A 115,343-nucleotide genomic window follows, 5' to 3' on the forward strand; every position below is an offset into this window, starting at 1 on the left:
TGGTACTGCCGTAAAAGGTGGGAGAGTAGGTCGGTGCCGAATCCTATACAGGCCCCTGCAGTCATAACTGCAGGGGCTTTTTTGTTTTGTTATCACTCCTCATAGAACTCTATAAGGGATGCCATGTAGGTATCGTTCCAACCTTCTACAATATCATCAAAAGCTTCATCTGGAATATTGGTATGTTGTACTTCGAAAGAAGTACCTCTTTTATCTTCGTGTAGTTTAATGGTGACAATAGAAGCTTCCTCTTGCTCCCCGAAATACCATTGTTGTACAATTTTTTTATAAGGATCGAGTTGTATAAATCTTCCTGTAATAGTTCCATCCCACATGGAGAACTCTCCTCCTTCCTGTAAATCTATCTGTACCCCGTCTCCTGTCCAAAGCCGAATGGTGATTTCTGTTGTCAAGGCCTTATAAATATCCTCCGGCGGAGCAGGTACGATATAATATTTTTTAAAATTCTTCATGCTGTTTAATTTACTTATTCTATTTCTATCTATTTTGTGATTCCCTGCTTATTATGGTAAATTTACAGAGAATTAAACGATAAATCGATGAGTAATTTTCTACCGAATGAACTTGTTAAACGATTAAACGAGCAAGAGGGATTTGACTCCGCAGCTTTCAACAAAGTACATGAACAAGGGGATAAGATTACCTCTATTCGCTTGAATTCACTAAAACAAGATAGTGCTCCATTTGAAAACGTGAACCTTGTGCAATGGTGTGACAAGGGATATTATCTCGCCGAACGTCCCATTTTTACATTAGATCCTTTATATCATGCAGGATGTTATTATGTACAGGAAGCCTCTTCGATGTTTATAGCACACATTTTAAAGGAAATTGGCCTTGAAAATAGTGTTACAAGAGCTTTAGATCTATGTGCTGCACCCGGGGGTAAATCTACCTTATTGACGAGTTATTTAGGAAACGAAAGTTTAGTAGTATCCAATGAGGTAATTAAATCGCGGGCTAATATTTTGGCGGATAATATGGTTCGTTGGGGTACGGCAAATGTCGTCGTAACAAACAATGATCCTTCTGCATTTAATCGCTTACCTGGGTACTTCGATCTATTATTGATTGATGCACCATGCTCGGGTTCCGGAATGTTTCGTAAAGATCATGAAACAATAGATGAATGGTCTTTAGCTAATGTTAAGTTATGTAGCGACCGGCAAAAGAGGATTCTTGCAGAATCTTTGAATTCGCTGATTACGGATGGATATTTAATATATTCTACATGTTCCTATTCTAAAGAAGAAAATGAAGATATATTGGATTGGATTTTGAATGAATATGCATTTGAGTCTATTCCAATTGCCCTCGATTCCGATTGGGGTATTGAAGAGACGCAATCGACAAAACATCAAGCCTCCGGGTATCGTTTTTATCCCCATAAAGTAAAGGGAGAAGGTTTTTTTGTTGCTGTATTGCAGAAAAAAGAGAACCAATCTTCGTTTAGCCGAAAGAAAATAAAATTTGAAAAAAACGTCGTGCCATCGAAAATAGTTTCAGATTGGGTAGAAGAGCGCCAAGATTATACACAATTTATGCACGGAGATTATATCCATATTTTTCCGAAAAACTACGAAGAAGATCTAAGATGGTTTCAACAAGTACTGTATATTAAGCAAGCTGGAACAAACATCGGAAAATGGACTGGTCGAGAGTTGTTGCCATCGCATGATCTGGCGTGTAGTATACATATAAGAACAGATTTGCCTGCGAAAGATGTAACGCTAGATGTAGCACTTCAATTTTTGCGAAAAGACAGTTTGGAAATAGTAGATTTTACAGCAGTAAAATTGGGTTGGTGTTTGATACAATATAAAGGAACAAATCTAGGATGGATTAAGATATTGTCTAATAGAATCAACAATTATTACCCCAAAGAAGTTCGAATTATGAATTTATAGCGGCTTGATGAGCGGCAATAAGAGTTACGATATCGTTGGCTACCTCTTTTTTACTTTTTAGTTCGAACTGTTGCATCCCCCCCTTGTTATCGATAACTGTAACTTTGTTAGTGTCTCCGGCAAAACCCGCTCCTTTGTCCTGCATAGAATTTAATACGATATAATCCAGATTCTTACGTTTTAGCTTGTCCTTTGCATTTTGAAGTTCGTTGTCTGTTTCCAGCGCAAATCCTACTAAGGTTTGTTTGGCTGTTTTCTTCTCTCCCAACGTCGCTAGAATATCTGTTGTTTTTTTCAGTGCTATTTCGAGATTTACGTCCTTTTTTTTGATTTTTTGTGATGCTACTTCAATCGGAGTATAATCTGCCACAGCGGCACTCATAACGATAATGTCTGAGGCTTCAAAATAAGTGGAGCAAGCCACCAGCATTTCTTGTGCTGACGTGACATCGTGTCGATTAACTTTGGGGGGGGTAGGAAGTTGGGTTGGACCGCTAATCAATGTTACCGTCGCGCCGAGCGATTGCAAAGCAGAAGCAATGGCGTATCCCATTTTTCCACTCGAATGATTTCCTATAAAACGAACGGGATCAATAGCCTCCTGAGTTGGACCAGCGGATACAAGTGCTTTCTTGCCTTTCAAGGGTAACGGACTATTAAAGAAATGTTGAATCTGTCGTAGCATTTCTTCCGGTTCGGCGAGCCGTCCTTCACCTATTAAGCCACTTGCAAGTTCTCCATTTCCGGGCGCAATCAACATGTTTCCGAATCGTAGAAGACGTTGGATATTTTCCTGCGTACTCGGGTGTAACCACATATCCAAATCCATTGCAGGAGCAAACATAACAGGACATTTGGCAGAGAGATAAGTTGCTAATAACAGATTGTCGCATCCTCCATAAGCCATTTTACTTAACGTATTGGCAGTAGCGGGAGCGATAAGCAGTAAATCCGCGTTAAGACCTAACGCTACGTGATTATTCCAAGTTTCTGTATGCCGATCAACGTAATTAGAAAGAACAGGGCGCTTCGATAGGGTAGCCAAGGTGAGTGGTGTGATGAACTCCTTGGCATCGGGTGTCATTAAAACCTGTACATTGGCATTTTCTTTGACTAAAAGACGTACAAGATATGCAATTTTGTATGCGGCGATACCACCGCATACACCAATTACTATATTTTTGTCCTTTAACGACATGCCGGAACAGACTATTCTTGCTCTTTGGCAGGGTTTCTAAAGTAGACTTTGTCGTTTAAAAACTCATCTATTGCTACAAGAGAGGGCTTAGGCATACGTTCGTAGTGCTTAGATATCTCTATCTGTTCACGGTTTTCAAAGACTTCCTCTAGATTATCATTGGTAGTTGCAAATTCCGCCAATTTACCATTCAATTCTTCTTTCACATCCACCGAAATTTGGTTGGCACGTTTGGCAACAACGACAATTGATTCATAAATGTTATTGGTGCCTTTGTCCAATTGTCTCAAATCACGTGTTACTGTTGATGAAGGAATAGAAGTATTTTTATGTTGACTCATCGTTAAAATGTATTATAAATTTCAAATTTAATTATTGTATTGCTGAAGTACTTTCTTGTACGGCCGCTTCTTCTTTAGTGATACCTAACTCTCGCTCGTGTTCTTCGCGCATTTTGTTTATTTCGTCCATGCGTCTCACCACATAAGCAATTTGTTTTTCGGCGCTGGAGCGTAAATCATCAGCTTCCTTTTTGTATTTACTCTGCGGATAGCTTTCCACAAATGATTGGTAATAATCAATTGCTTCATTAAATCGTGTCTCTTGTCTATAAGGCATACTGTTTTGTGCAAACAGATATTGTGATTTTAAAATCAAGAATTCAATTTCTTCTGCATATCGCGTATCCGGATATTGTCTAAGCATACTTTCGAAGGCGATTACAGCAGCTCGGTAATCATCTGGCTGGCCCATATCATAATACAATTTTGCATTTGCAAAAGCTTTTTGCTCCAGCTTATCGCGTAAATTTTGTATCAACTGTCCAGCTTCCTCTGCCCGTTCTCCATCCGGATAGAGATTTATAAACAGTTGAAGCTCGTCTATAGCTTTCCGGGTATTCTCTTGGTCAAGGGAAGGACGGGGGGAATCTACATAAAAGCAATATGCTGCCATAAAACGACACTCCTCCGCTCGAGGGCTGTTCGGATAAGTGGTAGCAAAACTTCTGAAGTGGTATCGTGCTGAAGTATAGTCCTTTAAACGATAGGCTGTGTAGGCTGTATAATAATAAAGATCTTCCGCTTCCGCTTGTCCCCGATATTTGGTTTGCAGATCTTCGAAAAGAATAATAGCTTTACTGTACTTTTTCTTTTCATACAGCTTGACCGCTTCTTGGTATTTCATTGCAATATTGTTGCTTGCGCGAAGCTTTTCAAACTTGCTCTTACAACCGCTTACCAAAACAATTAGCAGCAACCCTACCCATAATGCAACACTACGTCTATTTAAAAACATTTTACAAAGATACGTCAAATTCAAATAAGATTCAATTAAATTTTAGTAGCGCAATATAGCCGAATTTTACATGGAACCCTACTTAAACAAAGGAGTTTAACATTCTTTAACCGCGTTTTCTTTCTCTGTCAATGAAATGTTGAATTCCCGCCTATTATTACACTATAACAACGATAATTTTAATAAATTGCCTATATTTACAACATAAACAAAAGGGTTTAAAACAGAAATGACATTACAAGAGCGCGTAGAGCAGGCATTGGATACCATCCGTCCTTATTTGGAAACTGATGGGGGAAACGTCGTTGTAGAAGAAATCACTCCAGACAATGTCGTTAAATTGAAGCTGTTGGGAACCTGTGCAAACTGTTCCATGAGCATTATGACTTTTAAAGCAGGATTGGAGCAAGCGATAAAGAAAGCAGTTCCCGAAATCACCAGCGTAGAAGCCATCAATTTGACGGATATGAATGATCCGAATGCCATTAGTCCCATGTAAAAGGGACTTAACAAAAATTAACAGCCTTCTTGAAGGAAGATTGTATAAATTTGAAACATGGCGGGAAGATTTTATTATATATTCATCTTGATTTTTCTTCTCTCGTGGGTAACTTTATCAGCTCAAGAAAGGAAAATCGTGCAATTCAGCGGATTGATAAGTTCGGTGGGAGGCGAACTTCCTGTGCCTTTTGTTACGGTCACGAACATCAGTTATAACAGCCAAGTACATGCTGCCAATAACGAAGGTTTTTTCTCTTTTGTAGCTCATGTTGGTGACACAATCAGATTTACGTCCGTTGGTTTTGAGCCTGCGGAATTTGTTATTCCTGAAACGGCTTTAGATAAATTTACAGCCAAGATAAACATGAAAAGCCTGGTCATTGAGTTACCGGCGGTTATGCCTTTCCCTTGGGCTAGTATAGAGGAATTCAATATGGCATTTATGGCGTTGGATGTCAGTGATGATAACATATCCCGTATTCGGAACAGCCTTTCGCCCGAAGCTCTGGCGGCGCTATCGCAGGTGGTGCCAAGAAGTGCAGAAGAGATCCAGACATTTAACTCTATGCAGCGCCATATTAACATGTCCAATAAAACTATTAATCAGCGTTTTGCCAACCCGTTATTTAGTCCGTTTGCGTGGGGCTCTTTCATCAACTCAATCGTTAAGGGTGATTATAGTAGAAAGCGTCTCGAGTATTAATTAAGTTAGTCTACCGAGCGCATACTTGTATCTCTTTCTAATTCACGTACGCTGAGTAACGAAGAAATGTAAGAGACAAGAAGAGCAGCTAACATCACGGTAACAAACACCAGAACAAAATCCAGAGCACGTATATCAACAGGATAAATGTCCATAATGGGATTGACGTCTTCACCTGTACGAATAATGCCAAATCTTTTCTGCAATAAACAGAAGATAAATCCTACCCCGATACCTATGAGCCCACCGATGAATGCAATCATTACCCCCTCTAGAAAAAATATCCGTTGAATAAGTGTTTTGTCTGCACCGAGACTTGCCAATATCGTCATATCTTGTTTCTTATCGATGACCAACATCGTCAATGATCCAATAATATTAAATATAGCGATGATGCCAATCACGGTCAGGATAAAAAAGACAATCCATTTTTCCGAACGTACCGTTTTATATAATAAAGGGTTCTGCTGTTCTCTATTTTTTACGATAAAATCGTCGCCAAGATTTCGTTGTATCTCTTTTTGAAGGCTCGTTACGCGGCTAGAATCTTTCGTATAGATCTCTATAGCTGAAACATATTCATGCTCGTTGAGCAGTTCCTTTGCAAATGCAATAGGCGTAATAATAAGATCGTTGAATCCCGGTTCATAATGGAGAACACCGACAGGAGAAAGCTGACGAATGTTGATGTCATCCATCGGATTGATGCTTGTTCCTGACGCCCCTTTTCGAGGAGAGAAAAGTTGTATGTTGTTTTTAAAGTCGTCGATCGGAACACGTAGATTAGCCTGTATTTGAGCGCCGATTAGTGCTTTGGGAATACTATCTCGGACAATCTCCAGGCTCCCTGCATATAACATGCCTTGATGATCAATGTCTAAGAGGCTTTGCGGCTCCACCCCTTTAATCTGCGCTACAAATTGTTGGTTATCGTACTGAACAAGCACCTTATCTTCTAATATCTCTGAATAACTCTGAATATCGTCGCTTTTGCGCAAGTCTCCAAATACCTGTGGATTAGCGTCGAATACTTTACCCTGTGCTGGTTCGATACGAAGTTCGGGAGCAAACGTACTATATAGAGACAGGATGAGATTCTCCATGCCGTTGTAAAAGGATAAAACAATAACCAATGCAGCGCTGCTCACTAACACACCGATGACACTGATCGCCGATATGATGTTGATTGCGTTTACCGATTTCTTGGAGAATAAGTAGCGTTTTGCAAAAAAGAGAGATAGCTTCATGTTTTTTGTCCCCTGACAAATGGATTGGTTTCTTTCTCAAATCCTATCGTGGTTGAAGGGCCGTGTCCCGGGTAAACTATCGTTTCATCGGGCAACACGTACATTTTTTGTTGGATATTATCGAGCAACTGTTGATGATTGCCACCAGGTAAATCTGTTCGCCCTATACTGTTGCGGAAAAGTACGTCTCCTCCTATCACGAAACCATCTTGAGCAGAATAGAAACAAAGATGTGCTGGCGAATGCCCTGGAACAAATAAGAGACCAAGTGTGTGTTTTCCGATCTCTACTGCTTGACCCTCCTCTAAAAATGTTTCGGGAATGGGTGATGTTTCATATCGAAAGCCATACATAGGCGCCATATTTTGAACGGCTACGAGCACGGGTACTTCTCCTTCATGAAATTGCGGAATCAAGCCGTATTTCTCAAATATGAAATGGTTTCCTAATACATGGTCTATATGGCAATGTGTATTGTACAACGTAATAGGTTTCAAGTTATTTTGCTCGACAAAGGAAACGAAAGCGGCTTCCTCCTCGTAGTTGGACATGCCGGGATCAAAGATGGCACATAAACCGTTCTCATCGTATACAATATAGGTGTTTTCTTGAAAGGTGTTGAATATAAAAGAATGTACATTTAGCATACCATCAAAAATAGAAATTAATTTCTAACCTTCTTGATTCCAGATTTCCCAGTTCTTCTCTGCCTGAAAAATAAGCATTTCATGACCGTTTTTGATTACTGCACCACGCTCTTTTCCCCTCTTCAAGAAAGTAGTTTCTTCTGGGTTATATATTAAATCATATAGAAGGTGCGCAGAATCGATTCCGCCATATGGAATGTTAGGAGCGTCTTCTACATTTGGGAAAGTTCCGACCGGAGAACAGTTGATGAGTAATTTATGTGAAGCGATAATGTCTTCCGTAAGATCGGCGTAGGTAAGGCCTCCGTTATTTCTACTCCGGCTGACGATTTTAAAGGAGATCCCGAGCTCACGTAATACATAAAAAACAGACTGCGCTGCACCTCCATTTCCAAAAATTAGGGCACTTGTATGCTGAGGTTTTAGAAGCGGTAGTAATGATTGTTTAAACCCGAATGCATCCGTATTGAATCCCTTGAGGTAAGGTCTTGCGCCCTGCCAACGTACCTGTATACAATTAACCGCATTGATCTCTGCGGCTTCTGGCGAAAACTCATTCAAAAATCGCATAACGTTACGCTTATGTGGAATCGTGACATTGAAGCCATAGAAACCCGGATCTCGTTCATATAACAGAGGGAAATTTAAAATATCCTCAATAGGATAAAGATCATAGTGAATATCGGTGATATTTTCGCGTTCAAATTTTTCGAGATAATACTTTTTTGAAAAAGAATGCGAAAGGGGATAGCCGATTAGTCCGAGTTTCTTCATGAGTTTTTATACTTGTTGATGATGTCGACGATAATCTTGTTACCCTGTAATTGTGGTAAATAATCGAACAAAATGTGGAATTTATCCGGGTTAGTTGATAACCCCAATTCCAGAAAGTTCAACGCCTCGTTATATTTCCCGTGCGCAAATAGATAAGCAACTAACCTATAATACAGTTCAGATGCCTCCGGATTCTGCTTGATGGCATCTGCTATAACATCGATAGCTTCTGCATATTTCCCCTGTTCAAAATAAATGGAAGAAAAATCTAGCCAAGCCTCCACGTCTGTGGGATTAAGCTGGACCACTTTATTATAAGCAAATTCAGATTCTTCAAATTGTTTTAGTTTATATCGAGCATCAGCGATAGCAAACCAATAATCTGGATTACTATCTTCTAACTCCAATGCTTTTTTATAAAAATGGAGCGACTCAAAATATCGGTCATCAAAATCTAAGGTCACGCCAATTCCAAACCAGGCATCTGCGAGAAGTGGGTCAAGTTTAACTGCTTTTTTATAATTTTCCCGGGCTTCATCCATCTGCTCTAGTTTTTCATAACATTCGCCTATGGCACAATACACATCGGCAGTGGGGCGTTCGTATTCAAAAGTTTGTTTATAAACGTTGACGGCCTCTGTATATTTTTGTAAGTTGACAAGCACATTACCCTTATTAAAGTAAGCTGGAACAAAAGATTCATTGATAAGGATGGCGTAATCATAAGCGTCTATCGCATCCTCAAAGTTGTCCATTCGTTCATATACCAGTCCCAGATTAAACCATGCGGCATAAGCGTACGGGTCAGAATCTATATACGATTTATAGAAGGTTACACTTTCTTCCGGCCTATCTACGATTTCATAGCAAAAAGCCAATGCATGAAGTGCATCATCATTTTCCATATTTGCCTCGAGGGATTTTTTAAGGTATGCTATTGCCTTTTCGTACTCTCCCTTGATTTGATACAGCTCGGCTATCTGGAAATAGGCTTCGGCAGAATCCTCTCCCAATTCAATGGCATAAAGGAAAAGTTGTTCCCCCTCTTCCACATCACCTTGCAATAGTGCAATATTCCCTTTTAAGAGGAACGCTTCTCCGCTATTAGGCTCTAATATAGTAGCCTTATCTAACTCTTCCAAGGCCTTTTCGAATTGACTTGTCCGCAAAAAAAGCTGTGCTTTCTTGAGCAGGAAGGTCGACTCGTAAGGATGTTGGCTTTTAGCATATTCCGCCACTTGGAGAGCCTTGATGGGATCGTCTTTGTCCGTATAGTATTCAATGATACTTTCGAAGGCCTTTGCATCAAAGAAATATTGATCTTGATTACGAAGCATCTCCTCATATCTGTCTACAGACAGTCTTTGTTCTTCAGGTGAGCCAAATTCGAAATCTTCTTCCATATCACTCCTTTCATTTTTCTATAAGTGTTGTCTCTCCTCCACAACTCCTCACCACAGAAGAAATTTATGAAGAAAATGTGAGAACTAATGATTTTGTTTTCCACATTTTCACACGTAGTTCTGCAAAGATAGCGTAAATTATTGATAATAAACAGAAAAGCCGACCCCTTATACAGGGTCGGCTTTTATCATTGATAATTCTTTGTTAAGAAGAATTCCTTATTTTACTTTGATCTCAACACGACGGTTTTGGATACGACCTTCTTCTGTTGCATTAGATGCTACAGGATTGTCTTCACCGTAACCAGTTGCTGTAACGCTTGAAGCAGAAACACCAGCGTTAACTAGGTATTGTTTAACTGCGTTAGCACGGTCATTAGATAAGTTCAAGTTATAAGCTTCAGTACCTTCAGCAGAAGCATAACCATCTAAGTTTGCAGAAGAATTGTTATCGCGCAATTCTTTAGCTAATTTATCTAAAGTTGAGTAAGATTCAGTTTTCAATACAGAGCTATCAAACTCGAATTGAATAGGAGAATAGTAAGCGCCTTGTGTAGCATTATTTTGTACTACTGGCTCTGGGAATTTGATAGGACATCCTGAACCATCAACTGGAGTACCAGCAGGCGTGTTAGGACATTTATCGAATTTGTCAGATACACCATCACCATCAGAGTCTTTGCTCAATTGATCAACAGTTCCTTCTAATGTAGATACACGTTGTTTTAATGCTTCAACTTCGTTACGCAATGAAGGATCTTTCAACTCGTCGTACAATGTAGAAACAGGGTTTGCAAACGTTAAGTTTTCTTTATCACGAGAACCTAAAGTGAACTCTAAACCACCGTAAACATTGGAGAACCGTTGTTTACGATCTCCTTGTCTGCTTGGTCCGTACAACAAAGCCTCGTCGGTGAAGTTCATGGTGTAACCTAAGTTCAAAGCGACAACTTCAGATAATCTGAATTTAACACCAACACCAACTGGCACATACATACCTAGGCGAAAGTCTCTATCTCCTGTAGCGTCACGATCACCGAAGATTTCTGAACCCCAGCTACCTTTGTTATCATAAACTACAGACCCGCCGAATTCGTTGTTTGCGTATTGAACAGGGTTGTAAGCCAAAACACCTAAACCTACTTTAGCATAGAAGTTAACGGCATTTTCTCTTCTCAAGAAATCGATTGTACCCAATTGGAATACACCATTCAAGCTACCAGCCCAGTTAACTTCAGTCTCAGCAGATTGTGCTAAGTTTCCATTGCTACCTGAACCATTTTCGAAAGCAGGGCCAGATACGTTGTGGTTATACGTTTTGATTTTACCACGGTTACCTTCCAACTCTAGACCGAATAAGTGAGAGAATTGTTTACGGATAGTTAAACCGTAGTACTCACCTACTTTGTTTTGGAAATAACCAACTTGTTGACCAAAAGCATTGTTACCACCGATAAGTGCGTTAGGTGTAGTAATACCACCCTGCAGACCGATAGACCAAGTTCTGTATTGTGATCTTCCACCAAATACAGTTGGAGTTTGCGCTTGTGCGTGCTCAGCAAAGCCTAATGCGGCTACTAAAGACGCTGCAACAGCTGTTTTTTTAATTGTAGAATAGTTCATACTCTTGTTTTTAAGGTTATTAAAAAATTTTAAATTGTTTCCCTTTTTCAAATTTAACATAACATTAACAATAACGATGCCAAAAAAAGTGAGCGTGTTAAAATTTTATGTTAAGGCGTAAATTTGTTGTTCCTCAACGAAATTGCCCGCGTAAAAGTATAGATATTATTTAGAATACCCAAATTTTTCAATTTTTTTTATCTGATTATCAATAAAAGCATACAGTTTGTAGTGTATCCTTTACAACTATAGGATAAAATGGATAATCGCAAGGGTTATTCCGCCTAATATTGCGCTCACCGGAATCGTCAATATCCATGCCCATAATAAACTAATGGTAACCCCCCAACGTACCGCCGATACCCGCTTTACTACACCTACACCGATAATCGAACCTGTAATTGTATGGGTGGTAGATACTGGAATTCCAAAGTGTTCAGTTATCCCTAGCGTAGCAGCACCAGCAGTTTCCGCCGCGACACCTTCCAATGGCGTTACTTTCGTAATTTTGGTACCCATGGTTTTTACGATTTTCCATCCCCCACTCATTGTCCCCGCGGCGATTGCGGCGTAACAGGATAGCGGTACCCAAGCCGGCATAGCTTCAAAATTCGGGATTACCTGCTCCGCAATCAAGGCTGTAGCAATGATACCCATTACCTTCTGTGCGTCATTCCCCCCATGGGCAAAGCTTAATCCGGCCGACGATATTAACTGCCCCACCTTAAACCATTTTTCCGCCGTTGCTGGCCGGGCCGTCTTCGCAATATTCATAATAATTAAGGTAATGATGACCGAGATAATCATACCGATCACGGGCGCTAGCACAATAAATGCAGCTATAGTAACGATAGCACTGTGATTTATGGCTGTAATCGGATTAGCGCCCATAAACCAGGCGTAGGCCATTCCAGATCCCGCAAATCCGCCAATAAGGGTGTGTGATGAACTAGAGGGTACGCCGTAGTACCAGGTAAAAAGATTCCAGGAAATAGCAGCTACCAATCCGGCGAATATAACCTCTAGTGTAATATACTCTTCCAGGACGGTTTTGGCAATCGTGTTGGCTACTTTATGGTCTGTAAAATAAAAATAAGCGGCGAAATTCCATATCGCGGCCCACAGTACAGCCATAAAAGGTGTTAATACTTTGGTTGATACAACTGTTGCGATGGAGTTGGCGGCATCATGGAAACCATTGATATAGTCGAATGCGATAGCCAGAATGACAACGACGATCAATAAAGTGGAAATCATCATAATATGTTATGCTTTCTTAATGCTAGAATATTAAGCATTTTTAACTAATATACTTTCTAATACGTTTGCTACGTCTTCACATTTGTCGGTTGCATCTTCCATAGCGGAAAGCACCTCTTTCGTTTTAATCAATGTTATAGCATCTTTTTCGTATTCGAATAGTTCACTAACAGCCTTGTCGAAAATGTAATCAGCCTTGTTTTCTACACTATTGATCCGCACACAAGAATCGGTGATGTTACGAATATTTTTAAGATCTCTTAATTCGTTAAGTGCTTTTGCAACATGTTCAGTTGCTTCCAAAATTAGGTCTGCTATTTCTTTCATCGCTTGGCTTGGCAGTCCCACCTTATATAGCTCCATACGGTTGGACGCGCCTTGTATAAAGTCGGCAACATCGTCCAATGAGCTCGCTAGTGAGTGTATATCTTCACGATCAAAAGGTGTGATGAAATTTTTTCCTAATTCTAGGTGGATTTGATGCGTGATATCGTCCCCCTTGTGCTCAAGGTCTTCGATCTTTTTGTTCAGTTCTGCGCGTCTAGCCAAGTCGGTAATGTAAACAGATTCTTGTAGTGCTTTTGCCATTTCAATAAGGTTTGCGCCTGCTTGTTCAAACAAAGGAAAAAACTTTTTATCCTTTGGAACGAAATACTGAAAGATGCTATTTAAAGACATAGTGTTTGAATTTATGCAAAAATATGAATGAAATGTTAAGTTAATGTTAAGTTTGAAATGTTTATCATATGTTAGCTATGTTTAGGCTGTTCTAATGTAAATCCGAATGTCGTACCGATGCCCTCTGTACTACGTACGTTAACATTCTGTTCATGAGCCTCAATAATATGCTTTACAATAGCTAACCCAAGTCCCGACCCGCCGACTTCACGAGATCGGCTAGCGTCTGTGCGGTAAAAGCGTTCAAATACACGCGAGAGATTTTTTTCATCGATACCTATGCCGTTGTCTGTTACTTCTACCAAAACCTGTTCGAATAAAGGGAAAATCGAGACGCTACTCATTCCATCCTTTTTGCCGTATTTAATGGAATTATCTAACAAATTGATAAGTACTTGCTGGACACGCTTGCGATCCCCTTTAACGATGATGGGGTGATTTAACTTGCCCGTGAATCGAATACGAATGCCATGTTGTTTTGCTTTTCCCTCTAAATCCTCGATACATTCCTTGATAAGTGTCACGATATCGAAATTTTCTATTGTTAAAGAGATAATACCCGTCTCTAATTTGGATATTTCGTCCAGATCCTGTATTAAATAGCTGAGACGGTCAAGATTGCGGGCGGCTTTTTCCAGAAAGTTTTTGGCTATTTCAGGATCATCATCTATTAAACCGTCCTGCATCGTTTCAACATACCCCTGGGTCGCAAACAACGGGGTTTTAAATTCATGAGAAATATTGGAAAGAAATTCTTTACGGAATTTGGCCTGTTCTCTTAGTTTGTCAAGTTCGGATATACGCTGCTTGGCCCAATCTTGTACTTCCCTTTCTGCATCACGGATAGGATCATCCGTTATTTGTTCGCCCAATGCATCCTTAAGACCTTTTCCTAACTTTAGATTACGGATAAGCTTGTACACATTTCGGATCCTTTGGTAGATAAACCGTTCGAATAAGTTGAGTAAGATGATATAACAGAGAAGGGCGACCGTAACAAACATCAACAGTGCTACGGTTGGGCTTCCTCTATGAAAATAATCAATCGCAGCAGCTAGAAGCCCGATACTGCTTGATATGAGAAGAGTAAAGATGCTCAGATTCATGAAACTTCCTATAAAGAGCATCTAAAGTACGAAACCTACAGCAATTTGTATTATATTTTTGCGATTACTGTTTTTCCACCCACGACTTTATCGCCGATATTCACCGTTACTTCCGTATCTAATGGCAAAAATAAATCCACGCGTGAGCCAAATTTGATAAATCCAAACTCCTCTCCTTGTACCACGGTATCGTTTTCTTTCACATACCATACTATGCGCCGCGCCATAGCGCCTGCGATCTGCCGGAATAGCACCTCCACATGAGATTGATTTTTTACGACAACGGTCGTTCTTTCGTTATCGGTGGACGATTTCGGATGCCACGCTACCAAAAATTTCCCTGGGTGGTATTTAAAATAAGAGACTATACCGCTAATAGGATTGCGGTTGACATGAACATTTATAGGAGACATAAAAATAGAAACCTGTATCCTCCGATCATGAAAGTACTCCGTCTCTTCTGTTTCTTCGATAACCACGACTTTCCCATCTGCCGGGCAAAGAACGATTTGTTCGTCCGGTGTAATCCGCTTGATAGGACTTCTGAAAAATTGCAGAATGGCAATAAGCAGAAATGCCGAAAGGGCGTATAAAAACCATTTAAGGTAAACGGACGCATCGTAATAGTCGGCTAGTGCATTAATTACGAAAACAAACAATACAACGATTGCCAAACTGGTGTATCCTTCTTTGTGGAATTTCATCTCGAATGGGTAAACTTTTTTGCAAATATAGGATACTTCGGCGAAATCAGCTAAGGTTGTTTTTCCCTTACAATCCGAAAGCTATGAAAATGAAACTGTCCAGCATCGTTGATACTTAGGTTGCCATAAACCGTCAGGGTATCTGCTATGGCGTTCCCCTCTTGATCGAGGGAAGGAAAATAAAATGGGATTTCGTTAATCACCATCTCCAAGTAACGGTTTAGTTTTTTGGTGGTTAACGAGTCTTTCAATGTAACAAAAGTCGGGGTGCCTTCTTGGTCCAATGATACTTCGTAGCTAAACTTATCTTCTATGTTCGTTAACGTTTGGCTACTTCTCAGCATAGCACTAAACTTCTCTGATAAATAGGTGTTGAATCCACTATGATCATCAAAGGTGCAAGGTTTAGACAATAACCTTTCGGCGGTATAGAAATACGACATCGGAATAAATGCCATTGGCGTCCGGTAGTTTGCATCCAAAAAAAGATTGTAGCCATCCGTCAGTACACCTGAATCGTCGAAAATCTCTTCCGTAAATAATATTTTCTTTTCGTTCTGGTCCACCATCTGGGTGGTCCAATATCCGCGAGGAACCCCATTCCTTATTCTTCCCTTTCGCTCAAAAAAAGGATAGCCATATTCATTATAAAATGCAAAAGGCATCCTAAATTCATAATTACCGTTCCCGTCCTTTATTCGTTGTCGCCCTCTTCTATCCCAAAAAGCCATAATTTTGACCGTCGCGTCATCATAATTAAGGGTTAGCATAGGTTTTCCATCTGGATAATAATATTTCCAATCTCCTATAGGTCTATCCTGCTCAAAGGTTACCTCCCATTTCAACGTGCCATCGGGATGATAGGCCTTAAACAGACCTTCTTTTACGCCTTGGTTATGGTAACCCGTGAGTATCACCGTTCCATTTCGGTCAAAATCCCGAAAGTCCGCATGAAATACATTCTTTTCCACCAGAAATTGCGATACACGTTCAATGGACTTAAACGCACAATCTTTGTCCACCAGGTAGTAATAGTCATCAAAATAAAACCGGACAAGACCCATGGGCGCTTTTTCGAACAGAGTCGTCGTTCCAGTCGTATCCGGCTGTTGCCCCCTAGTAAAGAGAGCAGTAAATAATAAGAGAAGAAATAACCCTGTTCGTTGCATATCTTTAATGTGCTTCCAACCAATTGTTACCAATACCTGCTTCTACTTCAATGGGCACCTGTAGCTCGATGGCATTTTTCATGCGCTCTGTAATGATGGAAGATAATTGTTCCACCTCTTCCTTCGGAACATCAAACACCAATTCATCATGTACCTGCATAATCATTTTGCCGGTTATCCCTTTTTCAACGATGTCCTGCTGAATATTGATCATGGCTATTTTTATCAAATCTGCTGCAGAGCCCTGTATAGGCGCATTGATCGCATTTCGTTCAGCGAAACCTCGAACCGTCATGTTTGCAGAATTGATGTCCCTCAAATAACGTCTACGTTTTAAAATAGTTTCCACATAACCATGTTCTTTGGCAAACTCGATGGCTTTTCGCATATACTCTTGAATCCCGGTATATTGGGAGAAATATTGTTCGATAATGGCGGCGGCATCTTTTCGTGGAATACCAAGGCTTTGTGAAAGACCAAAAGCAGACTGTCCATATATAATCCCGAAGTTGACCGCTTTAGCATTTCGACGCTGATCTGCGGTTACCTCTTCCAATGGTATTCCATAAACACGTGCAGCGGTGGCTCGGTGGATATCATGTCCGGCGGCGAAGGCATCCAGCATATTTTTGTCCTGACTGAGCGATGCCATCAAGCGAAGCTCGATTTGAGAGTAATCGGCAGATAAGAGTACATTCCCCGATTCTCGTGGAATAAACGCCTTCCGAACCTCACGTCCCCTCTCTGTCCGGATGGGAATGTTCTGTAGGTTCGGGTTTGTAGAGCTTAACCTTCCCGTCGCCGCAACGGCTTGGTTATAAGATGTATGTATTAATCCTGTTTCCGGATGGATTAGTCCGGGTAGGGCATCTACGTAGGTCGATCTTAATTTTTGTAGCTGTCGGAAATCAAGTATGTCCTTTACGATATCCGATTTGTGCGCTAATGCCAGCAGCACATCCTCGCCCGTCTTGTATTGGCCTGTTTTGGTTTTCTTGGCCTTAGGGTCGAGGTGCAATTTGTCAAAGAGTACCTCGCCTAGTTGTTTTGGGGACGCGATGTTGAATTGTACGCCCGCTTTTTCGTATATAACTTGTTCCAGTCGCTTAATATCCTCATCGAGCAATAAGGAGAATGTCTTTAACGTATTCACGTCGATTTTTACACCGTTTTTTTCGATTTCAGCAAGGACATAGATCAGTGGAAATTCGACTTCCTCCGCGAGGCGCAAGGTATATGTTTCCGCTAACAAAGGCTTTAATACCTCGTGTAGCTGCCAGGTAATGTCGGCGTCTTCGCCCGCATACTCCACCACTTTTTCTACCGCAACATCCCGCATGTTAGCCTGTTTTTTACCTCTTGGACCGATGAGTTCCGTGATCGAAACCGGCGTGTACCCCAAATAATTCTCCGCCAGAACGTCCATGTTATGGCGTGTATCCGGATCGATGAGATAATGCGCTATCATCGTGTCAAATAGGGGGCCTTGTACACGAACCCCATAGCGAGATAATAAAAGAATATCGTATTTTAGATTCTGTCCTACTTTTTCAATGCGCGGATCTTCAAAGACACCCTTAAAAATATTAACGATAGCCTGAGCGACGGTATGGTCCGTCGGCGTTGGTACGTAATAAGCTTTGCCTTTTTCAAAAGAAAAAGAAAAGCCGACGATATCGGCAGATAACGCGTCGACGGAAGTTGTTTCTGTATCGAAGCAAAATTTCGATAGTGCAGCCAATTGTTTAGCGAGGTTTTGTTGCTTTTCTTCGGTGTCCACCAAAAGGTATTCGTGTGGCGTGTTGTGGATGTTTAAACCCGCCACGACTGGCTCTATAGGTGCCACGGCAGAGGTTACCGCCGGTTCGGGTTGAGCCGTTGCAAATAAATCCATCTGACCGGACGGATTTTTGGCAGCACTTTCCACGATATTGTAGTCATCACCAAATACCCTTTTGCCTAGTGTCCGGAATTCCAGCTCGGCGAAAAGAGGCTCCAATTGTTCTCGATCAGGCTCTTCTATTGCCAATAGCTTCTCCTCCAATTCTACCGGTACATCCAGTAAGATAGTGGCTAGTTTTTTCGATATAAGACCCTGTTCGGCGAAATTCTCTACATTTTCCCGTTGCTTACCTTTCAGTTCATGGCTATTTGCGATAAGGTTTTCTATCGAACCATATTGTTGAACGAGTTTCTTTGCCGTCTTTTCACCTATACCGGGAATCCCTGGGATATTATCTACAGCATCACCCCAGAGCCCGAGAATGTCAATCACTTGTAATACATCCGATATTTCCCATTTTTCCAAAATTTCAGGCACCCCCAAAACTTCTGCCCCGTTGCCCATGCGGGCAGGTTTGTAAATAAATATTTGGTCAGATACCAACTGCCCGAAATCTTTATCAGGTGTCATACAATAGACGGTAAATCCCGCGCTTTCCGCTTTTTTTGCCAACGTTCCAATAATATCATCCGCTTCATAACCATCTCTCGTAATAATGGGAATATTGAATCCCTCGATAAGACGGAAGATATAAGGAATAGATTTCGCCAGATCTTCCGGCATAGCTTCCCGTTGTGCTTTATAGGCCTCGAATTCAAGATGCCGATTCGTAGGCGCCTCTGTGTCGAATACCACTGCAATATGCGTAGGCCTTTGGTTCTTCAAAACTTCCAATAAGGTATTGGTAAAGCCCATAATAGCGCCTGTATTCAGTCCGTAGGAAGTCAAGCGAGGCACTTTGCTCAACGCGAAGTAAGCCCTATATATCAAGGCCATGCCATCTAGCAGAAATAATTTTTTCACCATATAACAAAAGTAGGTTTTCTTTTTTTTCCGCAAAAAGAAAACCTACTTTTGTTATATGATCATATCTAAACATATTTTATAAATATGCGCGGCTTAGTAACGAAATCAACGGGAAGTTGGTACTTGGTGGAGAACGAAGAGGGTAAGCGTATACAATGCCGTATCAAGGGTAAATTCCGTATTAAAGGAATCCAGACCACCAACCCCATTGCTGTAGGCGATTGGGTGGATTATGAATATGAGCCAGATCAAGATAGCGCCGTTATCACAGCCCTCGAACCTCGTAAAAATTATATCATCCGCAGGTCCATAAACCTTTCGAAACAAGCTCAGATTATCGGAGCCAATCTCGACCAAGCCTTGCTCGTTGTTACGTTGGCGTCACCCCCTACTTCCCTTGGCTTCATTGATCGTTTTTTAGTGACCGCGGAAGCCTATGATATCCCGGCCGTTTTAGTTTTCAATAAACTGGACTTGTTTTCCGAAGAAGGATTGGAAATATTGGAAGATTACATGGCCATGTATGCGCATATCGGTTATCCCTGCTATGCCACATCGGCTAGGGAAAAGACAAACATAGCGGAAGTGCGCCTCTTGTTGAAAGATAAGATCACGTTGGTCTCCGGCCATTCCGGTGTTGGAAAATCGACGCTCATCAATGCTATAGAGCCATCTGTTGATTTAAAAACAGGTGAAATATCAGACTGGTCTGATAAAGGAAAACATACCACAACTTTTGCTGAAATGATAGACCTTTCCTTTGGCGGAAAACTGATTGATACGCCCGGTATACGGGAACTTGGTATAGTCGATATTGAAAAAGCGGAATTGGCCCATTTTTTTCCGGAAATGCGTGCCCGTTTAAATAAATGTCGTTTTCATAATTGTCGACATATTAACGAACCTGGGTGTGTTGTTCTTGATGCCGTTGAAAAAGGAGAGATCGAATCCTCCCGGTACGACAGTTATTTAAGTATCTATCATAATCAAGACACTCGGAATTAAAAAAGCAAAAGAAAAGCATAACCAAAACATAAATAGAGACTAAGTTGTTCTTAGAAAGTAATTAGTGAGCATAATTTAAGAATCACATATGAAACCAATCTGGAAATGGGTCATCGGCATTCTGGTATTGATTGTCGTGGCTTTAGCGGGGATATCTTGGTATTTATCCCGTAACTGGAAACCTATAGTTGAAGAGAAATTAAAAGAACTGGTCAAAAATTCGACAGATAGTCTATACAGTTTGACTTATGAAGACCTCAACATGAGCATTGCGTTGGGGAATCTAACCCTTAAAAATGTGATCCTAAAAGCAGATACACAAGTATACGCCCGTATGGAAGATGCCGAACTAGCACCGGATAATCTTTACGGTATCGAGATCAAGGAACTGAAAGTAAAGCGCTTTGGTATTTTGAATGTACTCCGCAATAGAGAGCTGAACATCAAATCCATTGATTTAACCGATCCCCGTATTCATCTGACAAATAAATACCACGCCTATAACGATACCGTCTCGGTTGAGAAACCTAAAAAAAGCTTATACGAAAGTGTAAAAGAAGTCTTTAATTCGGTGAATATCGGGGGCATTGATATGCAGAATGCCGCATTTAAATATTCTAAACTAGTAGATGGCCAATCGACAGACTTTGGCCTAGATAGTGTTCAAATCCGTGTGGAAGATATTTTGATTGATGAAAAAGCGCAGACAGATACCGCTCGTCTTTATTACACGAAACTAATCGAAGCTATTATACCCGGCTTTGAATATAAGTTTTCGAATGGATTTTACATGGCGAAATTTGATATGCTGAAAATCAATACACAGGAACAAACCCTCTTGCTAACCAACGTGGATTACAAGCCGGTGTTGGATAAAACTACTTTTTATAAGAAGCATGGTAAGAATGTAACACGTGCCGATTTGCATTTTGACACGCTCTACATGGAGAAGCTGGATTTTAAGCAATTGATTGAAAAACAGTATACAATAGCGCGTCGAGCACACATAAAAAATGGGTATGCGAAGTTATATGGAGACAAACGATACCCGAAGCAACCCGTTAACCAAATAGGGCAAGCTCCTCACCAAAAATTGATGCGGGTTAAAAAATTGATTCAGGTAGACACTGTCTTTGTGAAAAATGTAGATGTGGTGTATGGCGAAATGAGTGGTAAATACCACCGCGAGGGTGAAATCAGTTTTAATGGAGCAACAGGTACATTGACTAACGTGACGAACGACACATTAATCTTATCGCAAGATAAATATATGCGAGCTGATTTGCGGGCAAAGGTCATGGACCAAGGCAACCTGCATGCCAGGTTCACTTTTGATATGTTGAGTAAAACTGGCGAACATAGTTACCATGGTACACTTGGGCGTATGAATGCGTCAGCATTCAACCGTATCCTAGATCCATTATTGAATGTCGGGATCAGATCGGGCAATATACGTGGCATCCGTTTTGACATCAGCGGAACAGACTACCGTAGCCGCGGCGACTTCCGTTTCGATTACGATAACCTTAAGATCGATTTAAAAGCTGAACCGGGTCAACAAAGAAAGAAAAGCTCACTAAAAATTGCGTCGTTTCTGGTTAATCAGCTCATTATAAACGATAGTAATCCTGATGCAAATGAGAAATACCATATTGGAAAAGTGGATCATCGTCGCGTTCCAGAACATACATTCTTCAAGAATTTGTGGCAGAGTTTGCTGGACGGAATCAAACAAACAGCTGGAATAAGCAAAGAGCGTGAGGAAAAATGGAAAGAGCGGGCGGAAGTGGCAAAAGAAACCGTGGAGCGAACAAAGGAAACATCACAACAAACAAAAGGATTCATTAGAGGTTTATTCAAAAAGAAAGAGAAATAGGACGGAGAGGGGTTAAGAAGGAGAACAACTTTCAAGAATGGATGCAATCATCGGATTTTTAAAATTTTTATTAAAATATAGAAACAAATTAGTGGACCGTACGATGTTCTATCTGAGCATGGTATGTGCCCTAATGACCCTCGCCCATATCGGCTACATCACCGACAAACAACTCGCGGAAACTTCGGAAGACACCGTCATCGGGATGTTCTATTTCCTCTTCGTACTAGGCACGCTTCGGACGGTCGCGTCTATCCTAGCGGAGCGGAAAATCAACGTGTCCCATATTTCCGGTCTGGTGCTGCTGGTTTATTTCTTTATTATTAGTATTTCCCGGCTGGCAGGTGGGGAATACTTTACTAAAATGGAATGGGTATATCTGGGCATTGCATTGGTTTTCCTATCGGAGCTATCCCGTAATAGCCTCTTTTTCGACAACTTCTATTTCAACCCCACGATTCTATTCGTTATCAGCTTTCTCGCGCTGATCCTGCTGGGAACCGTATTATTGATGTTGCCCCGTACCACGCTCGTTGCCCCGTTGAGTTTTGTGGATGCGCTTTTTATGGCCACGAGCGCCGTATGCATCACCGGGCTTACGGTAACCGATATATCCACGAACTTCTCCGTTTTCGGACAGAGCGTCATCATGTTGCTCATTCAGATCGGTGGACTGGGCATCATGACATTCACCGGCTTTTTCGGTTATTTTTTCTCGGGTGGATTTTCCTATAAAAACCAACTGATGTTTGGCGAAATATTAGGAGAGAATAAACTGAATTCTGTCATCTCGACCCTACTTACCATTATCTTTATTACGCTTTTTTTTGAACTGATTGGCGGCGTTTTTATTTTCTTTTCGTTAGACGCAACACAGTTTGGATCTATGGGCGAGCGTATATTTTTCTCCGCTTTCCACGCCATCTCATCGTTCTGTAACGCTGGATTTACTATTTTGCCAGAAGGTATGGGGCAGGATATCTATCGTTTCAATTACGGTTTTCAACTAGCCATCACCTGCTCCTTTATATTGGGCGGATTAGGATTTGGTACCGTGTATAATTTTTACACTTTTTTAAAACAGAAGGCAAAACAGCTGCTGCATAAACTAATTCTGCGCCGGCCATACATCCACAAGCCACGTGCATTTTCGTTCAACACCCGTTTTATCCTGCTGTGTAATGCCATCGTTCTGGTATTGGCTACAATATCATATTATATTCTGGAACAACGGCATACCCTAGCAGACGACCCATCATTTCTTGGAGACTGGGTCACTTCGTTTTTTATGGCGAATTCTTCACGGACGGCCGGGTTTGACAATGTGAATATCGATTTTTTGGCTACCCCCACGTTAATTATGATGGTCACGTTGATGTGGATGGGGGCATCTCCGGGTTCAACGGGGGGCGGTGTAAAGATTACGACAGTAGCCTTAGCCATCATGAATATTATCGCTTTGGCACGTGGCAAGGAATCCATTGAGATTTACAAACGCCGAATAGCGGTAGAGTCCGTCAATAAGGCCTTTGCAATCATCGTGCTTTCTGTACTCACGATTACGCTGAGTTTTGTATTGATGAATTTCACGGATCCCCAACAACAGATGAAAGCGCTTCTTTTTGAAGTTGTGTCAGCCTATTCCACCTGCGGACTGAGCTTGGGCATTACGCCCTCTTTATCGGCAACGGGCAAGATAATTGTGGCAGGAACCATGTTCGTCGGACGGGTCGGCACATTAACTTTATTGGTTGCTTTTATTAAGAACACCAGAAACAAAAGCTATATTTATCCTACAGAAAAGATTTTATTTTAATGAAGTATATTGTTTTAGGTCTCGGGCACTTTGGAAAATCATTGGCAATACACTTAACGGAGTTAGGCCATGAGGTTATTGCAGTCGATAAAAAGCTGACTATTGTAGAACAGCTGAAAGATCGCATCACCCACACGGTATGTATGGATACGACGGATAGAGAAGCCATGACTTCTCTTCCGCTAAAGGATTCCCATGCGGTAATTGTGGCCATAGGAGAAGACGAAGGGGCTTCCTTATTGACAACGGCTTTGTTGAAACAACTGAACGTAAAACGGATCATCGGGCGCGTGGTTTCTGATTTGCAGAAAACCGTGCTCGAGGCAATGCAGATAGAAGATTATATCATGCCGGAAGAAGAAGCTGCAGAACGGTTAGCGCTGCGCCTGGATAATGTGGACATTATTGACTCCTTCAAGATATCAGATCGATACAGTATTGTGGAAACACGTGTTCCTTCCAAATATGTAGGGATGACCTTAAAAGAAGCGGATCTTACCAACCAATATAAAGTTATCGTCTTGACAACTGTAAAATCTTACGAAGAGAAAATAGATGGAAAGACCGTGCTTCGCAACGAAGCTTCCGGCATCGCCAGATCGGAAACGAGATTGGACGAAGGAGACCTGCTTGTGCTATTCGGAGAGCTCTCCAACATTCAACGTCTGATACAAAAAACGGATTAATAGCCTTAGGATTCCAATTATTTATATATTTTTGGCCTTGATGCCATTTGATAGGATCAAAGACTAAGGATTAAAGACATAAGATAACAATACTATATGAAACAGTGGTTTAAGGAGAATTCAACACACCTTATCATCCTGGCGATATTTATCGCCTTGGTGTTTTTTTATTTCTCACCGATTTTTGGAGGTAAAATGTTGGTTCAATCCGATGTAGTTCAGGCCGTAGGCAGTCAAAAAGAGCTTTTTGATTACAAAGCAAAGGACGGGCGTGCTCCCAACTGGACAAACTCGATGTTTGGTGGTATGCCCACCTATCAGATATGGTATGAACATGCCAATAACATAACGTCTTACATTAACAAAGGTATTAATGCCATTTTTCCTGCTCCTACAGACATTGTCCTGTTATATCTTTTGGGCGGTTATTTTCTGTTTTCTGTACTACGCATAAAACCATGGCTGGCGGCCGTTGGAGCCGTTGCATTAGCATTTACATCCTACAATTTTATTTATATCGAAGCAGGCCATCTCAATAAAGCGTATGCTATCGCCTATTTACCTCCGATTATTGGTGCTATATTGTTGTGCTATCGCGGGAGCAGGCTTTGGGGGCCGGTGTTGCTCACGCTCTTTCTTGCGCTGGAGATTAGGTCGAACCACATCCAAATGACCTATTATCTGTTTATCGCGTTATTGGTACTGGTAGGATTCGAGCTTTATTATACTATTCGGAACAAGCAATGGAAACCCTTTTTGCAGGCATCGGCCTTACAGGTGGGAGCGGTGCTGGTCGCAGTATTGGTGAACGCATCGGTCTTGTTTCCTACCTACGAGTATAGCCAGCTAACCATACGAGGCAAGGCCAATATCCAGAAAGTAGATGATAACAGTGGGAAGTCTGCCGGTCTCGACAAACAATATGCTTACGAATGGAGTCAGGGTGTAGGGGAAAACATTACGTTCTTGATTCCGAATGCTTATGGAGGACGTACGGGCGGGGTGCTGGATGGTAAGTCCGAAGTGGTAAAAACCATGACGGGGCTTGGTGTTCCGGAAATGCAGGCAACGCAGTTTGCCAATCAATTACCAACCTATTGGGGAGAGAAGATGTTTACCTCCGGGCCGTGGTATTTTGGAGCCGCCGTCATATTCCTATTTATTCTAGGATTGGTTATTGTCAAAGATAAAATCAAATGGTGGATTCTTACTGCCACGATACTGACCATTCTTTTAGCATTCGGGCGTCACTTCCCGTTGATTTCCGATTTGTTTTTCGACTACTTTCCGATGTATAATAAATTTAGGGCGGTCGAGTCCATTTTGGTTATTCCGGCGATCTTAATCCCCATATTGGCGATTTTAGCGGTAAACGAATTGTTTACGCGTGCCGACCAGATTTCTAATCTGGATAAGAAAGTACTATACACCTTTATTGGGGTGGGTGGGGTCTGTCTTTTGATCGCGTTTATGCCGAGTCTATTTTTGGATTTCAGAAACTCCCAACACCAACAATTGGTTTCCTCTTTGGAACAAGCGTTCGGTGATAAGAATGCCGCTGGACAAGTGGCTGCTGCGTTGGTAAAAGATCGGGCGTCGCTTGCTACAGCAGATGCATATCGTTCATTTTTCATTGTCCTGCTTGCATTTGGATTGGTATGGTTTTATATCAAGAAGAAATTAAGCATGCCTCTTTTTGTGGGTATATTAGGTATTGTTATCCTCGCCGATTTGTGGTCGGTAGATAAACGCTATCTCAACAATGATTCCTTTGTGGATGAGCGCACTTCCAATACCCGAATTCCCGAGCGGGAAGTCGATCAGTTGATTCGGTTAGATAAAGATTTGAGCTACCGGGTGTTAGATTTAACAGCCAATCCGTTTTCCGATGCACGGACATCGTTTTACCACAAGAGTTTGGGCGGATACCACGCCGCTAAACTGATGCGGTTCCAGGAGGTATTGGAGCATCAATTTAACGGTGCCGTTAACGAGGACGTGCTGGATATGTTCAACGTACGTTATTTGATTACCCAAAACCGGGAAAACAATGCGGAGCAGATTAAACGCAGAAGTACTGCGGCCGGCAATGCTTGGTTTGTCGATAGAGTAACGTTCGTAAACAGCAATGCGCAGGAGATGCAGGCGATCAGCAGCTTCGATCCGCAAAAAGAGGCGTTCGTGCATGAAGAATTTAAGAACGTACTGAATACTGCCCGTCTGGGAAAATCAGAAAATGCAGAAATCAAGTTGGTGTCTTATCATCCGGACACACTTAAATACGAGTATACATCACCTACGGATGCTTTTGCCGTCTTTTCTGAGGTATTTTACGATAAGGGCTGGAAAGCCTATATCGATGGAGAAGAAGTGCCTATTGTTCGTGCGGACTATATTCTTCGGGCATTGCAAGTACCGGGCGGAAATCATACCATCGACTTTATTTTTGCTCCCAAAACAATGCAGATCAGCAATGTTGTTTCATTGATAGCATCTATTATTTTGGTCTTGGGCCTTTGCTTGGCCATCTGGCGGGGGAGGCGTAACGCGTAACCCGTAACTTGTTACGCATCACGGGAAATACTAAAACAATTAGTATATTTGCCTTATGGCAACATCGATACCTTTAGCAGAACGGATGCGCCCAAAGGGTCTTGCCGATTATATCGGGCAACACCATATTATAGGCGAAGGCGCTGTACTCCGTAACGCCGTTGAGCAGAAAAATATACCTTCGATGATCTTTTGGGGACCGCCGGGCGTTGGCAAAACAAGTCTGGCGTTGCTTATCGCTCGGGAACTGGGACGTCCATTTTTTTCGTTAAGTGCCATCCAATCGGGTGTCAAGGATATTCGGGAAGTGATTGATAAGGCGGATAAAATCTATCAGTTCAATCAAGAACAACCCATTCTATTTATCGATGAAATTCATCGATTTTCCAAATCCCAACAAGACTCCCTTTTGGGTGCCGTAGAGCGAGGATTGGTGACGCTTATAGGCGCTACAACGGAAAACCCCTCATTTGAGGTGATTTCTGCGTTGCTTTCCCGTTGCCAGGTGTATGTACTTGAACATCTTTCCGAACAGGAATTGACGGCTATTTTAAAACAAGCCATCGAACGAGATAGCTACCTACAGGAGCATCCCGTACAAATAGAAGAATATGAAGCTTTGTTTCGGCTTTCTGGCGGAGACGCCCGCAAGTTGCTCAATGTATTTGAATTGGTGGTTCAGGCAGCGCATGCCCAAAAACAACCCGTTACCAATGCGTTTGTACTTAAGCAAGTTCAACAGAATATGGCGTTGTATGATAAGACGGGGGAACAACATTACGATATTATTTCTGCTTTTATCAAGTCTATCCGGGGGAGCGATCCGAACGCTGCGGTATATTGGCTGGCACGGATGATAGAGGGCGGAGAAGACCCTTCCTTTATTGCCCGGCGGTTACTCATTTTGGCTTCTGAAGATATAGGCAACGCGAATCCTAATGCGTTATTGTTAGCAAACAACTGCTTTCAGGCCGTCAACGTGATCGGTTGGCCGGAATCTCGTATCATCTTGGCTCAGGCAGTTACCTATCTAGCCTCTTCGGCAAAGAGTAACGCGTCCTATGAAGCCATTGGTAAAGCACAGGCACTTGTTAAACAAACTGGTGATCTTCCGGTGCCCTTACACCTTCGGAATGCACCCACGAAGCTCATGAAAGAATTGGATTATGGTACAGCATACAAATACGCGCACGCCTATCCCGGTAATTTTGTAGAGCAAGAGTTCTTCCCCGATAAGCTGAGCGGTACCCTGCTTTACGATCCCGGAAACAACGCTTCCGAAAATAAAATCAGAGAATCCCTTCGCAGCAAATGGCGGGAGCGCTATCGTTACTGATTTTCCTTTTTTGTCCAGAAAAAAAGAAAAAGAGAATGGTTATCTTTGTAGAGTTTTAAAAATAAAGTTAATTTAATATTGAATTAATGACCTTTACGGCAATAGATTTTGAACTCGCTACCGCAGCTTATACCAGTGTGTGTGCTGTCGGTATTGTAAAGGTGGAAAACAATCAGATTGTGGAGCAATTCCATAGTCTGGTACGCCCCCCAAAAAACCAATACATGTGGCAGACGACCCGTGTACACGGTATCAAACCGAAAGATACGTTAACCGCACCAACATTTTTAGAGCTTTTCCCCACGATAGAGCACTATCTCCAGGGCAGTCGAATGGTGGCGCACAATGAGAAGTTTGATAGGGAGGTTCTTATAAAAACGATGGGATTGTACAACCTGGATTATAATACCTTGCAGCTTTCACCAACTTGGGAATGTACGAGTGAAATATACAGATCAAAAGGATTTAAGCGAACAAAACTGAGTATCTGTTGCCGTATCATGGGTATCGAGCTGAACCACCATGACCCGTTATCGGATGCCATGGCGAGTGCTCAGCTTTATCTTAAGCGTGATCAGATTACGAACGCTTTGATAGAAAAACATTTTCAAACGCAAGAGGGAACTGAGATTTAAAGTTATGGGAAAAATAGTAAACGTCATTTTATCTGGTGGAATAGGCTCTAGGCTGTGGCCTTTATCACGCAAGTCGAAACCGAAGCAATATTTGCCTATTTTTAACGAAAAATCCTTATTTAAGCTTACGATTGAGAGAAACCAACCCGTGTGTGGACACGTGGTTTTGGTAGGTTCTGTGCAAAATATCGATTTAGCAAAGGAAGATTTAAAAGCTATTTCACACGATATTATCGTGGAGACAGTTCCACGAAATACCGCTGCGGCCATAGCGTTCGCTGCGCTATCTCGTGATCCTGATGATATCTTGATCGTTACCCCGTCGGATCACCTTATCGAAGGAGAAGAACAGTATATGCAGGCCATCAAGCGCGGTATAGAGTTTGCAAAAGATGATAGCCTTGTCACTTTTGGGATAAACCCTACACGGCCAGAAACGGGCTATGGCTATATTGAATCCGAAGGAAATGAGGTGCTATCCTTTCGGGAGAAACCCAACTACGAAACAGCAAAAGATTTCCTAAAAAGTGGCAACTTCTTGTGGAATTCCGGAATATTCTGTTTTAAGGCATCGACCTATCTGCAGGAGCTAGAACGTTTTGACCCCAAAATATATACTGCCTCAAAGGCTGCTTTTGAGGCAGCAGAACAAGGTGTTTTGGACGAAGAGCTTTCCCTTAAGATACCATCAAAAAGCGTTGACTACGCTATTATGGAGCGTAGCGACAGCATCAAAGTAGTGCCTTCATTCTTCCATTGGTCGGATATGGGCTCTTTTGATTCGCTATACGATTACCTTATTTCTAAAGGGCACCCGAAAGATGAGCAAGGGAATATCGTTATTGGCGAAAACAACAAACATACTGTATTCTTAGGTCTACAAAACTGTGTAGTGGTCAATACAGCAGACGCCGTTTTGGTCATGGACAAAGCTTTTTCACAAGATGTAAAACATGTTTATGAGCTACTGGAAAAAGAAAATTCTCCGTTAATTTAACAATTTTTTAATTAATAGTAGCGTTTTCACGACAATCATCGTTTCCTGTCTACAATATTGGCTGTATTATTGTTACGTAATATGTAGAGGGGGAATAAAAACGGGGAATAGCTAATACAAAATTATTAATGATGTCTTTTTGGAAAAACTTATTTAAACGTAATACAAAGCAAAATGAGGCTATCGGAAAATTAGCATGGATCGGGGTAGACATGCATAACCATGTGTTACCCGGTATTGATGACGGTAGTCCAGACCTAGAACAATCCTTGAAACTCGTTCAAGGATTAAAGGAATTGGGGATTCATAAATGTATATCGACGCCACACATCATGCACGGCGTGCACGACAATACACCGACCACTATTAAGGACGCCCATGCAAAGCTAAAACAAGCGCTTACCGATCAGGGGATTAAGTTCGATCTTCAATATGCTGCTGAATATATGATTGATGATCAGCTGGAAACCTGGATTCAGAGCGAGAACCTCTGCCCCTTACCGAATAGGCATATGCTGATCGAAATGTCTTATCTGGCAGAATCCAAGGCGCTTTTTCAGACGATTAAAGATATTCAGGAAAAAGGTTACCAACCCATCTTGGCACATCCCGAGCGCTATAATTACTATCACCAGAATTTTAAAGTATATAAAGAGATTAAAGATGCAGGTTGCTTATTGCAGCTTAATCTGCTGTCCATTTCCAGATACTATGGGGAGCCCGTTAAATCAATAGCACTTACCCTGGTAAAATCAGGAATGTATGATTTGGTCGGAACAGATATGCATCACGATAAACACCTTCACGCACTTAAAATGGTGGCGGCTAAATATGATACCTTCGATTTGTTAAAAAACAATCCTATAAAAAACGCCACTATATTCGAGGATAGCCAAAAGCTTGCTATTTAGTTGTTCTTTTTCTCCGCGAAAGAGAAAAGAAGTAACTTTGAATCATGAATAAGACAATTTTGATTACAGGCGGAGCCGGTTTTATCGGCTCTCATGTGGTTCGTGAATTTGTTAACAAGTATACCGATTACCAGATTGTCAATATTGATGCGCTGACCTATGCTGGTAATTTGGAAAACTTGAAAGACGTGGAGAGAAAGCCTAATTATACCTTTATCAAACAAGATATCCGCGATGCGGAAGGTATATTGGCATTATTTAAGACCTATCAGCCCGATGGTGTCATCCATTTAGCGGCAGAATCCCATGTGGATCGGTCTATTGTCGCACCTACCGATTTCGTGATGACCAATGTGGTCGGTACCGTGAATCTTTTGAATGCTGCACGTGAAACATGGAAAGACAATACAGAAGGCAAACGTTTCCATCATGTATCAACGGACGAAGTATACGGTACGTTAGGGGAAACAGGACTGTTTACGGAGCACACGCCGTATGATCCACATTCGCCTTACTCAGCATCAAAGGCTTCTTCCGATCATTTTGTACGTGCTTACCATGATACCTACGGATTGCCTATCGTTATTACCAACTGTTCCAATAATTACGGGCCCAATCATTTTCCCGAAAAACTAATCCCCCTTTGTATTCTTAATGTGTTAAATAATAAACCATTACCCATATATGGCAACGGAAAATACACGCGCGATTGGCTGTTCGTGGTGGATCACGCCCGCGCGATAGACTTGGTTTTCCATGAAGGGAATAATGGCGAATCCTACAACATCGGTGGGTTCAACGAATGGAAAAATATCGATCTTGTCCGAGAACTGTGCAGACAGATGGATGAAAAGCTCGGCAGAACCTCAGAAACGTCGGAACAACTGATTACGTATGTAAAAGACCGTCCCGGCCACGATTTGCGTTACGCTATCGATGCTTCCAAAATCAATACGGAATTAGGTTATGCCCCATCGGTTACGTTTGAAGAAGGACTTTCCCTTACTATTGATTGGTTCTTGAGCAACCGGGAATGGTTGCAGAATGTAACCTCCGGAGGTTATCAGAAATATTATGAGGAGCAATATGGTAAACAGGGGTAAAAAATAAATAAATGAAAATAATAGAAACAAAACTCAAAGGATGCTTTATTTTAGAACCCGTAAAGCTTGGCGATAAGAGAGGGTATTTCTTTGAAAGTTTTAATGAAAACACCTTTCAGGAACTGACTGGTGCAGAGACACGTTTTGTACAAGACAACCAGTCTTTTTCGGCAAAGGGCGTGCTCCGCGGTTTACACGCCCAAAGCGGCGAACATGCGCAAGCGAAACTTGTGCGTGTATTGGAGGGGCGTGTCCTCGATGTAATGGTAGATGCACGTCCTGATTCGGTTACTTTAGGACAGTACGAAACCGTCGAACTGTCGGCAGAAAATAATCTACAAGTATTTATTCCGAGGGGCTTTTTACACGGCTTTGTTGTACTTTCCGATACCGCGACGTTTTTTTATAAGTGTGATAATTTCTACCATAAAGATGCAGAATGGGGCGTACGCTATGACGATCCGACATTGGCGATCGATTGGAAACTCCCACAGGATGAATTGATTATATCCGAGAAAGACAAAATATTACCTTTTTGGGAAAAGTGAAGCGAAACGCGTATGTCATTACATCATAATAACGAATCAGGAACAACGAGCTACAAACAGCGAATCCTTGTAACAGGAGCCAATGGACAAGTAGGGTCAGAACTCAAAGAACTGTTGGGAAAAGAAGATTTTGAGGTATTCTTTCTGGACAGAAAACAACTTCCTTTAGAACAAACGTTGATTATCCAAGATATTCTGGGGATGTATGAGCCCGATATCATTATCCACGCTGCCGCATATACAGCTGTCGACAAAGCGGAAAGTGAACCAGAACTCGCAGATGCTGTCAATCATCTGGCAACAGAAGAGATCGCGCAATATTGTCGCTTGCACGGTGCAAAGCTGCTCGCGATTTCCACCGACTACGTTTTTGACGGCCATTCGAGTGAGCCCCTAACGGAGGATTCCGCCACAGCACCATTAAACATATATGGGCTTACGAAGTGGAAAGGCGAACAAGCTATACAAAAATGGGCCCCCGAAAGCGTTATCATACGCACCTCTTGGGTCTACGCTGCTTATGGCAATAACTTTGTTAAAACAATGATCCGCCTGATGCATGAACGGGAGGAGTTGTCCGTAGTTCATGATCAGATAGGTTCACCAACCTACGCCAGGGACATTGCCCAAGCCATCGTGGATATTATAAAAGCAGCTACTTGGCACCCCGGGATATACCACTACTCCAATGAAGGCCAACTATCGTGGTATGATTTTGCTGTGGCTATCCGGGATCTGATTGGCGCAACTTGCCATATATCCCCTATTTCGACATCGCAATACCCCACTCCCGCCAAACGCCCAGCCTATTCTCTATTGGACAAAACAAAAATTAAAGATACATTTGGGGTGAAAGTGCCCTCATGGCAAGAAAGTTTGTCCACATGTATAGATCGTATAAAATGAAAGGTATTATATTGGCCGGAGGTTCCGGTACACGATTACATCCGCTAACACTTGCTGTATCCAAGCAACTTATGCCTGTATACGATAAGCCGATGATCTATTACCCCCTCTCTACCCTTATGTTGGCTGGTATCAGCGAAATCCTCATCATCTCCACGCCACAAGATCTACCAAATTTCCAGAAGCTTTTGGGAGATGGTTCTCAACTTGGCTGTCAGATTTCCTATAAAGAACAACCCCGCCCAGATGGGCTTGCACAAGCATTTCTTTTGGGAGAGGAGTTTATCGGTGAGGATAAGGTGGCACTTATCTTGGGCGACAATATCTTTTATGGGTCGGGAATGTCCAAATTATTGCAAGGATGTTCTGATCCGGATGGAGGTGTTGTATTCGCCTATCCGGTGCAGGATCCGGAAAGGTACGGTGTTGTAGAATTCGATGCGCAAAAAAATGCGATATCCATCGAAGAAAAGCCCGCTATACCCAAATCAAACTATGCCGTTCCAGGAATCTATTTTTATGATAATGAGGTGATCAACATCGCCAAAAACATAAAACCTTCTGCGCGAGGAGAGTTGGAAATTACCGACATTAATAAAGAATATCTCCGCCGGGGCAAGCTTAGCGTAGGGGTGTTCGACCGAGGAACAGCCTGGTTGGATACTGGAACAATAACATCACTGATGCAGGCGGGTCAGTTTATTCAAGTCATCGAAGAGCGGCAAGGGATGAAGATAGGTGCTATCGAAGAGGTTGCCTACCGGATGGGATATATCGATCATGTACAATTGCTGCAGCTTGCAGAGCCTTTGGTAAAATCCGGTTATGGCGAATATCTGAAACGAGTAGCACGGACTTCACCATGATAGCAAAAAAAATGACTTTCCGATATGATATTGCGTTTCTACGTGCCGTGGCTATCGTGTCTGTCGTTTTTTACCACTTAGGCCTACCCTACTTTAAAGACGGGTATATCGGTGTCGATATCTTTTTTGTGTTATCCGGCTACCTTATGACCAAGATCATTCTGGAGCGGATGAACCAAGGAGCATTCCATCTCATCGATTTCTACCGGCGTAGATTGATACGTATCCTGCCGGCCCTGTTGGTGTTGATTATTTTCTTTTTTATTCTGCTATACTTCGTATTGGGCGTAAAACTATACGACTTTAGTCGATTTGCCCTGTCCAGCAGCATCTTCGTTTCCAATATTTATTATTACCTATCATCCGGTTATTTTCAACCCGCTTCTCAACTAAATTTCTTACTCCATACGTGGTCATTATCCATCGAATGGCAATTTTACGTCTTATATCCGCTGTTACTTATTGGGCTGCGGCGGCTAACACGTAATCATGCCCGGTATGATGGCTATTTTCTTTACGGTTTGGGTTTGCTGTCACTATGCTGCCTGTTCTATTATGCACAGCGTAATCAATCGTTCACCTTCTATATGTTCCATACCCGGGCTTGGGAGTTACTTGCCGGAGGGATCGTTTTTTTACATGAAAAATCTTGCGGGCGGCTACTCACCCAGCGTATACGAAACGGTATTGCTGTAATTTGTACCGTGATATTGCTGCTGTCGGTTACCGGTTTGTTTGGGCTGCGGTCATTTGGCTGGCCATCTATATTGACTTTGGTTCCGGTGATAGCAACAGGATTACTCATTTTAGTACAAAGTAACCTCCAATTATTCCGGTTCCCTGTTGTAAAATTTGTTGCAGCTATTTCTTATTCCTGGTATTTGTGGCATTGGCCGCTTATTGTGCTGGGTACCTATTTCTCGCTTTCGCGGCAAGGATCATATCTCCTGTTGGTACTTGTTCTGTCTTTTGTCCTAGGCATATTATCTTATCATTTTGTTGAAAAAAGCAGTTTCCTACGGGCACCTAGATGGTTGTTAATGACAGCTGCACTCGTCATCGTGACGATGTTTATGGGTACGCAATTGCCTCTTCATAAACTCTTTGTGAACACACAAGAGGCGAATCTTGCTGCTTTTCATTATCGTTACCCCCGGGAGGATGCCGCTGCACAGTATGGTTTTGGCGAATCCCACCTGCTATCGCGTGCCAGGTTTGAAGACTTTGATACGACGCGTCTCTTTCAATTTTCGGAGACCCAGCCAAACTATCTTTTGCTAGGCGATTGTCATGCAGGCATGTTTGCACACACGTTACAGAAGCTGGCAAAAGCGAACCACGTTAATCTCTTGCAAGCAACAGGCGATGATGTATTTCCAGCACCTCATGTGAAACCTATTTTTGCCGGACCAACGGCCCTAATGCGTTATATGTACGAACACTATCTTCCCGTGCATCATCATCGGATTGATAAAGTCATCCTGTCTGCCAATTATGCCGGGTATAGAAAAAGTGAAGTGGAAGACTATCTCGATTCGATTGAGGCGTATTTCGAGAAACTGGATATTCCGGTGCTATATATTGGACAAACCGAAAGCTATACGGTGGAATATCCTGTTGTGGAATCATTGCATTTAAAATTCGGGATCGATCCGGAAAACTATCTACAAACCTACCGAACAGACGCAGACAACTATCTGAAGACATCAAAAATTGCCGATAGTTATATTAATGTATATCGTCATCCTTCATTACACAGTACGAATGGAGTAGAAAGCTATATGTATGATGCCGACCATTTTTCCATATATGGCACAGAACAGTACAGGGATATCTTGGAGGAAAAAATATTCTTGAAGTAAAGCGCAACTTTTTAATACGAGGTTTGTTCTTGTATTAAAACAATTATTATGGGAAGGTTTTCACAAATTTCAATATTATCCTTAAGCGCTATGCTGTTAAGCAGCTGTTCTGTTATTGAAGGGATTTTCAAAGCCGGCATGTGGACGGGGTTTTTAATAGTCGGACTGGTCATCGCCGTTATTATCTGGATTTTGGTGAAAGTAATGGGCGGAGGGAAGCGGTAAAGCGTGGGGATGATAGAAAGCTTTAGGGAAGATGTTTTGCATGGACTGAAAGATTACCCTAAGCGGTTACAGTCAAAATATTTCTATGACGAAAACGGCACGGCGCTGTTCCAGCGTATCATGGATATGTCAACTTATTATCTGACCGCTTGTGAGTTGGAGATTTTTCGCGATAAAACAGTGGAGCTGGCGGAAGTATTACGTGTTGAGCAAGAACCGTTCGATTTAATTGAACTCGGAGCTGGGGACGCAATGAAATCCAGTTTTTTATTAAAACATCTTGTCGGGAAAAAGGTAGATTTCAACTATATGCCTATTGACATCTGTGGGCAGGTACTTTCAGCGCTTCGCGATCGTCTTAAACAAGATCTTCCCGGTTTGACGGTTATCCCGCTGTATGGCGAATATCTGGAAATGCTTCGCAAAGCCACCGAACAATCGGATCGGCGTAAGATCGTCTTATTTTTGGGGAGTAATATCGGTAATATGGAACTGGAGGATGCGCATGGCCTCTGCCGATCAGTGAACCGGCAGCTAAAAGTAGGCGATACCATGCTGATCGGCTTTGATTTACAAAAAAATCCGCATACCGTTCTCCAGGCTTACAACGACAAAGAGGGGATTACCGAAGCGTTTAACCTCAATCTACTCGAGCGGATCAATCGCGAATTGGATGCCGACTTCAACATAACCGCTTTCCAACATTATCAAACATACGATCCGATGGACGGTGGTTGTCGTAGCTATTTGGTGAGCCTGATCGATCAAACGATCCGTATCGGAGAAGAGTTTATTTCGTTCAGGGTCAACGAACCCGTTGCGGTAGAAATTTCCCGAAAATATACAGCACTTGAAATTGATAGGATGGCTATCGAAAGTGGCTTCGCGCCAATAACGCAAATCGCCGACAGTAAAAATTGGTTTGTAGATGCTGTCTGGCTGGTCAATTAAAAGAGAGTACACATGGCACAGACTACCATTACATCGACGTCTAAAACTTTATTAGCGGAATATACTACGGTAAGACGTTATACCAAATTCTTATGCGAACCGCTCGAAGTCGAAGATTATGTTGTGCAGCCCGCTGCCCATGTAAGCCCACCCAAATGGCATTTAGGGCATACCACCTGGTTTTTCGAAACATTTATTCTTAAGCCGTATGCACGTGGCTATCAAATCTTTAATGAGCAGTACAATTATGTGTTCAACAGTTATTACGAAACGGTTGGTGCTAGAGTCGTGCGGACGGATAGGGGGAACCTGAGTCGCCCGTCGGTAGCGGATGTCTATCGCTATCGTGCGTATGTAGATGAGCAGATGGAGGCATTTCTGTGTCAGGGAATACTCGCGGAAGACGTTGCAGCGCTCGTGGTACTTGGGTTGCACCATGAACAGCAGCATCAGGAACTTTTGCTTACCGACATTAAATATATTTTAGGACATAATCCTCTTTTTCCAAGGTATGCAGCGGGTGTGGAGCATTGGGAAGCTCCCGCAGAAGAGCACGTTATGCTCCATATACCAGAAGGACAATATGAGATTGGTTTTCAGGGCAGTGGATTTTGTTACGATAACGAACTCGGGCGACATACCACTTACCTCCACGAATTTGCAATCTCCAGCCGGTTGGTCACGAACGGAGAATATCTGGATTTCATTGAAGACGGTGGTTATCGGGATTTTCGATACTGGCATGCCGAAGGTTGGGATTGGGTAACGGCGCAGCAAGCTCAAGCGCCCTTATATTGGCATCTAGTGGATGGTGAGCGTATGTATTATACGCTGCAGGGATTACAGCAAATTAAGCCGGATGCGGCCGTCTGCCATGTAAACTTCTATGAAGCTTCTGCGTATGCTGCCTGGAAAGGGATGCGGCTTCCAACTGAACAGGAATGGGAGGTTGCTTCTAATCAATTTAAATGGGGCGAGCGTTGGGAATGGACAGGTAGTGCCTATCTTCCCTATCCCGGCTTCAAAAAAGCAGCAGGTGCTGTGGGGGAATACAATGGAAAGTTTATGGTGAACCAAATGGTATTGCGCGGCGCATCAATGGGCACCTCCGTCGGCCATAGCCGATCTACCTATCGAAATTTCTTCCATGGCGAACATCAATGGCAGTTTACCGGAATCCGTTTGTGTGAATCCCGCTCTTTTTAGTAATAAAAAATATTTTTAATTTCATGATTATCAGATAGTAATTTGATTTTTTCAGTTTAATTCCTGTTTTTTTCTTGCATTATTTTAAGCTTTTTTCTTCTTTTGCATGTTTAAATTGTCGAAGAACCTATGTCATTTTGCCGATTAAATACACAATATATAAGACGATCTTAAAAAGATATTTATGAAAAATTAAAGAAATCAGAAGAATTAATATAAAATTAATCCAAATGTATTTCTATTTTATAAAAAATGATTACATTTGTGGTCTACAATCTACAATCTATGCACTGAGGAGTGGCTTTGCCACTCAAAGCAAGCAGTTTTTAGTTATTAATCGATAAATTGTGAAGAAAACTGGTTGCGCTTAGGATGAAAAACAAAAGGTATTAACTTAAACAAATTAGAAGAACAGAAAATTAATCGGTAATTATCAAGTCGCAAGATAACGTTTGCATGCTTGGGTAATCCACAGTCTTAAAGATAGTGTTGAAAAAGCACTACAAGGATTTTTTTGGCCTAAATTTATCGTTTTAAGATAAATATGTCTTTACTGTTTTGTTGGTTAATCTTTTTAGTTTAATATAATCCTTTTAGATATTAATATGAAAAACTTAATTGGAAAAAGGTATGCATAGGTATGTTCAAAATCGTGTATTAGTGTATTTGAAAATGCTCCTTATTTTGACCGACACGGTGTGTTTAAACATCATTTTTGTGGGTGCATTTTTTGGTGTTACAACATTAGACCTTGTGAATTCACAAGAAATTATCTCCAGTAATTATTATTCCCTATGGATGATGTTCAACTTGGTTGCGTTAGTATCCTCCTTGTATTTTCGTTTATACGAGAATAATACGATCGAGCGCCTGGAGCACGTTTTTCGGCAAACATTCCGTGCCGCGCTCACGCTGCTTGTTGTCTTTTCCGGGTGTGTATTAATCGGCCATCGTTTTATAGGTGTATGGTACTTTTTGGCGGCGATAATCGTGTTTCTATCTGTTTATCTGGGGCTGTCCCGCTTCGCCCTAACGTATGTATATACGGTACTTTCGAAGCGTTTCCGTTGGAGCAAAAACGTAGCATTAATCGGTCATAACGATTATTTGGCCGCAGTGGAAGGAAGCTTCGGACAAAATCATGCCTTTTACCACGTTAATACCATCAAATACTACGACGAAGTAGAGTTACGAAGCAAGGAGGAGAAAGTCGCCCAATTTCGTCGTTATTTTGAGGAAGTTTCCAAGCTGGGCATACACGATGTGTTTTTGGTAAGTACGCCGGATATCAGTACATATAGCAAAGAGTTGATTATGGCGGCAGATCACGAGTGTGTACAGCTTAATTTTGTACCTGCTGTTACAGCAACGATCTCCTATGGAAGTACAAAGAGCGATGCGGTAAACTTAAAACTGCCGGTGGTACGTTCGCATGAGGAATCGCTTTCGACGATGGAAAACCGCGTAAAAAAGCGGATGGTAGATTTGTTCATATCGGGTTTGGTCCTTGTTTTTATTTTGAGCTGGATGATTCCTATCATCGGTTTAATTATTAAGATACAGAGCCCTGGTCCCATTTTCTTTAAGCAACCTCGGTCCGGCCGGAATAACCAAACATTCGGTTGTTATAAATTTCGCAGCATGGTGGTGAATAAGGATTCAGATAAAGCGCAAGCGACCAAGGAAGATAAACGTATCACAGCTATAGGTAAGTTTCTGCGTAAAACCAATCTGGACGAGTTTCCGCAGTTTATCAATGTATTCCTCGGGCAGATGAGTGTTATCGGTCCGCGTCCTCATATGTTATCCCATACCGAGCACTATAGTAAACTGATCCAGCATTATATGGTGCGTCATTTTGTAAAACCGGGTATTACCGGATGGGCGCAGGTCAACGGTTATCGCGGAGAGACAAAAGATCCGGGGTTAATGGCCAAGCGGGTGGAGTACGATTTGGAATACATGAACAATTGGTCTGCCATGTTGGACTTGAAGATTATTTTTATGACTGCTCTAAATATGATACGGGGCGAAAAGAATGCCTATTAATGCATGTGTTTACTATAGAATACTATAAAATTATGAAAATGAGATTTACGAAAGTTTTCTTGATGCTGATCAGTCTCTTAACACTTGGCACCCTCTCCGGAGTACGTGCTGGTGAGCAGCGTGATAGCATCCCCGAGTCCGCTTATTCAAACGGCTACCCTTATCCTTTTGCGCTCGGTGTCCACATGGGAACCACGGGAGTAGGTGTACATCTTTATCAACCGCTCGGTCCTAAGTTTGGCCTGCGTGTAGGAGCCAGTTATATGCCTTTCAATACGCATATTACAGGGACGTACAATAACTATGCAACGCGCAGTGACGTAACTGCCAAATCTGGTAATGTGTCTCTTGCTTTCGGTTGGACCCCTTTTTCACAACAGAGCGGTTTTTTCAGGAGTTTTAACATCCAATTAGGAGGGGCATACTTCTATAAGCTGGACGGAGAACTGAGTACACGTTTGCGCGACCCTTATAAGTTTGGCGAAATCGACGTACATCCGGATCATGTGGGGGTGATTAAAACTGAAGTGGAGTGGAAAAAGACAGTCAATCCCTATGCCGGTATCGGCTGGAGCAATATCGTCATTGATAGCCGCTTCTCTATGCACATTGACTTAGGGTGCTACTATCTTTCCAAGCCAAGTGTATCTATGGAGGCTACAGGATTGTTGGAGGAGAATGTCAATAACGCAGCTACAATTGAACGGAACATAAAGAATTACCGGTATTTGCCCCGATTGGAGTTTGGTTTTAGTTATCGGTTTTGGTAGGGGAAATAAGTAAAATATCATGATGATGAAAATGAAAAAAATAGCGATATATACCTTGATGGTCGCACTTTTCGGAGGAATTTCCTCTTGTGAAAGCCCATTAAAAGATTTTAACCTGCAGATTAGCACGGAGATTATCGAACATTACGTTACCTTACGGGTTGTGGATGCCAATGGAGACAATGTCAACGGCGTATCGGTGTCACTTGTATCGGGCGATACCCAGGATATTTACAACATGGAAGGGTATAAGGATTTCAAACTGACCGATAACCTGATTACCTTAGGGGTCGATCCAAAACGTACACCAACCGCAAATAATCCGATTCGGTTTCGCGTGCAGTTTGCAGCAACTGGTTACAATACACAAACCATACCGGTAGCCATTACAGATGCATCGGCGGGTATCCAGACGGTGGTACTCACCAAACCGCTCGAAGTGCCTGATGGTGCCGAGGAAGTAGTAGAGAATGTCGATTTGGAAGCAGATGGATCTACATCCACTGCCGTGACAGTAGAGGTTCCTTCGGCTGTGGGCCAAGGCGATATGGCCCTGACGATTCCAAGTGGAACCCAATTTAGAGATGCAAGCGGAGCGGTCATTACCGGTACGAATGTGCAAATTGTAGTTACCAGTATCGATGCTAATAACGAAGATGCCGTGGTACTTTTGCCAGGTGGTGATCTGCGCAGTGATGAAGTCGTGCTGGAGGGTGGTAGTACTGCAGCAGGAACATTCAGTCCGGCTGCCGTAGCCGATATCAAGATGTTGGTTAACGGTATTCAAGTAAGACAGTTCAGCCAGCCTTTGGTAGTGAGCATGCCGGTTCCAGCAAACTATGTGAGCCCGATTACCGGACAGCCTATCGCGGCGGGAACAGTATTCCAGGTATTCAGTAACAGCGGTGATGGCGTTTGGCGCTTTGAGCAAACAAGTACCGTTACAGGGTCGGCGAGCAGCGGCTTCCGCGTGAGCTTCCCGGTAACCCATTTAACGTTCTATATGGCTGGCGAATTTGCAGAAGCCTGTTCATCAGCACGTGTCATTAATTTCTCGGGTGATTGGATGAGCAGTGGCGCTACTTATCCTATTCGCGTAGATGCCGTATGGGGCGGTAAAGTTATTGCTACCGGAGAATATTCGATTAACGCCAGCAACAATACCGTCAGCGTCATGAACGTACCGGCATCTGGCGTAACGATTATGGTGTATAACAATGCAGGTAATATCTTGGAAGAAGGACCGTTGGCAGGATGTGGCCAGGTGACGTCTATGCAACTACCGAACCCAGGAGATGCCACAGGTACGATCTCCACATTGCAACTGTATGTACGTTGTCCAGGACAGACGAATGTCATCACCTTATTACCTACGTTCCAGCTATTCTACCGCGCATCGGGAACAACAGAATTCAAGTACTTGGGCGAAGTAAACAACGGTTACCTGCGCACTAGTTTATTGAAGACAGATGGTACCGAGTACGATTTCAAGGCGATCTGGGGCGAACGCGTGAAGGTCGTCAATAATCATACGGTGAGCGAGGATAATGCCGCTACGGTTGGTACAGCGCCGGGCGATATAATCGGTGAGCACGCCGGCTTGACAAACTTGGCGATCTTGACCCAAGAATGTAATAACTTATAAAAATACTATTAAGATGTTGAAGAGCTCAAGTGTAAGCTTGTGATTGTAGGGAAATACTCCGGCCGGGCGAGCTGGCCGGGTATTTCTATTTTTCACGAGCAAAGCAAAAGCATTGCCTACATCCAATAAATAACGTCATGTGGACTATTTTTAACCGAAAACGCCAATATCCGGATCTGCAATGGATGCATGTTGATATGCATTCGCACATCTTGCCCGGTATTGACGATGGTTGCGAAAACACGGAGCAGAGCGTCGCCTTGCTTCAGCGGTTGGAGCAGCTAGGGTTAACAAAATTTCACTTTACACCGCATATCATACACGATATGTATCCCAATACGGCCGAAACCATCGGCGGCGCTTTCCATAGACTACATCAGGAAGGTGTTGAACAGCTCGCGACAGGTTATGCGGCCGAATATATGGTCGATACTGCATTTGATCAGCAGTTTACACAAGATCCACGCAATTTGCTCTGTTTACCTGGTGGATACGTATTAATCGAGATGTCTTATATAGAGGAGAGCAAACTGATAGAAAAAGTTGCGTTCGACCTGCAGATGGAAGGATACATTCCCATTTTAGCTCATCCGGAGCGATATATATACTATCATCGCGATCCCAAGAAAATCGAACGGTTTCAGGATATCGGATGCCTGTTACAGCTCAATCTGCTATCCCTTATGGGATATTATGGTCGTCAAGAACGGCGGGTCGCGAAATATCTACTGGAAAATGGGATGATTAATCTTGTCGGTACGGACGTACATCACGAGCGGCACGTACGTGCTATAGAAGTGGGGCTACAGCAAGAAGACCTCCGCGCTCATTTTAAATATTGCGAGATATTGAATGAAGAGCTTTTCAGAGACGTCCTCACATGAAATGAATAAAAAACGACAAAACTACAACACAACTACAATTTACAAGTTTAAACTATGAAAAGATTAATAACACATCCAGCAGTCCCCCGGTGCGGACTCCTTCTAATTCCACTGTTGCTGCTCGGTAGTTGCTCCGTCAAAAAAATAGTCTATTTTAATGATCTGCAGGCCGACTCGTTGCGGATTATCAAGCAAGCAGCTGCCTTCACCGAACCCGTCATCCAGACGGATGATATCCTAAGTGTTACGATCCAAACGCTTGATCCGACGACGAGTTCAGTCGTTAATCAATCGGAGATAGTACAGGCAGTCGGTGCCAGCTCGGCTAGTAATGTTGGTAATCAGGTAATTTCTGGCTTTCTGGTAGATAAAAACGGTTATGTGAATATGACTTTGCTGGGTAAGGTGCAAGTAGCGGGTCTTACTACCTATCAAGCGCGGGAGCGTATTACTGCGTTAGCAACCCAATATTACAAAGAACCTACTGTACAGGTGCGCTTTGCAAATTTCAAAGTGACTGTGTTGGGTGAGGTGACCCGCCCGGCTACCTACACGGTACCCAATGAAAAAGTTACCGTGCTTGATGCGCTGGGGCTAGCGGGCGATTTGACCATCTTTGGTAAGCGGGAGAACGTATTGTTAGTTCGTGATCAAGGGAAAGAAAAAGAATTGGTACGACTGAATCTAAACGATAGCGATGTATTTCAATCGCCTTATTTCTATCTGCGACAGAATGATGTCATTTATGTAGAGCCCGGGAAAGGCAAGGCCGCCGCGAATAATGCGGCAAGGACGCAGACGTATGCTATTATCGGTTCTATTTTGTCTGTATTAATTATTGCTGTTTCGCGTCTATAAACAAGATATATCCATTTTAGGACTCGAGAAATTAAAAGTCAATAAATAGATCAAAAATTACGCGTTACGATTTATGAATAAAAAGATGAGTAAAAAGAATATAGATTGGGAGGACGAGTTTGATTTCGAGGAGAAAAAAAAGGACAACAGAGACCTTTTACGCTTTATCGGTCGGATGCTTGCAAATTGGTATTGGTTTTTTCTTTGTGCATCTATAGGTTTAGTTGGAGCATTCCTTTATCTACGTTATACGATACCCGTTTATAAGGTTCATGCTAAACTGTTGGTGTCTGACGAAAAAAAAGGGGGCGGTATGTTATCTTCCTCCGCTTTGGGTGACCTGTCCAGCTTAATGGGAGCCAAGAACTCGGTAGAGAATGAGGTAGAGGTTTTAAAAACGGCTGATCTGATGCGGGAGATGGTATTAGCAGAGGAAGCCTATATCGGTTATTTTAACAAAGGGAGAGTTCACAATGTACCGATTTTAACCGCGCCTTTTCGTGTAATACTCTTGACTAGTCCAGATTCTATTGGGAGTTCTTATACTCTAGAAATTCAGCCTATTGATACAAAAAAATTAAAATTGTCAAATCCCGATACTCTATTTTATGCTAGTTTAAGCGAGCCTTTTGTATTACCTGGTGTCGGTTTGCTGAAAATAGAACCGCTTGGAAAGTTATCAAAAGAAAGCTGTGGTTTTTGGATAGCACCTTTATTATCAGTAGCGGCGTCCTTTAGTTCACGACTCTCCGTGGAGGTTCCGAATAAAAATGTTTCGACTATCGATCTGATGTTAGAGTATACACTTCCGAAGCGAGGGGAGCAGTTATTGAAAACATTAATCGATAAATACGTGGAATTAAACCTGCGTGATAAAAATGTAATTGCAGACTCAACGCTTGCTTTCATTAACGCTCGTTTACGTAAGATTACCGATGAGTTAGCCGGTGTAGAGGATCGGATTTCGGGGTATAAAAAACGAAATCAATTAGCAGATATTTCCGAACAAGGCAGAGTGCTGATTGAGAGTTCGGCCGGGTATACGCAGAAATTGGCGGAGGTCGAAACACAACTTGCCGCTGTGGATGCCGTGGCAATCTACCTGAAAGATACACAGCATCCGCGTGTGGTTCCGTCTTCGGTTATACCACAGGATATCGGCTTTAATGCACTGATACAGCGGTATAACGAATTGGTCCTGCAACGGGAACGCTTGCTATTGGCCAACACTCAAGATAACCCACTTGTACAGAATATTACCGCGCAGATTGCCGGTGTACGGGAGGATATGATCGCGAATGTGGCCTCTACCAGAAGGCAATTGGAGTTAGCCAGGCAGAGCCAACAGCAATTGGCTAATAGTGTAACTTCACAGATTACCCAAGTACCCACGATCGAGCGTGGTTATATCGACTTAGCCCGTCTGCAGCAGATTAAACAAGCACAATACATCTTCTTACAGGAAAAATGGGAGGAAACAGCTATTGGGCGTACAGCTAACGTTTCGAATTCCAAAGTCATTGATTCGCCTAAGGCAGAACAAAATCCTTTTTCCCCTAAGCGTAAAATGATCTATGCATTGGGTTTAATAGTAGGCCTAGCTTTTCCATTAGGATTCATTTATATTAAGGATTTGTTAAATGTACGTATCCAATCGATAGAGGATATTGAACACCGAAATAGCTTACCTATATTGGGTATGATTGCACACTCAGAAGAGCAAGACCAAGTTGTAGTCAGTAAGACTTCCCGTTCACCCATTGCGGAGCAATTTCGAGCAATGCGGACCAATCTAGAGTTCGCCTTAAATGATGGCAAACGTATTTTGTTTACTTCCTCCATGTCTGGGGAGGGAAAATCATACGTCGCATTAAACTTAGCCGTCTCGCTCGCTTTACTGGATAAAAAGGTGATCTTAATGGAGTTAGACCTACGGAAACCTTCTGTAACGGCTAAACTCGGGCTTCCGGCAGGTAAAGGTTTCTCCCATTATATAGTGCGTTCGGAGATGCAGGCAGAAGAAATTATCATGTCCTCAGGTGTGCATGAAAATGTTGACTTGATCCAGGCGGGTGCGATTCCACCGAATCCCGCGGAGTTACTGATCCATTCCCGTGCAACGGAACTGATGGAATCTTTAGGGAAACGTTATGATTATATCTTAATGGATGCGCCTCCAGTGGGTATGGTGACGGATGCGCAGCTTTTGTCACGCTATGCCGATTGTTGTCTATATCTCGTACGGCAAGGCTATACTTATAAAGAACAAATACGTATTCCAAACGACTTGGTAATGACAAATAAAATAAAACCAATTCAGTTGATCGTAAACGATATTCAATTGAAAGGAGGATACTATAGTGGTTATGGCTATGGTTACGGCTATGGCTATGGCTACGGGGAATACGGACAAGAAGGTAAAAGAAGGAAATGGTGGCAATTTTGGAAACGATGAAAATAGGATGTGGAGACGTAATGCTCTAGGTTTACGTAAAAACAATAGCATGGATAAACAGAGGAAAATCTTTATTGCCGGCCATCGGGGTATGGTCGGTGAGGCAATTAAGCGGACGCTTCAGCAAAAAGGATATAGCAATTTGCTGCTGAAGAAATCTTCGGAGTTGGATCTGCGAGATCAGCGAACAGTATATACTTTTTTCGAAAAGGAAGAGCCTCAAGTCGTTATTGATGCCGCTGCACGTGTAGGCGGCATTTTAGCTAATAACGATTATCCATATCCGTTTTTAATGGAAAACATGCAGATCCAAAACAACTTGATAGAAGCATCTTTGAGACAGGATGTTGACAAGTTTATTTTTCTCGGTTCTTCTTGTATCTATCCTAAGCTCGCACCACAACCTCTAAAAGAGGAATACCTGTTGACTGATAGTCTAGAACCTACAAACGAATGGTATGCGTTGGCGAAGATAACCGGGGTAAAAGCTTGCCAAGCGATTCGCAAACAGTTCGGCAATGATTATGTGAGTTTAATGCCCACCAATTTGTATGGTGCAAATGATAACTTTGATCTCCAAACCTCCCACGTTTTACCGGCGATGATCCGAAAATTTCATGAAGCTAAAGAAAATGGTCACGTACCGGTTACCCTTTGGGGATCGGGAACACCCATGCGCGAATTTCTCTACGTGGACGACCTTGCCGAAGCGGTTGTGTTTACTCTGGAAAATACCTTGCCAGAATACTTGTATAATGTTGGCACAGGAGAAGACTTAACGATAAAGCAACTTGCCGAAACAATACAAGCAGTAGTCGGCCACCAGGGCGAGATTGTTTGGGATCGCAGTAAACCAGACGGTACGCCACGTAAATTGATGGATATATCCAAGATGCATGCGCTAGGTTGGAAGCATCAGATAAAACTCAAAGACGGAATAGAGCATACATATAAATGGTTTCTAGAAAACCAGGGAAATTATAAAGAAGTGAAATTGTAATTCTATTACAAATTACGAAAAAGAACACCCTAAAGACTCATTAACAACTAAAAATATTAAACACAATGAAAACAGCATTAATCACGGGCATTACAGGACAAGACGGGTCTTATCTGGCTGAGTTGCTTTTAGAAAAGGGGTACATGGTACACGGCATTAAGCGTCGCGCATCTTCTTTCAATACGAAACGTATTGATCACTTGTATATTGATCAACATGAACAACATATTAATTTCAAATTGCATTATGGTGATTTGACGGATTCCACCAACTTGATCCGCATTATTCAAGAAACACAGCCCGATGAGATTTACAATCTAGGTGCGATGTCACACGTAAAAGTCTCTTTTGATTCTCCGGAATACGTCGCGAATGTTGATGGTATAGGAACATTACGGATTTTGGAAGCGGTACGGATTTTGGGTTTGGAAAAAAAGACCCGTATCTACCAGGCATCTACTTCGGAACTGTATGGCGGACTGGAAGAAAATAAGAACGAAAAAGGCTTTTATGACGAAAACTCTCCATTTTACCCGCGCTCACCCTACGGCGTAGCCAAAATCTACGGATTTTGGATTACCAAGAACTACCGCGAAGCTTATAAAATGTATGCTTGTAATGGTATTTTGTTTAACCACGAGTCACCACGTCGTGGTGAAACGTTTGTCACACGTAAAATTACAATGGCAACCGCTGCAATAGCGTTAGGTAAACAAGAATGTCTATACTTAGGGAATCTAAATGCTTTGCGTGACTGGGGGCATGCTAAAGACTATGTAGAAGCCATGTGGTGTATTCTACAACAAGAAGAGCCGGAAGACTATGTTATTGCAACAGGAGTAACTACATCGGTAAGAGACTTTGTCCGTCTCGCTTTTGCCGAGCTAGGGATTCAGTTAACCTTTGAAGGAGAATCAGAAAATGAAGTGGCTAAAGTGATATCTTGTGATCATCCAGATTTTCAATTAGAAGTAGGTCAGACGGTGGTGAAAATCGATCCGCGATACTATCGTCCGACAGAGGTGGATTTATTAATCGGAGATCCGACTAAATCGAAGATAAAATTAGGCTGGGAACCAAAATACGATTTAAAATCCTTAGTGAAAGAAATGGTGATGTTTGACATTGAGATAATGAAAGATAATTATAATCCACAATGGGAACACTTAGCACAATAATTCATTTAACTAGGATTTTTTAATATGAATTTTTATCGCTTTTGCAATAAAGTTTTTAATAGATTATTCCATCTCAAATTCAGTTTTTATTCATCTCTTATTTCACCAATAATAACTTTTCTAGCACGCTGTCGTGGGATTGATATGGGCAAATGTAAGTTTTATGGTAGCACAATAATTATAAGGAAAGATGGATCAACAATAACAATTGGAGATGGGTGTAGATTCCGAAGTTTGTCAGATAGTAATCTGATTGGAATTAATCATAAATGTATTATTTCCACTCAAACATCTGACGCCAAATTGACGATTGGAAAGAACTGTGGTTTTAGCGGGACAACGATTGGATGTTTTTCAAGTATTTCAATCGGAGATAACGTTCGCTGTGGGGCGAATACATTAATAAACGATGCTGATTGGCATTTGGACGATTCAAGAACAACTAAACCGAAACCTATTGTAATTGAAGAGAATGTTTGGTTGGGATATGGTGTTGTAGTTATGAAAGGGGTTACAATTGGAGCAAATTCAATCATTGGTGTAAACAGTGTGGTGACTGCCGATATTCCGGAAAATAGTATTGCCGTCGGGATTCCCTGTAAGGTTATAAAAAAATTGAAATGAAAATACTGTGGATAGTAAATATTGTAATGCCAGATATGGCAAAATTTTTAAAATTACGCGAATCTAATCTAGGTGGATGGTTAAGTGGATTAGCAAATGAATTGAAGAAAAATAATGATATAGAACTTTACATTTGTACGGTCTCTAACGTTATTAAAACGGTAATCTCTGCTCAGCTTGATGGTGTAACTTACTATGTAATTCCTAATAGTTCGAGTCATTTGTCTAAAAATAGTCATTTAGAACCATTTTGGGAAAATATAAATTTAGAAATACAACCAGATATTGTGCACATCCACGGTACAGAATATGCTTATGGTTTGGCGTGGATACGTGCCTGTGGTAGTCATAATGTGTGCGTCTCTATACAGGGACTGACATCTGTTTATGCCAGATATGCTAAAGGGGCGTTAGATAATTTTCAAATTTTAAAAAATTTAACATTTTCAGATTTAAAGAATCGTAGATCAATTTTCCAACTCTCTACAGATTATAAAAAGCGAGGTGAAACTGAAATTCAATATTTTGAATCCATAAATCATGTATTGGGAAGGACATCTTGGGATAGAGTACATGTCTGGTCAATAAATCCAAAACTTTGTTACCACATATCTAATGAAATATTACGCCCTGTATTTTATTCGCACAAGAAATGGAATTTTGATTCTTGCGAAAGGTACTCTATTTTTCTAAGCCAAGCTAAAAATCCGATAAAAGGGTTGCATTTTATGTTGCAGGCCATGAAATTAATTATCAGAGACTTCCCCGAAGCGAAGCTTTATGTAGCTAATGCTCAAGGGGTTTTTGCAAAGAGTTTTAATTCGCGTTTAAAGCAGTCAGGTTACTATAGATTAATCGAAAATTTAATAGGCGAGTTGAATCTGAAAAATAATATTGTTTTGTTACCGTCTTTAAATGCATCAGAAATGGCGGAAAGGTTTACTAGATCACATGTTTTTGTAAATGCTTCGGCCATTGAAAATAGCCCCAACTCATTAGGTGAAGCACAATTGCTAGGTGTCCCATGTATATCTTCGTTTGTCGGCGGCAGTCCTGAGTTTATGAATTATGGGAAAGCAGGGGCGGTATATCGTTTCGAAGAATACGAAATGTTGGCTTATGCTGTTTGTAAACTGTTCAAAAATAGCTTTTTCCAAGAAGAAATTGACGAAGGGTTGTCTTTAGCGAATGAAAGACACGACCCTGCAACTATAGTATCTGCTCTCAAAAATACCTATGAGAAAATCTTATTATTAGATATTAATGAATAACTCAGAAAACAACAAAAGGATAGCTAAAAATAGTCTTTTATTATATATAAGGATGGTTATTATAATGGCGGTATCCTTATATACATCGAGGATTATATTAAATACATTAGGAGTTATTGATTATGGTATTTATAATGTAGTGGGAGGAATAGTTATGATGGCTACGATGTTCACCGCCAGTTTAGGCACGGCGTCGCAGAGATTTTTGATGTTCGAGATCGGAAAAGGTGATATATATAGGGTGAAAAAAGTGTTTTCGACCTCTATACAAATTCACATCATAATTGCTGTAACTGTTTTGATTATTTGTGAAACAGTGGGACTTTGGTTTTTGAACAATAAACTTAATATTCCTTCAGAAAGATTGATTGCAGCAAACTTTGTATATCAATTTTCCATCTCAACATTTGTTGTCAACATTGTTAATGTACCATTTAACTCTTTAATAATTTCCTATGAAAGAATGTCTGCGTTTGCATATATAAGTATTCTAGAAGCTGCATTAAAACTGATTGTGGCATTTCTATTAAGCATAACTTCATACGATAGGCTAACTTCATATGGATTTCTATTATTATGTGTCGCTATTATTCTTCAATTCTGTTATAGCTTTTACTGCAGAAGAAATTTCGAAGTAGGTCGATCGATTAAGCTAAATAAGTTCTCTAAATCTACTTTTACTAGTATGATGGAATTTGCGAGTTATAATTTTATTGAAGTAGGGGCTAATATGTTAAACAAACAAGGAAGTAGTTTTCTTTTGAATATTTTTTTCGGCCCCGCTTTAAATACCGCTAGAGGTTTATCAATTCAAGTGAATAGTATTGTTGATAATTTCGCTAATAACTTTACAACAGCAATCAATCCCCAGATAACAAAATCATATGCAAATGATAATATTGGTTATATGATGGAGTTGATAAAGAAAGGTTCAAAATATTCTTTTTATTTATTTTTAGCAATTTCAGCTCCTATTTTATGTTTTACACATGAGATTTTGGAAGTATGGTTAACAATTGTGCCAGATTATGCAGTTATCTTCATTCGGCTTATCTTCATCGACTCTTTAATAGAGTTGCTGACTAGAACTTTTTATATAGGAATTAGTGCTACAGGGAATATAAAAACTTATCAATTAACTTTAGGGATATTCAAATTATTCAATCTGCCGTTATGTTATATTTTATTCAAATATTTTTCAGTTAGCCCTGTCTATATTTTAATAGTTTCTATTTTTTTTACTTCGATTGTTATGTTTCTGAAACTTTATTTATTGAATAGGGTTATCGATTTTTCTCCAGTTGTATATATTAAAGATGTGGTGTTGCCTTGCTTAATTGTTGGCATGGTATCTATATTAGTTCCGCTGTCAATCGTAAGAAATTTAGTCGTCTCTGGTTTTTTTCCAGTGCTCATTGGAAGTTTTTTTATTTTTTTATTTGGCATAGGGATAATTTATTTTATAGGATTGTCAAAAGCAGAGAAAAATTTTATTTCGAATGTGATTAAGGACAAGCTATTAAAATTTTAAGAATTTATTATGTTCTTGGAAATATGGAAAAGTAATGATACTGTTAGAATCTATCTACTTTTGATAGGTTTTGTGATATTAAAAGGGTTATCAGTAATTCTCCCGTTTGTTTTTATTAGAATGGGAGAGCTATTATTGTTATCTTTTTTAATAGTTATTTACTTTAATGCAAGGAAAAGCCTCAGTATTTCCTTGTTTTTAAAAGTTGTAGTAACCATCTTAATTATGTGGGGAGCGCTTATAATTCTCAGAGGAGAATGGAACGGATCTCGTACTGCCTTAATGTTAAATGTTATTGGCCATAACGGCGTAATTCTTTATTTACTCCCTTTACTAGTCTTCCTTCCTTTAAGTGGATTTACTTTACACAAGATCCTCTATTTATTATTTTTATATTCTCTTTTTATATATCCGTTGTGGTTGCTAAACATACAGGACTTAATTCAAAGAGGAAGTTTCAGTTATAGAACTGAGACAATTGGTGTTTTTCTAGCATTTTTATCTGGATTTCTACTTTTTTTTCATCCAATATTTACTAAAGGACAAAATCTAGCTATTAGGATAACCTTATTGATTTATCTCGTGCTTATGCTAATTAACGCTCGACGCAATATTTGTTTCTCAATTATAACGCTACTTTTTCTAGCTTACTTAGTTAATAGTTTTATAGTTAAGAAAGAAGCTATCTATTCTAATATTTTGGCATTTGGAGGAGTGCTGATTTTGATTTTAATCATTCTAATTAATTTAAACAGCCTACTCTCGGGTTTTTTTTCCTATCTAGGTGAACGTGGAACTACGGATACAAGAAGCGGAGTAGAAGAGTTATTTTTTTATGATTTTAATCGATCCGGTATTAATGACTGGCTTTTTGGCCGGGGTCTAAATGGTACTTATTATCAAGAAATGGTCGATAGTGATACGGGAGAAATTACGACGGACCGGGGTGGTATTGAAACGGGCTACCTTGATCTTGTATTGAAAGGAGGAATACTCTATAACATACTTTTATTAGTGATATTGATACCTGCAATAGTGAAGGGGCTGGGATCAAGAAAGATGGTTGGTGTGAGTTGTGGTTTGTTTTTATTAACTTATTTGGTGGATCTTTATACAACTTCCCCTCTTTCCTCGGTATCTATTAGAAGTATCCTATTTTATTTATGTATTTCAGTTTGTTATCGGAAAGTACGGTATATAGGGTATCGAGATCTGAAAAGATTAAAATATAGATACGATAAAAAATTAAAAAATAAAATATACATGAAGATTAGATGAGAAGAGAAAGACTTTTTTAGTAAAGCAATTTGAAAGAGTTTAAATCTTGAAGAAGACAAGTGACGTAATTAGATTCTATTCGTATGTAGGTCAATTGAGAGGCAATTTATTGTTATGTACTTTTAAGTAATTTGAAATGACGAATTTATTAAAAAAAATCTGGTTGGATGTTTTTTATAGACGATTAAATACAGAAAATTGGGCAAGAAAAAAAGGGGCAAAAGTAGGGAAAAACTGTAGATTACTAAATATAACTTTCAGTTCGGAGCCTTATTTAGTTGAAATTGGAGATCATGTCTCGGCTACAAGTGTCCATTTTGAAACTCATGATGGCGGAATTTGGGTATTTAGAGATAAACATCGTTCTTGGGACATTATAAAACCTATAAAAATAGGAAATAATGTTTATTTAGGACTTGATGTTATTGTTTTGCCTGGAGTGACTATTGGCGATAATGTTGTAGTTGGAGCTCGATCAATTGTAACAAAAGATATTCCTGCGAACTCCGTCGTAGCAGGTATCCCAGCTAGAGTTATAAAATCAATCGACGAATATTATGAGAAGGTAAAACAGGATGTTAAAGATACTAAATTAATGCGTTCTAGCGATAAGAAAAAGTTTTATTTGAATTATTTTAAACAATGGCAAAAAGATTGATATATGTAGGTTTTAATGGATTTCCACGCGCCAGCGCTGAAGTCGTTAAACAAAAACTCATATGTAAGACCTTCCAGTTAATGGGATTCGAATGTACTATTATCTGTAATAAAAATTATTTTTTTGGAAATTATAGATACAGAGGAACGATCGAAGGAATAAGCTACTTCTATTCAACATTTTTGTATTCTAAGACAAAAAGCAAGATTTTTAATAAATTAATCCAAATATTTGGAGTTTGCGTTGAAAAGCTTTATCTTATATATAAACCAACTGATGTAGCAATAATTTCTTCTAGAAATTTTTGGGCAATTTCTATTTATGCTTTAATTTTTAAAATTAAAAGAACTAAAACGTTATTAACTCATGTAGAAGATGTTTCTAGTGTAGGTAAGAAGTCTGTAGGTAAAAAGTGGAACGATTATTTATTTAATCACTATGCATTCAGACTAGTTGATGGAGCTTTACCTATTTCGGAATATTTGAAGAATAAAATATCAAATTTTGCTCCCGAAACATTACAGCTCAAATTACCTGTAATGGTCGACTATAATTCCTTCAAGTTAAAAGAAATTCGTGACGAATTTACAGTTGGGATTAGTTTTAATTACTTTCTTTATTGTGGAAGTGTTTCATATAAAGAGGTATTGAATTTTATAGTAGATAGTTTTAAAGCTGTAGGATCATCTTATAAATTAGTACTGATATTAAATGGTCAGCCGGAAAAATTGAAAATTATTAGAAATGAATTAAAGGAATATAAAAATATCATTATATATTCTGAAATATCATTTCAACACTTAATCTATTTATATAATAACGCCAAAGGATTACTGATTCCGCTAAGAGAAACAGTTCAAGACAAGGCTCGTTTCCCACATAAAATTGGAGAATATACAGCATCTGGTAACCCAATTATTACTAATAATTGGGGAGAGGTTAAAAATTTATTTACAAATAAAGTAAATGCATTTGTATGTGAGAGGTATGATGTGGAATTATTTACGGCGGCGATGCGATTTATTATAGATAATCCTAAGGAGTCAAAAAGTATCGGTTTAAATGGAGAAAAAATGGCGAAAGATGTTTTTAATTACCCGAATTATGTTGAGCCGTTATCCAACTTAATTAAGTCAATAACATGAAGATATTATATTTTATTGAGAATCTCAGATCTGGTGGAAAAGAAAGAAGATTACTAGAACTTCTAATTTATATAAAGCAGACTACTTCTTATTCAATAGTATTAGTGTTGATGGATGATTGGGTGGATTATCCGTACTTACAGAAAATGAATATAAGCTACGTTGCACTAGGGCGAACCAGGTTAAAAAAAGATCCTTTAGTGTTTAAAAGATTTTATGATATAGTTCAGAAAACAAAACCTGATATCATTCATACGTGGGGTCCAACAGCTACATTTTATGCGATTCCAACAAAGATATTGACAAGGAGACGACTAGTAGCTAATATTATCTCTAATGCAAAAAAAAGTTATGATCCCTTATCTTTTAAACATTTAGTGTATAAAATGGGATTTTTATTCTCGGACGTAATTCTCTCGAATTCTAAAGCGGGTTTAAAAGCATATGGTGTTGATGATAATCCGAAGAGTAATTTTATATATAATGGTGTTCGGTTGGAGAGGTTTAATGTAAAAATCGATGAAGATGTTTACCGTAGGTCCTTAGGGATTAATGACAAAAAAATAATCTTGATGGTAGCTAGTACTGCTAAAAATAAAGACTACGACTTGCTTATTGATATAGCAATTGAATCTCAGAAAAAAAAATCTGAAATATTTTTTTTAGCTGTAGGTAGAGGACCTGAATTGGGAAGACTGAAGAGCCGGGTTGCTAAAAGTAAATTATCAAACATCATATTTTTGGGCGGGAGGACTGATGTCGAGGAACTAATTTCTATCGCAGATATATGTGTTTTGTTTACTAATAATGCTATACATGGCGAGGGAATATCGAATTCGCTAATTGAATATATGGCAATGTCTAAGCCCGTAATAAGTACAGATAGAGTTGGCGGAACGAGTGAAGTTATTGATGAAGGAGAAACGGGTTTTATCGCTATTAGTAGCGCGTCAAACATTTTAAAAAAAATAGAAGAACTTTTAGCCTCGCCTGATGAGATTAAAAAGCTAGGAGCTAATGGTCGACAAAAAGTCGAGCGACGATTTTCTATTGATATTATGGGACAGCGGTTTGTTGATTTATATTCCGAATTATAAAGAATCGCAAGAATTTATTCTATTCAAACTAATTAGAGATAAACGGAACATATATTATGAGATTAAAAAATATCATCATTTTTCCATTAAAATATATCCATCCAGTATTGTGGGCTAAACTCTTAGGTGTAAAGGTTGGAAAGGACTGCAAATTTTATAAAGTTTCATTTAGTACTGAGCCTTATTTAATCACGATTGGAGATAACGTGGCAATTACAGAAGGAGTTCGAATCTTTACCCATGGAGGTAGCAGGATTGCTCGAAAAAAGCATCCTAAATTTGATGTTTTTGGAAAAGTTAAAATTGGTGATGGTGTGTATATAGGAGCTAATTCAATAATATTGCCAGGCGTCGTTATAGGTGACGGAGTTCTGATAGCTGCAGGATCTGTGGTTGTCAATTCAATACCAGAAAACTGTGTGGTAGGAGGTAATCCTGCTCGGTATTTATGTGACGTAGATGAATATATTAGACGAAATGAAAAATATGATCTTGGAACTAAAGGACTTAGTTTTAAACAAAAAAAATTGATATTGCTTAGCACTGATAACTCAAAATTAATCACAAAAACATATTTAGATATAAACAGATTATGAATATAGTAATCTTAGTTAAGAATCTCACTAGTGGAGGGGCAGAAAAGCAATCGGTGCTTTTAGCAAAAGCATTAGCAAATTACTATAAGATACACTATGTTATTTTGAATGCAAAATATCAAGAGCCAAAATATCTCTCCCTCATTAGAGAAACCGAAACTATAAAATTAATCGCGTTCAAAGGAAGTCTAGTGTCTCGCTTTTTTCAGTTTTGTAATTATTTGAAGGCAAATGAAATTAACTGTATTTTTAGTTATCTCACTGCGGCTAATTTTTACGCAATATTAGCCGCGCGCATAACGGGAGTAAAAAAAGTCTTCACTGGCATTCGGAATGCCTATCTCCCCCCATTAAAAATGTTTATAGATCGAATTTTGTGCAATAGGTTTGCTACTACTACCATTCTAAATTGTTACTCAGGAATGATTTATTTTGTTCAGAACGGTTTCAAAGAAAATAAGACTATAGTAATTTCTAATTGTTTTGAAAATATTATACCCTTTTCGCAGAAAGTAAATACGGGGAAAATCAAAATTATTAGTGTAGGACGCTTTGTTAAACAAAAGGATTATTTTACAGCACTAAAAGTAATTGATTTTATCAAGGATAGTTATCCGAACATTATTTATCAGATCGTGGGATTCGGAGAATTGGAAACGGAAATTCGAGAGAAAATACAAGAAATGGGACTAACACAATATGTCGAAATCTACATTAATCCGAATAACATACCAAATCTGTTAAATGAAGCCGATATCTATCTCTCTACGTCTCTCTTTGAAGGAACAAGTAATTCGCTTATGGAAGCGATAAATGCTAATTTACCTATTGTTGCTACGGACGTAGGAGATAATAATAGACTGATATTAGCAGAAGAGACGGGCTCTCTGACTGCGGTCGGGGATGTGGAGGCTTTATCGATTTCTTTGGGGAAATTGATATCTAATGAGCAAAGACGGAATACATTCGCAAGAAGAGGCAAGGAACATTTGTTGAGAAATTATTCCGTTGAACAATTTCAAGAAAATTATAAACAACTGATAGAGAAATAATGAAGATAGTTGTTATAGGAACGCGAGGAATACCCAGTATTTTAGGTGGAGTGGAAACGCATTGTGAAGAACTTTATCCTTATCTAGCCAAAAATTTTGGTCATGAAATTACCATGATATGTAGATCTTGTTATGTCATAGATAAAAAAATAACCAATTATAAAGGTATTCGTCTGAAATCGATTTACGCACCTCGAAATAAAGCTTTTGAAGCTATTGTCCATTCCGTTTTGGGCATACTCTATGCTGGATTTAAAAGACCCGATATTGTTCATATTCATGCAGTAGGTCCTAATTTAGTAGCGCCCTTGGCGAGACTATTTGGGCTTAAAGTTGTTATGACGCATCACGGACCCGACTATGAACGAAAAAAATGGGGAAAACTAGCCAAGTTTTTTCTTAAGGGAGGGGAATGGGCAGGTGTGAAATTCGCAAATAAGGTGATTGTAATTTCGAATGAAATAAAAAAGCAAATCGGAAAAAAATATGGTAGGAAAGATACTATTCTGATACCAAATGGTGTGTCAATAGAAGGACGACCAAAATATAATAAAGAAGTTTTGGATAAATATAATGTTCAGCAACAAAAATATATTTTCTCTTTAGGTAGATTCGTTCCTGAAAAGGGATTTGATTATTTGATTCGTTCTTATGAAAAAGCGGGTATATCAAAACATTTTAAGCTTGTGTTAGCGGGCGATGCCGATCATGAAACCGATTTTTCACAATCATTAAAAGAACAGGCTAGAATTTCTGGAGTTATATTGCCAGGTTTTATAAAAGGAGAAGATTTAGCGCAACTTTTTTCCAATTGTGCTCTTTTCATTCTTCCTTCTTTTTATGAAGGGTTACCCATTGCATTGCTAGAAGGGATGGCTTATGGGCTTCCTATTCTGGCGTCGGATATTCCCGCTAATACCCAGGTTGGTTTACCGGAGTCTTGCTATTTTCCCGCTGGGGATGAAGAACTCCTTTCGAAGCGACTTGTGGATGTGATGGAAGCACGATATGCTGCTTTTTATCAAGATTACAATATGGAAAACTACGACTGGAAAAAAATTGCGGAAAGTACAAATCTTGTTTATTCCGATCTGTGTCGAATAAATGCCTATAAAGCTTAGGATATTAGTGATCCAGATTACGTCACATGGAGAACATAGAAGCGAAAAGAAATCGATTCGAAAATACTAAACAATAGTAAGATGAAAATTAGTTTAATGAATATAGTACATGTTATTCTATCAGGAGGAGTAGGAAGCCGTTTATGGCCTTTATCACGCAAGAGCAACCCTAAACAATATTTAAATTTATTTAAAGAAGGCTCTCTCTTCGGTATGACAGTACTGCGAAACAAGGTACTCTGTGATCAAGTCATAGTGGTGGGCAATCGTGAGAATTACCAGCTTAGTCGGGAAGTGTTGGATAGTCAAGGCATAATCTACACCGATATCGTAGAGGCGACTCCACGGAATACGGCCGCTGCAATTGCTTTTGCCGCGTTAGCGGCTGCAGCTGATGATATTTTAGTCGTCACACCCTCTGATCATGTAATCGTAGGAGAAGAAGCTTATAAAAAGGCAATACAAGCAGGGATTGAAAAGGCAAGAGAAGGCTATATCGTGACGTTCGGTATTCAACCGACACGACCGGAAACGGGATATGGTTACATTGAATTTGAGAATGACCGCGTGCTTTCTTTCCGCGAAAAGCCGAATCAGGATACAGCAGAAGATTTTATCGAACGCGGGAACTTTCTATGGAACTCCGGCATGTTCTGTTTTCGTGCCGACACGCTGTTGCATGAACTGGAACAATTTGAACCAAAAGTCTATGCAACAGCATTTGCCGCGTGGCAACACCAAAAAGATGGACGACTCGATGAAAGTCTTTCTAAAAAAATTCCATCCATTAGCATTGATTATGCAGTAATGGAACGCTCGAAGAAGATTCGAGTCGTCGCTACACAATTCGAATGGTCTGATCTCGGTTCTTTTGAAGCGCTATATGACTATTTGCGATCGACCGGTTATTCAGTTGACGAGAATGGAAATATGGTTATCGGATCTGATATGTATACAGCTTTTGTTGGTTTGAAAGATACTATTGTGGTATGCACCGATGACGCACTACTATTCGTACAAAAGGAGAAGTCACAGGATGTAAAGAAAATCTATAATACCTTAGAAAAACATCAATCGAAGTTGATTGATTGAGTTAAAAACGGGGACCTGATGAATGGAGAACATCATCATTTATATAGGAGAAAAATGATCTTAATTATTGTTGGAAAACGGGACCTCGGCCCGCACTTAGTGCGAGGAGGGATTAAAAACAGACCATATTATCGGCTGAACAACATAGGCAATATAAAAGAAGAGATCAACTATGTTATTGAATATTTAATAAATGTTAATTAAGGAGTGATATGAGAGAACTAAATATCGAAACACTAAGAGGGATAGCAATAATTTTGATGGTTCTTGGGCATGTAGTTGGCGTAAATCCTAATACAGGTTTGAAGGTCGATAGTGACTCTTGGTATCACTATCTTTTTTATATCTTTAAATATATCAGAATGCCACTGTTTACAGTAATATCGGGTTATGTTTATGCGATAAAACCTATCAGTAAAACTTATAGTTCGTCGGTATTTATTATACGGAAAATAAACAGGCTACTTATTCCATATATTATAGCTGCAACCCTGTTTTTTATACTGCAAGTGTTGACTCCAGGGACAAATTCTAACTTGCATTGGAGCGATTTGCCTAATATATTTATAACTGGATATGCTCATTTTTGGTTTGTACAGGGAATATTTTTTGTATTTATTTTGATTCTGCTTTTGGAACGACTTAATTTGTTGTCTTCTTTTAGTACATGGAGTTTTGTTTTTGCTACGGTAACAATAATTTTCCTGTTTTTAAACCCAAAAACAGAGTTTTTATCGATAAACAGCTGGCCGTTTTTACTGTTATTTTTTTTATGGGGATTGGGTCTTAAAAGGTTTGAATCTTTTAAGGGTTGTCATAAGGTATTAAGTCTATTTATGACCATTGTATTTTGTCTTTCTTTTTTGTTTCAACAGTATATCTATTTCTCTCAAAATCAACATGTATTTGTCGAATTTAGAAAATTGGATCTATTATTGACTTTATTGGTGGGGTTATCCTCATCTTTCCTATTGGTGAATATGAGCTTTCAAAATTCTCGATTAATTAAAATCGGAAATTATTCATACGAAATATATCTCTATCATGTTTTTGCTACAGCTGGTTGCCGAATAATATTGCATAAAATTGGCGTCACTGACAATTTCCCAAATCTGATTTTGGGACTATTTTTTGGTGTTGCCGCCCCGATATTTATCAGATGGTTAGTAGATCATACGAAATGGGGAGGGGTCATCCTTTTCGGGGACAAAGTGAAAGTGTCGAAATCTGGAAACTGGATGTTTTAGAAAAAAAAAGGCATAGTTGGCGTCGAAAAAATTATTTCTGTGGATGTGGGTTTTGAAGATAAATGTATGTGCGCGTTGGAGTAATTCAGAATAGCATAAGTGATGGCGATATGGGGAAAATTAACACATGTAGATATGTATAATATAAATCAATTTTGCATAGGGTTTTTGCTCATTACCCAACTATTGCTGATAAGTGGGGCCACGAAGACCTTTGCACAAACGGATACCACTGGACAGTATATACAGATAAGTCTGTTGGCAGGCTATACTAGTAACCATGTTGTCCCCTTTTGGATACGGTCCAATCAATTCGGTTCTATTCCGCTTGACGGTGCCTCGGGAGGGTTGCTGGTGCGAGCTGCAAAAAACTATGCGATATCGGGTGAGTGGACAACATATAGGGATACAGCAAGCTCGGCTTGGGATTGGGGCTATGGACTAGAAGCACGAGCAAATATTGGGCATAAAGCACTAGTGCGATTAATTGATGCCCATGTCAAGGTGCGTTATGCAATGTTTGAGGCGAAGTTAGGTCGAACAAAAGACGTCATGGGTTTGAATGGCGATACTTTATTAAGTTCAGGGAATTTTGCGGTATCGGGAAATGCTTTGGGCGTACCGATGCTGGATATCCGCATACCGCAATATTACCGCCTACCTTGGTTTGATGGGCTATTCTCGTTTAAGGGCAATTTTGCTAACGGATTTATGGGGAAGATGCCTATTAATACAGATGTTTTTTTAATTCCTTCATCAAGTAATAGTTTGTCTACCTTACTCCATCAAAAATCGTTGTATGGACGTTTGGGAAAACCGCATTGGCGCGTGAATCTGTATGGGGGGATTAACCATCAGGTACAATGGGGAAGTGAAAAGAAAGTATACGGGGATAGGTACACCCTAAACAGCATGGAAACATTATGGTATGTTTTTTGGGGTAAGCCATACGGCGCACCCAGCATCCCCCGATCTAAATTGGGCAATCAGCAAGGATCAGTTGATCTCGGTGTTTCTTACGATTGGGATGATATACAACTCATGGCTTATCGACAGAATATTTACGACGTCGGCGCCATTTCCAAATTGGCAAATATTGTTGACGGGTTAAACGGTATTACATTAACTAACAAAGAATATAACACCACTGAAAAAAACTGGGATTGGCAAAAGTTGCTGTTCGAGTTTTTCTATTCGAAAGATCAAGCTGGATATCCTTGGTCAAAACCCACTGCCTCCGGAGACGAGGACTATTATAACAATTATTACTATACAGATGGTTGGTCGTATAAGAAACAAGGCGTCGGATCACCGTTGATTATACCGGCGCATACAGCGAAAAAAGGCCAAGCACATAATCCCTCAGATTACTTCATTAGCAATCGCGTAGTGGCGGGACATTTGGGACTGCGTGGACGCCTTTATCGATGGAATGTGCAAAGTAAACTGACGTTTGTTCGGCATTACGGAACCTTCGCAACCAGTGTCTATGGCAAATCTACAGGAGATCGATGGCATCCGCCGCATGACGAAACATTTTCCCCTGTCTCCCAATTCTCAGCGTTTATAGATGCCGAGCGAGAATTACGAAATAACTTTTTTCTTGGTCTACGCGTCGCTATAGATCAAGGTCAATTATTGGATAACAGTGTCGGTGGACAGGTATCGTTACGAAAGTTTTTCGGAAAGCCTTAAGCTAAATAACAGCATGAGAGCAGAAGTTCACTTAACAATCATAAAACTAGAATGAAACAGATAAAGAAAATCACCTGTATCGGAGCGGGCTACGTTGGTGGACCAACAATGGCCGTTATTGCCCAGAAGAACCCCAATGTGGAGGTTACGGTAGTTGACCTGAACCAAGCGCGTATCGCGGCCTGGAACGACGAAAATTTGGAAAACCTCCCTGTTTACGAACCGGGGCTGGATGCTGTGGTCGGTGAGGCGCGTGGCCGCAACCTGTTTTTCTCTACGGAGGTCGATAAAGCCATCAACGAAGCCGACATGATCTTTATCTCGGTGAATACGCCGACCAAGACCTATGGAAAAGGCAAAGGACAGGCGGCGGACCTGAAGTTTATCGAGCTCTGTGCGCGCCAGATCGCTGCGGTTGCCAAGGAAGATAAGATTGTTGTGGAAAAATCAACCCTTCCCGTGCGTACCGCCGAAGCATTGAAAAATATTCTGGAGAACACCGGTAATGGGGTGAACTTCCACATCCTTTCCAACCCCGAGTTTTTGGCGGAAGGAACAGCCGTTACGGATCTGCATAATCCCGATCGCGTGTTGATCGGTGGTGAAGATGAGGCTGCTATCGAAGCGCTGGTGCAGGTGTATGAGGCATGGGTTCCGCGGGAGCGTATCTTAACGACGAACCTGTGGTCGTCGGAACTGTCCAAACTGGTGGCGAATGCTTTCCTGGCACAGCGTGTATCCTCTATCAATGCTATTTCCGAACTGTGTGAGGTTACAGGTGCCAATGTCGATGAGGTTGCCCGGGCTATAGGTCAGGATTCCCGTATCGGTCCGAAATTCCTGAAAGCTTCTGTAGGTTTTGGTGGATCGTGTTTTCAAAAAGATATTTTAAACTTGGTTTATATTGCACGTTCCTATAACTTAACTTCAGTAGCCGACTACTGGGAACAGGTCATCTTGATGAACGACCACCAGAAGACGCGTTTCGCCGAGAAGATTATCCAGACGATGTACAATACGGTGAACGGAAAGCATATTGCATTTTTAGGCTGGGCATTCAAGAAAGACACGAACGATACGCGGGAGTCGGCTGCGATCTATGTTGCCGACCATCTGTTGGATGAAGAGGCACAAGTGGTGGTCTACGATCCGAAAGTGCCTGCAGAGCAGATCTACAAAGACCTGGATTATCTGGGCACCCGCTCACCGGAGAACAACCGCCGGCTGGTGAAAGTGGTGGATAATCCTTATGAAGCATTGGACGGCGCACATGCGGCGGCAGTCTTGACGGAGTGGGATGAGTTTAAAGGTTACGACTGGGCGAAAATCAAGGAAGGTATGAAAAGACCATCGTTTGTTTTTGATGGGCGTAAGCTGTTGGACAGAAAAGAACTGAACAGACTGGGATTTGCGTATTACGCTATCGGGGAATAAGCATATTCACATATAAACGAAAACGTATGAAATACAAAAAAGTACTAGTTACCGGCGCAGCCGGCTTTATCGGCTTCCATTTAAGCAAGACACTCGTTGATCAAGGCGTAGAAGTTGTGGGTTTGGATAATATCAACGATTACTACGACATCAACCTGAAATACGCGAGACTGGCGGAACTGGGTGTGAAGCAAGAGGAAGCGGAGAGTTGGAAGCAGGAAGCGAAATCTAGCAAATACCCGAATTTTCGGTTTGTCCGGTTGAACTTAGAAGACCGGGAAGCGTTGCCAGAGCTTTTTGAAAGAGAAAAATTCGATGCGGTAGTCAATTTGGCTGCACAGGCTGGTGTACGCTACAGTCTGGAAAATCCGATGGCCTATGTGGACAGCAACGTGGTGGGCTTTGTGAATATCCTGGAATGTTGCCGCCATCATCAGATAGGGCATCTGGTGTATGCTTCAAGTTCGTCGGTATACGGAGAGAATGGCAAAGTGCCTTTCTCGGAAGATGACCGTGTAGATTATCCTGTTAGCCTGTATGCTGCGACCAAGAAAGCGAACGAATTGATGGCACATACGTACAGCCATTTGTACAAGATTCCAACGTCTGGATTGCGTTTCTTTACGGTATACGGTCCCTGGGGGCGTCCGGATATGGCACCAATATTATTTGCTTCTGCTATTACCGAAGACCGTCCGATAAAAGTGTTCAATAACGGTGATATGAGCCGTGATTTTACGTATATCGATGATATTGTGCAGGGCATTATCATTACATTGAACAATCCTCCGGTTAAAGAAAAAGAGCAGCCGTTGTATCAAGTGTTCAATATCGGAAACGGCTCTCCGGTTTTGTTAATGGAATTCATCGAGACATTGGAGCAGAACCTGGGCAAGGTTGCCGAAAAGAATATGCTCCCTATGCAACCGGGAGATGTACCGCGCACATGGGCGGATACAAAACATCTGAACGCTTTAGGTTATCAGAGTGCAACACCGATTCAAGAAGGGGTAAAGAGATTTGTAAAATGGTTTAAGGGGTATTAAAAAATTACGAACAACAAAACAACAACAATTATGAAAGAAAAAACAGCAAAAAAAAGAGAGGACTACAATCCAGGACCTCGTGTCGGAATTACCTTTTCGACATTTGACCTATTGCATGCCGGGCATATTATGATGCTCGCCGAGGCAAAGCGGCAGTGCGACTACCTCATCTGTGGTTTGCAGATGGATCCTACCTTGGATCGCCCAGAGAAAAATGCGCCTACCCAAACCGTAGTGGAGCGTTATATCCAGCTGCGTGGCTGCCATTATGTAGATGAAATCGTACCTTACTCCACAGAGCAAGATCTGGAAGACATCCTCCGTTCCTTTAAACTGGACGTGCGCATTGTAGGAGATGAATATGCCGACAAAGATTTTACGGGACGTAAATATTGTGAAGAAAAAGGTATCGAGCTTTATTTCAACAGCCGGGATCATCGTTTTTCCAGCTCCGGACTTCGTAAGATTGTAGCCGAAAAAGAAGCTGAAAAAAACGGAAAGAAAACAGGGTGAACCAGATCGCCTCCTACAGCAAACACATCCTCCTATCACTATGCCTACTGCTTTGTGTCTTAACAGCTGTACATGCGGAGCTGCCTTACCGCCATGTACAAGTGCTTAAGGGCATAGACGATCACCATGTGATGTTCACCGTGGCTGAAAAGGATCCCTTTGGGTCGATATGGCTGGTGTCGGGTGGAGAACTGTATCGTTACGACGGTGTGCACGTTGTTCCTTTTGCTAAGCTGTACGAGGGAAAACTACCCTTCGATGAGGTGCAGACCATAGCAATCGATCCTTGGGGCCGTATCTGGTTGAATACCAGAAATGGCATATTGATTTTTGATTTACATACATGGCGTTTTTGTTTCAACGAACACTTTGCAGAGACGTTAACGGAGAAAAAAGCATTGGCGTTTTGCCAAACGGGAGAGGATTTTTTTGTGGCAACCGAGAGCGGGGAGGTCTGGCAGATTGACCGATATAGAAAGACATTATTATTCTCCTTTAACGTGGACAAGCGCAGGGGGCGGCATACGGTGGGCAACTTGTTTACAGCGGATGATGATCGTATTTGGCTGGCTGTTAGCCGTAATCTGTATGGTTATGACCGCCATCAAGGGAAGCATCAGGTGGCCCACATACCATCAAAAATCGAAGATTGTATAGAGGATTTGTTGCCGCTGAAAGGTGGCGTGCTTATTCGGAATTATAGGGATGGATATTATATTTATGATGGAGAAGGGTTCCGGCTGACTTCTATACGGAGCGAGCAAGAACATGATTTTACAAACTGGAATCATTGGGGCTTCGTAGACGGAGATCGGGTGATGATGTTTAATAGACAAGGCCAATATCTGGAACTGGCGAGAGATACAACACTCTCCGTCTTGAAAAAAGGTTACCACCGTCTGGCTGAACATGTGCTGTACAAACGACTGAATGCCTGGAGGCAATTTGGTGACGAATGGCTATTGGCTACTGACCAAGGCCTATACGCCGTATTTCCTTCGTCATTTTCTTTTGATTATGTCGAATATGGAACGGCAAGAGGCATGTTTCGGCAAAACAACTATTATTACTTTGGAGGCTATGGCTTTCTACATCGTATGCCCCTACAAGGAAGTGTGACGGAATACAGAAAGGCTCCCGAGAAAAATTATTATGCTGCGCATATGCAGCATAAGGATACCGCCTATGTAGCATTGGAAAGCGGCTTTCTGGGACGGATCATTGACGGCAAATTGGTAACTTTCCAGCCGGTAGTGTCCCAGCAGTACGCACATAAGTTCTCTGACTTGGCATACTGTCTCACGCCGTATAAAGAGACCACACTACTTGTCGGCACATCGAGCGGGATATGGCAATACGATGTAAAGACAAACCAAGCCATGCCATTACTAGATGCCACAGGTACTTTTTTCAGTAAAGGGAAACGAATCCTCTCCATCCGTTATCTGGACGGAAAACTAACGTATTCTACGGAAGATGGATATTATGTTTTCGACGGAAACGACAACAAAAAACGTTATCCCGAGGGGCAGCAACAGTTAATGATCTATGATCACCTTAAGGACCGAGGGTTCGAGTACCTTGCGACAAAAGGGCGTGGTGTTGTTGTGCTTACAGATTCTGGAAGTCGTACTATCAGTGTACAACAGGGACTGGGCAGCAACACCGTGTATCAGCTGTTTGCACTCGATGGGGCTTTATTTGCCGGAACTCATCGTGGTTTGTCTATTGTAACTGATAATCGTATTTTTAATTACCGGACAAATGACGGACTCCCGTTTGAAGAGTTTAACCACCAAGCGATCTTTTATGATACGTTGACCCACCGTTTGTTTATGGGCGGAATAGGTGGCTACGTCTTTTTCAATCCGAAGGATCTCCTAAAAGCCGCAACACAAAAAGATGCCATACCAGAACCCCGGATTGCCGCGCTACACGTTGGCTTACGAGGGAACAGGTATAAACACTATTATGCAGCAGATGCGCTGCGCGATACCATCGTCTTGTCCGAAGATGCATTGACGTTTAATATGGATTTTGCCCGCCCAGACTTTTATAGGCACGGCTACGACGTACTCTATAAAATTGACCCGTTAATGGATGGGTTTCAGCAGATGGCCTCATCCGGGCAGATTACATTGGTCGGATTACGTCCGGGAGAATATAAGGTACACGTCCGGATATTGCCGAATAATGGAGGCGTAGAAAAAACCTGGACATGGCTGTTAGTCAAACAACCGGCATTTGTCGAAACGCAGGGTTTTTATGCTTTGGTACTGCTGAGTATCGCAGGTCTCGTCACCTATATCATCCTCCAACGTGCGAAAAGAGTAAAAGATGAAAAAACATTGCGCAAACAGATTTCCCGTGATCTCCATGACGAAGTGGGTGGTCTCTTGACCGGTATATCGATGCAAGCTGACCTCCTGTCTATGGAAAAAGCTCGAGACAAACAATCGGGTGCGGCATCGATAGGACAGTATAGTCGCGAGGCTGTGCAAATGATGGATGATATCATTTGGGCTATAGATTCGCGAAATAATGGCCAGGATAGCCTTCAGGAACGTATGGAATATCTCGCCTTTCAGATGCTGGAGCCAAAAGGGATCCGTGTGCTTTTTGATTGTGGAACCAAAACGGATCGGAAGATCCCACAAATCGTCAGGCAGAATACATACTTATTGTTTAAGGAGATATTGCATAATATTGTCAAGCATGCCCAGGCAGAATGGGTGTCCGTCAGTCTACTCCTCGATAAGCGAAGCATGACCATGGAGGTGCGCAACAATGGAGCGAAAGATACTGCCCATGAAAATAAGCTTAGAAAGGGGCAGGGAATGCGCAATATGGAAACCAGGGCGAGGCAAATGAATGGAACAATCTCTGTTACGCAGGATGACGGTGTGTATACGGTGCAGCTGAAGGTAAATCTACGCAATATAAAATGGACTATATGACGGATTTTATCGAGAAATTCTGGGTCCGGCAAGGGGCGTTTAACAGCTGGGGAATGTTCTTTGCCATACTTGGGCTATCGCTGTCGATCGTTGCCATCCTAGGGCTTTTCTATTTTACGATCCGCCGTAGAAACCGGTGCGTTCTGCTGATAACCGTGCTAGGATTAGCGTCTTTCTGGCATGCTTTCATCTATGCGCTCATTTTCACGGGCTTTATTCGGGCGGTACCGGAATGGTATAACAAAGGAATTCCCTTATACTACCTCATAGCACCTTGCGCGTATTTCTTTGTTCTGTTCTCCCTCTTTCCGCGGCTTAAATGGCCTCGATATGCGTGGCTACATCTGCTACCGTTTGTCTTTGGACTAATTGATATGATCCCCTATGCCATGGCTTCCATAGAAGAGAAAAGGGCATTGCTGGAGCGGGTGGTATATGACATGCAGATGGGGGTACGGCATGAATATGGTTATATCGATCAAAAGTGGCACTATATCGCTAAGTTCTCCATGGCATTTATCTACCTTATAGCACAGTGGCGGCTCATCTATCTGCACGATATGGAATTGTCGTCTATTCCAGTTGCTAGCCGACGCAATGTAGTGTCTTTTAGTATTGTCTATAGCGGACAGCTATTGCTGCAAGGGGGAATGGTGCTGAGTCTATTATTTAATTCGACGCAGAGCAGCTTTACGATGCAGGATATAGATCAACTGACCGCGATTAGCTTCTTTTATCTGGTGCTCAGCTGTTGGCTCTTGCTACAACTATTTCGAAATTTCACTGTTAAAAATGGAAATCTATCAAAATACAAATAACGTTGATAAAAAATATCGCTTGGCCATTGTGGAAGACCGCGAGCCGGTGCTGGAGACGTTGAAAGTTTTTTTCAGGTCCAGTCCTCTTTTCGATTTACGTATCTCGGCTCGCTCGTTCGAAGAATTTACAGAGGCTTGGAAGAACGAAACGCTGGATATCGTACTCAGCGACATTGGTCTGCCCGGTAAATCAGGCATCGAGACGACCTGGTATATCAAAAGACGGATGCCGGAAGTGCAAGTGGTGATGTTTACGGTGTTCGAAAACAAGGATGCTGTTTTTCAGGCGCTCCGCGCGGGAGCGTCGGGATATTTATTGAAGAGTACACCGCTACCGCAGATGGAGGAACACCTGCTGGAAGTGCTCTCCGGCGGATCGGTCATGAGTCCGCAGGTAGCTCGGCTTGTTTTTGACCACTTCAATCCGGTAGTGGGCAAAAGTAAGTATGAGAAAACTGCGCAATTGACACCGCGTGAAATAGAGATTATGGCCATGTTACAGCAGGGAACACCCTACAAAGAAGTTGCATCGCAGTTGTTTGTCAGTGTGGACACGGTAAAATATCATATTCGGAACATTTACCAAAAACTGCAGGTGACGAGTCGGGCAGAATTAATCTTAAAATATAAATAAACACGCCTACTTAGTCGAAGTGTTTTTGGAGTATGTGGCGGTGTAGCCTACAGGAGAGCGCTCGTAAGAAAGTTCAACGACCATGCTTTTGGATTTATCTCTAAAAGAATATACATTATTACTTGTACTGGTAAGTTCGTAGCGCTCAGCATAAAATACATAGCTATCTTCCATCTTGGCGTCATTCCACAGCAAATCGACAGCCGTAAACAGATTATTTTCGAAATGGTATATCGCACCAAATGTATACGCGGAAGTTTCGGTATAAAATACGGTCGCAGGCGTTTCATTCGCTAACTGTCTTGTTTCAACGTTCTTTACATCGTGTTTTCTTTTTCCAAAAACCATATAGGGCTCGATAACACCTACAACCATCGGCTCCACCACAACTTTTGCAGTAACAGTCTGCCACTTTACCTTTGCTGTGACGGTCGTTTCACCGATATGGCGGGCTTCAAATTTACCGTCACTTCCAATAGTCCCAACAAATTCATCACTGGAAGTCCATTCCACACTAGGGGCATTTTTGATGGAGAAAATAAATTCACCGTCATAATGGAGCTTAACTTCCGTTTCATTAATAGTTAGCGGAAGGTCGTCACTTTTGCCACACCCCATCAACGTCAAAATAGCCAGGCATATCAATAATTGATTTTTCATAATATTAATAATTAGATTGATTCATAGATTTATTACAAAAGAATAAAAACCTACGCGCGCATTTCCCACCCGTGTGGGTAGTTCTTACAAAACCGCCCTTTTGGGTGGGAAACCTATAGTTGTGTTTACCCAATTTTGTACCATCTACTTATGAAGAACTTTTATGTTATCTATCTTTAGTCGTAAACGGAAATACAACGACCTCAGCTGGCTGCAGGTCGATGTCCACAATCACTTGTTGCCACGCTTAGACGACGGCAGTGCATCCGTATCGCAAAGTCTGGAACTACTGACTGCGTTGACCAATCAGGGGATACAACAATTTATTGCTACCCCGCATATATGGAACGGCATTTATCCCAATACCAAAGCCAGCATACAGCAGGCTTGGGAAGAGATGCTGCAAGATGCCGATCTTCCTAGAAATCAGCTTCGTTACGCGGCCGAATATATGGCGAGTGAACAACTGCTGGAAGATCTGGATAACCCCCTTGTACCGCTCCTCTGTCTTGCGGGAGGATATCTTTTGATCGAGATGCCGCTTACCAGAGAAAGCCCGGTCATCATGGACATTATCCAAAAATTGACCGGACGTGGTATAACGCCGATACTGGCCCATCCTGAACGTTATATATACTATCAGCATTCACCCAGTTTGTTGAAGACATTTAAAGATATGGGATGCCTGATTCAGGTCAACATCCTTTCTTGCTACGGCTATTATGGACCAAGGGAAAAGAACGTAGTGAAATACCTGACCCAGAAAGGTATGGTAGACCTCGTCGGGACGAATGTACATGATCTTCGACATGTGAAGGCCATTGAACATTATGTCAAGAAAGAGGATGTATCTGTTTTCTTCCAAGAGAAACTTCGTAATGAGGAATTTCTTCTCGATGTGGGAACAGAAATACGTTCGAGTAAAAAGGTAGGTTTAAAATAAACACGGTGCGTGATGTATAAAAACCACCAAAACAGCATATTAACCTATATGAAAACGCCGCTTATCTTGACGGATGCCATATGTTCCAATATGGCATTTGTTGCGGCTTTCTTCTGTGTGAAGTCCTACGGCCTGGTGGCCGAAGAGGCCCTCTGGACAAATTTTTACACCTTGTGGGTGCTGTTCAATCTGCTGAATGCCGTTGCGGCATTACACCTACGCTTGTATGCAAGGAGTACCCTAAAGCAATTGAAAAAATTAGTGTATACCACCTGGAAATCTGTTCTTATTCTACTCACCCTTTTTACGGGATGTACCGTGATCGAATACCGATTCCGCGGAATAGGTTATTTCTTAATTGTCTTGGCCGTCCTGGTCATTCTATACGTTGTTTTATCCCGCTTCCTCCTCGCTTATCTGTATAAACGGGATGCCCGCGCCTCCGTACATACCATATCGAAATATTAGTATTTTCTCTCCGTTTTGCACTTTCACCGTGCAAAAAATGAATGTTTTTTCTGCAAAGAATATTTGGAAATATCCTATTAATATTTACCTTTGCCTCATTATTTGTATTTAATCTAAATAGATGTAAAGGCAATGGTAAAAATAGAATAATATAATCTAGCATAGCAGCGATCCGAGAAGACGGCAATCTTTTTCGGCATTGTTGGTGAGAAGAGGTCTGGCGGCAACCAGACCTCCGAGCGGTAGATACGTCTACCATACTTTAATCGTCAAACTAAAGTGATGCAATATACTAAAATTTATACAGCCATGCTATTGGCTGTCGGGATTTCTGTAGGGTCTCCCACGGCGCGTGTACTACCGCGCGAAACTGCCGATCCGGGATCGAACTTCCATTTTTCATCAACGCCAGATCTGCAGACTTCCCTTTCAGGATATGTGAAGGACTCCTTCGGAAAAGCTATCGAAAATGCGACCGTTACCATCGTAGGCACGAATATCCAAACAGTCACCGATATAGATGGGTTTTACAAATTAGAAATTGGCCAGAAGCAGGATGTTTCTGTTGAGGTGACTGTCGTTGGTTACGTTACGCAACGTGTGCTATTAAAGGACAACGAAACGTACAAAGACTTTCAGCTAAAAATAGATGACCGTGTCATTGAAGCCATTAGTGTAAAAGGCCAAACCGAAAACCAAAGACGCGTTCACGAAATAAAAAGATCAGGTTTCAACGTGAGTGTGATCGATATGAACCAATATGCGAACCAAACCGCCAATGTCAATCAAATCCTGCGTACAGCACCCGGTGTTACCTTTAGGGAAGATGGGGGCTTAGGTTCAAATTTTGTATTCCGCATCAATGGGTTGGCCGCTAAAATCTATATCGATGGTGTTCCGATGGATGATTTTGGCTCGTCCATGTCCTTAAATAATATCCCTGTAAATTTAGTGGACCGAATTGAGATCTATAAAGGTGTCGTGCCAGCATTCCTAGGTTCGGACGCATTGGGAGGGGCGGTCAACATTATTACGAAGCAACGAAATAGGCACTTTCTCGATTTTAGCTATAGCTACGGCTCGTTCAATACCCATCAAGCATCCCTAGTGGGCATGTACACGAACCCAAAGAATAAACTTTCGATCCGTACCAATGCCTTCTATAACTATTCAGACAACAACTACAAAATGTACACCGAAAGAGAATACGGTGTAGTATTTGAAAAAGTGGTCAATAATAAATTCGTTCCCATAGACGAGGTCAGGCGTTTCAAAGACCGCTACTATTCCGCTATGGGGCAGGTGGAAGTCGGCTTGCGCGATAAAAGCTGGGCAGATCAATTCTTTGTCGGATTGACGTATTCCGCAAACAACAAAGAAAATCAGCTCGGAGCGACGATCAACACGGTTTATGGGGGCAATTGGCGGGAGTCAACCTATATCATGCCGACGATCAGTTATAAAAAGCAAAATTTTATAGTGGATCGGTTGTTTGCAGATATTTATGCGAACTATGGCTATGATGTATCGCATGTCAGAGATACGGCTAGCTTCAATTACGAATGGGGTGGAGCTCCTATACCGAACACGACAGGGCAAGCACCAAATGATCCCGTTCACACTCGCTACAACACAAATAGCTTGCTCGGTAGGGCAAATTTCAACTACGATTTTGATGAAAGTCGGAACCAAAGCGTTAACCTCAACTATAATGTCAATACCAATAACCGTCAATCGTACGACATTATTTTAAATAATAACACCTCGGGGTTACCCAGTGACATGGTCAAACACATTGTGGGTTTGACTTGGCAAAGCCAATGGTTCAATAAGCGTTTCGTGAATAACATCGCCGTCAAATACTACGGATTGGATACCTACAAGCAAGAAGATCAACGGGTATTTGGAGATTATGATGAGCTGTTAAGTGGCGCCATTGTTTCGCAATCAAAATATTTCGGTTACCAGGGGTATAGTTTGGCTTCCCGTTATCGGATTTTTAAAGATGGGGGGGTAAAATTCTCCGCAGAGCGAGCGTATAATATGCCGTCGATGAATGCGCTATACGGTGATGGTCAAAACTATTTGGCTAACTGGGACATCAAACCCGAACGCAGTGATAACGTGAATGGCGGAATTTATTATAATACGTTTCTGAACGACGATCATTTTATCAATCTTGATATCTCTGGTTTTTACCGCTTGGCACAAGATTACCTCAACGTAAGGGTTGTTACCGATGACGAACGGGATAAGTTTCAATATTACAATATTCCAGGTGTTAAATTGTATGGTGGAAGTTTCGAATTTCGTTACGGTTATAAAGATGTGATTACTGCGTCCCTAAACGGTAGCTATGACAAGGCCATCGACAATCAAAAATATACCGACGATACCAACCAGGAAGTTAGTATCTCTTATGGCTATCAAATTCCTAATCGCCCTTGGGTATTTGGAAACCTCGACCTCGGATTTGCGCAGAACGACTGGTTCAGTAAAGGAAGCCGGACGCAGCTTAACTGGACCACACAATATACCAAATGGTTTTATCTAAGCGATAGTCATCTTGGTTCGCTGGCGTCCAAAGATTATATACCTACGCAACTCGTTCATTCGCTTCTGGTTAGCTATTCGTGGAATCGTAACCGATATAATATTTCCGGCGAGATCAGGAATCTATTCGATGAACGCGCCTATGACAACTTCCGTCTGCAAAAGCCAGGGCGAGCATTTTACATGAAATTTAGAATATCACTATTATAATTTAACATCATCAATATGAAGAAAAACAGACTATTTGGATATGTTGCTCTTGCAACAATCCTATTCTCGGCATGTGAAGATAGCCCGAATGTTCCAGATGGCCCAGGCGTTGAAGACTCCGAGTATGCCGTATGGGTAGCCACAGAAAACGGATCGTATCTACTGACGACCGACGAGATCATGAAAGACACGTTGTTGTCTCCGCAGAATAATCAAGGGATCGATATCACCGGTTACCTTCCGCAGGCACGCTACGCAGGATACGCTTATTTCTTTAACGGTTACTATTACATGTCCAATGACGGCACACGTTTCAGTAAACTGCAAATCAACGAAAAAGGAGATGAGCTTGTAGAGGTGGATAATTATGCTTTTCCATCAGCCTTCTATCTTGGAAAAGTTGCGAGCCAATTCAGCACAACAGACGAAATTGTTTTTACGTCAACAGGTGCCAGCGATCCTGACCCGGAAAAGAAAGTATTTGAAAAAGACATTTACTTTATGAATACAAAGGACATGACGATCAATAAGACGTTAAAAGCTCAGATTCCAACCTTGGATTATACGGTGTACAAACCAGATGGAACGGTCGATCCAACCATTCTCAATGTCACCAGTGCACGTATTAGCGACGGGAAAGCTTATTTCGGATTGTTCTACTATACGTTCGATTACAAGCCGGTGAACCAACACGCATATGTGTATATCTGTGATTATCCGAGTATGGAAAACGGACATATTATGAGCGATGATCGGGCAAGCTATGTAGCCGGTCATTGGCAACGCGAAAATTATTCGTTTTTGGACGGCAATAATAACCTATATGTCCTGACCAGAGGGAAAACTGATGGTACCTATGCGCTACTCCGTGTCAATAACGGCGCAACAGAATTTGACAAAGACTATATCTTCGATTTGAAAGATTACGCTGTAAGAGGGGGTGACCTTTCTTGGTTAGGCGATGGAAAAGCGTATATAAGACCTTATGTCATCGATGTAGCCAATAGAAAAATCGTGGCGAACTTGGATGAGATGACCGGAGGAGAAGCGAAAAGCTCTATCAATTTGATAGAAGATGGAAACTTATACACCGGTGTTAAAACAACCGAATCGAAATGGTTTATCTATGAATACAATGTAGCGACAAATACCGTGAAGAAAGGTGCTGAGATCGATCCTGGCGTAACGCAGGTGTACCATATTAACAAATTGAAGTAATTACCTATTGTTGGTTTCATGTGAAAGGCCGTCCCCGGTTATGGGGTACGGCCTTTTCACAAACGCAATCAGCACCACAACCGCGATAGCTATCACAATAGATCAAGAAACAAGATATCGGTTTCGCCGCTAGCAAAAGTTTTCCATATCCAATTACCGCTGTATATACAGCTCTTCACCATAGAAAAAAAAATAGGAATATTAAGGCGACAAAGGATGGAATCGTAAAGCTGCTCCACCTCCTCGCGCTAAATGTAACGTCAATGTTTGCGTAGCGTCTACGTCACGTTCTTCGATAACGTAATCGTAAGGATTACGTTCATAATCAGCCTGCGGTCCATCCCGGTAAATCGTCAATTGATACGGTACATTGTCGTCCAAAAAATCGAGCGGTAATGTAAGCTGTCGAGCTTCGCCATTGGTGATGCTGCCGATGTACCAATCGTCCGACGCGCGGTCTTTACGCGCAACGGTAATATGCGTACCGATAGCCGCGTGAGGCACCAACGTTTCAGCCCAGCTGGCGGGGCAAGAAGTGATAAAGGAAAACGCGTCCGGAAAACGTTCATAACTTTCTAGTCTGTCGGAAGCCATCTGTAGTGGGCTATAAAGCACCACCGATAAAGCCAATTGCTTAGCCAATGTTGTTTCGACCCGTGTTTGCGGATAGATAGGATTCTCAAAATCAAAAGTGCCCGGTGTGAAATCCATCGGCCCTGCCAGGCCACGTGTAAAGGGGATAATCGTCGTGTGGTCGGGCGGGTTTCCTCCAGCGGGGTCCCATGCATCCCATTCCTGACCGCGTACACCCTCCTGTGTCATGAGGTTGGGATAGGTGCGCTGTAACCCCGTGGGCATGACCGGCTCATGATTGTCGATCATGATCTGATATTTAGCGGCTGTTTCGATGACCTTACGGAAGTGGCGTACACCGTATTGGCTACTGTGCCGTTCGACTCCATCCAGTAGTGGACTCACATAGCCCGTTTTGACAATAGATACTCCGTGTTTTTGATACCAAGCAAATGCACTGTCGACCTGCTGTTCGTAATTGCCTACGGCACCGCCGGTTTCGTGATGGCCGATGAGCACTACACCCTTACGCTTTGCATACGAGGTCACGTCTTCGATATCGAAATCTGGATACGCTGCGGTGAAGTTAAACTGATCGCCTTCTTGTGTCCAGTCGTTTTCCCATCCGGTGTTCCAGCCTTCTACCAATACCCCTGAAAAGCCGTGCTTTGATGCGAAATCAAGGTAACGTTTTGTGTTTTCCGTCGTCGCACCGTGTTTTGGCCCCACTTCCCAGGTATAACGACCCATGTGCATATCCCACCAGATACCCATATAGCGACCGGGACGGAGCCAAGAGGTGTCCTTAATCTTGGAAGGTTCATTGAGATTCAACATAAGGCGCGATAACACTAGCTCGCCGGCACTATCAGCAATGACCAACGTTCGCCATGGTGTGACGCTCGGCGCTTGTGTTCTTACTTTGTCGCCATTCGACCAAGGTGTAAGAAACACTTTTAAGCGGTTGGTTTTTCCATCAGACATGACATTCATCGCTGCATAATCCGTCAAGTTGGCCTCATGTAAAGCCATAAAGATGCTGTCAGTCGTCTGTATCGTCAAAGGCGTGCACACCGTATCCAACTCGTGCAGTGTACGCCGTGTGTAGAGTGCTTCGTAGTAATTGGAGCCATAGGGGATAGACCATGCTTGGTTATTGGCTGCAAAATTAAACTCCGTGCGCTCATCCAAGATCACAAATTCCTGTAGGTTAGGCTGCTCCGGAAACTCGTACCGGAAGCCTAACCCATCGTCGAACACGCGAAATACCACCCGGAGTTTTCGGCTTTTCCCGCTGGCTTCCTGCAGATCGACCTGCATCTCCCGGTAGTTGTTCTCGACCGTCAGCTCCTCCCCCCAAATTTGCTCCCAACGATCGGAAAAAGAACGGTGCGTAATATGGGTAATTTCAAATCCGTGGTCAAACGGCCCGTCTTTAAGTTGAAAGCCTAAAAAAGAAGTATCGAGCAGCAGTTGGCCCTTCTTTTTTACGGTGTAATATACGTGTCCGTCATCTGTACCCACCGCTACCTCAATCGCCCCATCGGGGGACGTGATGTGATGAAGGTGTTTCTTGCATGAAGAGACGGTTATGGTAAAAGAGCACAGAGCCACCAGTAGAAAGTTACTTATTCTCATTTTTTTAACGGATTGATAATGGCCATCGCCTTATCCTCCTGCAAGGCGATGTAGTAATAAAATGCTTGTAAAAGTTGTCGCTGTTTTACTGGATCCTGCGCATACGTTTTCTTCAGTTTGTAGTACTGCCAGATATTTTCTAACGTTTTTTGGTCATAGGATACGCCAGAAAAGCGCTGTAAAGTTTCGAGAAACGTGAACCCAAACTCTTCCGTCGGCTCAATCATTGTCCCCTCACCGAAATCGTTCCAGGTAATCAACTGCAGGTGCGCCATATTTTTAGCTGCAGCCATCGTAAGCAGTTGGTCGAAGAGGTGTCCCTGTTCATGCGCGATGGGGGATAGCACTTGATCTCCCCATCCGCCTTCCCGATAATAGTCATGGAAGCCGGGATAGGCTCCGCCAAGCAAGGTGCCGCCAGCTGGGCGGTGTGCATATTTATCTTCCATCGAAGTAGCGTCTACCCAAAGAAATTCACCGGCCGTATTCGGGTGAGCTTCATTATGCGCCCTTTCGGAATGATGATATAAGGTATAGAAAACGGGCTTGACCGGAATACTGCCCAACACCATGGACCAAGTGGAAGGAGATGTCAGGATCTGTGGACCGAAGGTTAGCAGCACCGGTTTCCCGTCTTGCCGAAAATAGGCGTCATCATTAAAAAAATGGGATTGCATATACCGCATGTCCGCAATAGCCTGTGTCATACGCTGGCCATCTGTGGACAGGTCGTCTCGCAAAGTCTGGTCTTCGTATACAATGGCATATTTCAGACCCACTTTTTTAATCACGTCTACGATGATCTCGGTGTTGCGTAGGTTGAGCGGATAGTCATGCAGATCCCGCGTGCCGTACCAGTCAATCCATATTCCGTCGATACCTGCATATTTCATCAGCAGGAAATGATACTCCAATACATCGCGGTCATTGGACGCATACGGACCGATCAGCGGGTAATAATGCGCTGCTATCTGGCGCTTGCCATCCGCATTCAGCAGATCCGGGTTACGGTTTGCCATCGTCCAGTGCATGCCCCAATTGCCTGTGCCGCTCGACGCTTTATCTTCGAACCAAGGCATATAATGTGCCCAAAGCTCCATGGGGTTCGTTTTTTGGACATCTTTCGCGTCGAGCACCTGTAGGTCGTCATCCGTAGGATTGCTATCCTTTACATCGTTTTTACTACACGCTTGCGTGAACGTGGCAAACAGCAGCAACACGATCAGTTTTATACGTGTCATACTAGCGTACATAGCCGGGGTTTTGATCTAATTTGTTGTTTCGCGCCAATTCCTGCTGTGGGATCGGAAAGATGGCCGTATGCTTGTCTGCCGCATCGGCACCTTTTTCCCACCAAGCTTGGAAAAACGTACCGAAACGGATATTGTCTGTGCGGCGATGTCCTTCAAATACCAGTTCCCGTCTTCGTTCCTGATCAATAAAGGCCAGATCGACGTTCGAAGGCGTTTCCAGGCCGGCCCTGATTCTGACTTGTTCGATAAAAGGTCTTGCCGCTGCCGCATTTCCCAGCCGGATGTGGCATTCGGCCTGCGTGAGTAATACTTCGGCATAGCGCATCAGCACGAGATCGTAATCCCGCTCCCAGGCATCTCCTGCTTTATCCTCATATTTGCTCAGCCGGGCTCCTTCATTTTGGGCGGCCTCTGTCAGGCCGCTGATTTCTTCCGTGTAGACTAATGGATTGCCCGACGCAGGCATGATGATCGTAGAACCCGTACGTAAATCGATCTGTGGACCCACCAATAAAGCATTACGCCGTATGTCTTTCTCTTCAAATGCCGAATACAGGCCGGGTTGCGCCGCGATACCGTTCCCACACCATTGGTAATCACCTGTTGCCGAGAATGCCCAGCGTTGTTCATAGTGGTAGGTCATCGAAGCCAGGTAATTGCCCACAGTCCCGGCTTTACTATCATAAGGGACGGCGAAGATAATCTCTCGGGAAGTCTGGTTGGCGGTCTTAAAATTGGAAAAATAGTCTGGCTCCAATTGTCCCGAAATACGACCACATGCCGTCAAACAATCTTCCCAGCGTGGACGGCCCGTATAGACTTCGGCATTGAGGTATAAACGCGCCAGCAACAGATGGGCAGCATCTTGTGTAAACCGGCCATAAGCCTGTTCAGGGAGGTAGTCCACATTGTTTTTCAGTTCTCTTTCTACAAACTCAAATACCTCTTGGCGTGGTGACGTGCCCGGGGCTTCAAGCACTACGTAGGTGGTATCCAATGGCACATTTCCATAGAGATCGAGCAACTGATAATAATAATATGCCCGGAGGGTTTTGAGTTCCGCGTACAATGGACGTGCAGTCGCCGCGTCCAGTCCGGATTGTTCTACTTGATAAAGAATGGCGTTAGCGGAAGCGATGCCATTGTAACAGTACTTCCAGGGAGCCCAAAGTTTTGGGTTTTCCGGTCGCCAGTTGTGCCGTTGCAGTTCGATATAAGCTCCGTCATCGTACCAGTCTCCGCCTACCCTTGTCGGGATCACACATTCATCAGACGCTACGGCCGAAACAAAAAAGACAAATTCGCTCGTTGGATAGAAATTGACACCGTCTGACGCACCACCGCGGAGCGATGAATAGGCGCGTCCTACAATCGTTTCGATCTCCTGTGGTGTTGTTCCGTAATCAGACGATTGCACACGGTCGTAAAGCTCTTCGGACAGATCTGTACAGGAGGTGACTAACCCCAGCAGTCCAAGTAAATATATCGGTAGTTTAAAATTCATGGTTTTTCGTGTTAAAAGCTAAAAAGATAAATTGATTCCTAACGTGAAGGTTCTTGCCCGGGGGTAATAGTAGTTATCACCTTCCCCTAGCGATTTATCTATTCCGGGGCTGGCCAGGCCGCTGAAGTTGACCTCAGGGTCTAATCCTTGATATCCCGTAATCGTAAATAGATTCTCTCCCGTCATATATATTCTGGCACGGCTGAACCAAGTTGGATTAACAGGCAGCGTGTAACCTAAGGAAACCGACTGCAGTCGTAAAAAACTGCCGTCTTCTATCCAGTAGTCGGAGAATACCGGTCCTTCGGTAATCGTGGTTCCTACCCAGGAATCCAGCACGTTATAACCGGGCATTCTACCCGGATAACTGATATTCATGGCTTGTGCGTTCAGGATTTTTTGACCAAACATACCGTTTGCAGCAACATTGAAATCAAAATTCCGATAGGTCATATCCATCGCAAAACCAAGCATCATTTTTGGTTGCGCGTTGCCGAGATACTGCTGGATGACTTCACCATCTTCCCCGGTTTCCAATATAAATTTACCTTCCTCGTCAATGCCCAGAAACTTCGGCCCCCAGAATGTCCCTACGGCATACCCCTCTTTGAGCAGTTGTGTATACATGCCTGACATGCCTGTCAGACCATGAAGATTACCTGAAGGAACCGCATCGGTCTGGTATAGTTCGTTCGATAGGCGATCTACTTTCTGTACGTTTCTGGCCATCACCACATTTGCATTCCAGGTGAATTTGTCATTTCGGACGATGTTGGCACCTAAGGTCAACTCTATTCCCCGGTTGGTGAGATCCCCAACATTCGCCAGCATTTTATCATATAGGTAAGGTGGCTGTGGCACATTATACGTATAGAGCAGATCGGAGGTCTTTTTGATATAGGCATCGAACGTGGCATTAAATCGCCCCAAAAAAGCGATGTCTAACCCAAAATTTGTCTGTGCGGTCGATTCCCATCGGAGTTCCGGATTTGGGTTCTGTACAATTCCGTACGACTGTTTCCAAGTGTCACTGGCCTGGTCATAATAAGCACCGCCACCCGTGCCCATCAGTGAAAGCGATCTATATTCGCCGATGCCATCTTGATTTCCGGTCACGCCATATCCCACACGCAATTTTAAATTATCGAGCCAACCGCGTGTATCTGCCATAAAAGATTCCTCCGTCAGCCGCCAAGCCGCCGATGCTGAAGGAAAAAGCCCCCATTTGTGATTTGCGCCGAAGCGGGAAGAACCATCCCTTCTCAAGGTAGCGGTAAACATATACCGGCTGTCATACGAATAGTTTACACGTCCAAAAAAAGAGATCAGTTTGGCCTGTCCTTTATACGAATATACATCCCCAAGCCGAAAATCACTACCTGAACCAATATTGTTATAGTGGAATAAGTCGGTGTCGAATCCCCGACGCTCTGCACCAAAACCTTCGTAGGTATTTTGAAGATAAGAATAACCTGCCAATGCGTTCAATTGGTGGACTTCGTTAAGGGTCTTGTCGTATGTTAAGAAAGACTCCAACTGGAGGTTGCTGTAATCGCCTAAGTTGCGTCTGCCATAACCTTTGTCCGTACGTCCGTTGAATGAATCCGCGTTCTGGTAGAATCGGCCTTGCTGTGAATTGTACTCATAGGAGCCATTCACGGTTGCTTTCAACCCCCGGCCCAAGTCAGCTTCTGCTTTACCGAAGGCCAGTAACCTGTTGCGGGTTTGGTCGTCTTGCCGTGTATGTAGAATTTCGACGGGGTTGTTGGCATTTGTTCCGCCAATCTGCGTATAGGCACCATTCTGCATAACCGGAAGTGTGGGATTAAGGTTGTAAGCGCGCTCAAATATACCTAGATCTATAGGGTGGTATTGATCCCTGTTTGCATGTATACCTGCTTCGATCTTCAACCGGTTATTTAGTCCATACTGGTATCCGGACAAACTTCCGGCGAGGCGACCCAATGAACTGTTGTGGATAACACCCTGTGCGTCCAAATAGCTGAATGCGCCGTTTACGCCGCTTTCTTTACTTCCACTGGTAAACGATAAGCTGTGGAAGTTGGTTATCGCGGTACGCTGCAGTTCGTCCACCCAATCTGTATCCGCACCATAATCGACGGCGCCGGATAATTCATTTTCCCGGACATAGGCACGCCATTGATCTGCAGAAAGAAGATCAAGTTGGTTAGCTGCATTACCCACGGCCACATAGCCGTTATAGCTCATGGTCCGTCGCTCGCCCTCCCGGTTAGTCGTCACGATAATGACCCCATTGGCGCCACGAGAACCATATATGGCGGCGGCGGATGCATCTTTTAGTACGTCAATGGAGACAATCTCACTCGGCTGTACCGTGTTCATGTCTACACCGGGGATTCCGTCGACGACCACCAGCGGACTGTTGCTGGCAGATAACGAAGTTCCTCCTCGGAGCCGCATGGCCGACCCCTGAATCGGATCGCCGCTCGGCTGCGTCACGGTAAGACCCGCTACTTTGCCTTGCAGCAGTTGTTCTGCCGATGTGATCACGCCTTGTCTAAAGTCTTTGGCCGATACCGAGGAGATTGCGCCTGTTAAGTCCGACCGGCGCATCGTACCGTAGCCTACACCCACGACCACCACCTCCTCCAGTGTGGTCGTTGTGGGTTCCAGACGTACCTGCATCTCGCTGCGGGCTTGAGCCTTGGTGCTGTGATATTTTATATGGGTGAAGGTCAGCCACTCCGAGGCCGATACGGCAAGCGTAAAACGGCCATGGATATCCGTAACGGTGGTGGTTCCCGATGCTGCTGTGATACTCACCCCTTCTAAAGGTGACTGTTCCTGATCGACAACCGTGCCGGAGATGACGGATATCTGTTGGGCGTATGCAAATTGGATGAGGCAGACTAACAGGCCTACGGACCATCCTAAAGATTTTATTAATTTCATTCGTAAAGATTTATGATTGTCTATTGTAGCAAGTCATCTTCCTTCATTAGGGGCATATCTTGGTTATAGATAGCTACCCCGTTCTGATCTTTTATCAGTAGATGGATTTTATCGATAGTTTGTTCCGAAAATTCTTTTTGTATATTGATATATGCCCGTTGTCTGGCCATGTTTCCTTCCAAGTTACCGCTGATGGTCTTGCTTCCTCCCGTGATGGTATAGCTTAAACGCTGCCCTCGAATGTTATTGTCACGCGTGATGACCAATACGTCCCGAGCACTTATTTTGAGTGGGAAAAAGGATAATGCCGGTGGTAATGGTTCCGGTACGCCTGGCGCAATAATCCGAAAATCTGGAGAGGCTCCCGCCCAGTCGGGTTGGGCGTCATTTCCGTTGTATTTTACGGCCAGAAACACGAAGTTTTCCATTTCATATTCGTCTGTCACCCCGAAATAACTTTCCGGGATAATATCTTTTTTGTATATCCCATTGCCGATATGCCGAAAGGCTGTTTTTTCTCTAATATCGGGCAACCAGGCCTGAAATTCCTGCTTCGCGTCCCAGTCGTTCAGTCCGGCATGCAGGTGTACGCTAGCCGGAGCCGGTAAGAAGTCTGGTACCAGGTTCGCGTTAAACAGGATACTGAGCGTACTGCCCAATTGGAAATCAGACGGTGCAAAAGCAAACTGTTCACCACTTTCGACAAAGCTTTTTACGGCATCCTGTTTAGGAAAAGATAGGGTGCCCGTCAGTTTATTGGCGTCGATGTCCCGTAGCAGGAAAAAGAAATTTTCGGTATTCGCCCATAATTGTTCAACGGTCATGCCGAAAAAATCGGTCGGTGTAAAGGTAATGCTCCATACCCTTTCGCCGCTATAGGTCAGGGGGATAGGGGCTCCGGTAGGGTTAGTGGGCGCCCATATCCACAGGTATAGTGGCTCACCGTCACTAAGTTGTTCGGCACTGGCGAAATCAAAATTCCAGGTAACCGGTTCATCCATAGTATATACCGAAGGCACCGTCCACATACGGTCGGGATCAGCGATAGCCTGCTGCCCTTTGGCAAACGGAGCCATGCACATCATCCCCATAAATAGTATTAAAATTAGCTTGTTCATATTCATTTCAGGTTAAGGTCTGTCAATTGATAGAGGTAAGAAACATAGGGTACGCCGGCTTGGCTTCGTGTAAGCTTCAATTCCATCTGTGGCGATGCTCCGGGCATACCCACGACGTGTAGCTTTCCCGTTAAGATGGATTTTTCGGCGTCACGGTATAGTTGTATTATCGGTGCGGAGCCATCGGCCATCGGAAACGGATTTTCCAGTTCCCAGAATCCGTTGGTTTCAAATAAAACAGGTGCATTTCCGGTAACTTGATAGATGGTTGGGATACCATCGTCATCGGTTTCAAGAACGATCTGTAACGTGTTAAAATCAAATTGATTATAAAGGCTCATTTCGTCCGGTTTGAGGCCTGCTATTTTTGCTGTCTCGTCAATCTGTTTTAGGTCGGTAAGGGTCCAGGTTCCCTGTAGTTTTTCATAAAGGGTAATCGGCATTACATAGTCGCCATTGTCCAGTTTTGTGCAGGCCGACAGCCATAAGATACAACTGTAGCAAAGCCATAAAAGACATTGTTTTGTACGCATAGTGTTCAAAAATTTATAAAGGTTAGACATTTAACTCGGAGCCAAGTTACCGCGATTATCAAGCGAAACCGAACGTCAGAAAATAAATATAAGTAATATGGCTTGATGTTCTTTTTAAGAAGCTTTAAATCAGCTTATTATTAAATTAGGAGGACTGAAAAATATAACTATTCAAGAACCGTCATCAGAGATTGTTGGTGCCTATTTTCATAATTTCTGCCTCAAATTCATCTCTTGATACGCATGATTTATTGCGATAACGGGACCGATAATTGTAAATGGTTGCCAGCGAATAGTGCAGGAACTCTGCAATTTTGTTGCTGTCGTTAATCCCAAGTCGTATTAGCGCAAAAATCCGTAATTCGGTGGTTAGTTTTTCGTTTGGTTTTAACATGACTTTTTCGCCGTCGGGCATGAGGTTATTAAACTGCTGGACGAAATCGGGAAATAAACGGAGAAAGGAATCATCAAATTTTTCGAAAAATGCAGTACGTTCTTCGTTGACGACTTGGGTAGATTTAATCATCTTCACCAATTCGTCGGTGTTGCCCGTTTTAGCCTTATTAAAGAGTTTTTTCTGGTATTTGTCCAACTTTTCGATGTAGAGTGAGCAGAGCTCTAGAAAATGACCAATATACTCCTCCTTAATACGGTTTGCTTCCCCCAGTGCAATATTCTTTTTCTGAAGTTGATCATTCGCGATACCGACCTCCTTTTTAGCTTTGGACACCTTTCTAACCTGTAAGACAATAAAGAAGATACCCACCATCAATACGACGGACAATAAGCTGATCACACCAAGCTGTTGCCGAAGTTCTTTTCGTTGGGCATGCTGGTTTGCTTCGTAGGCCTTATTAATGACCTGTAGTACCCGTAAGGTCTGAAAGTTGCGGATACGGGCATTGTAGAAGTTGGCGTCTTCCATACTTTTCAAAATATAGCGATTGGCACGTTCCAGGTCGCCCGCCGCGTAGAGCAGCTCTGCCAATTCGCGCAGTGAAGCATTTTCCATGATATTTCCACGGATATCGGATATGGCAGATAAGGCTAAATGCGCTTTACTTGTTTTGGTATCTTGGCGTGTGCGGTATAAAAAGCCGAGCACAGAGTTGAGTATGGAGTAAGACCGTGTACCAACGGCTACATTCGGTAAATGAAACTGGAGTATCTTTTCGGCTTTTTGCCACTCTCCGTCATTAATCTGTTTAATACCATAATACGTGATATAATCATGGGAGTCTCTGGAAAGACTTTGTAGAAACAATTCGTAATAACGATCACGGGCAGCCGTCATGGCCGTGTCCGCATATCCGTCATCATAATATTCCAGCCAAAAGGTGTGTGCTTCGTAATACGCTTTATAGTAGTTTGTCCGTTGTTGTTCAGAAAGCTGATCGACTTCTAAATCTTTTAAATACCCCAAAGAGGCGTCAAACATGGCTATCTTAAATAAGATAGAAGCCAATTGTATTTTACTGTCGTTGACCCATTCCTGTTTTTGGGATGCCTCCGCGGTTTGCAGCTGATGTATCGCGTATACCTTAGCAGAATCGCAGCGGTAGTAGGCATAGGCTTCTGTAATCCCCCGGATAAGTTTATAACGTTTTTCTGTCCCGAGGCTAGCGTCAGCAAGTTCACGTTTCAGGTGATCGATATGCGTTTCCTTCTCGGCTTGATACTGGTCGCTTTTTAGGATTTCCCGATCGAGCTGGGATAACAACGTCGTCAGCCTGTCATTTATACTATTGGCCAAAAGGTTGTTTACTCCACCCCATAATACCATCAAAATCGCTATGTAAAATCGCATAATTTCTCTCAAAAAGTTCCTTGAACTGATTCATAGCGGCCTGGTCATGATATCGGTAGCAGCTATCTCAGAAGTAGCAATACAAACATAATAAATCTATCGGTATATAAGGGAGTCCTTCCTTTTTTTACTTCGTAATCGGCTTCAATCTTTTTTTGTCCTCTTTTATACCATCCCGCTGAATCTTCACAAACGCAATTAGCGCCACAACCGCAATAGCTATCCACAACAGGTCAAAAAACAAAATATCCGTCTCGCCACTGATAAACGTCTTCCAAATCCAATTACCCCCATAGATCCCGTTTACCACGGGAATGCACAACCCCAATATGGCCCCTGACAAGAGGGTCTCTTTATTGGTAGCCCGAAGATTTCTTCGTGCCACATAAAAAATCGATAAAACCAACCAGCTATAAAAATAGACGGAATAGATAAATTCTTGATTCACTTCCGGATAAACCTTAACCGCGATAAACGTCAGTGCCGTTACGGGCAGCATGGTCAGACATATCGCCACAAAGACATTGCTTGCCCAGAAGTTGAAAACCCGTTTTCGCTTAGGCACATTTTTCTTATCCCGCGCTACCAACCAGATCAAGATACCGGAGATGATAACAATACAGCCCATGATACCCAAAATAAAGAAGGTAATCTTCACCGGGTACCCCCCGAAATCGCCAAAGTGTAAGTGGTAGATGATACTCGAGACCTTATCCTTGTAAGAAGATGCCGTATGCGGATCCTTCTCATAAATCAAAGCATGATCGTGAATGCGATATATTGCCTTTCCCTCACCCGAAAAATTAAGCTTCGGATCCGGTTTCGCTTGTACAATCAGGTGCATGCTTTCATCGCCATAATTTTTGATGAAGATGCGGCTAAAGGTACTGCCCCCCCATTTTTGTTCCAGTTCCGCGAGGTACGATTGCATGCTGAAATCCTGATCGATAGGCTTATACAAGTATTCATAAGTTGCACCGTCCGAGAAACCTAAATCCGCATAAAGCGCTTGCTCTTTGCCCTCGTATAAGTAATTGCTAAGCGGTTTCACGAGCACCCAATTCACGATCAGAATAATACCAGTAAGCGCAAAGATAAACTGGAAGGGGAACCCGATGACACCCAGTGCAGTATGCATATCCGTCCATACCGTTTTCCATTTGCTCCACGGTCGGAAAATAAAAAAGTTGGATACAATTTTATCCCAATGCAACAATAATCCAGTAATCAATGCAAAGAGAAAAAGAAAAGACACTAATCCAGCGAGTGTATATCCAAACGGCATACCGATCCGGATAGGAACTTGATTTAGCTGTGCCAGGAAATGCAAACGATATAGAAATTCACCCATATCGTAACTTTCTGCGTACGTACTCGCCCGTTCTTGATGAAAATCATAGTAGAAGAACGTGGCATCGCCACCGCCACGCCGTCCACGTCGTTGCCCTTCTGCTGGTGCTTGCTGAGGTTTGCTTACCGTCGTATCCTTGGATACGCTCATGTTTACCGAAGCCCCAAGCGAATGGGGCTGCAGGTAGAAGGCGATGTCACGCCCTTGCAGGTTATGCGTCTGCCGGAGCGAATCCAGCAGGAAATCAAAGTCTTTCCCAACCCCCTTGTTCGCCTCATACGAAACCCCATGTTGCCAGGCGCGCATCTCATGCTTGAAGAAAGAGAACGAACCCGCAAAAAAGATCACATATAATAAAGCACAGATAATAATACCACTGATCGTATGTGTATTGAAATAAATATTGTAATTGCGTATGTTCATGGTTAGGCGTGTAGAAAATGGAATAAGAGGTAAAAAACGACGGTCAATACGGTATATATAAGCCAGACCCACCAACCGTTCTTTGCCAGAAAGGCATATAAAAGAAGAACAGCCCAAAGTACATAGCCCGATAAATAGGCAGTGATAACGATATCCTTGTTCGCGAATATACAGGTGAGCATTAAATGAAAGCTCAGCATCACAAGATATCCCCCTACGAAACCGCCGGTGATTTTTAGAAAGCGCTGGAAAGGACTGCTTAAATATTTTTTATTTGCAGGCATGGAGAAATGAACTAAAAGATGAAGGTTTCGAAAAGAATAGATAAAACAAAAAGTACCAATAGGTGTTTCCAGTGCAGGTACTGCAAAGGATTAATTAATACAACGATACAGAGTGCCGTCATGATATAACCACCAAAGGCAAAAGTCCCTGATCCGAACCCTTGATCGATGATAACAACGATCCAGGACAGCGTGAAAAGTATGCCAGCTATTATTTTAGCATTTTTCGTTGATTGTGCCAACCGCAGAAAGCCCGGCGGAACCTTGCCCAATTTCGCTTTTTTGGAGGTAATATACAGGATGTAACAGCCGACAAAGAGTACCAAGAAGAGTAAACTATACATTTGTTATTTAGATTTGATTTAAATAAATGCAAAGATAGTTTATTTCCGAAAAAAAGCAACAAATCCTTATTTTTTTAACGAAGCCACATATTCAGAGGGTGACATTCCAAACTGTTTTGCAAAGCTTCGGGCAAACTGTGCCGACGAATTAAAACCGGTGACGGATGCGATCTTTAAGATCTTAAAATGTCCTTCCGCCAGTAACGAGGCAGCATGTTTCAACCGCGTGATAGTAATGAGCTCATGTGGCGATAAGTTCGAAATAGCCTTTGTTTTCCGATAAAGGGTAGATCGGCTCATGTGCATAACATCGGCCAGAAAATCAACATCCAAAGTCGTGTTGGACATGTTTTTGACAATGGTATCATTTATCTTTTCCAAGAAAGCTTCATCCGCTTTATTGTAAGCCATACTTTTGATATGAGCTAGGGGAGATTGCGCGTAGTGGTTTTTAATTTTATCCCTTACCGTCAGGAGATTTACAATTTGAGTCAACAGGTGACCTGGCGAGTATGGTTTTTCAATGTAGGCGTCCGCACCGACCTCTAATCCTTCGATTTTTGCCTGCAAACTATTTTTCGCGGTCAATAACACCACCGGTATATGGGCATGGTTGACGTTCTGCTTGATAGAGGCGCACAGTTCAAAGCCGTCCATTCCCGGCATCATCACATCGCTGATAATCAGCTGTACACTCACTTCTTCCAATAAATCCAAAGCGGCTTGTGCATTATTGGCCGTATAAACGATAAAATCTCTTTTGAGGATGTTGCCAGTAAACGCTCTTACCTCGGGATCATCTTCGACCAGAAGAATAACAGGGAGATTAGGCTCTGTGATACCTAAATCTATCTCGGGCATCGCTGTTTCTTCGACAGAGGAAATCTGGCGATCGATCGTGTACTGCTGTTCCTGTTGCCGCGGTAGGGAAAGTATAAAACATGTCAGTCCGTTGTGATCAGGATGCAGGACCAAGGTGCCCTTATGTAATTCGGTAAGCGATTTGGCTAAAGAGAGACCTATACCAGATCCCGTTTTCGTTTTGGCACTTTCTAAACGATAAAATGGTTCAAATATTTTCTCCCGGTACTTATAGGGAATCGGATCGCCGTCGTTCATCACGGTAACTTGGAATGTCTCCTCCTCTGCGGAAACGGTAATGCGCACCGTTGATGAGGCGTACTTCAGCGCATTATCGACGAGGTTGGTCACAATTTTGGTCAATGCCTCCGCATCGGCATAGACCAGCAAAGGGTCATGTCCTACGGTCATGTTCATGACAATCGCCCTTTCATCAATCGCGGGTTGAAAACGTACACATATCTCGTGAACCAGTGCGTGTACATCCAGTTGAACAAAGCTGAGGTTAAATCCCTTCTGCTCCGTTTTTCTAAAATCCAATAACTGACGCGAAAGCTCTAAAAGTCGGTCTGTATTCTTTTTCATAATTGTCAGATGCTCGTTGAATGACGAGGAATCAGGGTGCTGCTGTTGGAGCAGATCTTCCAACGGGCCATTGATCAACGTAAGGGGTGTCCTGATTTCATGGGTCACCTGTGTAAAAAAATTAATCTTAGAGCGGTATAACTCCTTCTCTTTTTGTGCCTCCCAGCGCTCTATTTTTTCACGATGCCTGACCAACATCTTTTTATGGTAGTGGCGTATGATGATCCAGATTAATCCCGCCAGTAGCAATGCATATAAAAGGAATGCAGATGTACTTGCCCAAAAGGGCGGTACTATGATAATCTCCAACTGCGTAACCGGGTCTCCGCCTTCACCGCTGTTGGAGGCTTTGACCAGAAAGGTATATCTACCGGGAGAAAGATCCGTAAAATAGACCTTTCTATTGGTTTTGAGATGCGTCCAATGCTCGTCGATACCCTCCATCATGAACGCATATTGAATCATATCGGGCGCGGTAAATCCCAGGGCAGCAAAATCGATGCTGAAGTTCGACTGTGTATGGTTTAATTTTATGGTTTGTGTAAAATTAACCGGGCGCTGCAGTGGCGATCCCTCCACACCTACTTCAACCTCTTTATTGTTAATTTGAAAACCGGTAATATAGACTTTAGACATCGCGTTATTCTCCCGGAAAGATACCGGAGAAAAGCAGATCATGCCCTTCAAGCTTCCAAAATACATGGTTCCGTCCTGATCTTTAAAAGCAGAACCATAATTAAACTGGTTACTCAGCAAACCGTTGGATTTGCTATACGTCCGTATTTTGCCTGTCGCGGGGTCAAACTGTACCAGCCCCTTTCCCGTACTGATCCATAAATTCTTTTCGTCATCTTCCAGTATCTTATAAAAGGTATTTGTCGGAAAATTATCTTCTGCAGTATATCGTCTGAAGCTGGTTGAGCCGGGATGTAGGACACAAAGACCGTTTTCTGTCGTCACCCACAAATTACGGTCACTGTCCATAAACAACCCGTTGATCTCATTGCTACTGATGCTGGAGGTATCCTTCGCGTCGAATAAGTAAGCCCCAGATCGATTTGTGTGTCGGTTATAGAAGTACAGCCCATCCCGAAGCGTTCCGGCCCAAACGGTACCGTCTTCTTCCTCCAATAAAGCCGTATAATGCTTGTTGCCGGGAACCTCGTTTAACAACATAAAATCATCTGTATCAGCATGGTATCGATACAAACCGAAAGCGGTACCCACCAATAGTCCGTTTTGCTCCGTGTTAAGCAAACTCTCTATAAAATTATGCTTGAACTGATTCGGTGCGGGACCGGCTTTATACTTTTTTATAACCTTGGAGGTATGGATATCGAGTACGTCCAATCCGTGTTCAAAAGTTCCTATCCACAACTGGTCCCGGTATATTGCCAAGCCATGGATGTTGGAATGTGAAAGCCCATTATTCGCTGTCGTAAGGTGCTGAAAGGTATTCTTTTTAGGATCGAATTTGTTCAATCCGGCATCCTCCGTACCGATCCAAAGATTTCCATTTTTATCTTCCACGATCTCCCGCACGGCGTCGCCTTGAATACTATTCTCTCCCGATTTGGGAAAGTAAGTGGCAAAAGGCGTGTATTGGTTCGGGTAATAGCTCAATCCGCCGAAATAGGTGCCGCACCAGATACCACCTTCTTTGTCCTTTGTTAAGGTATAAACCGCATTATCGGAGAGCGAATAGGGATTATTGGTGCTATTTTGCAAATGGGTATACTGTTGATTTTTAAGATGATAAACAAATATACCCGACTCTGTTGCCATCCAGTATTCACCATCTCCTGTTTTTAAAAAGTCTCTGGCGAAGACGAGTGATTTATCCACATTTCTTATCGGGATATCGGTGGATCGCCGAGTCGTCAGATCAAACAACTTAATACCTTGGCCTGATGTAGCTACAAATAGCTGACCATCGCCCGTGTCCTCGATATTTTCTATCCAGCGGGTTAATACTTGGCCGGCGTTATTAAAAATATCAAAACTCTCGAATCTGCCGGTGTTGTTTATGTAGCGTTGTACAAATCCGCGTGCAGTAGAAACCCATACTTCGTCATCCTTGGTGATGGTAACCGAGGTAATTTCACCATACTTACCATGTTCGAACGCAACTAGTTTTTGCTGTTGGGGATTATACCGTTGTAATACATTGGCTGCCACAAACCAAATATTCCCCTTCCGATCCGCCTGTAAGCTGGTAATATCTTTGTCTTTGGTTTCCGATACAAAGGTAAAGGTATCTTGGGTAGGGTCATATTGATAAAGACCTTTTAGTGTCCCCACCCAAAGAAATCCGTTTTTATCTTCCAACAGTGAATGTATAAAATTATGACCAAAACTACCGGCTTGCTCCGGATCATGCCGGTATACCCGAAAATGATAACCGTCAAACCGGTTGAGACCATTTTTGGTGCCGAACCACATAAAACCGTATTTGTCCTGTAAACTACACATCACGGTATTGTGCGATAATCCATTCTCTACATGGTACTGTCTGAAGTTATAGGACTGACCAAATAACGGTAGATTAATCCATATAAAGACACCCAGTATGCATACGGTTTTGATCGTTCGTTGGTAGCAGTTCATCACAGACTAAATTTTAAGCAAAATATGCAAAAGCTTTATAATTCTGCTTAAATAGCCTCAAAATAGGCATAATTGATACGTATTGCATACATTTTGAACCAATACGTGCTTCGATATTAACGTACTTCGCTGTTACCAATTTTAAATTTATAGTCACATGAACAAGATCATTATTGTTTTTATCGTATGTATGCATGTGTTTGCCTTACATGCACAGATTACAGGAACCGTCCGAGGGAAAGACGGCCCCTTAAACGGTGTAGCCGTTGCGGTGAAAGGCAGCAGCACGACCACACAAAGTGACCAGGGCGGTCATTTTCGTATTGCTGCCGACCCGGCTGCTGCACCGGTGTTGGTATTTTCGCATATCGGCTACCAGGCGCAGTCGGTTACCGTAACCGATGCACAACCACTGCAGGTGACCCTGCAGGCGACGAGTACAGATCTGGACGAAGTAGTCGTTGTCGGTTATGGTACCCAGCGTAAACAGGACCTCACCGGCGCGGTGTCGGTCGTGAAAGTCGCCGATGTACAGAAAAGGCAGGCCACGACGGTCGCGGAATCCCTTCAAGGCTTAGCCTCCGGTATCCGGGTGCGCGGCGGCGGACAACCGGGTTCGGAAGCGCAGATTCAAATCCGGGGTTTAAAAAACTTCTCCGGTACACCACCTTTATACGTGGTTGATGGACTTATCACGACGGCCAACCGGGATTTCAATCCGAGTGATATTGAATCCATCCAGATCCTGAAAGATGCGTCCGCTGCAGCAATCTACGGCTCGCGGGCAGCAAATGGGGTGATTATTATCACGACCAAACAAGGACAGAAAGGCCCTGCACAGATCGAAGTCTCGGCGAGGTCTTCCCTGCAGACGACTCCCCGGTATGAGCTGGCAAAGACCGAGGAATTTGCCCGCTTAAACTACATGGCTTACGACAACGCGAATGTTCCCCGGCAGGATCTGGACATGACCGTGGACACCGACTGGCAAGATGCGGCTTTCCGTACCGGAAAAGTGCAGGATTATACGATGAGTTTCTCGGGCGGTAGCGACGCAGGGAACTATTTCATCTCCGGCGGCTATTTCGACAATGAGGGCGCCGTTATCAGTACGGATTTTAACCGGTTTAATTTCCGGGTCAACACCGTGAGTAGGAAAGGCATTTTTACCATCGGCGAAAATTTAGCCATCAGTAGCGCCAAAGTCGACGAAATGTCGGGCAACCCCTATATTGATGTGCTCCGTTTATTGCCCACGATTCCGATCTATAATCCGGACAACCCCGGAGGCTATGGCTACGGTGACGAACGCCGTGCGCGAACCTTCGGTTCAAACCCGGTCGCTATTGCCGATCTGGAAGATAGAACCAATGCGAATCTCCGCATCCGCGGTAATCTTTTTTCGGAACTGCAGCTTCTGCCTTCCCTAAAATACCGCTTCAATCTGGGCTATGAAACCAGCCGGGACCATCACACGTTTTTAAGAAAGGCGGGCAGCTGGACCTTAAACCAGCCGTTGGATCCGTCGCGCTACCATGAGAACCGGGCAGAATCGTCGACGATCCTTGTCGAAAACACGCTTTCTTTCGAAAAGGATTTTAATAAACATCGGCTTAACGTGTTGGCGGGGCAATCCTATCAACGGGATCGCTATGCACAAATGTGGGGGACCAAGCTCAATATGCTGGAGAATCCTTCCGGAGGTTACTATACTGTGCTTGATCAAGGAAATGAGCCGCAAACGGGCGGATTCGCACGCCGGACGGATATCATATCCTATTTCGGTCGCTTTGAATACAATTACGCCGATAAATACCTGGTCAACGGTATTATCCGTACCGATGGTGCTTCCCGCTTTGGGAATAACTACAAATTTGGCACATTCCCCTCGATTTCCGGTGCATGGCGTATCAGCCAGGAAGACTTTTTCCAAGCCTCCTGGATCAACGATCTGAAGCTGCGGGCGAATTACGGTACCTTGGGTAGCAGCAACATTGGTCCGTACGACTATATTCCGGTCGTCAATACCTTTCCGACAATCGCGATGGGACCGGGCCAAGTGATCTTGCCGGGCGCAACACAGGTCCAGCTGGCCAATCACGATCTTCGTTGGGAGACGCTCATACAGCAAAACTATGGCTTTGATGCGGCGTTCCTAAATAACCGGATTAACGTCAGCGCAGAATATTTTATTTCCAAAACCAAGGATGTGCTGCTCCAATACCCCTTATTATTGTCTACCGGAAACGACGGGGGTAATCCCTTTACCAACGGGGCTACGCTGAGCAACCGGGGCGTGGAGCTGTCTATCACGTATCAGGAGAATACAAAACCTTTCCAGTACAGTGTCAACGCCAATATCACGACGTTGCGTAATCGGGTAACTGATCTAGGCTACGGCCAAAACCGAACATTCTCGGGTAATACGGTTACGGAGAAAGGCCGGCCGATCGGGATGTGGTTTGTGCTCGAAACCGATGGCATATTCCAGAACATCGAAGAGATCAATGCCTATCAAAATGCGGAGGGCCGGGTGATCCAACCGAATGCACAGCCGGGCGATATCCGTTTCAAAGACCATAACGGCGACGGTACGATCACCAATGCCGATAAAACCATTGTCGGTGATGCGTGGGCAGATTATGAGGTGGGCTTAAATATGAACGCTTCCTATAAGCAGTTCTCTTTCAGCATGGATTGGTTTGGTTCGGTAGGGGCGATGGTGTTTAACGGCCCGCGGAGCGTAATGGACATGTTCTCCGACAATACGAACTACCGCGCCGGTATACAACCCTGGACACCGGAAAACCCGAATACCGATGTGCCCCGTGCGTATTACGCGAGTACGATCAATGCGCGGGGGGATACCGACCGCTGGTTGGAAGATGGCAGCTTTGTCCGTTTAAAATATATCGGTGTTAGCTATCGCCTGCCGAGCAGCTTATTGGACAAGATTTATTTTAGCGAAGCACAGGTTACGCTATCCGGACAGAACTTGCTCACGTTTACCAAATACACGGGGCTTGATCCGGAATTCAGGAATACCAATGTTTTCCAGAAAGGACATGATTTCGGGGTGTTCCCGAATCTGAGAACGGTTTCATTAGGTGTACAATTTAGGTTTTAACAATTATGACGATGAAAAAGATAGTATTTAGTCTCCTGATAACAGTGTCTTGTTTACTTTCGTGTGATAAAAGTCTACTCGACCAAGACAATCCCAATACCCTCACCGAATCGCAGTTCTGGGCGACAGAATCGGACGCGCAGCGCGGTGTGAATGCCATTTACCATATGTTTTACCAGCCCGGCACCTGGTCGCGGTGGATCTATTTCCGCTTGGACCTTACCTCCGATGAGGGCTTTAGCAAAAGCCCCTGGATAGAACTGGCCGACTGGACGCGGTTTCAGTATGTCAATTACAATTTTCTGGAGGGAAACGTTATCACCTACAAGGATACATATAAAGCGATATTCCGGTGTAACCAAGTATTGACCCATGTACCCACGATTGAATTTGCGGACGAAAACAAGAAGGCACAGCTGCTGGCCGAAGCGAAATTCCTCCGCGGTTTTTACTATTACTACGCGGCCCTGCTGTGGGAAAACTTTCCCATCGTGACCGCGTTGCAAAGTCCGACCGATGCGCCGGAGGCCAGTACCCTGGCGGATGTCTGGGCATTGGTAGAGACCGACCTGTCGGAGGCTGCGGAGGCATTACCGCCGCAGTGGAACGGGAATGACATCGGCCGGCCCACCAAGGGCGCTGCACTGGCGCTATTGGGAAAAACCTATATGCAGCAGCATAAATGGAACGAAGCGAAAGCGGCTTTAGATTACTTTTTCACCGGCGAGGGAACGCCCTATTATGATCTAGTGGCCTATCAAGACAACTTCCGCGCGGAAAATGAGAACAATAAGGAGTCTGTTTTCGAAATTCAGTTCTCCGATGCGCATAAAACCGTGGCAGGCGATGGTCCCAGCTCTGCGATGGGCAACAGCCGGGCGCAGTTTTTTGCACCCCGTTCGATCGGCTGGTCGGACGGACAGGCGCGCTATTGGCTGGTGAACGAGTTTAAGAAAGAAAAGACGGTGGACGGAGAAATCGATCCACGTTTGCGCTACTCCTTGTTTTACCCCAGCTTAGAGACAGATTTTGGCGATAAGATCTACGGCAGAAGCTGGCAATGGGATGCCGATGAAGCGTGGTTCCGGAAATATGCACGGGATTATAAGCAAAATCAGGACGATTACTTTAACGAGGTCAATAACCGGGTGATCCGTTTTGCGGATGTATTGCTGTTATACGCCGAAGTTTTAAATGAACTTAACCAAACCGCCAGTGCCTATCCATATGTGGATCGGGTAAGGGCGCGTGTCAACCTCGCACCTTTAGCAATGGCGCACGCCAATATTGGAAATGATAAAGACCGCTTCCGGGAACGGCTGAAAATGGAGCGCGCTTTGGAGCTATGTGGCGAGAGCGTCCGTTGGGCAGATTTAAAACGATGGGGGGATCTGGAAACGCAGGCAGGTATAGACCGTGTGGCCGAACGGGATCCAGATTTCAACAACTTTGTATTGGATAAGCATATACGCTTGCCTTTACCGGAGGTAGAAGTCGCCAATAACCCTAATCTTACAACGAACAATCCGCATTATTAACATTTTTTAGATATCGCTATGACCTATTGCACTTTATTCAGACGTCTCGTCCAAAACACGTTTATGTTTCTTTCTTTGGTGGCCTGCGGGAAAGACAACCCGCCCACGGTGGAGCCGCCGCCGGACCAGCCGGATCAGGAGGAGGTTTATATTCAGTGGGACCAACAAACACGCCGGAAAGTTTCGTCCGGCCCGAACACGCGGTATGCCGGCTATGCCCGGATTATCCAGTTGCCGGACCAATCGTTACTTGGCATTTATGAAGCGGATGGCAGCGTCGTGTCCGTGAAAAGTAGTGATCTGGGCAATAGCTGGTCGGAACCTGTGGTTGTTGCGGCCCGTGACGAGGGTACGAATATGTGTGTGCCGGATTTGCTCTTGTTAAATGATCAGAAAACGCTATTCGCGCTCTATAACGGTAGACCTTTTGCGATTTCCCCAGAACGGAAATTCGATATACGCATCAAGAAGAGTACGGATGGCGGACAAAGCTGGACCGATGAAAAGGTGTTATATGAAGCGGGTCACCAGTTCGAAAATGGCTGCTGGGAACCGGCAGCTATTCAATTGCCTGACGGTGAAATACAGCTCTTTTTTGCTAACGAAGGACCGTATACGCAGTCCAATGAGCAAAATATCTCCATGATCCGCTCGCAAGATAATGGTGCGAACTGGACAACGGATCCGACGATCGTGAGTTTTCGCCCCGGCAGAAGGGATGGAATGCCTGTTCCTGTATTGCTGAATAACGGGAAGGATATCGTGGTCGCGATAGAGGATAACGCTATTCAAACGTTCAAACCGTATACCTTGCGCAATAGCCTGGAAGAGAACTGGACGACAACGATCGGTGCAGAAAGCCCGAACCGGAACTATGCCTTATTGCAACCTGTAGCGAACGAAGTTTATGCCGGAGCACCTTATATCCGGCAACTGAGCACGGGGGAGACTATCCTGGCTTACCAAGGCACGGAAGGTCGTACCCACGACATGAATTTTGCCGATATGAAAGTCGTCATTGGCGATGATCAGGCAAAAAACTTTACCAGCAAATCCGTACCGTTTTTGATTCCGGGCAACAAATCCTGCTTATGGAATAGTGTAACGATGCTCAGCGATAATACGATCGTCGCGGTAACCAGTACCAATGCTTATGGAACGGGTAATACCGAGGTGTGGATGGTTAAGGGAAAACTTATCAACAACAAAAATTAGTAGCTAAACAAATGACTATTATGCAGAAAAACACGATTATTTTTATTTCAGTATTCTTTAGTATACTGCTGAACAGTTGTACCGAAGCACAAAAGAAAGACATCGACTCGGAACGACAAATCTGGACCAAAGAACAGGCGAATGCTTGGTATAAGGATCAGCAATGGCTCATTGGGGCCAATTTCACGCCAAGCACCGCGATTAACCAACTGGAAATGTGGCAAGAAGAAACCTACGACTCCGTCACCATTGACCGGGAACTGGGTTGGGCAGAAGCGTTAGGCATGAACACGGTGCGGGTTTATCTGCATGATGCGTTGTATGAGCAGGACTCTGTAGGTTTTCTTGACCGGATTGACCATTTTCTAGGCTTGGCGGACCGGCACAATATCAAAACGTTGTTAGTTATTTTTGATTCTTGCTGGGATCCGTTCTTTACCTTGGGCGAGCAACGAGAGCCGACGCCGTTTACACACAATTCGGGGTGGGTACAAAGCCCTGGCCAGTTGGCGTTAAAAGATTCAACCCAATATCCGCGGTTGGAACGTTATGTTAAAGCGGTAGTCAAAAGGTTTGCAAACGACGAACGGATTTTAGGTTGGGATATCTGGAATGAGCCGGATAATATGACGGGCCCTTCGTACGAAAAAGTGGAGACCCCGGATAAAGTTGAGCTTGTCCTTCCTTTACTTAAGCAGTCTTTTGCCTGGGCTAGATCGGCCAACCCGTCGCAGCCGATTACGTCGGGTGTGTGGATGGGCGATTGGTCTTCGGAAGATAAGATGAAGCCGATCGAGAAATTGCAGGTCGAAGAGTCGGATATCATAACGTTTCATAACTACGATAGTCCGGAGGAATTTGAGGAACGCATCCAGTGGTTGCAGCGTTATGAAAAACCTATCCTCTGTACGGAATATATGGCTAGGCCAAACGGCAGTACATTTGCTGGTTTTTTACCCATCGCGAAAAAATATAACGTTGGCATGATCAACTGGGGCTTCGTTGACGGAGAGACCCAAACGAAATTTCCGTGGGACTCGTGGACCCAAACCTACACCGCAGAACCCCCAGTTTGGTTTCATGACGTGCTGCAAAATGACGGAAGCCCTTACGATCCCGCAGAAACAGAACTTATCAAATCCTTAACCGGAGCAAAATAAGATATTGGATTGACCAGGTCGCAAGTGAGGCGACCTGGTTTTGCATTTTCTCCTACTTAGCCAATCTAGTTTTCTTTTTTCTCTTATTCCACCAAACTAAAAATCCCGTGATAGGAAGACTGGCGCAGATCAAACTGATTAGAAAAGCAAAAACCTTACCCGGCAGACCGCCGATAGAGCCTACATGAATATCATAATTCATCATCGAAAGCTGATCGGCAAAAGACGCCTCGCGGAATTTACTACCATCCATTTCCAATGGCGCTAAGGTATAGCGGTCGTAGAAATATTCGCTATGGTCATACCACTGGCCTATGAGGTGGTAAACGGTAATGTCTATCGGATCGTCGTCATCTGCGGGGTAGGGCGTCATGTACATCCCGTTGATATCGTCCGCTGTTTCCAATGTTTTGTACCAAGCTTTATCCAATGGGCTTAAGGCATCCTCCCAAGGCAGATCTCTATTCGAAAGGTCGGAATGCGGGTGATGGTGTCCTTGTTTAATGTCACCTCCCGAAAAGACGAAGTACACCGCTTTATCAAACCATGCAAAGCTCCACACCAATCCGGTTATCGCGAGAACGAACGCAAAAATTAAACTATAAAATCCCAAAACATTGTGTAGATCATAATTAACCCGCTTAAAACTACCCTTTAGCTTGATCTTGAAACTCTTAGTCCTATTGGCTTTATTCCATCTTTTCGGCCACCACATCACTATGCCCGTTACCAATAACACCACAAAAACTAACGTCGCTATACCGACGATAGGCTTTCCGATTTCGTAAGGTAGCCATAAGGCTTGATGTCCGTCTAAGACAAAATTAAAGAAATTAAATTCGTCGCCTCCGCGCGGTGTTTGTTTCTTGATAAACTCACCCGTATAGGGGTTCATAAAGACAACGGAAAATGTCGCCTTTCCATCTGTCATTCCAATATATCCTGCAGCCGCGGCTTCTCCCCGATGACCATAGGTGAGTCCAGTTGGCCGCTGTCCAGGCATATATACCGCCGCTGTGTCTAATAAACGACTCGGTGGCACAAACTGTTCGGCCTGCTGTTCCACGAATCGCCAAGGTTCTATCATATCTTTTATTTCTTGCTGAAAGGCATAGAAACAGCCTGTGATACTGATAATAAATACGATAATACCCGAAACGAGCCCTAACCAAAGATGTAACCAGTCATTTATCTTACGGAATAAAGCTTTTTTTTCTTTTTTTCTTTTGTTTTCGCGCATAGTATACAATTGAATCGCATTTTTTTCAGCTACGATCTGTTTTTGTTTAAATTAAGTCTAAATAATATTTATATTTGCCGACAAATATACTAACTCCTTTACGGATAGGTAGAAATATGATGACAAAAAAGATGACACTACATACCAAAAGTGCACGAATTCTGATATTACTAAGCTTTATTTGGTTCGTCTACCCCCGTTTAGGGCTGGCACAAGATACCACCAAAACGGTATCGCAGCAAAAGCAAATAGACGAAGTACACGTTCTAAAAAAAACCGAAGCCCGTGCAATAAAGGAAGAACCATTCAATGTCAACGTTATTGAAACAAAGCGTTATTTTAATTCGACGTTAGACCTTAACCAGCTGCTTACCCGGACCACCGGTATCCGTGTTCGGGAAGATGGTGGGCTAGGGTCCAGTTTCAATTTTTCGTTAAATGGTTTTAGTGGCAAATCGCTCAAATTCTTCCTGGATGGTATTCCGATGGATAACTTCGGTTCGTCCCTTTCGTTGAATAATTTCCCGGCGAGTATGGCCGAACGCGTCGAAGTATACAAAGGAGTGGTTCCCATATCGTTAGGTGCCGATGCCTTAGGCGGCGCAATCAATATCATTACCCGGAGCAATGCCAACTACATGGATGCCTCCTATAGTGTAGGGTCTTTTAACACCCATAAAGCCGGCTTGAACGGCGCTTATACCGATACCCAAACAGGATTATCCTTCCGGTTTAACGGCTTCTATAACTATTCCGACAATAATTACAAAGTAAACGTCGAGCCTATCCGAGATCGGGTGAAGCTTCCCGAGCAGGAAGTGGAGCGATTCCATGATGGGTATAGTTCGCTGGGTGGACAAGTGGAGTTTGGCCTGCGCGACAAATCTTTTGCCGATCAATTGTTTGTAGGGCTGATTGCTGCGCAAAACGACAAAGATATACAGACCGGTGTTACGATGGAGCAGGTCTTTGGTGCCAGGACCAGAGAAAGTACGTCTATTATCCCGACCATTAAATACAAAAAGGACAATGTATTTATCCAAGGCCTTGACTTCAATCTCTACGGAGCGTATAACATGACCAGAAACGGATTTGTTGACACGGTTGGGCTCACGTATAACTGGCTGCAGGAAACAACACCCCGGAGTGGTGGAGCTGAGAGCAGCAGAACACAATTAAAACAACGCGACAACGAAGGCTTACTCAGTACAAATCTTGCGTATGCCCTACATCCCGACCATTCCTTGGCACTGAACTACGTGCTGACGGATTTCCAAAGGAAGTCGAGCGATGTGGAGCAACCAAATAATGTTACGCTTAAAATGCCGCAGCGTCTGCGTAAACAAATCCTCGGCTTAGGATTGGATAGCCGTTTCGGGCCGTTACGTACGAATATATTTACAAAATACTATGGTTTACATGCCGAATCATTTGAAAATGTAACCATCGAAAACACCTCCTCCTATATCGAGACCAGCAGCAATCAGGATAATCTAGGTTACGGTGTCGCCGGGACGTATTTTTTTCTTCCACGTTTACAGGCAAAAGCCTCCTATGAGCATACCTACCGTTTGCCCGAACCTACCGAACTTTTGGGAGACGGGCTCTTCACGATACGCAATGAAAAGCTGAAGCCCGAAAAAAGTGATAATATCAACCTGGGTGGATTGTATGCATTTACCGTTCATAAAAATCATAACGTTCAGGCAGAAGCGAATTTTATCTACCGCAACTCCAAAGACTATATCCGGTTGGAGCAGTCGCGCAACCAGCCAACTGGTCGTAAATTTATCAACGTAGGCGATGTCAAGACCACCGGGATAGAAGGTGAAATCCGTTACAGTTGGAAAAACCTGCTCTACAGCAGCATCAACCTCAGTTACCAGAACATTATTGATAAAACAGAATTCATCTATACCGAAACATTAAGCGGTAATTTGGTGACTCCAAACCTCAACTATGGCTACAAAGTCCCCAATATACCGTATCTGTTTGGTAACTTCGATGTAGGACTACGCTTACAAGATGTGGGCGGAAAGGGACGCGTGGCCAACATCCAATACCTGCTAAATTTCATTGAGGAGTATTATCTCACGCCAGAACAGCTTGGTGCCAACAATCCCGATATGATACCACGTCAGTTCGCCCATAGTATCATGGCAGACTATGCTCTTGCTAATGGCAGATATAATATCGCGGTAGAATGTCATAACTTGACCGACAGTCGGCTTTTTGATAATTATAGAATGCAGAAACCGGGACGTTCTTTCATGGTAAAACTCAGATATTTTATACATAATTAATTCAACATAGATATGAAAGCAATCAAGCAATACACAAAGACAGCACTAGCATGCGCGCTGCTATTTTCCGCAGCAGCTTGTACCAAAGATGATAATTCCGGCCCCGACGAAGGTACCGGCCCGATCATCGAAGGCAATGAAACGTTTGTGCTCGGTGTAGGGATTACAGACGCGGAAAACAATTCCACTAATTATATCGTGCATACGAAAGATCTTTTAAGTGGTAAAATTTCACTTCTGAACAATGGGATCCTACAAGAAGGATATCGCGAGTATTTCAACATCGGTAATTACTTTTACGCGATCGGAGGTTTAGGTGTCAACAATGTAGACGCCTACTATATTGCTTCCGATAGCCGCTTAAAGGCAAAGACAGGTCTGGTCTTCCAGAATGGCAGCGATGGTTACATCAGCGTGAACAACGATAAGACCTTATTGGGCGTAAATTTAGCAACCGATGATAGTTTCAACGGCAACGTAGAGTTCACGACTGTTGATGTTGCATCGTATCCGGCGAGTAAGGTAATTACCGTGCCAGCCAAAGATGTCTATAAACCCGCGGACGATAGTCACGGCTGGAAAAATAGTGGTATCGTCGTCAGAGGCAACCAAGCATTTCAGACGATTTTCCCTATGGGCGCGGATTGGGCCACACCGAAAGTCGATGAGGTTTTAGTTGCGGTGTACAGTTATCCTGATTTCCAATTCCAGAAATTGATAACCGATCCGCGTACAGGCCCGGCCGGTGCTACCTTAACACGTTCGGGTATCTTTTTAACCGAATCAGGAGATATGTACACGCTGTTTCATGCTGGGTATGGCTTTGACCATAAAACGACTTTGAAAGACCCTGCCATCCTAAAAATCAAGGCCGGAACCGACGAGTTTGATGAAGATTATTACTTTAAAACAACGGGTATCCCAAATGGTGGAAAATTAATCAAAGCAACCTATGTTGGAAACAACAAATTATTGGGACAGATCTATACAAAAGAAACCACGGATCAATGGGATCAGACCGATCTCAAATATGTGATTGTTGATTTGGTGGAGCAAACGATCACAGCCGTACAAAACTCGCCGGTATATACTTACTCCGAAGAGGCGTTTGTTGTTGGGGATAAAGCATATTTACCCGCGAAGGTAGGAGCTTCCTTAAATGTCTACGAAGTTGACATCCCGACAGCAACGGCAAAAAAAGGTGTTGAAATCGAAGCGACTTACATCAAGGGTATCGGTAAGCTTACCAAGTAAAGATCTTAAAAAATCATAAAATAGCCAGTGCACCATTAAATGGGCACTGGCTTTTCTTTTTACAACAATGTAAAATTCTATTTGTCCACCATTTGTCCCCCTTGGTTTTTTATTGTTTATCACGTATTTTTCTTTCCTTTGGGCCACTACAATCTACAAGAATTATACTATGGACAACTTAACCTATTCGGTGCTTGCAGGGCTCGCTCTGTTGCTTATTTTTCTATTTGTTATTAACGAAATACGTAAATATCAGCGTTACAAAAAAATGTTGGATATGGTGGTGGAGGTACAATTTCACGAATCGGAGGATGCTTATGATCACATGCGTCGGGGAACGGTGATGCTCCATCTTTACCGAAGTGAAGAACATATCAAAGCTATCGTGATCAAGCATCTATCTTTCAGTGATCCGGCATTTCATGTACCATCCCTTGACAAGCTTTATTTTAAAGGGAAATCCGGTGAACAGCAGTTGCTGTCTGCCAGTTTCCGTATCCGCCGCCATACCTTACGGCGATTGGATGGAAAAAAAATACATATTAACCTATCGGGATGGATAAGTGACAGTGAAGGCAATGCAAAACCGTTTAAGGCCCATGTGCCGTATACCGTTGGCTCATTTTCTAATGATACCCCATCAGACAATGCTCCGACAGCTGGTATGACGGCATTAACGTGAAGAGTTAACAAAATAATAACTTGCATTTTACGAAATCATCGAGTACCTTTGTTGCTCAATCTATACGAGGTATATGTTAGGTGCGTTGATCACTTCCAAGACGAGATTAAAGTTACTGATCAAATTTTTTGTATCAGCAGGCAATACGGGGTACCTACGCGGTATTGCGGAGGAGTTTGACGAATCGACCAATGCCATTCGCAAAGAACTCAACCAGCTTACAGAAGCTGGTTTCTTAGAACGTAAGCAGGAGCAGAAGAAGGTGCTATATCAGGCGAATACCCTACATCCGTTGTTCAGTCCTGTACAACGGTTAGTACATTCTTTTTTGGGCGTAGACAAGGTCGTCGATCAGGTGATGGAGCGGGCGGGTGATGTGCATCAGGTGATGTTAGTGGGGGCCTACGCCAAAGGGCAGGAGTCTAAGCAGCTCGAGATCGTCGTATTGGGAGAAGCTCTGGATGAGGCCTATCTCCGGAATGTCGCAGCGAAGACGGAGAAATTAATTAACAAGAAAATTGACCTCCAGTTTGAAAAGCCCACGAGCGGAAGTTACATTGTGGTGTATAAAAAATAGCATATAAGGAAACGTGAACATCGATAAAATCAAGTATATCAGCCTGCGGGATCGGGTATTTAGAGAAGTTATCAGCAATTTACTGATCCATCGAGAGTTTGGCCATGCATATCCGGCAAAATTGATTATTGAAAAGGATCAGGTAATTACAGAAAACTGGAATCGTGCGCAAGGTATTGGAAACATTGATCCAAATAATTTTACGCCATATCCCAAAAATCCTGTCATTGCCCGTTTCTTCAAGGAAATAGGATGGGTTGATGAATTAGGATCTGGCGTGCGCAATGTATATAAGTATACGCCCATATACACCCCGGGTGCTCAACCTTTATTTATAGAAGGCGATGTTTTCAAGACGGTGATCCCGCTAAGTGTTCCGAATGTTAGTGTAAATGAGGGAGTAAATGAGGGGTTAAAACAAAATGTCGTAGAAAATGTCGTAGAGAATGTCGTAGGAAATGTCGTAGAAAATGAGAATAGGATATTAGTACTTATTCGTGAGAATAATAAGTATTCTGCAGCTCAAATGGCAGACCGCCTTGAGATGACATCACGTACAGTACAGCGATATCTTAAACAGTTACAAGAGAAAAATAAAATAGAACGTATCGGTCCAGCAAAAGGTGGCTACTGGAAGATAAATCAGTAACATTGGCACTTTTATTGCTAATAGCGGTGCGAAGTCTGCCTCGTCATAGCATAAAGAAGGATATATTATCATACAGTTAGAAAAACTATGGAAAAAAAAGTAGTGAAGAAAAAAGAGGATTATAATCCAGGCCCCCGTGTCGGAATCACGTTTTCAACTTTTGATCTATTACATGCCGGGCACATCATGATGCTGGCTGAGGCAAAGCGTCAGTGCGATTATTTAATCTGTGGGTTACAGATGGACCCCACGTTGGATCGTCCGGAAAAAAATGCGCCCACACAAACGGTCGTAGAACGCTACATCCAATTGCGCGGGTGCGAATATGTAGACGAAATCGTACCTTACTCTACCGAGCAAGATCTGGAAGATATCCTCCGCTCATTTAAGCTGGATGTACGCATCGTAGGCGACGAATATAAAGACCGTGATTTTACCGGACGTAAATACTGTGAAGACAAAGGCATCGAACTGTATTTCAACAGTCGTGACCACCGCTTCTCCAGTTCCGGTCTTCGTAAGATTGTGTACGATAAAGAAGTAGAGAAAAACGGGAAAAAGTAATTCGTATCCATTCGTGAACAATCCGCAACATACAAAGAAAATTGCCGTCATCGGTCAAGGCTATGTGGGGCTACCCCTGGCCATTGAACTGGCGCATCATTTTGCTGTTGTTGGATTCGATATTGATGCCCAGCGCATAGCACAGTTGGCACAAGGGAACGATTATACCTTTGAAGTGGAGGCGGAAAAGCTGAAAGCGGTCCAATCATCCGGCAAACTGTCCTTTTCTAACGACATCGTCGACATTCAGGATGCACAGATTTATATTGTAACCGTCCCCACCCCAATCAATCGTTACAATGCGCCGGATCTCCGGTCGTTGCGCCACGCATCGGAGATGTTGGGTGAAATCATAAAAAAAGGCGATATCGTTATTTACGAATCGACAGTGTATCCAGGTTGTACAGAAGAAGAATGCGTTCCGGTATTAGAGAAAAACTCGGGTTTAGTTTTTAACCAGGATTTTTTCATCGGTTACTCACCCGAACGCATCAATCCAGGCGATAAGGTGAATACCTTAACAACGATTAAGAAGGTAACATCCGGCTCTACGCCTGAAATAGCGGAAGAAGTGGATCAGCTTTATTGCACTATTGTGAAAGCAGGTACACATAAGGCACCTAGTATCAAAGTAGCAGAAGCATCCAAAGCCATCGAAAATGCACAGCGTGATGTCAATATTTCCTTTGTGAACGAACTGGCCTTGATTTTTGACCGTATCGGCATCGATACCCACGATGTGTTGGAAGCCGCAGGCACAAAGTTCAACTTTTTAAAGTACAAACCCGGGCTCGTCGGGGGGCACTGTATCTCTGTAGACCCCTATTATCTCACGCACAAAGCTATTCAATTGGGTTATCATCCCGATGTGATTCTGTCGGGGAGACGGGTCAATAATTCCATTCCGGTCTTTATCGCCTCGAAGGTGATCAAGCTCATGATCAAAAAAGATATTCCGGTGCATGGTGCGAAAGCACTTATCCTGGGCATAACCTTCAAGGAGAACTGTCCCGATATCCGGAACACAAAGGCTATCGATATCTATAACGAATTGCAGGAATTTGGTATCGACGTGGAGGTATACGATCCTTGGGCAAACCCGGATGAAGTGGATGCAGAGTACGGTATCCAACTCAAAAGAATCCTAGAAAATCAAGAAACGAAGTACGATGCTATTATTCTGGCAACAGCGCATCACGAATTTTTAGCGATAAACATAAACGAAATAAAAAAAGAACAGGCTGTCGTGTTCGACGCGAAGGGCATATTGCCGCGTGAATGGGTAGACGCCAGATTATAAAAATATGAAGCAAGTAAAAAAAATCACCTGTATCGGAGCGGGCTACGTTGGTGGACCGACGATGTCCGTTATCGCGCAAAAGAATCCCAATGTGCAGGTTACGGTAGTTGACCTGAATCAGGCACGTATCGCTGCCTGGAACGACGAGAACCTGGATAACCTTCCGGTATACGAACCGGGTCTGGATGCGGTGGTAGGTGAAGCGCGTGGCCGCAACCTGTTTTTCTCTACGGATGTAGACAAGGCCATCGATGAAGCCGATATGATCTTTATCTCGGTGAATACGCCCACCAAGACCTATGGAAAAGGTAAGGGACAGGCCGCGGACCTGAAGTTTATCGAGCTGTGTGCGCGTCAGATCGCTGCGGTTGCCAAGGAAGATAAAATTGTCGTGGAGAAGTCTACCCTTCCCGTGCGTACGGCCGAGGCACTGAAAAATATATTAGACAATACCGGTAACGGGGTGAACTTCCATATCCTATCCAACCCGGAGTTTCTAGCGGAAGGAACAGCCGTTACGGATCTGCACAATCCCGACCGCGTGTTGATCGGTGGCGAAGATGAGGCTGCTATCGAAGCGCTGGTACAGGTGTATGAGGCATGGGTTCCGCGTGAGCGTATCTTAACGACGAACCTATGGTCTTCCGAACTATCGAAACTGGTTGCCAACGCTTTCCTGGCACAACGTGTATCCTCCATCAATGCTATTTCCGAACTATGTGAGGTTACAGGTGCCAATGTCGACGAGGTAGCTAGAGCTATAGGGCAGGATTCCCGTATTGGTCCGAAATTCCTGAAAGCTTCTGTAGGTTTTGGTGGATCGTGTTTCCAAAAGGACATCCTGAACCTGGTGTATATCGCCCGCTCTTACAATTTAACCGCGGTAGCGGATTATTGGGAGCAGGTCATTTTGATGAACGACCATCAGAAGACCCGTTTTGCGGAGAAGATTATCCAGACGATGTACAATACGGTGAACGGCAAGCATATTGCGTTCCTGGGCTGGGCGTTCAAGAAAGATACGAATGATACGCGTGAATCTGCAGCGATCTATGTGGCCGACCACCTGTTGGATGAAGAGGCACAAGTGGTGGTATACGATCCGAAAGTGCCTGCCGAGCAGATTTATAAAGATCTGGACTATCTCGGAACACGCTCACCGGAAGATAACCGCCGGTTGGTGAAAGTGGTGGACAATCCTTACGAAGCATTGGACGGCGCCCATGCTGCTGCAGTATTGACGGAGTGGGATGAGTTTAAAGATTATGACTGGGCGAAGATCAAGGAAGGTATGAAAAGACCATCGTTTGTCTTCGACGGGCGTAAACTATTGGACAGAAAAGAACTGAACAGACTGGGATTTGCGTATTACGCAATCGGGGAATAAGCATAAGCATATTCATATATAAACGAAAACGGATGAAATACAAGAAAGTGCTCGTCACGGGAGCAGCCGGATTTATCGGCTTCCATTTAAGCAAGACACTTCTTGATCAAGGTGTCGAGGTGGTTGGACTGGATAATATCAACGATTACTATGACGTCAATCTGAAATACGCAAGACTGGCCGAACTAGGTGTGAAGCAAGAGGAAGCGGAGAATTGGCAACAGGAAGCGAGCTCTAGCAAATACCCGAATTTTCGGTTTGTACGTTTGAACTTAGAAGACCGGGAGTCTTTACCGGAGCTTTTTGCAAGAGAAAAATTCGATGCGGTAGTCAATCTGGCGGCACAAGCTGGTGTACGCTACAGCCTGGAAAATCCCATGGCTTACGTGGACAGCAACCTCGTGGGCTTTGTGAACATATTGGAATGTTGTCGGCATCATCAAGTAGGTCATTTAGTTTATGCATCCAGTTCGTCGGTATACGGAGAGAATGGCAAAGTGCCGTTCTCCGAGGACGATCGTGTAGACTATCCTGTGAGTTTATACGCTGCAACCAAGAAAGCGAATGAACTGATGGCACATACGTACAGCCATCTGTACAGGATCCCGACCTCTGGGTTACGCTTCTTTACGGTGTACGGTCCTTGGGGGCGCCCAGATATGGCCCCTATCCTATTTACATCGGCTATTACCGAAGACCGTCCGATTAAGGTGTTCAACAATGGAGAGATGAGCCGTGATTTTACCTATATCGACGATATAGTGCAGGGCATTATCATTACGCTGAACAACCCACCGACAAAGGAAAAGGAACAGCCATTGTATCAAGTGTTCAATATCGGGAACGGTTCTCCGGTTTCGTTGATGGAATTCATCGATACATTGGAGCAGAACCTGGGGAAGGTTGCCGAAAAGAATATGCTACCGATGCAGCCGGGAGATGTACCGCGCACATGGGCGGATACCAAGCATTTGAATGCATTGGGTTATCAGAGCACGACGTCTATTCAAGAGGGAGTGAAGGAGTTTGTGGAGTGGTATAGAGGATATAATTAAAATTCTTAAAGGTGTAGAAACAATATGAAATTTAAACAAAAAATTGAGGAGTTGAGGGAGAAAATTATACGGGAAATTACTCCTTTGGTAAAAACTGACTACGTGTTGTTAGATTTGCCTTATCATTCGAATATTGGCGATATATTAATATGGGAGGGTGAAGAATCTTTTCTAAAGACATTATCTAGTAAGTGTTTAGGTCGTTTTTCGTCAGATACTTTTTACGATTCAGAGCTCATTACTTCAGAGACGACAATATTTCTGCATGGGGGAGGAAATTTTGGCGATATATGGCCCAAGCATCAGAAATTTCGACTGAATGTAATCCAGCAGTATAAGCAGAACCCTATTATCATATTTCCACAGACGGTAAGTTACTCAGATGTTTCGCAAATAGAAAAGGAAGCAGCAAAACTTGCCGAACATAAAAAATTAACAATTTGTGCGCGAGATCAAAGGTCATTTGACTTGCTGAAAAAATATTTTACGAATAATATTTTGATGCTTCCGGATATGGCTTTCTGTATTGATACACAAATCTTGAGAGAATATGACAGACCGATTGGTGAAAAGCAACTTTTTCTAATGCGGAATGATAAAGAACTATCACACGCTTACAATTATAAGCAGTTTGTCGGAGGGGAGGAGAACATGGATGTAAAAGATTGGCCGACTAAACAACGTGGAAATTTGATGCACAAAGTTATGACTAGGCCCATTCATCCAAGATTTCCGTTTAAGAACTTTACAGATTATTATGCTTATAATATATATAGAAAATACTTAGTAAAAAAAGGAGTATCGTTTTTGTCAACTTACAAATATATCTACACAACCCGTCTACACGGAGCCATTCTCTCTGTGCTCTTACACAAACCTTTAACATTTTTGGACAATTCTTATGGGAAAAACAAAGGTTTTTATGATACTTGGTTGTCAGAACTGGAAGATGTTAAGTTTTTATAAGAATAAACTAACTGATTTATTATGAGTGCAAAGGATAGATTGCTAAAAAATGTTTTAATTTTTTCTATAGGGAACTTTGGCTCACGTTTTTTAGTATTTCTTTTAGTTCCACTTTTCAGCTTTTATCTATCGACTTCAGAAATGGGGTTTTATGATATGGTAGTAGTAACCATAGGATTGATTATTCCTGTTGCCAGTCTACAGTTAGCGGAAAGTATATACCGGTGGTTATTGGATGTGGAAGTGACAGAGTTAAAAAGGGTAATCTCTACTTCTTTTCTGAGCTTGTTTTGTGCTATCTTAGCTATCTTAGTTGTCTATCTGATTGGAACCCATTTCTACTCATTAGAATATCGCGGTATTATCGGTGTATATTTTATAGTTATGTGTCTATACCCATTTTGTTTGGCGGTTGCTAGGGGAATGAAGAAGAATAAACTTTATGCTTTATCAGGTTTAGTCAACTCTGCTGTCTTGGTCATAGTCAATTGGGTTCTATTAGCGGTATTTTCTTTTGGCGTTGTGAGTTTGTTTATTGCGAATATCTTAGCAAATATAGTATCCATTCTATTGATAATATATGGTACTCGTATGTGGAAATATATTTCGGCGCTTGATTTTTCCAAACCATTACTTTCTGAATTTATTTCCTATTCTCTTCCACTTATACCTAATGCTATTAGCTGGTGGTTTATTAACTCTGCGAACCGATATATTATTCTTTTGTTTTTGGGACAAGGAAGTAATGGTATATACGCTTTATCCAGCAGACTGGCAATGGCGCTTTATGCTGTCAATTCTATTTTCAATTTAGCCTGGCAAGAAAGTGCTATTACAGAATTTAACAAAGAACATCGTGATAAGTTATATTCCGAGACGTTCAATCGGTATTTTATATTGGAAATGACATTAATAATTTTATTAATTCCCCTTTCTAAAATATATGTGGTAAACTTCGTAGCTGAAGCTTATCTCGATAGTTGGAAATATATTCCGATTTTGTTTATAGGTGTAGCCTTTGCAACATTCTCAACTTTTTTTGCAACGGGCTATATGAGCGCAAAAAAAACAATCGGAGCATTCTCCACCACTATAATTGGGGCTATTGTCAGTATTATTATTGCTTGGCTTCTTGTCCCGAAAATCGGGTTGCAAGGTGCGTCCATAGGCTTGGCCATTGGTTTTTTTGTTACATGGTTGCTTAGAGTATGGCAGACGCGCAAGTTTTTTAAAGTTACCTTTGATAAGTGGAAAATGGTATGGATTATGATCTTGATCGCTCT

At 42.7% G+C, this 115,343-nt stretch carries 94 protein-coding genes (1 of these 94 running past the window's edge); 66 read left to right on the top strand and 28 right to left on the bottom strand.

Annotation, left to right across the window (positions count from 1 at the left end):
• Nucleotides 1-92 precede the first annotated feature (92 nt).
• Nucleotides 93-473 (bottom strand): SRPBCC domain-containing protein, encoded by a 381-nt coding sequence (locus FXV77_RS06355; RefSeq protein ID WP_148918389.1) that lies wholly within the window; start codon nucleotides 471-473, stop codon nucleotides 93-95.
• 87 nt (nucleotides 474-560) lie between these two features.
• Between FXV77_RS06355 and FXV77_RS06360 the strand changes: the two genes are divergently transcribed.
• A complete protein-coding gene (locus FXV77_RS06360) occupies nucleotides 561-1,928 on the top strand; it encodes a methyltransferase RsmF C-terminal domain-like protein (protein ID WP_148918390.1) in 1,368 nt (455 codons plus the stop codon).
• On the opposite strand, the gene coaBC is transcribed toward FXV77_RS06360, so the two are convergent.
• Genes coaBC through FXV77_RS06375 form a run of 3 tightly spaced genes read right to left on the bottom strand, consistent with a single transcriptional unit; the run spans nucleotide 1,915 to nucleotide 4,422 of the window.
• Nucleotides 1,915-3,126, bottom strand: coding sequence for a bifunctional phosphopantothenoylcysteine decarboxylase/phosphopantothenate--cysteine ligase CoaBC (gene coaBC, locus FXV77_RS06365; RefSeq protein ID WP_148918391.1), 1,212 nt, complete (start codon nucleotides 3,124-3,126; stop codon nucleotides 1,915-1,917). The genes FXV77_RS06360 and coaBC overlap by 14 nt on opposite strands.
• Before the next feature lie 11 nt (nucleotides 3,127-3,137).
• Nucleotides 3,138-3,467 carry a DNA-directed RNA polymerase subunit omega gene (locus FXV77_RS06370; protein WP_148918392.1) on the bottom strand — a complete coding sequence of 110 codons (330 nt, stop codon included), beginning with the start codon at nucleotides 3,465-3,467 and terminating at the stop codon, nucleotides 3,138-3,140.
• A 31-nt stretch (nucleotides 3,468-3,498) separates the two neighbouring features.
• On the bottom strand, nucleotides 3,499-4,422 hold the full coding sequence (locus FXV77_RS06375) for an outer membrane protein assembly factor BamD (RefSeq protein WP_148918393.1): 924 nt from the start codon (nucleotides 4,420-4,422) through the stop codon (nucleotides 3,499-3,501).
• A gap of 229 nt (nucleotides 4,423-4,651) precedes the next feature.
• Between FXV77_RS06375 and FXV77_RS06380 the strand changes: the two genes are divergently transcribed.
• Together FXV77_RS06380 and FXV77_RS06385 are read left to right on the top strand one after the other, a co-directional pair.
• Nucleotides 4,652-4,921 carry a NifU family protein gene (locus tag FXV77_RS06380; RefSeq protein ID WP_130142817.1) on the top strand — a complete coding sequence of 90 codons (270 nt, stop codon included), beginning with the start codon at nucleotides 4,652-4,654 and terminating at the stop codon, nucleotides 4,919-4,921.
• Nucleotides 4,922-4,978: 57 nt separating this feature from the next.
• Entirely contained in the window at nucleotides 4,979-5,626 is a 648-nt protein-coding gene (locus FXV77_RS06385) for a peptidase associated/transthyretin-like domain-containing protein (protein WP_148918394.1), read from the top strand.
• 5 nt (nucleotides 5,627-5,631) lie between these two features.
• Here FXV77_RS06385 and FXV77_RS06390 read toward each other — a convergent pair whose 3' ends face one another.
• The 11 genes from FXV77_RS06390 to polA form a co-directional block, all read right to left on the bottom strand.
• A complete protein-coding gene (locus tag FXV77_RS06390) occupies nucleotides 5,632-6,873 on the bottom strand; it encodes an FtsX-like permease family protein (protein WP_148918395.1) in 1,242 nt (413 codons plus the stop codon).
• Nucleotides 6,870-7,520 (bottom strand): MBL fold metallo-hydrolase, encoded by a 651-nt coding sequence (locus FXV77_RS06395; protein WP_148918396.1) that lies wholly within the window; start codon nucleotides 7,518-7,520, stop codon nucleotides 6,870-6,872. The genes FXV77_RS06390 and FXV77_RS06395 overlap by 4 nt, the downstream gene beginning before the upstream one ends.
• A gap of 24 nt (nucleotides 7,521-7,544) precedes the next feature.
• Nucleotides 7,545-8,294 (bottom strand): shikimate dehydrogenase family protein, encoded by a 750-nt coding sequence (locus FXV77_RS06400; RefSeq protein ID WP_148918397.1) that lies wholly within the window; start codon nucleotides 8,292-8,294, stop codon nucleotides 7,545-7,547.
• Complete coding sequence (locus FXV77_RS06405; protein WP_148918398.1) at nucleotides 8,291-9,697, bottom strand: tetratricopeptide repeat protein; 1,407 nt, start codon at nucleotides 9,695-9,697, stop codon at nucleotides 8,291-8,293. The genes FXV77_RS06400 and FXV77_RS06405 overlap by 4 nt, the downstream gene beginning before the upstream one ends.
• Nucleotides 9,698-9,916: 219 nt before the next feature.
• Nucleotides 9,917-11,380: an OmpA family protein gene (locus FXV77_RS06410; RefSeq protein WP_394344137.1), complete on the bottom strand. Its 1,464-nt coding sequence runs from the start codon at nucleotides 11,378-11,380 to the stop codon at nucleotides 9,917-9,919.
• A 186-nt stretch (nucleotides 11,381-11,566) separates the two neighbouring features.
• On the bottom strand, nucleotides 11,567-12,577 hold the full coding sequence (locus tag FXV77_RS06415; RefSeq protein WP_148918700.1) for an inorganic phosphate transporter: 1,011 nt from the start codon (nucleotides 12,575-12,577) through the stop codon (nucleotides 11,567-11,569).
• A gap of 33 nt (nucleotides 12,578-12,610) precedes the next feature.
• On the bottom strand, nucleotides 12,611-13,258 hold the full coding sequence (locus FXV77_RS06420) for a DUF47 domain-containing protein (protein ID WP_148918399.1): 648 nt from the start codon (nucleotides 13,256-13,258) through the stop codon (nucleotides 12,611-12,613).
• A 71-nt stretch (nucleotides 13,259-13,329) separates the two neighbouring features.
• Nucleotides 13,330-14,364 (bottom strand): sensor histidine kinase, encoded by a 1,035-nt coding sequence (locus tag FXV77_RS06425; RefSeq protein ID WP_148918400.1) that lies wholly within the window; start codon nucleotides 14,362-14,364, stop codon nucleotides 13,330-13,332.
• A gap of 50 nt (nucleotides 14,365-14,414) precedes the next feature.
• Entirely contained in the window at nucleotides 14,415-15,068 is a 654-nt protein-coding gene (locus FXV77_RS06430; RefSeq protein WP_148918401.1) for a phosphatidylserine decarboxylase family protein, read from the bottom strand.
• Nucleotides 15,069-15,118: 50 nt separating this feature from the next.
• Nucleotides 15,119-16,237: a toxin-antitoxin system YwqK family antitoxin gene (locus tag FXV77_RS06435; RefSeq protein WP_148918402.1), complete on the bottom strand. Its 1,119-nt coding sequence runs from the start codon at nucleotides 16,235-16,237 to the stop codon at nucleotides 15,119-15,121.
• A 4-nt stretch (nucleotides 16,238-16,241) separates the two neighbouring features.
• Complete coding sequence (gene polA, locus FXV77_RS06440) at nucleotides 16,242-19,043, bottom strand: DNA polymerase I (protein ID WP_148918701.1); 2,802 nt, start codon at nucleotides 19,041-19,043, stop codon at nucleotides 16,242-16,244.
• 87 nt (nucleotides 19,044-19,130) lie between these two features.
• Here polA and rsgA point away from each other — a divergent pair, with 87 nt between their 5' ends.
• The 44 genes from rsgA (at nucleotide 19,131) to FXV77_RS06655 (ending at nucleotide 71,176) form a co-directional block, all read left to right on the top strand.
• Complete coding sequence (gene rsgA, locus FXV77_RS06445) at nucleotides 19,131-20,051, top strand: ribosome small subunit-dependent GTPase A (protein WP_148918403.1); 921 nt, start codon at nucleotides 19,131-19,133, stop codon at nucleotides 20,049-20,051.
• 88 nt (nucleotides 20,052-20,139) lie between these two features.
• Nucleotides 20,140-21,927: an AsmA family protein gene (locus FXV77_RS06450; RefSeq protein WP_148918404.1), complete on the top strand. Its 1,788-nt coding sequence runs from the start codon at nucleotides 20,140-20,142 to the stop codon at nucleotides 21,925-21,927.
• A gap of 37 nt (nucleotides 21,928-21,964) precedes the next feature.
• The gene (locus FXV77_RS06455) at nucleotides 21,965-23,743 is read left to right on the top strand and encodes a TrkH family potassium uptake protein (RefSeq protein ID WP_246162314.1); all 1,779 of its coding nucleotides are present in this window, start codon (nucleotides 21,965-21,967) and stop codon (nucleotides 23,741-23,743) included.
• On the top strand, nucleotides 23,743-24,429 hold the full coding sequence (locus FXV77_RS06460; protein WP_148918405.1) for a potassium channel family protein: 687 nt from the start codon (nucleotides 23,743-23,745) through the stop codon (nucleotides 24,427-24,429). The genes FXV77_RS06455 and FXV77_RS06460 overlap by 1 nt, the downstream gene beginning before the upstream one ends.
• 96 nt (nucleotides 24,430-24,525) lie before the next feature.
• On the top strand, nucleotides 24,526-26,982 hold the full coding sequence (locus FXV77_RS06465) for a YfhO family protein (protein WP_148918406.1): 2,457 nt from the start codon (nucleotides 24,526-24,528) through the stop codon (nucleotides 26,980-26,982).
• 55 nt (nucleotides 26,983-27,037) lie between these two features.
• A complete protein-coding gene (locus FXV77_RS06470; protein WP_148918407.1) occupies nucleotides 27,038-28,318 on the top strand; it encodes a replication-associated recombination protein A in 1,281 nt (426 codons plus the stop codon).
• Between the two features lie 86 nt (nucleotides 28,319-28,404).
• A complete protein-coding gene (locus tag FXV77_RS06475) occupies nucleotides 28,405-28,953 on the top strand; it encodes a 3'-5' exonuclease (RefSeq protein ID WP_148918408.1) in 549 nt (182 codons plus the stop codon).
• Nucleotides 28,954-28,957: 4 nt separating this feature from the next.
• Entirely contained in the window at nucleotides 28,958-29,950 is a 993-nt protein-coding gene (locus tag FXV77_RS06480) for a mannose-1-phosphate guanylyltransferase (RefSeq protein WP_148918409.1), read from the top strand.
• A 128-nt stretch (nucleotides 29,951-30,078) separates the two neighbouring features.
• A complete protein-coding gene (locus tag FXV77_RS06485) occupies nucleotides 30,079-30,861 on the top strand; it encodes a tyrosine-protein phosphatase (protein WP_246162316.1) in 783 nt (260 codons plus the stop codon).
• A 44-nt stretch (nucleotides 30,862-30,905) separates the two neighbouring features.
• Nucleotides 30,906-31,964, top strand: coding sequence for a dTDP-glucose 4,6-dehydratase (gene rfbB / locus FXV77_RS06490; RefSeq protein ID WP_148918410.1), 1,059 nt, complete (start codon nucleotides 30,906-30,908; stop codon nucleotides 31,962-31,964).
• Between the two features lie 11 nt (nucleotides 31,965-31,975).
• Nucleotides 31,976-32,512: a dTDP-4-dehydrorhamnose 3,5-epimerase gene (gene rfbC / locus FXV77_RS06495; RefSeq protein ID WP_148918411.1), complete on the top strand. Its 537-nt coding sequence runs from the start codon at nucleotides 31,976-31,978 to the stop codon at nucleotides 32,510-32,512.
• A gap of 12 nt (nucleotides 32,513-32,524) precedes the next feature.
• Nucleotides 32,525-33,418: a dTDP-4-dehydrorhamnose reductase gene (gene rfbD / locus FXV77_RS06500; RefSeq protein WP_148918412.1), complete on the top strand. Its 894-nt coding sequence runs from the start codon at nucleotides 32,525-32,527 to the stop codon at nucleotides 33,416-33,418.
• On the top strand, nucleotides 33,415-34,284 hold the full coding sequence (gene rfbA / locus FXV77_RS06505) for a glucose-1-phosphate thymidylyltransferase RfbA (protein ID WP_148918413.1): 870 nt from the start codon (nucleotides 33,415-33,417) through the stop codon (nucleotides 34,282-34,284). The genes rfbD and rfbA overlap by 4 nt, the downstream gene beginning before the upstream one ends.
• Complete coding sequence (locus FXV77_RS06510; RefSeq protein ID WP_148918414.1) at nucleotides 34,281-36,146, top strand: acyltransferase family protein; 1,866 nt, start codon at nucleotides 34,281-34,283, stop codon at nucleotides 36,144-36,146. The genes rfbA and FXV77_RS06510 overlap by 4 nt, the downstream gene beginning before the upstream one ends.
• Before the next feature lie 48 nt (nucleotides 36,147-36,194).
• Nucleotides 36,195-36,371, top strand: coding sequence for a hypothetical protein (locus FXV77_RS22025; RefSeq protein ID WP_187444032.1), 177 nt, complete (start codon nucleotides 36,195-36,197; stop codon nucleotides 36,369-36,371).
• A 9-nt stretch (nucleotides 36,372-36,380) separates the two neighbouring features.
• On the top strand, nucleotides 36,381-37,322 hold the full coding sequence (locus FXV77_RS06515) for an L-histidine N(alpha)-methyltransferase (protein WP_148918415.1): 942 nt from the start codon (nucleotides 36,381-36,383) through the stop codon (nucleotides 37,320-37,322).
• A gap of 12 nt (nucleotides 37,323-37,334) precedes the next feature.
• Complete coding sequence (gene egtB / locus FXV77_RS06520) at nucleotides 37,335-38,528, top strand: ergothioneine biosynthesis protein EgtB (protein WP_148918416.1); 1,194 nt, start codon at nucleotides 37,335-37,337, stop codon at nucleotides 38,526-38,528.
• A gap of 630 nt (nucleotides 38,529-39,158) precedes the next feature.
• A complete protein-coding gene (locus tag FXV77_RS06525) occupies nucleotides 39,159-40,577 on the top strand; it encodes an exopolysaccharide biosynthesis polyprenyl glycosylphosphotransferase (protein ID WP_148918417.1) in 1,419 nt (472 codons plus the stop codon).
• Nucleotides 40,578-40,615: 38 nt separating this feature from the next.
• Nucleotides 40,616-41,347, top strand: coding sequence for a hypothetical protein (locus FXV77_RS06530; RefSeq protein ID WP_148918418.1), 732 nt, complete (start codon nucleotides 40,616-40,618; stop codon nucleotides 41,345-41,347).
• A 19-nt stretch (nucleotides 41,348-41,366) separates the two neighbouring features.
• Nucleotides 41,367-42,992, top strand: a complete 1,626-nt coding sequence (locus FXV77_RS06535; RefSeq protein ID WP_148918419.1) for a hypothetical protein — start codon at nucleotides 41,367-41,369, stop codon at nucleotides 42,990-42,992.
• A gap of 137 nt (nucleotides 42,993-43,129) precedes the next feature.
• Nucleotides 43,130-43,876, top strand: a complete 747-nt coding sequence (locus FXV77_RS06540) for a tyrosine-protein phosphatase (protein WP_148918420.1) — start codon at nucleotides 43,130-43,132, stop codon at nucleotides 43,874-43,876.
• A gap of 54 nt (nucleotides 43,877-43,930) precedes the next feature.
• On the top strand, nucleotides 43,931-44,734 hold the full coding sequence (locus FXV77_RS06545) for a polysaccharide biosynthesis/export family protein (RefSeq protein WP_148918421.1): 804 nt from the start codon (nucleotides 43,931-43,933) through the stop codon (nucleotides 44,732-44,734).
• 85 nt (nucleotides 44,735-44,819) lie between these two features.
• Complete coding sequence (locus tag FXV77_RS06550; protein WP_187444034.1) at nucleotides 44,820-47,189, top strand: GumC family protein; 2,370 nt, start codon at nucleotides 44,820-44,822, stop codon at nucleotides 47,187-47,189.
• 49 nt (nucleotides 47,190-47,238) lie between these two features.
• Entirely contained in the window at nucleotides 47,239-48,189 is a 951-nt protein-coding gene (locus tag FXV77_RS06555) for a GDP-L-fucose synthase family protein (RefSeq protein WP_148918704.1), read from the top strand.
• A 65-nt stretch (nucleotides 48,190-48,254) separates the two neighbouring features.
• Nucleotides 48,255-49,367 carry a GDP-mannose 4,6-dehydratase gene (gmd, locus tag FXV77_RS06560; protein ID WP_148918423.1) on the top strand — a complete coding sequence of 371 codons (1,113 nt, stop codon included), beginning with the start codon at nucleotides 48,255-48,257 and terminating at the stop codon, nucleotides 49,365-49,367.
• A 24-nt stretch (nucleotides 49,368-49,391) separates the two neighbouring features.
• Complete coding sequence (locus tag FXV77_RS06565) at nucleotides 49,392-49,991, top strand: acyltransferase (protein WP_148918424.1); 600 nt, start codon at nucleotides 49,392-49,394, stop codon at nucleotides 49,989-49,991.
• Nucleotides 49,988-51,262: a glycosyltransferase family 4 protein gene (locus tag FXV77_RS06570; protein WP_148918425.1), complete on the top strand. Its 1,275-nt coding sequence runs from the start codon at nucleotides 49,988-49,990 to the stop codon at nucleotides 51,260-51,262. The genes FXV77_RS06565 and FXV77_RS06570 overlap by 4 nt, the downstream gene beginning before the upstream one ends.
• Nucleotides 51,255-52,793, top strand: coding sequence for an MATE family efflux transporter (locus FXV77_RS06575; RefSeq protein ID WP_148918426.1), 1,539 nt, complete (start codon nucleotides 51,255-51,257; stop codon nucleotides 52,791-52,793). The genes FXV77_RS06570 and FXV77_RS06575 overlap by 8 nt, the downstream gene beginning before the upstream one ends.
• Nucleotides 52,794-52,913: 120 nt before the next feature.
• Nucleotides 52,914-54,071 (top strand): hypothetical protein, encoded by a 1,158-nt coding sequence (locus tag FXV77_RS06580; protein ID WP_148918427.1) that lies wholly within the window; start codon nucleotides 52,914-52,916, stop codon nucleotides 54,069-54,071.
• Nucleotides 54,072-54,207: 136 nt separating this feature from the next.
• The gene (locus FXV77_RS22620; protein ID WP_148918428.1) at nucleotides 54,208-54,729 is read left to right on the top strand and encodes an acyltransferase; all 522 of its coding nucleotides are present in this window, start codon (nucleotides 54,208-54,210) and stop codon (nucleotides 54,727-54,729) included.
• A complete protein-coding gene (locus FXV77_RS06590) occupies nucleotides 54,714-55,874 on the top strand; it encodes a glycosyltransferase (RefSeq protein ID WP_148918429.1) in 1,161 nt (386 codons plus the stop codon). The genes FXV77_RS22620 and FXV77_RS06590 overlap by 16 nt, the downstream gene beginning before the upstream one ends.
• Nucleotides 55,871-56,971 (top strand): glycosyltransferase, encoded by a 1,101-nt coding sequence (locus tag FXV77_RS06595; protein ID WP_148918430.1) that lies wholly within the window; start codon nucleotides 55,871-55,873, stop codon nucleotides 56,969-56,971. The genes FXV77_RS06590 and FXV77_RS06595 overlap by 4 nt, the downstream gene beginning before the upstream one ends.
• 56 nt (nucleotides 56,972-57,027) lie before the next feature.
• On the top strand, nucleotides 57,028-57,567 hold the full coding sequence (locus FXV77_RS06600) for an acyltransferase (protein WP_148918431.1): 540 nt from the start codon (nucleotides 57,028-57,030) through the stop codon (nucleotides 57,565-57,567).
• Nucleotides 57,564-58,619 carry a glycosyltransferase gene (locus tag FXV77_RS06605; RefSeq protein WP_148918432.1) on the top strand — a complete coding sequence of 352 codons (1,056 nt, stop codon included), beginning with the start codon at nucleotides 57,564-57,566 and terminating at the stop codon, nucleotides 58,617-58,619. Before FXV77_RS06600 ends, FXV77_RS06605 begins: the two co-directional genes overlap by 4 nt.
• Entirely contained in the window at nucleotides 58,619-59,740 is a 1,122-nt protein-coding gene (locus tag FXV77_RS06610) for a glycosyltransferase family 4 protein (RefSeq protein WP_148918433.1), read from the top strand. The genes FXV77_RS06605 and FXV77_RS06610 overlap by 1 nt, the downstream gene beginning before the upstream one ends.
• Nucleotides 59,741-59,836: 96 nt before the next feature.
• Complete coding sequence (locus tag FXV77_RS06615) at nucleotides 59,837-60,832, top strand: mannose-1-phosphate guanylyltransferase (protein WP_246162318.1); 996 nt, start codon at nucleotides 59,837-59,839, stop codon at nucleotides 60,830-60,832.
• 212 nt (nucleotides 60,833-61,044) lie between these two features.
• Entirely contained in the window at nucleotides 61,045-62,079 is a 1,035-nt protein-coding gene (locus FXV77_RS06620) for an acyltransferase family protein (protein ID WP_148918435.1), read from the top strand.
• A 135-nt stretch (nucleotides 62,080-62,214) separates the two neighbouring features.
• Nucleotides 62,215-63,774, top strand: coding sequence for a capsule assembly Wzi family protein (locus tag FXV77_RS06625; RefSeq protein WP_187444035.1), 1,560 nt, complete (start codon nucleotides 62,215-62,217; stop codon nucleotides 63,772-63,774).
• A gap of 51 nt (nucleotides 63,775-63,825) precedes the next feature.
• Nucleotides 63,826-65,208: a nucleotide sugar dehydrogenase gene (locus tag FXV77_RS06630; RefSeq protein ID WP_148918437.1), complete on the top strand. Its 1,383-nt coding sequence runs from the start codon at nucleotides 63,826-63,828 to the stop codon at nucleotides 65,206-65,208.
• A gap of 26 nt (nucleotides 65,209-65,234) precedes the next feature.
• Nucleotides 65,235-66,254, top strand: a complete 1,020-nt coding sequence (locus tag FXV77_RS06635) for an NAD-dependent epimerase (RefSeq protein WP_148918438.1) — start codon at nucleotides 65,235-65,237, stop codon at nucleotides 66,252-66,254.
• Between the two features lie 30 nt (nucleotides 66,255-66,284).
• Nucleotides 66,285-66,767: an adenylyltransferase/cytidyltransferase family protein gene (locus FXV77_RS06640; RefSeq protein WP_148918439.1), complete on the top strand. Its 483-nt coding sequence runs from the start codon at nucleotides 66,285-66,287 to the stop codon at nucleotides 66,765-66,767.
• Nucleotides 66,764-69,724, top strand: coding sequence for a sensor histidine kinase (locus FXV77_RS06645; protein ID WP_148918440.1), 2,961 nt, complete (start codon nucleotides 66,764-66,766; stop codon nucleotides 69,722-69,724). Before FXV77_RS06640 ends, FXV77_RS06645 begins: the two co-directional genes overlap by 4 nt.
• Entirely contained in the window at nucleotides 69,721-70,542 is an 822-nt protein-coding gene (locus FXV77_RS06650; RefSeq protein ID WP_148918441.1) for a hypothetical protein, read from the top strand. Before FXV77_RS06645 ends, FXV77_RS06650 begins: the two co-directional genes overlap by 4 nt.
• Complete coding sequence (locus FXV77_RS06655; RefSeq protein ID WP_148918442.1) at nucleotides 70,517-71,176, top strand: response regulator; 660 nt, start codon at nucleotides 70,517-70,519, stop codon at nucleotides 71,174-71,176. The genes FXV77_RS06650 and FXV77_RS06655 overlap by 26 nt, the downstream gene beginning before the upstream one ends.
• A 6-nt stretch (nucleotides 71,177-71,182) precedes the next feature.
• Here FXV77_RS06655 and FXV77_RS06660 read toward each other — a convergent pair whose 3' ends face one another.
• Nucleotides 71,183-71,836 carry a hypothetical protein gene (locus tag FXV77_RS06660; protein WP_148918443.1) on the bottom strand — a complete coding sequence of 218 codons (654 nt, stop codon included), beginning with the start codon at nucleotides 71,834-71,836 and terminating at the stop codon, nucleotides 71,183-71,185.
• 163 nt (nucleotides 71,837-71,999) lie between these two features.
• On the opposite strand from FXV77_RS06660, the gene FXV77_RS06665 reads away from it, so the two are divergent.
• The 4 genes from FXV77_RS06665 (at nucleotide 72,000) to FXV77_RS06680 (ending at nucleotide 77,228) form a co-directional block, all read left to right on the top strand.
• Nucleotides 72,000-72,779 (top strand): tyrosine-protein phosphatase, encoded by a 780-nt coding sequence (locus tag FXV77_RS06665; RefSeq protein WP_148918444.1) that lies wholly within the window; start codon nucleotides 72,000-72,002, stop codon nucleotides 72,777-72,779.
• Nucleotides 72,780-72,827: 48 nt separating this feature from the next.
• The gene (locus FXV77_RS06670) at nucleotides 72,828-73,247 is read left to right on the top strand and encodes a hypothetical protein (RefSeq protein ID WP_222867727.1); all 420 of its coding nucleotides are present in this window, start codon (nucleotides 72,828-72,830) and stop codon (nucleotides 73,245-73,247) included.
• 282 nt (nucleotides 73,248-73,529) lie between these two features.
• Nucleotides 73,530-76,010 (top strand): TonB-dependent receptor, encoded by a 2,481-nt coding sequence (locus FXV77_RS06675; protein WP_148918446.1) that lies wholly within the window; start codon nucleotides 73,530-73,532, stop codon nucleotides 76,008-76,010.
• A 15-nt stretch (nucleotides 76,011-76,025) separates the two neighbouring features.
• A complete protein-coding gene (locus tag FXV77_RS06680) occupies nucleotides 76,026-77,228 on the top strand; it encodes a hypothetical protein (protein WP_148918447.1) in 1,203 nt (400 codons plus the stop codon).
• A 201-nt stretch (nucleotides 77,229-77,429) separates the two neighbouring features.
• Here FXV77_RS06680 and FXV77_RS06685 read toward each other — a convergent pair whose 3' ends face one another.
• The 11 genes from FXV77_RS06685 to FXV77_RS06730 all read right to left on the bottom strand — a co-directional run bounded on the left by FXV77_RS06685 (nucleotide 77,430) and on the right by FXV77_RS06730 (nucleotide 95,043).
• Nucleotides 77,430-79,439, bottom strand: coding sequence for a glycoside hydrolase family 97 protein (locus tag FXV77_RS06685; RefSeq protein WP_148918448.1), 2,010 nt, complete (start codon nucleotides 79,437-79,439; stop codon nucleotides 77,430-77,432).
• Complete coding sequence (locus tag FXV77_RS06690; protein ID WP_148918449.1) at nucleotides 79,436-80,692, bottom strand: glycoside hydrolase family 71/99-like protein; 1,257 nt, start codon at nucleotides 80,690-80,692, stop codon at nucleotides 79,436-79,438. Before FXV77_RS06690 ends, FXV77_RS06685 begins: the two co-directional genes overlap by 4 nt.
• Nucleotides 80,682-82,196 (bottom strand): RagB/SusD family nutrient uptake outer membrane protein, encoded by a 1,515-nt coding sequence (locus tag FXV77_RS22030; RefSeq protein ID WP_187444036.1) that lies wholly within the window; start codon nucleotides 82,194-82,196, stop codon nucleotides 80,682-80,684. Before FXV77_RS22030 ends, FXV77_RS06690 begins: the two co-directional genes overlap by 11 nt.
• A gap of 18 nt (nucleotides 82,197-82,214) precedes the next feature.
• The gene (locus FXV77_RS06695) at nucleotides 82,215-85,130 is read right to left on the bottom strand and encodes a SusC/RagA family TonB-linked outer membrane protein (RefSeq protein WP_187444037.1); all 2,916 of its coding nucleotides are present in this window, start codon (nucleotides 85,128-85,130) and stop codon (nucleotides 82,215-82,217) included.
• A 20-nt stretch (nucleotides 85,131-85,150) separates the two neighbouring features.
• The gene (locus tag FXV77_RS06700; protein WP_148918450.1) at nucleotides 85,151-86,248 is read right to left on the bottom strand and encodes a hypothetical protein; all 1,098 of its coding nucleotides are present in this window, start codon (nucleotides 86,246-86,248) and stop codon (nucleotides 85,151-85,153) included.
• 2 nt (nucleotides 86,249-86,250) lie between these two features.
• Complete coding sequence (locus FXV77_RS06705; RefSeq protein WP_187444038.1) at nucleotides 86,251-86,781, bottom strand: DUF5004 domain-containing protein; 531 nt, start codon at nucleotides 86,779-86,781, stop codon at nucleotides 86,251-86,253.
• A gap of 184 nt (nucleotides 86,782-86,965) precedes the next feature.
• A complete protein-coding gene (locus FXV77_RS06710; RefSeq protein WP_148918452.1) occupies nucleotides 86,966-88,588 on the bottom strand; it encodes a DUF6377 domain-containing protein in 1,623 nt (540 codons plus the stop codon).
• Between the two features lie 127 nt (nucleotides 88,589-88,715).
• Complete coding sequence (locus tag FXV77_RS06715) at nucleotides 88,716-90,362, bottom strand: PepSY-associated TM helix domain-containing protein (RefSeq protein ID WP_148918453.1); 1,647 nt, start codon at nucleotides 90,360-90,362, stop codon at nucleotides 88,716-88,718.
• 2 nt (nucleotides 90,363-90,364) lie between these two features.
• The gene (locus tag FXV77_RS06720) at nucleotides 90,365-90,646 is read right to left on the bottom strand and encodes a hypothetical protein (protein WP_148918454.1); all 282 of its coding nucleotides are present in this window, start codon (nucleotides 90,644-90,646) and stop codon (nucleotides 90,365-90,367) included.
• Between the two features lie 11 nt (nucleotides 90,647-90,657).
• Nucleotides 90,658-90,990 carry a hypothetical protein gene (locus FXV77_RS06725; protein WP_148918455.1) on the bottom strand — a complete coding sequence of 111 codons (333 nt, stop codon included), beginning with the start codon at nucleotides 90,988-90,990 and terminating at the stop codon, nucleotides 90,658-90,660.
• Between the two features lie 66 nt (nucleotides 90,991-91,056).
• Nucleotides 91,057-95,043, bottom strand: coding sequence for a hybrid sensor histidine kinase/response regulator transcription factor (locus tag FXV77_RS06730; protein WP_148918705.1), 3,987 nt, complete (start codon nucleotides 95,041-95,043; stop codon nucleotides 91,057-91,059).
• 157 nt (nucleotides 95,044-95,200) lie between these two features.
• Here FXV77_RS06730 and FXV77_RS06735 point away from each other — a divergent pair, with 157 nt between their 5' ends.
• Genes FXV77_RS06735 through FXV77_RS06750 form a run of 4 tightly spaced genes read left to right on the top strand, consistent with a single transcriptional unit; the run spans nucleotide 95,201 to nucleotide 102,083 of the window.
• Nucleotides 95,201-98,170: a SusC/RagA family TonB-linked outer membrane protein gene (locus FXV77_RS06735; RefSeq protein WP_222867729.1), complete on the top strand. Its 2,970-nt coding sequence runs from the start codon at nucleotides 95,201-95,203 to the stop codon at nucleotides 98,168-98,170.
• 11 nt (nucleotides 98,171-98,181) lie between these two features.
• Nucleotides 98,182-99,708, top strand: coding sequence for a RagB/SusD family nutrient uptake outer membrane protein (locus tag FXV77_RS06740; RefSeq protein WP_148918456.1), 1,527 nt, complete (start codon nucleotides 98,182-98,184; stop codon nucleotides 99,706-99,708).
• A gap of 18 nt (nucleotides 99,709-99,726) precedes the next feature.
• Nucleotides 99,727-100,923 carry a sialidase family protein gene (locus FXV77_RS06745; protein WP_148918457.1) on the top strand — a complete coding sequence of 399 codons (1,197 nt, stop codon included), beginning with the start codon at nucleotides 99,727-99,729 and terminating at the stop codon, nucleotides 100,921-100,923.
• Nucleotides 100,924-100,943: 20 nt separating this feature from the next.
• Nucleotides 100,944-102,083: a cellulase family glycosylhydrolase gene (locus FXV77_RS06750; RefSeq protein ID WP_148918458.1), complete on the top strand. Its 1,140-nt coding sequence runs from the start codon at nucleotides 100,944-100,946 to the stop codon at nucleotides 102,081-102,083.
• Between the two features lie 52 nt (nucleotides 102,084-102,135).
• On the opposite strand, the gene FXV77_RS06755 is transcribed toward FXV77_RS06750, so the two are convergent.
• A complete protein-coding gene (locus FXV77_RS06755; protein ID WP_148918459.1) occupies nucleotides 102,136-103,323 on the bottom strand; it encodes a PepSY-associated TM helix domain-containing protein in 1,188 nt (395 codons plus the stop codon).
• Between the two features lie 116 nt (nucleotides 103,324-103,439).
• Between FXV77_RS06755 and FXV77_RS06760 the strand changes: the two genes are divergently transcribed.
• From FXV77_RS06760 to FXV77_RS06810, 11 genes are all read left to right on the top strand, one after another.
• Complete coding sequence (locus FXV77_RS06760; RefSeq protein ID WP_148918460.1) at nucleotides 103,440-105,626, top strand: TonB-dependent receptor plug domain-containing protein; 2,187 nt, start codon at nucleotides 103,440-103,442, stop codon at nucleotides 105,624-105,626.
• A 12-nt stretch (nucleotides 105,627-105,638) separates the two neighbouring features.
• Complete coding sequence (locus tag FXV77_RS06765; RefSeq protein ID WP_148918461.1) at nucleotides 105,639-106,880, top strand: DUF4374 domain-containing protein; 1,242 nt, start codon at nucleotides 105,639-105,641, stop codon at nucleotides 106,878-106,880.
• Nucleotides 106,881-107,049: 169 nt separating this feature from the next.
• Nucleotides 107,050-107,562 carry a hypothetical protein gene (locus FXV77_RS06770; protein ID WP_148918462.1) on the top strand — a complete coding sequence of 171 codons (513 nt, stop codon included), beginning with the start codon at nucleotides 107,050-107,052 and terminating at the stop codon, nucleotides 107,560-107,562.
• A gap of 73 nt (nucleotides 107,563-107,635) precedes the next feature.
• The gene (locus FXV77_RS06775) at nucleotides 107,636-108,139 is read left to right on the top strand and encodes a helix-turn-helix domain-containing protein (protein ID WP_148918463.1); all 504 of its coding nucleotides are present in this window, start codon (nucleotides 107,636-107,638) and stop codon (nucleotides 108,137-108,139) included.
• A gap of 13 nt (nucleotides 108,140-108,152) precedes the next feature.
• The gene (locus FXV77_RS06780) at nucleotides 108,153-108,788 is read left to right on the top strand and encodes an HTH domain-containing protein (RefSeq protein WP_148918464.1); all 636 of its coding nucleotides are present in this window, start codon (nucleotides 108,153-108,155) and stop codon (nucleotides 108,786-108,788) included.
• 87 nt (nucleotides 108,789-108,875) lie between these two features.
• Nucleotides 108,876-109,352, top strand: a complete 477-nt coding sequence (locus FXV77_RS06785; RefSeq protein WP_148918465.1) for an adenylyltransferase/cytidyltransferase family protein — start codon at nucleotides 108,876-108,878, stop codon at nucleotides 109,350-109,352.
• 13 nt (nucleotides 109,353-109,365) lie between these two features.
• A complete protein-coding gene (locus FXV77_RS06790) occupies nucleotides 109,366-110,652 on the top strand; it encodes a nucleotide sugar dehydrogenase (protein WP_148918466.1) in 1,287 nt (428 codons plus the stop codon).
• 4 nt (nucleotides 110,653-110,656) lie between these two features.
• Complete coding sequence (locus FXV77_RS06795) at nucleotides 110,657-112,039, top strand: nucleotide sugar dehydrogenase (RefSeq protein WP_148918467.1); 1,383 nt, start codon at nucleotides 110,657-110,659, stop codon at nucleotides 112,037-112,039.
• A gap of 32 nt (nucleotides 112,040-112,071) precedes the next feature.
• Entirely contained in the window at nucleotides 112,072-113,094 is a 1,023-nt protein-coding gene (locus FXV77_RS06800) for an NAD-dependent epimerase (RefSeq protein WP_148918468.1), read from the top strand.
• Nucleotides 113,095-113,118: 24 nt separating this feature from the next.
• Complete coding sequence (locus FXV77_RS06805) at nucleotides 113,119-114,060, top strand: polysaccharide pyruvyl transferase family protein (RefSeq protein WP_148918469.1); 942 nt, start codon at nucleotides 113,119-113,121, stop codon at nucleotides 114,058-114,060.
• Nucleotides 114,061-114,081: 21 nt separating this feature from the next.
• Nucleotides 114,082-115,343, top strand: the 5' portion of a protein-coding gene (locus FXV77_RS06810) for a lipopolysaccharide biosynthesis protein (protein WP_148918470.1). The gene runs 148 nt beyond the window's last position; the window shows 1,262 of its 1,410 coding nt (coding positions 1-1,262); it begins with the start codon at nucleotides 114,082-114,084; its stop codon lies beyond the right edge, outside the window.

Source organism: Sphingobacterium phlebotomi (assembly GCF_008180195.1).
GTDB lineage: Bacteria > Bacteroidota > Bacteroidia > Sphingobacteriales > Sphingobacteriaceae > Sphingobacterium > Sphingobacterium phlebotomi.

What these genes read in the sequence shown, in the direction of transcription:
- FXV77_RS06420 (WP_148918399.1), bottom strand. Translation starts at nt 13,258, where the DNA reads ATGTCTTTAAATAGCATCTTTCAGTATTTCGTTCCAAAGGATAAAAAG.
- FXV77_RS06670 (WP_222867727.1), top strand. Translation starts at nt 72,828, where the DNA reads ATGAAAACGCCGCTTATCTTGACGGATGCCATATGTTCCAATATGGCA.
- FXV77_RS06600 (WP_148918431.1), top strand. Translation starts at nt 57,028, where the DNA reads ATGAGATTAAAAAATATCATCATTTTTCCATTAAAATATATCCATCCA.
- FXV77_RS06700 (WP_148918450.1), bottom strand. Translation starts at nt 86,248, where the DNA reads ATGAACAAGCTAATTTTAATACTATTTATGGGGATGATGTGCATGGCT.
- rfbA (WP_148918413.1), top strand. Translation starts at nt 33,415, where the DNA reads ATGAAAGGTATTATATTGGCCGGAGGTTCCGGTACACGATTACATCCG.
- FXV77_RS06735 (WP_222867729.1), top strand. Translation starts at nt 95,201, where the DNA reads ATGAACAAGATCATTATTGTTTTTATCGTATGTATGCATGTGTTTGCC.
- FXV77_RS06435 (WP_148918402.1), bottom strand. Translation starts at nt 16,237, where the DNA reads ATGCAACGAACAGGGTTATTTCTTCTCTTATTATTTACTGCTCTCTTT.
- FXV77_RS06575 (WP_148918426.1), top strand. Translation starts at nt 51,255, where the DNA reads ATGAATAACTCAGAAAACAACAAAAGGATAGCTAAAAATAGTCTTTTA.
- FXV77_RS06675 (WP_148918446.1), top strand. Translation starts at nt 73,530, where the DNA reads ATGCAATATACTAAAATTTATACAGCCATGCTATTGGCTGTCGGGATT.
- FXV77_RS06400 (WP_148918397.1), bottom strand. Translation starts at nt 8,294, where the DNA reads ATGAAGAAACTCGGACTAATCGGCTATCCCCTTTCGCATTCTTTTTCA.
- FXV77_RS06415 (WP_148918700.1), bottom strand. Translation starts at nt 12,577, where the DNA reads ATGATTTCCACTTTATTGATCGTCGTTGTCATTCTGGCTATCGCATTC.
- FXV77_RS06370 (WP_148918392.1), bottom strand. Translation starts at nt 3,467, where the DNA reads ATGAGTCAACATAAAAATACTTCTATTCCTTCATCAACAGTAACACGT.
- FXV77_RS06665 (WP_148918444.1), top strand. Translation starts at nt 72,000, where the DNA reads ATGTTATCTATCTTTAGTCGTAAACGGAAATACAACGACCTCAGCTGG.
- rfbB (WP_148918410.1), top strand. Translation starts at nt 30,906, where the DNA reads ATGAATAAGACAATTTTGATTACAGGCGGAGCCGGTTTTATCGGCTCT.
- FXV77_RS06375 (WP_148918393.1), bottom strand. Translation starts at nt 4,422, where the DNA reads ATGTTTTTAAATAGACGTAGTGTTGCATTATGGGTAGGGTTGCTGCTA.
- FXV77_RS06660 (WP_148918443.1), bottom strand. Translation starts at nt 71,836, where the DNA reads ATGAAAAATCAATTATTGATATGCCTGGCTATTTTGACGTTGATGGGG.
- FXV77_RS06695 (WP_187444037.1), bottom strand. Translation starts at nt 85,130, where the DNA reads ATGAAATTAATAAAATCTTTAGGATGGTCCGTAGGCCTGTTAGTCTGC.
- FXV77_RS06470 (WP_148918407.1), top strand. Translation starts at nt 27,038, where the DNA reads ATGGCAACATCGATACCTTTAGCAGAACGGATGCGCCCAAAGGGTCTT.
- FXV77_RS06550 (WP_187444034.1), top strand. Translation starts at nt 44,820, where the DNA reads ATGAGTAAAAAGAATATAGATTGGGAGGACGAGTTTGATTTCGAGGAG.
- FXV77_RS06380 (WP_130142817.1), top strand. Translation starts at nt 4,652, where the DNA reads ATGACATTACAAGAGCGCGTAGAGCAGGCATTGGATACCATCCGTCCT.
- FXV77_RS06555 (WP_148918704.1), top strand. Translation starts at nt 47,239, where the DNA reads ATGGATAAACAGAGGAAAATCTTTATTGCCGGCCATCGGGGTATGGTC.
- FXV77_RS06615 (WP_246162318.1), top strand. Translation starts at nt 59,837, where the DNA reads ATGAATATAGTACATGTTATTCTATCAGGAGGAGTAGGAAGCCGTTTA.
- FXV77_RS06450 (WP_148918404.1), top strand. Translation starts at nt 20,140, where the DNA reads ATGAAACCAATCTGGAAATGGGTCATCGGCATTCTGGTATTGATTGTC.
- FXV77_RS22030 (WP_187444036.1), bottom strand. Translation starts at nt 82,196, where the DNA reads ATGAATTTTAAACTACCGATATATTTACTTGGACTGCTGGGGTTAGTC.
- FXV77_RS06580 (WP_148918427.1), top strand. Translation starts at nt 52,914, where the DNA reads ATGGGAGAGCTATTATTGTTATCTTTTTTAATAGTTATTTACTTTAAT.
- FXV77_RS06750 (WP_148918458.1), top strand. Translation starts at nt 100,944, where the DNA reads ATGCAGAAAAACACGATTATTTTTATTTCAGTATTCTTTAGTATACTG.
- FXV77_RS06640 (WP_148918439.1), top strand. Translation starts at nt 66,285, where the DNA reads ATGAAAGAAAAAACAGCAAAAAAAAGAGAGGACTACAATCCAGGACCT.
- FXV77_RS06755 (WP_148918459.1), bottom strand. Translation starts at nt 103,323, where the DNA reads ATGCGCGAAAACAAAAGAAAAAAAGAAAAAAAAGCTTTATTCCGTAAG.
- FXV77_RS06785 (WP_148918465.1), top strand. Translation starts at nt 108,876, where the DNA reads ATGGAAAAAAAAGTAGTGAAGAAAAAAGAGGATTATAATCCAGGCCCC.
- FXV77_RS06545 (WP_148918421.1), top strand. Translation starts at nt 43,931, where the DNA reads ATGAAAAGATTAATAACACATCCAGCAGTCCCCCGGTGCGGACTCCTT.
- FXV77_RS06795 (WP_148918467.1), top strand. Translation starts at nt 110,657, where the DNA reads ATGAAGCAAGTAAAAAAAATCACCTGTATCGGAGCGGGCTACGTTGGT.
- FXV77_RS06535 (WP_148918419.1), top strand. Translation starts at nt 41,367, where the DNA reads ATGATGATGAAAATGAAAAAAATAGCGATATATACCTTGATGGTCGCA.
- FXV77_RS06475 (WP_148918408.1), top strand. Translation starts at nt 28,405, where the DNA reads ATGACCTTTACGGCAATAGATTTTGAACTCGCTACCGCAGCTTATACC.
- FXV77_RS06685 (WP_148918448.1), bottom strand. Translation starts at nt 79,439, where the DNA reads ATGAGAATAAGTAACTTTCTACTGGTGGCTCTGTGCTCTTTTACCATA.
- FXV77_RS06595 (WP_148918430.1), top strand. Translation starts at nt 55,871, where the DNA reads ATGAAGATATTATATTTTATTGAGAATCTCAGATCTGGTGGAAAAGAA.
- FXV77_RS06650 (WP_148918441.1), top strand. Translation starts at nt 69,721, where the DNA reads ATGACGGATTTTATCGAGAAATTCTGGGTCCGGCAAGGGGCGTTTAAC.
- FXV77_RS22620 (WP_148918428.1), top strand. Translation starts at nt 54,208, where the DNA reads ATGACGAATTTATTAAAAAAAATCTGGTTGGATGTTTTTTATAGACGA.
- FXV77_RS06565 (WP_148918424.1), top strand. Translation starts at nt 49,392, where the DNA reads ATGAATTTTTATCGCTTTTGCAATAAAGTTTTTAATAGATTATTCCAT.
- FXV77_RS06510 (WP_148918414.1), top strand. Translation starts at nt 34,281, where the DNA reads ATGATAGCAAAAAAAATGACTTTCCGATATGATATTGCGTTTCTACGT.
- FXV77_RS06620 (WP_148918435.1), top strand. Translation starts at nt 61,045, where the DNA reads ATGAGAGAACTAAATATCGAAACACTAAGAGGGATAGCAATAATTTTG.
- FXV77_RS22025 (WP_187444032.1), top strand. Translation starts at nt 36,195, where the DNA reads ATGGGAAGGTTTTCACAAATTTCAATATTATCCTTAAGCGCTATGCTG.
- FXV77_RS06610 (WP_148918433.1), top strand. Translation starts at nt 58,619, where the DNA reads ATGAAGATAGTTGTTATAGGAACGCGAGGAATACCCAGTATTTTAGGT.
- FXV77_RS06770 (WP_148918462.1), top strand. Translation starts at nt 107,050, where the DNA reads ATGGACAACTTAACCTATTCGGTGCTTGCAGGGCTCGCTCTGTTGCTT.
- FXV77_RS06625 (WP_187444035.1), top strand. Translation starts at nt 62,215, where the DNA reads ATGTATAATATAAATCAATTTTGCATAGGGTTTTTGCTCATTACCCAA.
- FXV77_RS06480 (WP_148918409.1), top strand. Translation starts at nt 28,958, where the DNA reads ATGGGAAAAATAGTAAACGTCATTTTATCTGGTGGAATAGGCTCTAGG.
- FXV77_RS06525 (WP_148918417.1), top strand. Translation starts at nt 39,159, where the DNA reads ATGCATAGGTATGTTCAAAATCGTGTATTAGTGTATTTGAAAATGCTC.
- FXV77_RS06425 (WP_148918400.1), bottom strand. Translation starts at nt 14,364, where the DNA reads ATGAATCTGAGCATCTTTACTCTTCTCATATCAAGCAGTATCGGGCTT.
- FXV77_RS06715 (WP_148918453.1), bottom strand. Translation starts at nt 90,362, where the DNA reads ATGAACATACGCAATTACAATATTTATTTCAATACACATACGATCAGT.
- FXV77_RS06570 (WP_148918425.1), top strand. Translation starts at nt 49,988, where the DNA reads ATGAAAATACTGTGGATAGTAAATATTGTAATGCCAGATATGGCAAAA.
- FXV77_RS06720 (WP_148918454.1), bottom strand. Translation starts at nt 90,646, where the DNA reads ATGCCTGCAAATAAAAAATATTTAAGCAGTCCTTTCCAGCGCTTTCTA.
- FXV77_RS06455 (WP_246162314.1), top strand. Translation starts at nt 21,965, where the DNA reads ATGGATGCAATCATCGGATTTTTAAAATTTTTATTAAAATATAGAAAC.
- FXV77_RS06605 (WP_148918432.1), top strand. Translation starts at nt 57,564, where the DNA reads ATGAATATAGTAATCTTAGTTAAGAATCTCACTAGTGGAGGGGCAGAA.
- FXV77_RS06515 (WP_148918415.1), top strand. Translation starts at nt 36,381, where the DNA reads ATGATAGAAAGCTTTAGGGAAGATGTTTTGCATGGACTGAAAGATTAC.
- FXV77_RS06465 (WP_148918406.1), top strand. Translation starts at nt 24,526, where the DNA reads ATGAAACAGTGGTTTAAGGAGAATTCAACACACCTTATCATCCTGGCG.
- FXV77_RS06485 (WP_246162316.1), top strand. Translation starts at nt 30,079, where the DNA reads ATGATGTCTTTTTGGAAAAACTTATTTAAACGTAATACAAAGCAAAAT.
- FXV77_RS06710 (WP_148918452.1), bottom strand. Translation starts at nt 88,588, where the DNA reads ATGCGATTTTACATAGCGATTTTGATGGTATTATGGGGTGGAGTAAAC.
- gmd (WP_148918423.1), top strand. Translation starts at nt 48,255, where the DNA reads ATGAAAACAGCATTAATCACGGGCATTACAGGACAAGACGGGTCTTAT.
- FXV77_RS06775 (WP_148918463.1), top strand. Translation starts at nt 107,636, where the DNA reads ATGTTAGGTGCGTTGATCACTTCCAAGACGAGATTAAAGTTACTGATC.
- FXV77_RS06385 (WP_148918394.1), top strand. Translation starts at nt 4,979, where the DNA reads ATGGCGGGAAGATTTTATTATATATTCATCTTGATTTTTCTTCTCTCG.
- FXV77_RS06405 (WP_148918398.1), bottom strand. Translation starts at nt 9,697, where the DNA reads ATGGAAGAAGATTTCGAATTTGGCTCACCTGAAGAACAAAGACTGTCT.
- FXV77_RS06655 (WP_148918442.1), top strand. Translation starts at nt 70,517, where the DNA reads ATGGAAATCTATCAAAATACAAATAACGTTGATAAAAAATATCGCTTG.
- FXV77_RS06690 (WP_148918449.1), bottom strand. Translation starts at nt 80,692, where the DNA reads ATGTACGCTAGTATGACACGTATAAAACTGATCGTGTTGCTGCTGTTT.
- FXV77_RS06745 (WP_148918457.1), top strand. Translation starts at nt 99,727, where the DNA reads ATGACCTATTGCACTTTATTCAGACGTCTCGTCCAAAACACGTTTATG.
- FXV77_RS06355 (WP_148918389.1), bottom strand. Translation starts at nt 473, where the DNA reads ATGAAGAATTTTAAAAAATATTATATCGTACCTGCTCCGCCGGAGGAT.
- FXV77_RS06680 (WP_148918447.1), top strand. Translation starts at nt 76,026, where the DNA reads ATGAAGAAAAACAGACTATTTGGATATGTTGCTCTTGCAACAATCCTA.
- FXV77_RS06590 (WP_148918429.1), top strand. Translation starts at nt 54,714, where the DNA reads ATGGCAAAAAGATTGATATATGTAGGTTTTAATGGATTTCCACGCGCC.
- rsgA (WP_148918403.1), top strand. Translation starts at nt 19,131, where the DNA reads ATGCGCGGCTTAGTAACGAAATCAACGGGAAGTTGGTACTTGGTGGAG.
- coaBC (WP_148918391.1), bottom strand. Translation starts at nt 3,126, where the DNA reads ATGTCGTTAAAGGACAAAAATATAGTAATTGGTGTATGCGGTGGTATC.
- FXV77_RS06765 (WP_148918461.1), top strand. Translation starts at nt 105,639, where the DNA reads ATGAAAGCAATCAAGCAATACACAAAGACAGCACTAGCATGCGCGCTG.
- FXV77_RS06390 (WP_148918395.1), bottom strand. Translation starts at nt 6,873, where the DNA reads ATGAAGCTATCTCTCTTTTTTGCAAAACGCTACTTATTCTCCAAGAAA.
- FXV77_RS06800 (WP_148918468.1), top strand. Translation starts at nt 112,072, where the DNA reads ATGAAATACAAGAAAGTGCTCGTCACGGGAGCAGCCGGATTTATCGGC.
- FXV77_RS06430 (WP_148918401.1), bottom strand. Translation starts at nt 15,068, where the DNA reads ATGAAATTCCACAAAGAAGGATACACCAGTTTGGCAATCGTTGTATTG.
- FXV77_RS06630 (WP_148918437.1), top strand. Translation starts at nt 63,826, where the DNA reads ATGAAACAGATAAAGAAAATCACCTGTATCGGAGCGGGCTACGTTGGT.
- FXV77_RS06740 (WP_148918456.1), top strand. Translation starts at nt 98,182, where the DNA reads ATGAAAAAGATAGTATTTAGTCTCCTGATAACAGTGTCTTGTTTACTT.
- rfbD (WP_148918412.1), top strand. Translation starts at nt 32,525, where the DNA reads ATGTCATTACATCATAATAACGAATCAGGAACAACGAGCTACAAACAG.
- FXV77_RS06725 (WP_148918455.1), bottom strand. Translation starts at nt 90,990, where the DNA reads ATGTATAGTTTACTCTTCTTGGTACTCTTTGTCGGCTGTTACATCCTG.
- egtB (WP_148918416.1), top strand. Translation starts at nt 37,335, where the DNA reads ATGGCACAGACTACCATTACATCGACGTCTAAAACTTTATTAGCGGAA.
- FXV77_RS06730 (WP_148918705.1), bottom strand. Translation starts at nt 95,043, where the DNA reads ATGAACTGCTACCAACGAACGATCAAAACCGTATGCATACTGGGTGTC.
- FXV77_RS06395 (WP_148918396.1), bottom strand. Translation starts at nt 7,520, where the DNA reads ATGCTAAATGTACATTCTTTTATATTCAACACCTTTCAAGAAAACACC.
- FXV77_RS06705 (WP_187444038.1), bottom strand. Translation starts at nt 86,781, where the DNA reads ATGCGTACAAAACAATGTCTTTTATGGCTTTGCTACAGTTGTATCTTA.
- FXV77_RS06410 (WP_394344137.1), bottom strand. Translation starts at nt 11,380, where the DNA reads ATGTTAAATTTGAAAAAGGGAAACAATTTAAAATTTTTTAATAACCTT.
- FXV77_RS06540 (WP_148918420.1), top strand. Translation starts at nt 43,130, where the DNA reads ATGTGGACTATTTTTAACCGAAAACGCCAATATCCGGATCTGCAATGG.
- FXV77_RS06360 (WP_148918390.1), top strand. Translation starts at nt 561, where the DNA reads ATGAGTAATTTTCTACCGAATGAACTTGTTAAACGATTAAACGAGCAA.
- FXV77_RS06635 (WP_148918438.1), top strand. Translation starts at nt 65,235, where the DNA reads ATGAAATACAAAAAAGTACTAGTTACCGGCGCAGCCGGCTTTATCGGC.
- FXV77_RS06530 (WP_148918418.1), top strand. Translation starts at nt 40,616, where the DNA reads ATGAGATTTACGAAAGTTTTCTTGATGCTGATCAGTCTCTTAACACTT.
- FXV77_RS06760 (WP_148918460.1), top strand. Translation starts at nt 103,440, where the DNA reads ATGATGACAAAAAAGATGACACTACATACCAAAAGTGCACGAATTCTG.
- FXV77_RS06460 (WP_148918405.1), top strand. Translation starts at nt 23,743, where the DNA reads ATGAAGTATATTGTTTTAGGTCTCGGGCACTTTGGAAAATCATTGGCA.
- FXV77_RS06805 (WP_148918469.1), top strand. Translation starts at nt 113,119, where the DNA reads ATGAAATTTAAACAAAAAATTGAGGAGTTGAGGGAGAAAATTATACGG.
- rfbC (WP_148918411.1), top strand. Translation starts at nt 31,976, where the DNA reads ATGAAAATAATAGAAACAAAACTCAAAGGATGCTTTATTTTAGAACCC.